The organism is Pedobacter sp. 22226, from assembly GCF_052045455.1.
Taxonomy (GTDB): domain Bacteria; phylum Bacteroidota; class Bacteroidia; order Sphingobacteriales; family Sphingobacteriaceae; genus Pedobacter; species Pedobacter jeongneungensis.
In genome coordinates this window covers 1-115343 of record NZ_JBQEPB010000013.1, presented here as the reverse complement: position 1 = coordinate 115343, position 115343 = coordinate 1, and the positions used below count along the sequence as shown (strand labels likewise).

The window sequence follows — 115343 nt, the reverse complement described above, 5'->3', positions numbered from 1 at the left end:
GCAATATTAATGGTACCGATAATTAACAGATTTCGGGCAAGCTCAGGCAGCTCAATTGCCGTTAAATCCAGGTTATGCTTAAGGGAATAAGCAAATATTAAAGAACAGGTGCAAATGGCCAAATCCAACAAGAAGATGACCCAGCGCGGAACAATATTAATTTGTGTAAACAAAATATATTCTAAATTTTAGTAAAGGTAACCATTTATAACAAATATGATAACAATAATCAATTTAGCCTTACAGTATCTGCAATGACGAAATCCTCAAATTATGAATATGCCATTTTAATCCCCGCTACAACTCTTTCCAAGTCTTCCTCACTCAAATTTGATCCTGAAGGCAGACATAAACCATTTTTAAATAGATCTTCAGAAATATCGTTACTATAATAGGGTGCATCCTTAAAAACGGGTTGGAGGTGCATTGGTTTCCAAAGCGGGCGACTTTCAATATTTTGAGATTGTAATGAAAGATAAATACTTTTCTTTGAGTATAATTCATCTACCGATCGATCAACATAAATGGTAGATAGCCACCTATTGGAATAGAATCCCATCGGCTCTTCAAGAAAATGAATACCTTCAATCTGTGCTAAAGCAGCCTTGTAATACTTAAAATTTGCACGTCTTTTAGCAATCCATTCTGTGAGCACTTCCATTTGACCACGACCTATTCCTGCACAAATATTACTCATCCTATAATTATATCCAATTTTACTATGCTCATAATGATTAGCTTTATCCCTCGCTTGGGTAGCTAAAAATCGCGCTTCGTTAATGTATTCTGCTGAGTCAGAAATTAATGCCCCTCCTCCTGAGGTCGTGATAATTTTATTGCCATTAAAGGATAAAATGCCAAAGAGGCCATAAGTGCCCATGCTTCTATCACCTATTTTTGAGCCGAGCGCCTCGGCTGCGTCTTCAATAATAGGAATTTCAAATTCATTGGCAACCTTCGTTATTTCATCCATTTTAGCCGGCATGCCATACAAATGTACGGGTATAATGGCTTTTGGCTTTTTTCCTTTAGTAATACGATCGATAATACATTCTCGTAACAAGTTAGGGCACATATTCCACGTGTCACGCTCACTATCTACAAACACAGGAATAGCTCCAACATATGCAATAGGATTTGCGCTTGCAGCAAATGTCATTGACTGGCAAATGACTTCATCACCAGGTTTAACCCCTAGCATTACTAAGGCCAAATGAATTGCTCCAGTACCAGAGCTTAACGCTGCAGCAAATCCAGATCCTGTAAAACGACACAGATCCTCTTCAAAACCATCAACATTTGGTCCCAATGGTGCAACCCAATTGGTTTCAAATGCCTCATTAACATATTTTTGCTCACCGCCTCCCATGTGTGGAGATGAAAGCCATATTTTATCTTGCATAATTATTTATTTACCGTATTTTTTGATTTATAATAATCCAAACAAATTGAAGGATACCGAGACTCCTTCATCTTTGAGATTACGATCTGAATATCAAAGATAAAAGATTTCATTTCAACAATATTTTTTTCTGTATCTAAAACTAAATATTGAGCAAAATCAAGTAGTGATCTGTTTTGCCCTAGACTACCTGTATTATACAAATTTTTATTGTTTATAATCCTGTGAAACTGTTGATGGGAATGTCCTACGATGGTGTTATCCTTAAAGTCCAAATTAGCAATATCTGTATCTTTAAATACATACAAGCCGTCTATAGAATGTGTTATTTTATAATCTCCGATTTGGTAACTTTTTTTAAATTCTGAAATGAATGGGAGATAACTCCCGTAAAAATTTGGATAGCAAAACTCAAAAAAAGATTTTGCTACTACATTAGTTCCTGGATAAGTACCATCCATATAATATTCTTCGTGATTACCTTGCAACAAAATACCGTCTTTTTTATGAGAAAGGAAATCTAAACACTCATTCGTCCATGGCCCATAATTAACTATATCTCCGTGACAAACAAATAGGTCAAAGTATCCTTGTTCAATTTCGAAAAGTTTTTCCAAGGCAACCAAATTTCCGTGAACATCTCCAAAAACCAGAACTCTCATCGCAGCATATTTTTCACGCCATCTTCGATGTTGATTTTGGGACTCCAATCTAACATCTCACAACTATTTTTGATGTCAAAATAAAAGGAACTTCCTGTCTCGACACCTTGATATTCAATTTCTGACGAATGGGCTAAAGAAACAATTTCTGCGATTTCCCGGTTAGAAGTAGAAGTACCAGAGGCACCAATAAAAAAACCATTAATATCAGTTTCCATAGCTTTTATACATAGATTTACTGCGTCATCAATGTGCAAATAGTCTTGTTTTCTTTCGCCGTTACCAAATAATGTAATCTTGCCAGTTTCTTTAGATTTTTGAATTAAATTAGGTAGAAAAGAGCCGTTATTTAAACCATTGCCGTACAGATAAGTTAATCGGATTATCGAAAATTTATAATGAGACGATACCAAAAACTCTCCTGCTAATTTGGACAGTGGGTAAAGTGTTGGAATATTAAAGGATGAATTAAGCTCAATTACGTCATCATGAATTCCATAAACATTTGTACTAGAGATAAAAATAATTTTTGCAGAAATGTTATTTTTAAGGATTTCATGAATTTTTGAATTAATATCAATGAGTTCTGAATGTTTTGAATTAAAATTACCAATAGCCAAAATAACAAAATCGTATTTCTTTTTAATTTTGATAAAATTACCTATGCTTAATTTATCAACAGTCGCTGGTATTTCCGAGTGGCTATTATTGTAAACTGCTGTAACAATGTAATTGTTGTAAATTAATTGTTTGACTAGCTCTTTGCCAAGAAAACCGTTTGCTCCAACAACAGCGCATGTAGCTCCCATACTTATTATTTTAGATTAAAAGGATAAAATGTAGCTTTCGGAGATTGTAAAGTTTTTTCTTTTTGAAATTGCTCTATTTCTTTATTCTCAATAAAAATATCTGACCACGCTCTCATTACAATTCCATTTTTTAATGGTTCGGTCGTCGGATTTTTTTTGAATAGGAAGTAATTTAGAATAATTTCTACCTCATTCACTCCGTAAAAATACCTTAAAGGAGTAGTCCCGCTAAATCTACCATTAATTTCAAAAATTACAGGCTCTCCTTTAAATATCCTAAATTGAAAGTTTATAGGGCCTTCTGGTTTTAAAACCTCAGCAATCTTTGAAATTATACTGTCATATTTGGAAGTACTTTCATCCCTGTAAGTCCTATATGTATTTCCATCTCTCAAATCACGTTTTAAACTTACAATCGATACACACTTATTATTTAAAACGATACATCCAGAAGTGTATTCTCCGTCTGTGTCAGGCAAAAATTGTTGAACAACAAGGTTGCTTTTTTCATCAAAAACATTTAACAAATCCTCATGTGTATTGATCTTTATTAATCCTAAGGATCTGGCACCATCGATTGGTTTCGCAAATAATGGTAATCCTAGCTCTTTTTCTAGTTCCAAAAGTCCATTTAAAGAATTTGCCATTTTAGAGATTGGATACGGAAAATTATTGTCTTTAAGAAACTTAGCTGTTAAGAATTTATCATTAGATATTTCTATTACACCCGAATTACTTACAACAATCTTACAGTTATATTTAGCTAAAAACTCATCATGAACTTCCGCTAATTTTACTAGTTCTGTGTCTGTTCCTACCAAAATTGCATCAATACTATACTCTTCAACAATTTTTTTAATTGTTGGGACATAATCTTCGTTGGATGCTTTCGGAACATGCAGCGCAAAATCACCTAACCAATGTCCAGTTGATCTTGCATCAGGATCAGCAGTAAATATCTTTTTCTGAAAATCACAAAGCTGTAGCATTCTTAAAATTCCCTGACCAAGTAATGCACCGGCGCCAGTAACTAAAATATTTTTATTGTCCATTTTTTCTTAACATGTATTTATCAAATGCTTCTGTAATATTACCATTTGGGTCATTAATGCCCTCTGGCTTTATAATTTTTTTTAAAGTTAGAAACAAAATCTTCGAATCTATTATAAACGAGGTATTTTCCACATACCAAACATCAAAACAAAACTTTTCTTCCCATGAAATATTATTTCTTCCATTTACTTGCGCCCAACCTGTAATACCAGGCAATACTTCATGTCTACGCATTTGGGTTTCCGTGTAAAAAGATATATAATGAGGTAGTAAGGGGCGCGGTCCAATTAAACTCATTTCGCCTTTCAGAACATTAAATAATTGAGGAAGCTCGTCCAAAGAGGTCTTCCTGACAAATTTTCCAATTTTAGTTAGTCTAACATCGTCAGGCAATAAATTACCATATTTATCTTTTCTATCATTCATGGTTTTAAATTTAACTATGCTAAATAGATTTCCTTTTTTTCCCATCCTTTTCTGAAAGAAAAAAGGTTTTCCTTCATTAGCGAAAGCTAAAAAAATAGTTACAACTAAAAAAATTGGCGACAATAAAATCAGTCCAAAAAATGCAGCAGAAAAATCTATCACTCTCTTTAAAAAAAAAATATACATTTTTACCTAAATTTTAATAAATTAAGTACTGCAAAAATCAAGAATTTTTTCTTATCACGCATTAGCGTCGTATTGTATCTCCAGATAATTTTGTTTCTCTGATAATAATTCCCTAGAAACTGCTCGTAAATTTTATGCTCTTCTGATTCATTCCTAAGATATTTAATGTAGTTCTTTGCATGATTCTGGTAATATCCATCCAAAACTTGTCCTGATTTTTCTTTAATTGTGGCAAAGGTTAGCTTGTTCAAGTGTCCATGTACATTATCACTGTGAAGGCGGTAATGAATATACGAATTTGCGTCAATTATCACTTTATGATTTCTAGAACGTGCAAAAAAATAGATAAGCCAATCATGTGATAAGCCCTTCCAATTCGAGGTATCCAATACTTTCAAAAATGATTGTAGTAGTTTTGCAAATTCTTTTGTAAAAACGTAAGTGCAACCTGCACTACCACCTTCAAAAAGAAAATCAAATTTTTTCTGGGGAAAATCTTTTTTTAATAAACTATACGAATCTGTCGAGTTATCCCATTTTGTGAGATTTGAACAATATAAATCTGCACTTTTTTTTGCTAGCATATTTATTGCTACTTTCATCTTTTGCTCAAGCCAAATGTCATCCTGATCTGAAAAGGCTACGTATTGAAAATTTTCATCAAAATTTAAATTACTCACCATATTTAAAAAATTATTTGCGGCACTGCCTAAGCCTGGATGATTTATGCCTAACTTTAAAAATTTATAATGAGTTTGTAAAATATTGACTGTCTGATCTCTGCTTCCATCATCATTTATTAAAATATTAATCTCTACACCCTCTTGACTAAGTATTGATTCAATCTGTTCTCTTATATACCTTTCTCCATTGTAAGTCGCAAGAAGGATTTTTACCTTATTATTCATTTAACTTAATAGTTTAATTAAGTCAAAGATATTATCTTCAACTTTTAATTTAGATTCAGCTATAGAGTTCTGGATTCCTAAAGCTATACTGTTTGAAATGGAATCTATATTTGAAGGGTCAAAAACCAAAGACGGCACGCAAACGGCATAAGTATAGGGTAAATCTGCACCAATTATTTTACACCCAAGTTCAATACCTTCAACTAAACCCAGCCCAAAACTTTCTGCAAGCGATGGAAATATAACATATTCCGATTCCAAGTATTTTTCTGTTAAAAATTCTCTGTTCACAAATCCTATATTCTCTATAGGATATCCCATTAAAACAGCCTCACTAATGATCGTTGTAATTAAAGGGAATTTATCACTTACAGTAAGGATTAATTTTCCAGTCTTAGTATTGTCAAATGCATTGCAAAATGCTGTGATCAGTCTTTTATGATTCTTGTTGTCCTGCGCGTTACTAACGTAGATGAATGTGTTTTTCTGTCTTTCAATTTTATGATTTTTCGCCTTTAATACTTGATAAAATGGTAGAACTTTAATCTTATTTTCTTGCCTAAATCTATTAACAAACTGTTCTTTTAATGTTTGAGACTGCAGGAGCCAAAAATCCGTATTTCTGCTATTTCTCTTAATAATTTGAACTTTAAAAAAATATTTAATTTTTTCAATAACAGAAAACTCATTGGGTACTTCAAGATATAAACGATTATGAAAATATGTATAAACGGTTACATTTACCATTTTAATCAATGGTGGAATGTTCCCCATTATAAATATTTTATCAAATGCTCTTTTATTGTTTTTATAAAAGTCATTTCGAAGCTTTAAGCTTGAACTTTGATATATAGCAGTATTCCCACTTTTTATTTTATAGGGTAGTATTATTCTGTCATCAAATAGATAAACAATGCCAAGATTAGTTTCTTCTAGCTTTTCAACTAAATAATCTAAAAGAACCTTACCTCCTCCATTATTAATAAAGATTGCATCAATTAATATCATAAAAACAGGTCAAATATATTTTCATTAGAAGCTAGTAATAGAAAGTTTTTATTTATTTTAACTTTTTTATTACCTATAATATCTTTGTTTACCTCTAGCATTGCATTAAATGTCAAATTTCTACTTCCTGATGGAAATGTGTTAGGGACAATAGCTACGTGCGCAGAGGTTCCTAATTTATAACCATAATTACCACGTACGGATTTTTCTTCAGTAATTTTTTTACCGTTCAAATCATATGTTATGATAAATTTCGTAGAAATACCTAGAAAGTCGGTTCCTTCAATATTATTAATATTAAATATTGCACAAAAAAACTTTTCATGATCAATTTTCTTGTTTAATATAAAATCACTTTTTAGGGTATTCGAGAAATTCTCACTTGTTATTACTGAATAATCATTATTATTTTTGATCCTCTTTATAATACTTATTTTTCTTTCCTCTAATTTTTTTAGGATATCAAAATAATTATATTGAAATTTGATAGCTGTTCCAGTTCTTTGAGCATCAGGGGTGAGAAATATATTTTTCTCATTACTTTCATTGATTCGTATGTCACATTCATCAACAAATAAAGGTACTTGGTCATAATTATACACTAATAGTCCTTTTAAACAAAAAGTTTTGAACATTTTCTTATCAACACCGTCAAAATTATTTCCTTTGATAAAAACCTTATTAGAGCTGCCACTCGCTGTTGTTCCGATATAAGGTAAATTATTATTCTCTTTATCTTTAAAAATCGAGGAAATATATACGGCATCAGCAATAGTGCTTTCAAAATGATTACCTTCAAAATTAACAGTGCAATTACTTATTTCTATATCAATAATAAATTTTGGTTTTTTTCCAGAAGAATAGGGAATATTACCCTCCATATTATTGTCTTTGATATTCACCGCATCTTTAGCAAATCCTGCCCTGATAATCCTTGAATTATCATGACAAACATTATTTTCGAATGTAAACCCCCAGCTCAGATTTCGAATTCCAGTTGACTTTGTTTTTTCAATATCATCGAAGTAAACACACTCATCATTCTGATTAAAAGCATTTTGCCTAAATTGTACAAATGCTACATTATATTGATTTTTCGATGAAAACCTAACAGCAAAATTAAATCCCGTAAACCGACATCGCTCTATAATAAAAGGCCAAGTAGGTCCTTTAAATTCTGATCGAAATAAAACAGCAGTTGTTGTTCCTTGTTTTCTTCCTTTAACTACCCTAAACTGAACATCTGTTATTCTGATGGGATCAGCAAGATCTTTATCGAAAACAATTCCATTTATATTATTTTCAACTGTAATAATGCTGCCTTTATCCTGATTATTAACTTTATAAGTTTGATTGGTAGAGCTCAACCAACTCTCTTCCCTCAGTAAGGCACCCGTTCCAATAATCTGAACTCCACCTCTTTTAAAAAATATTGATTTACTTATGTAATAATTCCCAAAAGGAATTAACAAAGATTTTCTTCCATTTTTTTCACAATAATCTACTGCTTTTTGAAAGGACAAATAATTATCTGTTTTCCCATCTCCAATAGCTCCGAAATCATCTAAAGATACAAATCCCGAAATGTTCGTTATAATTTGCACATTTGCCCTGCAGGCAAAATGAAAAGAAATCAAAATAAAAAAAATAATTCTTTTCATACTCTATTATATAATGAGATATAGCTTTCGGCTATATTCTCTACAGCATATTTATTTAGGTTTTTCTTCCCTTCTGATAAGTAACCATATTTTTCATCTTCTGACATTTCAATAAAGCGTACTATTGCGCTTCTGATTTCATCAGCTTTGAATGGGTTAACTACAATGCCCCCATCGCCAACAACTTCATTCATAGGAGCAAGATCTGACGTAATAACAAAAGCATTTCGTGCTTGTGCTTCTAATATTGGAAGTCCAAAACCTTCATATGTGGATGTGAAAATCAAAGCGTCCGACTTATCATAAAAATACAGCAGATCATCATCAGATATATTATAACTATTTGTATATTCTATATTGTAAAGGTCCAAAATATTTATGTGAGATTCATTTAACCTCCCGACTATGTTTAAATGAATGTTGAGATCCTTTACTGATTCAAATATTCTTTCTATGTTTTTATTAGATCGTGTACCTACAATCAGTAGTTCTTTTTTAATATTATTTTTAACGCTGGTTTCAGCGATGATTGGAACAGTTAAACAATTTGGTATTACCGCAATTTTAGATTTAGCACTAGGCATCAAATTTATTATTTCATCCTTTGTCTTCTTTGAGATACATACAATATATTTTGCTTTTTTAAAAGGCAGATAAACCCAAAACAATTTAAAAAATAAAAATCTTAATTTACTTAATTTTCGATAAAGCCCCAAATCATGAACAGTAATAATAATCTTTGATGTTTTTAGTCCAATAGCTGCGTAATGCACTTGCCCTGTTATGTGTACAAGCTCATCATTTGTGATTTTATTGCGAAAAAATAAAATCGATTTAACCATATTTATAAGGCCATGGCCAAATGGATTACTGATACTACTAATTTCCACACCTTTTTTTAATAGAGCAACTGATATATTTTGAAAAAGTTTTTCAAGACTGTTTTCATTTTCATTAAAATTTCTATTTAGTAACTTAATTTTCATTCTCAAATTTGTATTTAATACATTCTTCTGTAATAATCTATATTGTACCAAAGTCCCTTGTAAGGATCAAACAAATCTGGATAAGCACTTATTGACTGATAAAAATTAACAATTGATAATATTAATAAAAAAAATATAAAGAATAATTTTGACTCTTTTCTCTTCAAAATGAACAAGATACTTGTAAACAAAATACATTCCAACATATTGAAATATAAACTACCTCTATTTACAAGAATAATTAAGGAGCTTGCGAACAAGAGATATATTAGGCTACTAATCAAATATCCATTCAATATAAAATTATATTTGTCAAACTTTTTTTCAATTTTATTACGTAACAAAAGAAAAAGGGTTACATACAATAACCGCCTTAAAACACCCGCAATGCTAAGCTTTGCCTCATTGGCTGCTTCTGCTGAATAGGCTTCTGTCCGATAACTGGAGGCTTCGCTTAATCCACCAGTTAAGGAAAACAGTTTTCCAGGCAATCCTGTCAAACCAATTACAGTGCAAGCCAACAACAGCAATACTATATATATAACTTTTATTCTTCTATTCAAAAAGTAAAAAGAGAGTGTAAGCAGGGCTGTTGTATGAAATTGTATAGCTGCAAATATTGCAATGAAGAACGTTTTCTTCTTACTGTATGCGAATATAAGGAAGTAAAAAACAATTGCCATGGCTAATAATTGTCTGTTAGATCCCAAAACACCAATCGTAGAGCAAAAAAAGAACATAAATGAAGTGATGGGATAAGTGGTGATTTTTTTTAAACCATAGATTATCAGATAGTAAAATATTAAAGCATGGGTAAATAAGAAGAAAGAATACTCACTAATTAGTTTATAATTTAACCAATTAAAGATTAAATAACCACGCTCCACGATGTTACTGTATTCAAAACTATTTTTTAATGAATACGATTCTTCAAACATATCTAAGTATGGGTACCAATCAGTTCCTGTCTCCCAACGGAGTCCTATTACGAATACTGTGATTAGATAAGTTAAAAAAACTAAAAAGTTATGTACTTTATTAGCAGGTTTATTTTTAAAAACCTCAAAGCAAGAAAATAGAAAAAGTAAACCGATATAAACAAAATAAACTTCCACAATGCCTATATTAAGTTTAACATCTCTTGCATTCTTCTTTCATATGTGTGATGCTTATGGAAATGTTCCATTTGTTTTTTTGCCATCTCATGCCTCAACTCATGAAGTGGCAAATAATGCTGAATTAATTCTACAGCTTCTCCTATTGTATTAAAAGTAAAGTCCTTTATATCAACTGCAGAGTATTCTTTTAAGGTCTCTTTATAATCACAAATTTGAAACCCTCCTATGCCATAAATCTCAAAAAATTTTACATTTGCTGACTGTATCTCTGCAAAGTGAAAATTATTGAAAACAATTTTAGAGCCATATAGAATTTCAGACTTACGTTCACCAGTAATAAACTCATTCATAAAATTATCACTAATTTCTTTTCTTGGAAAACGTTTATCTGGCGTACCATATAAATTAACCTTGATGCCAGCATCAACTAATCCGCTGATCATATTAGCTCTATACGGATACATCGTCCCAAAAGCAACAACATCAGTATCAACTTTTTCTTCGACAAGCCTTCTATCTATATCTAAAGGTTTATGAATTCTTGGATTTAAAGCTTCGGGCAAATAAAATGCATTAAGATTCATCTTATTCCTCATAAAATCAACCATGTAGTGATCTTTTGTAAAATAAAAATCATATGGCGAAGCAAAAATCTGCTGATGCTCCAGAGTCGTCAATTGATCTGGATTAATATGGACTATGGGAGTTTTTGGAAGATATGCTTTAATTTTTTTAATGCATTCTGGGTGAGTAAAACGATATGTAGCTATTACCAAGTCAGGCTTATAGTCTATAATTTTATCCGCAATTTTTGAGAATATAGAAATATCGTACTTAGGGAAAAATTTTGTAGCCCAGTAATTGAATCTATATGGAATTTTTATTATGTCTTTAATATCAATATGAAACACATCATGCCCTAAAAAGTTGAGCGAATCATTAATATGAAATTCCAAACTGTCAAAATTTTTACTACCTAATAATGCAATTCTCATTTTAATATGTTTTTTTAACAGCTATTTCAAAATCCCTTTTTTCTTGCAACGTATAATTAGGGTTTAACCTGCTCAAGTATAAATAAAATTGATCCCAAAGCTTAAATTTTGGAAAATTATCAGGATCATTTTTCTTCAAGTAAATATTTTTGCTGGTATGAACAATAATTCTTTTTCTATTATTGTATTTTTTTATTTGCTTACCACTTCCATCTTCAAGATGAATTATTTTAGTTCCTGTATAAATGTATGATTCGAATCCCATTTTTTTCATCCTAAATTGTAGATCACTTTCTTCATAATACATGAAAAATCGAGGATCAAATCCATGAAGTTTGTCAAAAACTGTTTTTCTCATCATTAAATCTGCGCCGATAACATATCCAATTGGATAGAACTCGGCGCTATATACCATTGAGGATTTGATATAATCCTTATTTTTTTTAAAAAACTTTAAAATAGGTGTACGATATTTATAATTCAGAATTTCCGATTTACAGGTGGGGAATTCACTTCCATCACCATTAAAATTTCCCTTCTTATCAATTAAAACGCATCCCAAGCTTCCTATTTGGAGCGTTCTTTCATTTTCAACAAAAAAATCAAAAAGTTTTTTAATTGAGTTTTCAGTAAGCAATGTATCTGAGTTCAAAAAAAATAAAAATTCTCCACTAGCAGATTCAGAACCAAGATTATTAGCACGCCCAAAACCCAAATTTTCTTTACAGGGAATAAATGTAATATCAGACATTTCGCTAAATTCTTCTTTACTCCCATCTGTGGATGCATTATCCACTAAAATAATCTCGTATTTAATATCAGATGTATTATTGATGAGCGAATCAATACAGCTTCTAGTGAGAAATTTAGTGTTATAGTTTACTATAATGATTGATACATCCATTTATACTTCTTTTATCTTTGTTAATTGATTTAATATGGAGTCATTCAGTGGTTGATAAAATAAGTCCAGTGACTCTTTATTCATAGCTTCAAATGAAAAATTGTTTATATCTAACCCCATTCTTCTTTCAATTAGTTCTTTAGGAATTCGAAATTTAATAAATTTGGCAGGATTACCGCCAGAAATTGTAAAAGGTTCTACATCTTTTGTAACCACGCTTCCAGCTGCAATAATACAACCTCGTCCTAATTTTACGCCAGACATGATAATAACATTATTTCCTATCCAGACTTCATCTTCCACAACTATCAATCCTTTAGTCTGAGCATCTTCAGATGCAAATTTTGAAAAAAAATGTGCTTTAAGGGGATATGTACTGAAAGCATTAATTTGATGATTTCCTCCTAAAATAAATAAGACATTCCCAGCAATTGAAACAAAATCTCCTATAATCAATTTTTCATTTGGGTTTTCGAATGATAAAACATCTAAAATGCCATACGAGTACTTTCCGACACTTATTATGGAAGAGTTTTTTACAGATTTTGAAATAATTGTCTTATTATGTTTATTTTTCAAACGCCATTCTACCGCCTTTCTTGTGTGTTTAATATCACTTAGAATTCTAATACGGTAGGAATTGAGAATTTTTAAAAACTTTAACATTACAATTTATTTAAATAAAGATTTCACATTGAAGTCAGGCGTTTTCAAAATAATCCCTGCAATACGCTTTATAAGTTTCAATTTTCTTAAAACACCTGGGATTTTAAATAATAATCTTTGATATGTTTTTATAACAGCTATTAAAAGTTCAGGATTTTCACCTGAAGTATTGTTTCCATGAATTCTATATTTTGACACAATTCTATCATAAAATAATAATTGATTTTCTGCAGCCGTACTCATATAAAAGTATAAATCCTCTGCTTTTAAATCTTCCGGATATCTTCCTATTATTTTAAAAATATTTATATTCATCATTATTACGGCACCGGAAATTGAAAAATTAAATATTATTTCATCTAAAAGACTCTGTTCATCTAAATACTTAGTTTTATCTGATTGGTGGAATCCTGATAGCATGCTTGAATAAATTACATGTCCATTATTATCAATCACCTCTGCATCAGATAGAAGTGCCATTTTTTTACTATTACTTAGAATATCAATTCTTTCAGAAATTGTATTATTTACTAATAAATCATCACTTGCAAGAACTATCACATATTCCCCTTTAGCATGATCTACTAATTCATTGAGCGTATAACATAACCCTTTATTACCTCTACATATAAAAGTGATATTGTGGCCGCTATGGTCACTAATCCATTTATTAATAATTTCCTTAGAATTATCTTTAGACCCATCATCAATGATTATAATTTCTTTATTCGAATAAGTATCCTCTAAAACAGAATCTAATGTATCTGTTATAAACTCGGAGTGATTATAAGAAGGCACTAAAATACTAACTAATGGTCTCATTTTTAACTATTTATTATCAAATTTCATACTTAAAAACATAAATTCAAATAGACTGTTCTTATCTATTCCTTTTTTTTAAAATGAATTCTTTTATATTAATAATTTTATTTACATAGTATAAAGAAAAAATACTTGTAATAGTAATGAGTATACTACCCAGTGCATAAGAAAGGAAAGTATTACTAATCATTTTCATACAGCAGAGTGCCACTCCTGCAATAGTAAGCTGGATGATAAATATTCTTAAAAAATAAGATTCAAAATAAAAACCATAAAACTTTTGCGTTATATAAAACATTTGTAACAAATACAAAATATATCCAACAACAAATGAAATACCCAATCCTTCTAATCCCCAATAATAAAACCCAATGCAGTTTAACAATGTAATATAGAGATTTGCTACTAATTCGCACCAAAAAAATAATTTTGTAGACCCCTTAGCTAACACCACAAATCCTAATAACCAAGAAGCTGCCTTAAAAAAAACTCCGATCGCTGAATATTGCATCATAGTATTAATAGGCAGAAACTCTTTGCTATACAATAGAACAATAGCAATATTAATAAAGACGACAAAGACTGTAAGGATGGGACCTAATATAAGTAATGCGACATTCCCCTGCTGATTGACCACTGAAATATATTTGACTCTATTATTTATTGCTCCAGCCAATCTTGGATAATAATCTGTAGCCATTGCAGTAAAAATAATCCCAACATATGAATTTATAATTCCAAAACCCGCGTTGTAAAATCCCACGTTATCTAAACTACCCAAACGTGTGATGAAAATCCTTAAAATGTATGCACATCCAGTAAAAATTAATCCACTTAGACTTAAAAAAAAGCCCATTTTTAGCATGCTTTTACCTTTTTCCCAAGTTTCTTCATTTGAAATTATAGGTAAAGTTAACTTGATTTTACGATAAAAAAACTGAGTAATTACTAATGTTGCACAAGAAATTACGATGATTGCAGGAACAATTCCGTCTAATCCATATAAAAAATATAATGGCAAAGTAATTATCAATGAAATGAATGAACTTAACATATTCGCATATGCCAACCATTTCAACTGTCTTGTTCCTTGTAAAACAGCGTCTTTCCCCAATGTTAGTTGACCTAAAAATAAGGTAATTGATAAAAGAATGAACGACCAAGTATATTGGTAATTATCAAAAGTAATTTTTGATAGTAATGGTGATAATACTAAAGTAATTATAGCACCTAAAGCACCTGTGTACCAAACTAGTTTGTTTAATATACTTGAAATTTTTAGGAGTTCTTCATTATTTTTGTTTTCATGAGCAGCTGCAATATCTTTAATACTACTAACTCCTAAACCAAAAGAGGTGATAGAAGACAAAAGAGTGACTGTAGATGATAACAAACCGGCAACCCCCATTCCCATAGGCCCCAAAAGTACCGCGATAAATTTAGATCGAATAACTGAAATCAAAATATTAAAGACCTGTACTCCTCCAAAAATTGATGTGGCTTTAAAAATCTGACGATATGAAGATTTTTCTCCTGACATTAAGCTTGATTAATAATATCAATTACTGTAGACACTTCTTCTTCACTCATAACAGGACTTATTGGTAAGCTCAATACTTGGTCATGAATCTGCTCGGTAATCGGAAAACTCAAATCATTCATCTCTCTATAAGCATCTTGCTTATGTGGTGGAATAGGATAATGAATTAATGTCTGAATGCCATTTTCTGTGAGATAATTTTGTAGCCGCTCTCTTTCCTGAGTCCTAATCACAAACAAATGCCAAACATGTTCATCTTCATTTATTGGAAACTCGGGAAGAATAATGTTAGGATTATTTATCTCAGAAAGATATCTCTTGGCAATATTTCTTCTGGTAGAGTTTTCGTTATCAATATATTTTAGTTTTACGTCTAAAACTGCTGCTTGAATCTCATCTAACCTTGAATTTAAGCCTTGATAAATATTTACATATTTTTGGTAAGAGCCATAGTTCGCTAATGCTCTGATCGTCTTTGCCAAATCTATATCATTTGTAGTTACAGCACCCGCGTCTCCCAAAGCTCCCATATTCTTACCTGGATAAAAACTAAACCCGGCTGCATCACCTAGATTTCCAGCTCGGACACCTTCGCATTCTGCACCTATAGCCTGCGCATTATCCTCGATGACTTTGAGATTATGTTCTTTAGCTATAGTTTTAAGTTGTGAGGAGAAAATGACTCTTCCATATAAATGAACAATCAAAATAGCTTTAGTTTTTTCTGTTATCTTTTCCTCTATTTTAGAAACATCAATATTGTAATTTTTGATTTCTGGTTCTACCAAAACAGGGATCAAACCGTTATCTGAAATCGCTAAAATAGAGGCTATGTAGGTATTGGCTGGAACAATAATTTCATCCCCTTTTTGTATAATACCCAATTCAATATACGCCCTTAATATAAGTCTTAAAGCATCCAAGCCATTGGCTACGCCTATAGCATGTTGGACACCAATATATTTTGCTAAATTGTCTTCAAAGTTTTTAACTTCATTGCCTTGTAAATACCATCCTGAACGGAAAGTATCTAGAATTCTATTTTCCATTTCTTGCTGATATGCAAGGTTGATCTTTTGTAAATCAAGAAATTTAATCATTATTATTTTTTATAAATAAGTGATGGTTCCATTAGTATCAATTATGCCTTTTTGTTCGGCAGGATTTCCAAACCAAACTGTGCCAGCAGGAATATTTTTTGTAACGACACTTCCAGCACCAATTAAAGCATTCTCTCCTATTGTATTTCCTGCAATTATTGTTGCATTAGCTCCAATAGAAGCTCCTTTTTTTACAACAGTTTTTGCAAAGATTTCTGGATATTTTTTAGAACGAGGAATCAAATCGTTTGTAAAAGTAACATTAGGCCCTATGAAAACATCATCTTCTAAGGTAAGACCATCCCATATCTGAACACCAGATTTTATTGTTACATTGTCACCGATTGTCACATCATTTTCTATAAAAACCTGACAATTGATGTTACAGTTATTTCCAATTACAGCGTTTTTTAAAATTACGCAGTATTGCCAAATTATCGTATCAGATCCAATGTTTTTGGATTGAACTTCAGATAAAGGATGAATATTAGCCATTGTTAATTAAATTTAAATAGTCTTCATAATTTCTTACATAATCTGTTTCATTATAGACATGGGATGCTAAAACTAAACAAATTGCACCCGATGAAAAATTTATTTCTGAAGCCCAAACTCCAGGAGGAATATGCAAACCTATATCGGGTCTATTAAGAAACACCTGCCTTTTATACTTCCCGTCATCTAAACTAACTTCATAACTACCACTTGCAGCAATTAGAAACTGGTGACATTCTTTATGTGCATGAGCACCACGACTTTCACCTCCAGCAATATCATATAAATAAAAAACCCTTTTTACATTGAAAGGAAACTTAGAATTATTTTCAACTACAGTTAAGTTACCCTCATCAAAATTAGTTTTTCCTAAATCTATTACCGAACAGCCAAAAACTGTAACCTTATTCATTTTTAATATTTATAAACTGTTCAAAATCTCTGATATAATCGCTCGCATCATATAATTTGTCCGAAACTATTAGCGCTAGTGAATTGGTTGAAAAATTCGCAATTTTTCTCCAGTACATTTTAGGTATATATAAGCCGTAGTAAGAGCGATTTAATGAAAAAACTTCTTCTTTATCTCCATTATTTAAAATCACGTCAAAACTCCCCGATAGAGCTATTATAAATTCCTGTTGTTCTTTAAATGCATGACTCCCTCTAACTTCTCCTCCAGGAACGTCATAAATCCAATATGTTCTCGCAATTTCAAAAGGTAATTGATTAGGATATTCAAAAAAAGATAAATTTCCTCTTTTATCTAATATCTTTGGAAGGTTTATAATTGTTGGTCGTTCCATAATATCAATATAATTTTAAATCACTTCTCATCGTTTCATTAACTAATATCTGCAAACTATATTTTAGCATTGATTTCAATTTGATTATAAAATTATTCTGGGTTTGTAAATTTTCCATTAAAAACTTATTTAGTAGCTGTTCTTTGCTAAAACACATAAACCTTGTCTATTGCATAAATTAATATGTCAGTCATTTCGCACTGAGAAAGTTTAAGCTCAGTATTATAATCTTTTAGATCACAAACATTACCTGATTTATCAACGATTTGTAATACCACGATGGGCCTCGGGGTGCCTATAAACGAAAGTACCTACTATCCTCCTGCGTCCTGCAATATATCCTAGCTTGTATATAGCCCATTAATCTTATATTAATTTCGAAGTGTTTTTCTCAAGTTGATTATAAACCATCTTAACGTCTTGCGATTTTTCTTTGTGAAGTATCAGCATTGCATCTGGAGTGTGTACCAAAATTGAATTTCTTAACCCTAAAAATACAGTGAAAATATCTGTTCCTATTACCATATTGCCATTTTCATCCACGTGATGTTCTAAAGAATGTAAATAGTCATATAGAGATTCAAATGATCCCAAATCATTCCAGCTAAAACGGGCAGGGACCACTTTAATTTTATCTGAACATTCCATGACTGCGTAATCTATACTAATAGAAGGAATTTGTAGTGACGCTTCTAAATTAATACAATTTTCATAAGACAAATCCCATGCTTCAGTACATTTTTTAAGTATCTCAGGTCGACATTTTTTCAATTCTTCCAAAAAAACACCTGCTTTAAAGCAAAACATTCCAGAGTTCCACAAGAAAGTGCCACTATTTAAAAACTCTTGTGCAATTTCCAAATTTGGCTTTTCTCTGAAAGACAACACATTACTTCCATCATATTCTATATAACCATAACCCGTTTCTGGCTTAGAAGGCACCACACCAAAAGTCACAAGAAAATTTTGTTTTGCGAGTTCTTTGGCCTCTTCAATCGCCTGTTGATAATTTTCTTGATTTTGTATTAAATGATCCGAAGGAGTAATAATGAGTATATCATCATATGCAACTGATAAAGCAGCAAAAGCAATAGCTGCAGTAGTATTTCTTGGTACAGTTTCAACTACAAAGCCTATGGGTATTCCAATATCTTTCAAAAGCTGCTTGCTCCATTCGATATGATCTGCATTTCCTACCACCATAATTTCGTCAGTAATGTCTTTATTTCTTTCTGCCGTAAGTTCAAACAAAGATTTCCCTTCAAACAATTTCAAAAACTGTTTTGGATGTTTTTTACGAGAAAGTGGCCATAAACGACTACCAACACCACCTGATAAAATTACGTTATAAATTTTCACAATTGACTTTTAATAATATAAATACATCAATACTTTTTTGTTAAACTTCCCATTCTAACATTACTTATCTGCTTACATTCAAACCTCATCTATGTTAACTCGGGGATAAAAACCATTAGCATTAGCTGCCGCAATAGTACTTACCTGACTATTGATGTAATTTTCCATTTAAATGCTATGTCTTATTAAATTTTCACTATCAGCAATTACAATTCAATAAATATCTGTTTATTGCTTCTTAAAAAATTTTTGATACCACTTTTCATCAGCCCCTTGTCCATAATTACCATAGCCATAACCATATCCATAATATTTGCTGATTATATCATTCACCACAATCCCTAGGTTCTTCATCTTTTTGGTTTGATATAAATCTTCAACGATCTTTAGTTGACCCTTCTGAGTAATTTTTTGTCTCACTAGATATAAAGTAACATCGGCATACTGAGAAAGCAATTGTGCATCGGCTATGATCCCAATTGGAGGCGCATCCATAATAATATAGTCAAATTCCTTTTTTAGTTCTGCTATTAAGTTTGGAACATGTTCGTTCATCAAAGTCTCAGCAGGATTGGGAGGAAGGGGACCAGAAGAAATAATGAACATATTTTTATTAATTGATAAAGGTTTTACAATGTCGGCCATTTTAATTGCCGGACTAATCGTAAAATTACTAAACCCCATATCATTGCGCACCCCTAATTTGGCAGAAAGTCCGGGTTTCCTTAAATCCAATTCCATCAGTAGTACTTTCTTCCCAGCTAAGGCTAGTATATTTCCCAAATTAATGGCCGTAAAAGATTTTCCTTCTCCACTCATACTAGAGGTTAAAAGAATAACTTTCTCATGCTCTGTTTTCAGATAAAAGGAAAGATTTGTACGTAAAGCCCTAAATTGTTCAGAAATGGCCGATCGACTATGATTAGCTATAATTAAATTATCTTCGCTTGTATTATGACTAATTTCGCCAATTACTGGTACGCTAGTGAGCGCTGTAATTTCTTCTTTGGTTTTAATACTCGTATTAAATAAATCTTGTCCAAATATTAAAGCAAGTGGAAAAATAAGTCCTGCTACTAAACCGATCAAATAGAATAGGCTTTTTTTTGGACTGATTGGGCCAACAGCAGATTTCGGCGGATCGATAGTTTTGGCAATTGAAATATTGGCAGTTTTTGAGATATTAGTTTCTTCGGCCTTTTGCATTAAAAAGATGTAAAGCTCTTGTTTAATCTGTTGCTTTCTAGCCAATTTTAAGTAATTCTTTTCGATTTTAGGTACACCTGATATCTGCGCATCAGCCGAACTTAGTTGACTGCGGAGTTTATCTCTAGTGGTGATAACAGATTTTTTACTGCTTTCAACATTTGAAAGAATATTCCCCTTCAATTCTCTAATTTGTTGATCAATATTTTTAATGAATGGACTTTCCTCCGTGAGTCCCAATAACTGCCTTTCCCTTTCCATCAATAATGAGTTGTATTGGGCCATTAAATTGGAAAAAACCATATCCTGGGGCATTAAAGATGAAGGAAATGCCTTTCTACTATTTCCACTATCTTTTAAATATTTTTCTAATTCGCTGATGATTATAACTTGGGTTTCGGCCTTAGCCAATTCTCCAGCAAACTCACCAGTATTTTGCACCAATAATTTCCCTTGCTCGCTCATATCGGCCAGTTGATTTTGCTGTTTAAAATTTTCAACATTGTTTTCAACATCCCCCAGCTCACCAGCAATCACATTCAATCTTTCTTTAATAAAACGGTAAGTACTATCAGCAACCGCATTTTTATCATTTAGGTTGGATTGCGTATATTTTTTGATCAACGTATTTAAAATATCTTCACCTTTTTTCGGTATCGGATACGACAATGTGAGGTCTATAATACTAACTTGTTTATTACTTGCATTAACAGAAAGCTGGCCCATCATGTAAGCTACCCTTGCGTCAATAGAACTGATAGTTACACTATATACACCATTATCCATTTCTACCGCTTGATTGGGCTCGAGCTGCAGTAATCCTATACCATTGATGATGAAGGGCTGATTAAAGGTTACCTCTTTGTTAAAACCTTCTGTAGTGATTAAAAAGGTACCAACTTTTACTTTTATAACCTCTAATCTTTTAGTGGCGATAGTATCAACCCCTTTTATGATGTTAACTTTAAAGGGCGCAGCATATAATTCACGGCTAACAAAGTTGTTCTTTTTAGTGTAAACAATATTTAACTGCATATCCCGCACCACCTGTTCCATCAAAAATCTCGTTTTTAAGATTTCGACTTCATTATCCACAGAGTTTTTAGCTCCCAATATGCCACCTAAATCCATTAAACCCCCGGACTGTTTTGCCATACCCCCACCTTTTTGATCATCGTTTACTATAAGTTTGGCTTTAATCTGGTAACTTGGCGGTGTATATTTTCCATAAATAAAAGCAACCAATAAACAGATAACGGTACTGCTAAGGAACCATAGCCACTTATCTATAAGTTTGTCAAATATATCTTTTAAATTAATTTCAAAATCTTCGCGGTCTTGTACATTATTCATTTCTGGATGTTTATTTATGTAATCGCAACTATTATTTAAAATTAGCAATGGCTAAAACAATTACCGAAATCACCGAAGCTATCACACCAATGGTTTGAATTTGGGCGGAATTAGAGGCAGAAACCTTTCGTTTATTCGGTTCTACATATACCACATCATTCTGTTTTAAATAATAGAATGGACTACTAAAAATATTACTGGAATTGAGATCCAATCTTGCAAATTCCTTTTTACCATTGTTGTCACGAACAATTAACACATTTTCCCTTCTTCCGTAAATGGTTAAATCACCGGCCAAACTTAGGGCATCTAAAATAGTGACCTTTTCATTAGGTAAGGTATAAGCAGACGGCGCATTTACTTCACCCAATACACTCACTTTGAAGTTGGCAAAACGCAATTGAACATTTGGCTGCTTGTAAATACCTGATGCCTTCTCACGAATGAGTTCTCTTGCCTGATAGGTCGTTAATCCTGAAACTTTTAATTTACCGATCAATGAAAGTTCAATCTCTCCGTTTTTGTCCACCAAAAAGCCAATACTCTGTGCAGCTAAACTGGAATTAGTATTCCCGCCTAAGGTAGGCGTTGAGGCGGCTTGATTAATAATTGCACCACTCTGTGGATTAAGCGTAAAGATATTGATACTTAAAATATCATCGGGCTGAATTACGGGTTCTGTGAAAGCGATAGCACTATCTAAATTGGCTTGTTTAACAGACTGAATGTCTTGAAAGTAAGCAATTTTTTTATTGCTAACACAGGAACAAGAAAGAGTGATCGCAAAAAACAAAATTGCCAGCTTCGATCCCTTATTCACATTAAATTTTTTATTCATAGGTATAAATCTGTTCCAACAATATTGTGCATGATGAACAGTCTGCAAACTTAATCATTTAATTGTAATATCTAAAAAGCATATTTCAGATCATTCACGTTCAAGTTTATCGTGAGCGTTAATAATAAAAATGATGCCAGCTTATCAATAAACCGATAAACTCTATTTTATTAAATCAACACCGATCCAAATATTTCCTGATTCTTAAAGTCGTAAGAACCAATTAAATCATAAAGTTTGCCAGATTGTATTGCCTCTGTCAACGTATTTAGATGTTTATCATGATGTAAATCAGTACCGGCCAAATCATACATTTTTTCTTTTAAAAGCGATTCTGCGAGTTGTTTTACATCTTTACCATAGTATCCCAATACCGACAAAAGATTCAATTGTAATAAACAGCCTTTTTCTTTAAATCGTTTTAAACGACTTTTATCTTTAAAATAAAAAGTATAACGCTCAGGGTGCGCCAGGACTGGCTTAAAGCCTTTAATCTCAACATCAAATATAGTTTGGCTGATATTTGGGCTTTCAGACAAATAAGACATTTCTATCAGCAAATGTTTTTGATCCAGCGTACATAAATCTTCGTTCAGATCAAAGTCCTGATCTATCATATATTCTGCTCCGGCGCTCAATTTTGTTGAAATATTGACCAAATTAAGTGCCGTTTGTAAATCCTGCTTTGCTTTTGTTATGCTATCTGGTGTATTGGGATATAGTTCTTTCAAAATGTGTGGGGTAGCAATCAATTGTTCAAACCCAAGTTCGGTAAGTGCTTTTACAAATCTGACAGAAGTTGCTACATCAGGAGAACCATCGTCAATTCCTGGCAAAATGTGTGAGTGTATATCAGTACCAAGCCACGAAATATCGGTAACCTTATTTTTTTTACTAAAAAAGCTTAACATATATATTAAATCAATTTACTTATAATTGATATTAAGCATTTCAACTATATCCTGATCCACCTATGGATTGAAAGGAAAAGATGATTACTCAAATTAACTGTATAAATCTAAACCATTTTATACAGTTTTCCTATAAGGAGTAGATTAAATCAGACGAATAGTCGAAATGATCTACCTTAAAATTTACACTTTAATCCTAACTCCGGAAATGACTTAAGATCACTTCCATAGAATATAATATTATTCAAAATAATTCAGTGTCTTAAAACCACCTTCTTTTAAATATTCATCTTTTTTCATTAAATGAAGATCAGAGATTACCATATCTTTTACTAAAGCTGCAAGATCATATTTAGGTTCCCAACCCAATTGTGTTTTAGATTTAGTTGGATCTCCTAGTAATAAATCTACTTCTGTTGGTCTGAAATATTTAGGATCAACCTGTACAATTGTAGTACCTAAAAATAATTTATCGCTTTTTAATCCATTTTGAATCAAAATTTCTTCGTCTAAACCTATAATAACACCCTTTTCATTTTCATCTTTCCCCGAAAATTCTATATCAATACCTAACTCGGCAAAGCTCATACGAACAAAATCGCGAACAGTTGTGGTAATGCCTGTAGCTATAACGAAATCTTCTGGCTTTTCTTGTTGCAGAATTAACCACATGGCCTCGATATAATCTTTGGCATGGCCCCAATCTCTTTGAGCAGAAAGATTACCCAGATAAAGGCACTTTTGCAAACCTAAAGCAATTTTGGCTGCAGCCCTGGTAATTTTACGGGTAACAAAGGTTTCGCCCCTCAACGGACTTTCATGATTAAATAAAATACCGTTACAGGCAAACATATTATATGCTTCACGGTAATTAACCGTAATCCAATAAGCATACATTTTGGCAGCAGCATAGGGAGAACGAGGATAAAAAGGAGTGGTTTCGCTCTGAGGAACAGCTTGTACCAGTCCGTATAATTCAGAAGTGCTGGCTTGATAAACCCGCGTTTTTTTTGTTAAACCTAAAATGCGTACTGCTTCTAATAAACGTAATGTACCGATACCATCTGCATTAGCGGTATACTCAGGCATCTCGAAGCTTACATGTACATGGCTCATTGCCGCGAGATTATAAATTTCATCAGGTTGTATTTCCTGAACTATCCGGATGAGGTTGGTAGAATCTGTTAAATCGCCATAATGCAATTTGAAGTGAACATTTTGTTCATGCTGATCCTGATAAAGGTGATCGATGCGATCGGTATTGAACGATGATGAACGCCGCTTTAATCCATGTACAAAATATCCCTTTTTTAGTAAAAATTCTGCCAAATAAGCTCCGTCCTGTCCTGTAACACCTGTAATTAAAGCAACCTTCATTTTTTATTGATATATTTTATTAGCTACAAACATACTGAATATTTTAAAATAGCAATTGATGAACAATTATAATCTGGCATCCGCCAAATCTCGATCTATAAAAGATTTAGTATCGAAAATCAGAGCACCTTTTTCCCTAAAACTCCGGTAATCTATTTCTAAAAACTGCTGGTGTGCAACAGCCAAAATCAGTACATCATAGTCAATAAAGCAATTTTCGTCTATCAGTTGGATATTATATTCCGCATTTACTTCATCAGCATTCGCCCATGGATCATACACGTCAACCTCGATACTAAAAGATTTTAACTCCTTATAAATATCGATTACCCTTGTGTTTCGGGTATCAGGACAGTTTTCTTTAAAAGCAAACCCTAATATTAAGGCTTTAGCGCCATTGATGACTTTATCTCGGGCTACCAGCATTTTAATTACTTTATTGGCTACAAACATGCCCATATTATCATTAACTCTGCGCCCTGAAAGAATTACTTCGGGCTTGTAGCCTAAAGCTTCTGATTTGTGCGCCAAATAATAAGGATCGACACCAATACAATGCCCACCAACCAAGCCAGGTTTGTAGTTTAGAAAATTCCATTTGGTGGCGGCAGCTGCAAGTACATCGGCAGTGTCAATATTCATCCTGTCGAAAATTAAAGCCAGTTCATTCACAAAAGAAATATTCACATCCCTTTGTGCATTTTCGATAGCTTTTGAAGCTTCTGCAACTTTAATACTGGGTGCTAGATGTGTTCCTGCAATAATGATCGATGCGTAAAGCTGATCAATTTCCACAGCAACAACAGGAGTAGAGCCTGATGTTACCTTTTTAATTTTAGTAAGTGTATTGATCTTATCACCCGGGTTAATTCGTTCCGGAGAATATCCACAGAAAAAATCGACGTTATATTTCAGTCCGGAAATTCTCTCCAAAATAGGTACACAATCTTCTTCGGTACAACCTGGATAAACGGTGGATTCATAAATTACAACGTCGCCAGTTTTTAGTATAATACCCAACATTTTGCTCGCAGTAAGCAAAGGTTCCAGATCTGGCCTTTTGAGATGGTCGATAGGTGTGGGAACAGTAACAATATATACATTACAAGCTGCTATATCGGCCAGGTTAGCACTTAAAGTTAGTCCACTTTCACAATTTGCTGAATTAAATACACTTTTCAGATCATCCAGATTCGCTTCATGAGTTCGGTCTTCAAGGAGTTTTAGTTCCTCAACACGATTTTCGTTGGTATCGAAGCCAGTTACTTTATATTTTTTAGCAAACTCAATAGCCAAAGGAAGTCCGACGTAACCTAAACCAATAATAGCAATCTGCTTTTTTTTATTCATTTCTCTTTCGGTGATTGGGCAAAGATAAGATAAATGGAGGAGGGTTTAATTCGTTTGATTATTACTGGAGGAATTCTTGGGTCACAAAATCTTAAAAAGCAAAATACGAAAAGATGGATTTAGCTAAACAAAGATTTTATATATTGAAAGATTCTTCGCTTCGCTTAGAATGACAAAGCTATAAAAATAAAATCTCCGGTAAGTACAAGTATAGTTACCGGAGATTAACAAGGATATTTTAGATAAAAATTACTTAATCTGTTTTAATAAATAACTACCATAACCACTTTTAACCAATGGGGTAGCAATAGCTTTAAGCTGCTCTGCATTGATAAAGCCCATGCGATAGGCAATCTCTTCAATACATCCGATTTTTAAGCCCTGGCGTTCTTCGATAATCTGCACAAATTGACCTGCCTGCATTAAAGAGGTAAATGTTCCGGTATCTAACCAGGCAGTACCACGACTTAACACGCCTACTTTTAATTTACCACGCTCTAAATAAACACGGTTTACATCAGTAATTTCGTACTCACCACGTGGAGAAGGTTTGATGTTTTTTGCGATTTCGACTACCTCATTATCGTAGAAATATAATCCTGGCACTGCATAATCAGATTTTGGCTGAACAGGTTTTTCTTCAATTGAAATGGCCTTTTTATCGGCGTCAAACTCAACTACACCATAACGTTCAGGATCTGATACCTGATAAGCAAATACTACACCTCCATCTGGGTCGGAGCTGGCCTGTAATAATTTCGCCATGCCATCACCGTGAAAAATATTATCACCAAGCACCAGTGCTACCTTATCTTTACCGATAAACTCTTCACCAATTACAAAGGCCTGCGCCAGTCCATTAGGTTCTGCCTGCACAGCATAGCTAAATTTACAGCCTAATGAAGCGCCATCACCTAATAATTTCTCGAAATTAGGAAGATCGTGTGGGGTAGAGATAATGAGTATTTCTTTTATCCCAGCCAACATTAATGTAGATAATGGATAATAGATCATCGGTTTATCGTAAACCGGCATCATTTGCTTACTACAAGCCAAAGTTAAAGGGTGTAAACGCGTTCCGCTGCCGCCAGCTAAAATTATACCTTTCATATTAGATTTGAGATTTGAGACATTAGATTGGAGTAAATAGTTCATCCTAATGATCTATATTTTTTATCTGTTATTGTCAATTTGTTTTATACACTCCACCAGGCTATCTCTCCAATAAGGAATATTAAGTTTAAATGTATTTTTTATTTTAGATTTATCCATTACCGAAAAAGCCGGTCGGGTAGCTTTAGTTGGATAAGCAGATCCTGGAATAGGATTTACTTTAACTGCTGTTTCACTGATATCAAAAATTGCCCTGGCAAAATCGAACCATGAGGTTACGCCCTCGTTGCTGTAATGATATATCCCGTAAGCTGAAGATGAAGAAGTAATCACATCAAAAATAGCATTTGCCAGATCGATAGCATAGGTTGGTGTACCTACCTGATCGGCAATGATATTCAATTCATCGCGTTCGGCACCAAACTTCAACATGGTTTTTACGAAATTATTAGCATATTCAGAATATAACCAGCTGGTACGGATAATGAAATGAGCAGGTAATATAGAAGCAACAGCTTTTTCTCCATCAAGTTTCGTCAAACCGTAAACATTGATCGGCTTAGCCTCATCATCTTCTTTAAGCAATTTTACTTCATTTCCTTCGAAAACGAAATCGGTAGAAACGTGTACTAATGTTGCATCATTGGCTAAACAAGCTGAAGCCAGATAAGCTGCGCCAGTTTCATTAATGGCTTTAGCCAAATCAAGTTCATCTTCTGCTTTATCAACGGCAGTATAAGCAGCACAATTGATCACATAAGCAGGTTTTTCTTTTGCTAAAAGATCATTTAAGCCACTTTCATTTAAAATATTTGCGTCTTTTTCGGGCGGAAAAACTATTTCAGTAATTACTCTTCGCTCTGCAACTACCTTCAAGCACTGGCCTAATTGTCCGCCGGCACCAATTACTAATATTTTACTCATATATGCTGTAGTTCGGCAAATGGTTTTAAAAGCAAATCTTTTTCTGAAACAGCCTGATCTTTTTCCGGTATCAACCAATCAATATTTAAATCCGAATCATTATAAATCACTCCGGTTTCGGAAGCTTTATTGAAAAAGTTATCACATTTATATAAAAACTCTGCTGTTTCACTTAATACCGAAAAGCCATGTACAAAACCTCTTGGAATGTATAATTGCAATTTATTTTCAGCGCTTAAACGTACGGCAATATGTTTACCATAAGTTGGTGAGCTCGGGCGTACATCAACGGCAACATCCAGTACTTCACCTTTAGTTACACGAACCAGTTTTGCCTGAGCAAACTCTCCTGTCTGCGCATGTAAGCCACGGATTACACCATAGGAAGAATAGGATTGATTATCCTGAACAAACCGACCTGATAAACCTGTTTTTTCTTCAAAAGTATTTTGGTTAAAACTTTCGAAAAAATAACCTCTTGGATCTTCGAATACCCTTGGTTTAATAATCAGGCAGTCTTTTAATCCTGTTTGTTCAATTTCCATTATTTATTGCTATACTGATGTTCGTAGTAAGATTGATAATTTCCAGAGGTTACATTGTTTAACCAGTCTTCGTTTTGCAGATACCAATCAACCGTTTTCGCTAACCCTTCTTCAAACTGTAAACTTGGTACCCAGTCTAATTGGTTTTGCAACTTACTCGAATCAATGGCATAACGTAAATCATGACCAGCGCGATCGGTTACATAAGTGATTAGTTTAGCTGATTCCCCAGCTTCGCGACCTAATTTTTGATCCATGATGGTACAAAGTAAATTGATCAGGTCGATATTTTTCCACTCGTTGTGGCCACCAATATTATAGGTATCACCAGTTTTTGAATTGTGGAAAATCACATCGATTGCCCTGGCATGGTCTTCTACCCATAACCAATCGCGTACATTTTCTCCTTTACCATAAACGGGTACAGGTTTATTATTTTTAATATTATTAATGGCTAACGGAATCAGTTTCTCTGGAAAATGATGAGAACCATAATTGTTAGAGCAGTTAGAAATAACGCAATCCATGCCATAGGTATCGTGGTAAGCCCTCACAAAGTGATCTGAACTGGCTTTTGAAGCCGAATATGGACTATGCGGATCGTAAGCAGTGGTTTCAGTGAACATACCTTCTTCACCTAAAGCACCATATACTTCATCGGTACTTACATGGTAAAAACGTTTTTTATCGTAATCGCCTTTCCAATATTCTCGGGCTGCATTCAATAAATTTACTGTGCCAATTACATTGGTAATTACAAAAGCTGTTGGATCAGAGATAGAACGATCTACATGGCTTTCTGCGGCAAGATGAATCACTGCATCGAAATTTTCTGTTTTAAACAGGTCAAACATCGCATTTGCATCTGTAATATCTTCTTTTACAAATCTATAGTTTGGCTTGTTTTCAATATCTGTTAAATTAGCAAGATTACCGGCATAGGTAAGTTTATCTAAATTAACAATTTCGTATTGAGGATAGTTATTGACAAAACGGCGGACTACATGGGAGCCAATAAAGCCCGCACCACCAGTGATTAAGATTTTTTTCACAGTTATTAAATGATTTTCAATTCGCTAAAGTAAGTTAGATTTATACAAAAAACAACTTAATTTTGACATAAGCTAAAAACTAAACAAAATAATTTAGAAGCAATTAGCAAGCTTTGGGCCATTATCTTTCCATAAAAAATAGATAAGCTAATGATTAAAATAGATATTCTATAATAAAGCATAGATATAATCTATCTTTAGATTTGAGCGCTTACATCGCCGCCACAGAACTTTCTAATTCTTTAAACCACTCTTCCCCATACTTACGAATAAGTGGTCCTTTTAAAAAACTATACACGGGTACTTTAAGCTCACGGCCGAAGGTGCAGGCATCGTGACAGATATGCCAGCGATCGTAGTTCAATACATCAAATTCAGGGTATTTGGTAATGCGGATAGGGTATAAGTGGCAAGAAATTGGCTTTTGCCAATCAACTATTCCCTGCTCATAAGCTTTTTCGATGGCGCATTTTGTAATTCCACCTTCAAAAAGCACATAAGCACACTCTTTATTTTTATCAACGCATGGAGTCGTTAAATCGCCATCTTCGTCAACAACATAAACGCCTTGTTCTTCAATGGCCTTAATGCCTTTTTCGTTTAACAGGTGTTTGATCTTCGGATAAATCTCTTCCAAAATAGCTTTCTCATCATTATCCAAAGGTGCGCCCGAATCGCCTTCTACACAACAAATCCCTTTGCACTTGCTTAAATTACAAACAAAGTTTTCTTTCAACACATCTTCGTGCACCAGCACCTGTTCAACTTCTATCATCATTATTCTTTCGCTAAAGCGTATTTAAGGCCGTCGGCCGATTTTAATTCCATGGTTACCGCGCCCACCAATATTTCTACCTGAGCTTTTACCGGTACGCGGTTTCCGTCGTCGGTTACCCAAAGGTACAACCTGCTGTCTTTTTTAAAAATCCTTCCAGGCTTTATTGAAGGACTGAATTTTAAACAGCGGATATTGCCTAGTTTATTCTTAACGGTTTCTTTACCAACATATTCAACCTCCAGTGCTGAAATTTCATCACCTAAGAAATAGTTCAGTTTAAATTTATCGCCAACTTTTATTTTACTGATATCCAAACTTCTGGCAAAATAATAGGCCGAAACAAGATCAAAAGTCTGGTTTGTTGGCGTGGTAAATGTTCCCCTGTTCGAAACTACTTTTTTTCCGTCCTGATTAAAACGTGCTTTATCCTGACGCTTATAACTGGCTTCGCGGATATTCTCCTGATAGAAATATGGCAAAAGGTCAGTTTTATCAATATAAGAATCGTAATGATCCCTTATTTTATAAAAAATATCGAAAGTACCTGAAGTCTGCGCATCAACAGTAAGTTTATAGGTAGGCCTGTTATCAAACTTTAAATCAGAATTGGTTACTTTAATGGTGGCTTCTGCTGCTGTAATAAACCCATACCTGAGCTTATATTGTAAAACTTCGCCTTCCTGAAATACAGCATCTTTCTTCAGCGGAAGTTCCTGAGCCACTGCAAAAAGGCTAAATAAGCTGGCCGTTAGGGTTATCAATATATTTTTCATTGCTTTTGTATTCATTTGTGTGTGGTTGAGAAAGAACAGGTTTTTTTAAAATCCACTCAAATTCTTTTCTCTATGAAGATATACAAAAAGCAAACCAAAATTTAATCTTTTCGCTTATATACAGGTACGGTAGAACACGGCTCGCCAAACATGATGCTTTTAACCACCGGAGAAAGCAAATTGGTAATTTCTACATAAGCCGAAACAGGTATATCGATGTCGCCGCAGCCTTTTACCACCACACGCTCATTAGCATAATCCTGCGGATTCACTTTAGACAAAGCTTTGGTAAATAATACTGCTTCTAAAGTATCCAGCCCACCAAAAACTACTTCATTGGCGTAAGGCTGTAATTTATTGGCCAATAACATATAAGCCCAGGTAGGAACAATGGCATCTGCAGAGCAGGTAATGGCAACGTTTTTATCCTGGTATTGTGCCCAATCGTGATCTTTGATAAAAGCCCTGAAATCTTTTTCTCTCAGCATTAAGCCATGAAAAAGATTATCTACAATATCATATACAACTCTTTCGCCTTTATGGTAAAAGTCTTCGAGGTTTAAGGTGATTAAACCGCTGCTGGCAACTTTATTAACAATGTTCTCTTGAATTTCCATGGCCTTAAATAAAAAAACCGTTCCGAAGATTTATCGGAACGGTTACAAAATTACGTATTTTCTGATTAATAGAATTTCACACGATTGTCTTTTATCTTGGCATTTTCCTGTAAAGCCTGGAAAGCTGATCCTAATGAACGCTGACCTAAACTTAACAACATGCTTTCTTTTTGTTTAAACATGTTTGCAATTGGAGCGGGATTTGTAAAACCATCAACGGTAAACACATATACACCGCGCTCGCCCTGAACAGGAGCAGATACTTTACCTGGCTGCGAACCAAATACACTACCTACTAAAGCATTTTCTTGTGCAACACCTGGAATTACCGGGTTGGCAAATACAACATTTTGAACTGGGTTAACCGGACGGGCAACTTTAGCAGCAACCTGATCTAAGTTAGAACCTGCATTAGCCAGTTTCTCTTTCAATTGCTTTGCTTTAACCGCATTGATTACCATTGGTTCGATTTCTTTTTTCACATCAGCCAATGATAGAATACCTTTAGGACTAATGTTGGTTAAGTGAGCTACCACATAAGCATTGCTCATGGTGTAAATTTCTGGTAATACATCACCTTTATCTGCTGCATAAGCATCCTGGATTAGTTTACGCGGATTATCTAAACCGGCTGCAAATCCTTGTGTTGGTGCAACTTTATCAGCCACACCTACTTTTAATCCTTTTTGGGTTGCAAACTTGCTAAAATCTTTACCTTTTACATCAGCTAAGAAACTGCTTGCTGCTTTATAAGCTGCTGCCTGTGTTTTGCTACTTGCTGCCAATGCTTTCTCTACATAAGCCAGTTTAGCTACTTTAGAAGAACCGATCTGTTTTTCGATTTTAATTACATGGTAACCAAATTGTGATTTTACCACTTTAATATCACCAGTTTTACCATCGAAAGCAGCGTTTTCAAATTCCGGAACCATTGCACCACGTGCAAAAGTACCCAATTCGCCACCTTTATCTTTCGAACCGTCTACACTGTAGTTTTTAGCCAGTTCGGCAAAGTTGCCACCTTTTAAAATTAATGCTTTTAATGAGTCAGCTAATTTAACTGCTTTATCTTCGCCACCTACTTTAGCAGGATCGATCAAGATGTGGCTTGCTTTTACCGAATCAGGAGAGATACGGGTAGCAACAACTTTAATAATTTTGTATGAGTTACCGGTTAATTTCGGACCGTAGAAGCTACCTGCAGGTAAAGCGAACACTGCTGAATCAATTGCAGGATCTAATTTCCCTTTTGTTAAGTAAGTAAACGGAACTTTAACTTCTGAATTGATTGCTGCGAAAAGTGAATCATTTTTAGCCACCTGGAAATCGGCAGCAATTTTATCAACCTGAGTTTTGATTGCTAATGAATCTGCCTTATTTGGGCTGATGCTGAATGTAACATATTCGAAAGCACGGGTTTCCTGAGGATTGTTGAAACGTGCCTTGTTCTGATCGTAATATTCTGAATAATCAGCATCAGTTAATTTAACCGATTTATCAGGAACAGAGGCATAATCTAAACTAACATATTTAAAGTTAGCCAGTTTATTACGGTTGTTATATTCATCTGTAGCTTCTAATGAAGTTACATAAACCGAGTTACGGATCAAGTTAGAATATTTGGTCTGTAATGCCTGGTTTTTAATCTCTTCCTGTAACATGGTAGATTGCTGTAAAGCCTGAGGTTCTTTCGATTTCAGAAAGTTCATCAAAGTAGCACGGTCTAACTGTCCGGTTTGAGGGTTCGAGAAATATTGTTTAATCAGCGGGCTGGGATTCTGGCCTTGTAATAAATCTAACAGTTCATCTTCTGATACGGTTAAACCTAAACGATCATACTCTTTGGTTAACAAAACTTTTGCAAGCTCTGCGTTCCATGCCTGATCTACCGCCATAGCAGTCATCTGTGCATTTGCACTACCGCCATATTGTTGTTTCATTTGGTTTACGCCCTGATCAACTTTTGGACCGAACTCGTCTATATTGATGTCGTTACCATCAATAGATCCTACAACTTTTTGATTTGCCGACCAAAAAGGTTTACCCACGTTAATTGCATCACCTACTAAAAATGCAACAATTGCAAAACCGATTGCGAAGACCAGGATGTAGCCCGCACGGTTACGCAAAAATGTCATTAATCCCATATTGTAATTATAAATTTATTTAGTTCTTTTTTAAGAGGGCGCAAGATACAAATTTGCATTAAAAAAGAAAATACAAAATTTTATTTATCAAGCGCTTAATTATTAAGGGAATGGAAGTCTCTTATTAATGATGGAAGGAATGAATTATTGATTGATAGAATGACAGAATTAGGAGAGGACTGAATTAAAGAATTATTGAAAAATATCAAAAAAATAGATCCAATAAAACATTCAATTAGTTCACCATTCTCTCATCCAATCATTTTTACTAAGGCGCCACGCCTTCTTTCATATTCAGCTCTCCGTTGCCGCTGTCCATTTCGTAAGTGCTAAAATCCTGAGGAGCTTTAAAATTAATCCCTTCACCGATACTGCCATCGGCACCTTTTACATACACGCGCTGGCTGGAGTAGAAATATTTTTTTGATTCGTCCCAGATCAGTTCCTGAGAAGAGAAAGTATCACCCTTGCTGTTCTTCACCACCACATTTTTCCTGAACTCGGTTTTAAGTTCAGCATCTTTCCTGATGGCATAATCGCAAACCAGGTTTCCGTCAATGGTTCCGTTAGGATTATAAAAATCGATGTTTACGCCTTTAACCATCTCCTGGTAGGAGCTTCCGTTGGCAGGCGTAACCTTATCCATTATTGGGGCATATCCTTTTGCTTTTACCCTTGCAGAATCGCTGTAAGTAATATCAACCCCGATTGTTCTGTCGCGCGATAAGATTGTCTTATTTATAGAAACTGAACTTGCATTTTTTAGATCGTCGTCTCCACATGATGCCAAAAATATAGGCAACACCAGAAACAAACCATATAAAACTGCGCTAAGTTTCATTAATCAACCCTGTACTTACGGAACCAGGTATCGTTTAAAGTAAAGCCTAAGTGGAAGTTAATGTACTGCTCTTTTACCAGGTTATTGTTTAAGGTCCCCCTTTGTCCAACTTCTGTTGTAAAATTGATTTTATAAAATGCAGTACCACCTGTTGCGGTTGGTAACGGGAAACCAAAACCTAATGATGCGCCCATTTGCTTAATATCCTGATTGTTGATCCGGATATATGTTTTATCATAGTTTACGCCCAAACGATAATCAATACGTTTCAGATAACTGTTATAAGAGTAGGCATCAGGTGTCCACTGACCACCCAATGATGCTCCCCAACTATCCTGCAAGCCCTGGTTTATACCATTGATACTGGTTTTTGACCATTTGCTCATTCTAAAATCGGCACCAACTAACCACTTATCGTTTTCCTGGATAGCGATACCAAAATTATGTGATAATGGTAAAGTAAGGCTTGATTTTCCGTTGTTGATTGAGCTCAAAGTATCAATAGCTGTATTTTCATTGCCGTCCTGATCTCTGGTATATTGTGTAGCAAAGAATGTTTGTGTAGAATTTATTTTACCCGAAGTACTACCAGAATAACCTAAAGTAACCAATGTTTTCTTGCCTACATTAAAATCATACTGGATTCCGTAAGAGTAATTTAATCCTGCAACACTGTTTTTATTCTGAAGTTTTGCGTTTAAGGCACCTGCCGACTGAAATTCGGTTGCACGTGTAGTTTGCAGGTTACCAAAAATATATTCTAAGTTACCCCCAATTCTTAAGTGATCGCCAAAACGATAACCATAGCCCAGATAAGCTTTTGATAAACCGCCTTCACCCTCGTAAAGCTGATTTAATGTTGTGGTATCAACTTTTGTAGTGCTTTTATAAGAATAACCTAAATCAGAATAAGGCAAAATACCAAAACTCAGGGCTGATCTTCTTGTAACAGGGGCTGCAAATGCCAGGTGACTGAAAGTAGAATTAAAGCTTGATTCGCTTAAATTACCCCTGGTTAAATTGGTTGTACTGGCACTCATGCCAATATCAATAGTAGTTAAGTTGATGCTTGCATACGATGCAGGGTTCTGCATATTGATGTTATTGAAACCGGTAACTTTGCCTACAGCAGTAGAAATACCACCCATTGCCCTAAACTGAGGCAATAAAGATCCTTTTATATTTCCAAGCCCATATCTTGAATATGGTGATGATGTGGTAACCTGTGCCTGCGCACCAAAACCACAAACTAGAACGAGTATGGCTGCAATATAATTTATTCTTCTGTACATTTTAATCTGCAATAGCTTCATTTAATCCTTTTAATACCAGGTAGGGATCTTTTATAATTTGAGGCGCAAAGATGCTGTTTTGTAATTGCTTATACAAAAAATTAGCATCGCCACCTGTTATAATCACCTTTAAGGCACTTTCTTTTTTATTATTTAGGGCAATAAAGCCTTCAATTTCATTTATTATTCCCTGTAAAACACCGTTTTTAATTGCCGACAGGGTATCGGTTCCTTCCTCTATCCCTTCTTTTTCATTCCATTCTACCAAAGGCAACCGGCCGGTAAATTCGTGTACCGCTTTAAAACGCATTTTAATGCCCGGGCTTATGCTGCCGCCAAAATATTCTTTCGATCGGGTTAGGGCATCATAGGTAATACAGGTTCCGGCATCTACCACCAAACTTGCGCTTGTGGGGTATAATCCGTTTGCACCTAAAACTGCAGCCCACCTGTCCAAGCCTAAAGTAACAGGTGTTTTGTATCTGTTTTGTACGCCATTAGTCAACAAGGTTGAAAAACGGATGTACTCGGTATGTTTCTTTAAAAATACTTCCAGTGGCCCAATTTCCTGGCTTACACTGCTGATGATGGATTTTGCAGGCGAAAATTTTTCGATCAGCTGCGCTAAATCAATGATGCCCAGTTTATTGAAACGCTGATGGTGAACAATTTCCTTATTTGCAAAAACTGCAACCTTAGCAGCAGAATTTCCAATATCAATGCTTAACCTGCGCATTTAAAATCTCCCTTTGCAAATAATATGTTCTTTAGAAATTCCAATGACTCCATTTTTTATCCATCTGATTAAAACCTAAAAGGCTTCAATTCTAAAATCATGCACAAAGCTATTAATCTTTGTCAAGTTTCGTTCTAGTTATTTGTTAAAAAAGGTTAAACAAACAGAAAATACTGGATAGAAAGTACAAATAAAAGGAACAAAGTTTCGTAAAACCAGCGTTTTTTGGCATTGCTGAAATAGTAGGCCAGCAGCACCGCACCGGGCGGTACACAGAGTAAAAAATGCCATGTTCTGAAATCGGGTTTCAGGTAAAAACTCGCTGCAGAAACGATAAACATAAAAAACAGCAGCTGGAAACTTTTCCTTGTACTGATAAAACTCCTGAAGAAATTTTCGCGCAGCTGTAAAGATGCCAGTATAATAATTACCGCCACCGGAATCAGCACCAGGTAATCGTTATAGTTGATTTTAAACACAGAAGGAAACTTATTGCCCAATGGCTTCCAGATTTGGTAAAATGAACTTAAATTATCATTCCAGTAATAAAATACCGCAAGAAAAAAGAATACGGTAATAAATCCGATCAGTCCGGCTACCCACTCACGCCAGTTAAACGACCTGAAAAGCAACAAGGCTAAAAAGATCATAAACAACATCACCATAAAAGGGAAATACACCAGCGTACCTACGGCAATAATCATCCCGATATCGAAAACCGTGTTGATTGAGTTGGCGCTTTTACCCAGTTTTAAAAATTTGTCGATAATCCAGATCAGCAGAAAATTGCAAATCAATGCCGGAGACAGGATCATGAAGGGCATAAACAAACTCGTTCCGGTTATAAACATCAGACCGGGCAAAAAACTGGGTTTGCCCAATAAATTGTGGTTATTTACGATGCGGTTAAAAATTAATGCCTGGATGTACACCAGTATGCCCGCAATAAAAATATTGGTAGATGGTGTAAAGGCATTCTCCAAATCTACATTGATCAACAACCTTGCAAAAGGTTCTAAAAAATCGAAGTTCAAATGCGCAGGTATTTCGTAAAAGATGGCCATACGCAAGAAAAACGTGTACGCCAGCAAGAATACGAGGTTAATTGGATTTAGCTTTCTAAACTGATTAATCATGCCTTTTTAAAGAGTAGGCAAAGTAAAGAAAATAATTTAAGAGTAGGGAAGAAAGATGAAGAGTGGAGAGCGGTAGGCGCTGAGCGGAAAGACGAAAGCTTAAAGCGAGGATTTGTAGAATTGTCAGTCTGAGCGGAGTCGAAGACCATTTGGTAGTTGAATGAGGTAGAAGAAAAGGCAAATCTATTATTTTTTGGAAAGCAGGTTCCGGCTCTTTTTGGTTAAGGCAGCCCTGCCATCCGCTTTACCTCACTGCGTTCGGTGCCCGCTCCTGCCAGGTTTATTGAACTGTGGCCTGTTCCCATTAGCAAAAAACTTTGTATTTAGCCCCGATTGAATGGATGCCCACGATATTTCATCGGGGCAGGAAGAAAAGCGGGACAGTTAAACCCGATGAGCACAACCGTTGCGCTCCAAAAACTATCGAATCAATCCTATTGCTTTAGAATGCTCAATTGCTTCTTCACTATTGTTAAATAAGCAAGCCCTCACCCCTTTATCTTCTACTTTTTTAAGTAAAGTCATGGTTTCTTCTGCTTTTTTAGGCCGGATATTGCGGATATAAACCGCTTCGATATTTTCGGGGTATTTTTCTACTATCGAGCTGTAAATTTCAGGGTCCTGCTGCGAATTATCGCCAAAAAACACAAATTTCTGGTTCGGAAAGGCATCCAGAATGCGCATTACCCTTAATAGTTTTCCTTCATGGCCGGTTTTGCCTGTTTTAATGAGGTCTTTCCATCTTTTTAAGGTATTTAATAGAAAAGCGCCATCGGGCAACTTGTTAAACTTAAAAGTTTCGATCAGGTAATCGTACAAATTCCACTCACTGCTGCTTACATAAAAAAAGGGATTTGGTTGCTCGGGATCAGTATGAGATAAGGCCAGCTGCTGGTAATGACTGGCCGCGGCAGGAAAAGTTTTCCGGGTATGCGGGTTTTTGATAAAAAGCTCCCTTAACCGCCTGCCGATGGTTGCCGAATGCGAAACCATAACGGTATCATCCACATCAGAAATGAAGGCATACTGCGTAATATGAGGTACATAAACTTTACCATCGCCAATATTTAAAACCTTTCCATCAGCATCTAGCGCTTCTACCTTTACATCGTGCCAGCCTGCCGGGATATTATGTTCTGCTTTCCATTCGAATTTAAAAAAGCCATCAGCTTCTGTTTTGTTATAAATCGTCTGATCAAAAAACTGCAGGCGCACCTCTGCAAAAGCATAGGGTTTTAAAATAAAAAGTTTCAGGAGATAAATGATATTTACAAAGATATTGTTGCTGTAAACCTGCTCTGTTTTTGCCTTATGCTTAAAAACGTGACCATAAACAACCAAATTTTGCTCGTGACCATAACCGTGATATACTTTTACACTAACAGATTTATTCATTGTTATTAAAACAGAGTTTATTAAAAGTTGTTTGTGAGGTAAACATAAGGTAACCAAAATGAAATTACTGTTCATCATCAATCCAGGCTCTGGAAGTCACGATATAAACTTAAAGGAAGTAATTTCTGCATATTTCGATGCAAAAAATACTGAAGTTGATCTGTTCGAATTGCCAAAAGACTGCTCTTTAGATAAGATAAAGGCAAAAATTACCAGTTCGAAAGCCGACCGCGTGGTGGCAGTTGGCGGCGACGGAACATTGAAGCTTGTAGCCGAATGTTTATTGAATACCGAAACGCCTATCGGGATTATCCCGGCAGGATCGGCCAATGGAATGGCGAAAGAACTGGGCATACCTACTGATATTGAAGAGGCTTTGGCCCTTTTGGAGGAAGGCCTGTTGCAAAAAATTCATGTGGTTAAACTGAACGATGAAATCTGTATCCATTTATCCGACCTGGGTTTTAACGCCTATCTGGTAAAGAAATTTGATACCCTGCCCGAGCGCGGCATGTGGGGCTATGCAAAGGCTACCTGGCACGCCCTGTGGAACCATCGCCGCATGGAAGTGCAACTGAAGCTTAAAGATGAAACGGTTACTTCAAAAGCGGCCATGGTGGCCATAGCCAATGCAACCATGTATGGTTCGGGATTAAAGATAAACCCTGACGGGAAACTGGACGATGAACTTTTTGAGGTGGTGCTGGTAAAAGATTATTCCTACCTCGAAATATTAAAGATATGGATCACAAAATTGCCTTTTAACCCCAAAAAAATTGAGGTTTTTCAAACAGCTGAGGTGAAAATTTCTTCTAAACATCAGGCGCATTTCCAGGTAGATGGAGAATATATTGGCAAAGTAAATACCGTTGAGGCAAAAATTTTACCGGCTGCCATAACCGTGGTTTTACCCGGCCAATCAGAATGAGGCGCGGTGAATCCTGATTGTAAAATATAACCTGAAAAATTCTGCAATAAAGCAGACACGGAATAAAATATCAAACCAGCGATCCCCCAGGCTTAAAATTTCGGGCAAATACGTAATAAAACCAATTGAAAATACCCAAACCACTAAACGGAAGGGAAACTGAATGTAATAGGTGATAAAACCGAATTTTTTGAACAGAATTAAACCCAGTGCAGAAATAAAAAGCGACACAAATAGGGGCAACAGTAAAATTACTTTAGCCTGCGATAGTATCTGATCTGGAATTTCATTTAAATGTGTTAAAATCTGCCAAAATTGTTTGGCCAGCAAGGCAATGCTAATGATATCCAGCAAGGCAAAAAATCGGGTGGTGTTTTTCATTAATTTATTCTACTTACAATACTGGGTCAGATAATCATCAGCTTTTTTACTGCCCATATATTTAACAAAGATAAAATCTTCGCAGGCACCCTGTTTATCGCCTTGCTTAATTTTTTTCAAACCCATTTTTATCCGGTCATCTAAATATTCATCATCAATGCCCAGTTGATTTTTAATGGCAATAATCTGAACTTCCTGTCCGGGTTTAGCCTGATCAATATTTTTATAAAAATTAATGACCGAATTAGTCAAAGCCTCTTCCGCCTGATAACTCCGGATGGCCTCCTGCATTTCTTCGCTCGATTTTCCCTCACAATTATATCCTGAAAGTACAAAGTTAACCGGAACTATAATCGAAACAGTAGTATCGTAACCCGCGGGAACCTGCCATTTGCCACTGCTCAGCCGAACTAAACGCAGTGCTTCTTCATCGAGGTCAGATAATATGCCTTTGGTTATTTTTGAAAAATAAACCTTTCCCTGTTCATCAAGCTTAAAACTTACGTTCACTGTGCCCTGAACACAGTTATCTTTAGAAAACCGGGGATAAACGGTATTTTCTCTCAAAAAATTGACAAAACCATTTTTACCCGATTTAAACTGAACCTGGCCCATAGCCAGCGAACAGCAAAAAATTAAACAAAGGGTGAACAGGTTTTTCATTGTACTAATTTACTAAAAAAAGCTGAAAGCATAAGGCTGAAAGACTAAAGCAGTTTACCACAGAAAACGCAAAGTTTTTAGTGGAGAAAAGAAGGTTTAATCAGCCAGTTAAATTCAGACCGTCATCTCGACTGAAGCGCAGCGGAATGGAGAGATCCGCTTCAATAAGATCTCTCGACTACGTTGCACTCCGCTCAGATAAGCTCAGGCGGTTTGTCATCCTGAGCGGAGTCACAGGATCTTTGCGGTTACAAAAACGTAGCCTTCAAAATTAAATTCGGATCGGGGCAGTTGGCCAGGTATTTTTTCCTTTCGCTAAACTTACATACTCCCGGATAATCGCCTTTTAATCCATCCATATTTTCGATCAATTGAAAATGAAGATGTGGCGGCCAGTAGCCATTTTCTTCTTTAGCTCCTAGCTCGGCTATTTTAGTTCCACAAGGGATAAATTTACCTTCCTCAAGTCCGTTTAATGATGAAAGACTTAAATGTCCGTATAAGGCATTAAATTTAAAACCGTCTATTTCGTAAGTTAGAATGATGGTAGCGCCATAATCACCAAAGTTGTTGTTATTTGCAAAACTTTGAACTGTGGCATCGTAAAAATTGTAGACCGGTGTTCCTGCTGGTCCCCAGATATCTACGCCTAAATGTAACCTTCGCGGTTCTTCTCCGGTGTCAAAATGTGCACTGCGCGAATAAATGGTGCGGTGCTCGTTGTAACCGCCAATGCCGTAACGGGCATTATTTTCTGCAAGTTTTTTATTTACCCAATCCGAAAACAGATCCGTATCATCCAGACTTTCGTCTGTTAATTCAGTATTGCCCGCAGTAAAATCTAAAGCCAAAAGCAGATCGTGTTTTACATCAAAATCGACAACTTTTTGGATGAATGATGCATTGGATTGAATAACCTGATCGAAAGTTCGCATCTGCAATTATTTAAAGATATAAACGAAGTTATAAATATAATGTGACAGTGCCCCTCCAATTACAAACAGGTGCCAAAGTTCGTGGCTGTGCATCCATCTGGAAAGTTGTTTATCCCTCGCATAATAATAGGTTCCGCCAATATAGAAAACGCCTCCTAAAAGCAGCCAGAAAATTGCACCGACAGGCAAAGTAACCAGCATTTTCTGTAGCAAAGGCACAATTAAACAGCCCATCAAAACATAAATGGATAACGATATGGCTGTACTTTTTAAGCGGTTAAATATTTTGAGCAGGCAGCCCGCAATAGCGATAATCCATACAATAGCGAACAAACTCCAGCGCAGCCAGCCATCAAAAACCAATAAGGCTGTTGGTGTATAAGAACCTGCTATCATCAGATAAATGCAGCAGTGATCAAATTTCTGCCAAAAACGAACGCCATAATCGGTAGCCGGATAACCATGATACATGGCACTTACACCGAAAAGAATAAAAGTACCGATGCTGTAAATCCAGGCTGCAGTAAATTCGATCGGTGTATGGCACTTCTGAAGCAATACATATCCTGCCGGAACCGCAATCAATGCCGGGATAAAGTGTGTGAAGAAATTAACGGGTTCCCTTAGTTTCCTCACAAAAAATTATTTGCTGTCTTCGTCTTTTTGCCTTGGTTCTTTTGCAATCTTATCAAAAAGATGATCCATACGCTCTACGTATTCATTGGTATCATCTACAAAGAAAGTAAGCTCTGGCACCACCCTTACCTGATGGCGGATACGGCTGCCCAGTTTATACCTGATCTCGCCCGAATGTGCATTTACGGTATTGATAGAAAGTGTGGTATTATTGGTATTAAAAAAGCTCAGGTACACCTTGGCTACGGCTAAATCGGGCGAAACCCTAACACGCGTAATGGTAACCAATGTATTTGGCAAAAATGCAGCACCCTCGCGCTGAAAAACCTGTGCCAACTCCTCTTGTAATACTCCTGCAAATTTCTGCTGACGTTTACTTTCCATAATGTTTATAATTATCAATTACCAATAATCAATTATCAGACCATCTACAGCCGATAAAATTAAATTGATAAGGTTCTAAAATCATCAATCCAAATAGTCAATTATCAGACCATAATCTGTTTTTGAACTACAAATGAGATTGATAATATATTAAAAATGTAAAATATTAGGGCAGTTCACTGCCGCTGATTTTTTGTAAAAATACTTATATTTAATTAATGGGCAACGGAGCAAATTTTAATCTTGAAGAAAGGACTTTCCTGTTTGCCCAATCAGTTAGGTCATATTGTAAAAAAGTTACCCATAATATTATTAATATTCAGGATATTAAGCAGGTTGTTAGGTCTTCGGGATCTGTTTCTGCAAATTATATTGAAGCCAACGAATCATTAAGCAAAGCTGACTTTATCTATCGCATCAAAATCTGCCGAAAAGAATCAAAAGAAACCAAACTTTGGCTTAATTTAATCGATATCGAAGATAAAAAAGAATTAGAACCTACAAAATTACTTCTCATAGATGAAGCCAATCAACTCATGCTAATTTTTAATGCAATTATTAAAAAATCACAATGACCAATTACCAAATAACAATAATCAAAGTTCAATGACCAATGTTCAAATTGCAATTAGCAAATCACAATTTCCAATCATCATTTTCCAAGTAACTTTAAGCCACGTGCTTTAGTTTGATCATTGTGATTTGATTATTGATTATTTTCCAACAACGCTTCAGTTTGATCATTGGAATTTGAACATTGGTCCTTATTCCCCTTTCGGTTTGATCATTGAAAATTGGTGATTGATCATTTAATATAAAAGGTTACTATCATACGGGTATCTTGCTACGTGCGCAGCTTTAACCTTATCGTACAATAACGTTTTAAACTCTTCTAAGTTCTCTTTTTGGGTAGCCGAAATAAACAATACCGGCACTTTATCATGACTCATCCAGCTTTTCTTAAAGTCTTCCAAAGTAAGCTTTCCATCATCCTCTTCACTGTCAACCTCTGGCGAAACGTAGGCATCAATTTTGTTAAAAACCAAAATCATGTCTTTATCAATCGCGCCAATATCTTTCAGCGTTTCGTTAACCGTGTTAATCTGATCTTCGAAGTTAGGATGCGACACATCTACCACGTGGATCAGTAAATCGGCTTCGCGTACCTCATCTAAAGTAGATTTAAAACATTCTACCAAATGGTGAGGGAGTTTGCGGATAAATCCAACAGTATCAGAAAGCAGGAAAGGTAAATTTTCGATCACTACCTTGCGAACAGTCGTATCCAGGGTTGCAAATAACTTATTTTCAGCAAACACTTCCGATTTGGAAAGCATGTTCATAATGGTGGATTTCCCCACGTTGGTGTAACCAACCAAAGCCACCCTGATCAGCTGACCGCGGTTTTTACGCTGTGTTTCGTTCTGACGGTCGATATTTCTTAAACGCTCTTTTAACAGCGAAATTTTATTTAAAATAATACGCCTGTCACTCTCAATTTGGGTTTCACCCGGTCCGCGCATCCCGATACCACCTTTCTGGCGTTCTAAGTGGGTCCACATACCCGTTAAGCGGGGTAAAACATATTGTAACTGTGCCAGCTCTACCTGAGTTTTTGCCTGTGCCGTTTGGGCCCTGTTCGCAAAAATATCGAGGATCAGGTTACTTCTGTCCAATACTTTCACACCAAGCTCGCGATCGATATTGCGCAGTTGCGATGGAGATAACTCATCATCAAAAACCACCACATCAATTTCTTCCGATTTTACGTAGGCTTTAATTTCTTCGAGCTTACCTGTACCCACAAATGTAGCACGTTCTGGCTTTAACATTTTTTGTGTAAAAACCTTTTCTACCTTCCCGCCAGCTGTATCAACCAAAAAGGCCAGCTCATCTAAATATTCTTTTGTTTGGGCTTCTTTTTCGCCAGGTGTAACCACACCAACTAAAATTGCCCGTTCCTGCACAACGGCAGTATCATATAATTTTTGTTTTCCCATGTAATTGGTACAAAGATACGAAATTTGCCAACGTATTTTGTGCTCAAACCTCGCAGGTTTCCGAAACCTGCGAGGTTTAGAATAAGCTAAATCTGCGCTACAAATTCCTTAATAGAAGCTCCCGGATTATCGGTCTTCATAAAATTTTCGCCGATTAAAAACCCGTTAAAGCCCGCGGCTTTTAGTTCCTTAATGGTCTGCGGATTACTAATTGCACTTTCCGAGATTTTTAAAAACTCATCAGGGATTTTATTCACCAGGTCGAAAGAGGTTTGGATATTAACGGTAAAATCGGCCAGGTTTCTGTTGTTTACCCCAATGGCATCTAGGTTAGGGCAGATACTCCGTTCCAGTTCTTCGAGGTTATGTACTTCTAAAAGTACATTTAAGCCCAAATCTTTTGCAAATTTCCCAAAATCGTTGATTTGCTGCGGGGTTAATATCGACGCAATCAACAGAATAATATCAGCGCCCCAGGCTTTGGCTTCTAAAATCTGGTATTCGTCGATCATAAAATCTTTTCTTAGGATCGGGATGTTATTTGCAGCCCTTGCAGCCAAAATATCGTCGGTTTTACCGCCAAAGAAATCTACATCCGTCAGTACCGAAAGTGCAGATGCACCTGCTGCATTGTAGGCCTGTGTAACTTCCGCAACATCGGCAATGCCGTTAATTAAACCTTTTGAAGGTGATCGGCGCTTAAATTCGGCAATAATACCGGTACGATCATCTGCCAGTAAGAAGTCTTTAAAAATATAAGGCTTTCTTTTAAAATGCACCGAATGCTCTAAATCATTGATAGAAACGAGTGCTTTCGCTGCCGCGATTTCTTCTTTTTTACGTAATACGATTTTATCTAAAATATTCGCCCCTAAATCCCCTGAAGGGGACTTTTTCGTTCCATCGTTCATGTTATTTTGCATAGATTAATTTTAATTTAATTCTTGTTAACAGCATTTAGTCCCCCCTTAAGGGGGCTAGGGGGTTAAGCAGTCAACCAATTCTCCATCATCTGCTTGCCGTACTCAGTAAGTACGCTTTCGGGGTGGAACTGTACGCCCCGCACGTCCAATGTTTCGTGCCTTAACGCCATAATTTCACTTTTGTGATCTCTTGCTGTGATTTTTAAACACGAAGGAAAGTTCTCTTTACTCACCACCCAACTGTGGTAACGACCAACATTTATGGTTTGCGGACATTCCCAGAACAAAGGCTCATCGCCATCTACCACCGTTACCGGTGTGGCAATTCCGTGCATTGGCCTGCCCAGATTTAATAAGGTACCACCAAAAACTTCGGCAATGGCCTGCTGACCTAAACATACCCCAAAAATACTCTTTGTTGGCGCGTAAGTTCTGATGACATCCAACAGCAAGCCTGCTTCTTCAGGAATGCCAGGTCCTGGTGAAAGCAAAATTTTATCGTATTTATCTACATCGGCTAAATCGAACTTGTCGTTTCTCCAAACTTCGGCCTCATAACCAACTTCGTTAATTAAATGCACCAAATTGTAGGTAAAACTGTCGTAGTTATCGATAACCAATACGGTTTTTTTATTTATATCTTCCATTATATATCTTTATTTACATCATCCATTTCACATTTTCCATCTTACATCAACCTAAATTCCTTCTGCCATCTCTACCGCTTTACGCAGCGCGGCAATTTTATTGTTTACCTCCTGCATTTCGGTTTCCGGTACCGAATCGGCAACAATACCGGCCCCTGCACGGTAATGCAGTTCGTTATTTTTGCTCATAAAGGTCCTGATCATGATGGCGTGGTTAAAATCTTCGTTAAAACCCATAAAACCAATCGCTCCCGCATAAAAATTTCTGCCCAGCTTTTCGTTTTCGTCAATCAGTTGCATGGCTTTATATTTTGGTGCACCACTCAAAGTACCTGCCGGATAGGTATCGGCCACTACTTTAAAAGCGCTTACATTTTCCTGCAGGTGTCCGCTTACTTTGCTTACCAGGTGGATGAGGTGCGAATAATACTGTACTTCTTTAAATGATTTTACCTCTACGCGGTTACAGTGCCTGCTTAAATCGTTCCTGGCCAGGTCGACCAGCATTACGTGTTCTGCACTTTCTTTAGGGTCCTGCTCCAGTTTGCGGGCCTGTTCGGCATCTTCTATATCGTTTCCGCTGCGTTTAAAGGTTCCCGCGATCGGGAAGATATTTGCTGAATTATTTTTGATGGTAATCTGCGCTTCCGGCGAAGAACCAAAAAGCTTAAAGTTCCCGTAATCGAAATAAAACAGATAAGGTGAAGGGTTGATGGAACGTAAACAGCGATATACATTAAATTCATCACCAGAAAAAGCTTGTTTAAATGCCCGCGAAGGTACAATCTGAAACACATCACCACGATAAATGTGCTTCTGTAATTTAGATACCAGATCCATAAAACCCTGATCGGTTAAATTCGAAGATTCCGGCCCCCTTGTCTGAAACTTATATTCAGGGTAATTTTTATTCTGGATCAGGTACTCCATTTTTTCCAGTCCGCCTTTTTCTTCGCCTTCGAAAGTATTTTTGAAAAGGGTAATTTCGTTTTTAAAGTGATCGATAGCGATGATGTAGCGGTACAAATGGTACTGCATCTCCGGAATCTCTTCGCCTTCGGGTGTTTCGGAAGTAAATTTAATATCTTCAAAATGCTGTACGGCGTTCCAGGTGAAGTAACCGAACAATCCGCTCGAAATAAACTTGATTTCAGGTAATTCCGTTTCTTTAAATTTATCTTTAAAATCCGCTATTTCATCAATCAGGTTTTTGCTTTCGGTAATTTCTACCGCTCCATCAGGAAAATAGGTTTCCAGCCGCGATCCCTTTAAGATAATTCCGGCAACAGGATCTGCACAAACGAAACTCATCGAGTTTTCCCTGCTGTGGTAATCAGAACTTTCGAGTAAGATGCTGTTGGGGTACACATCCCGTAAACGTAAATAAATGCTCACTGGTGTAGTGGTATCGGCAAGCATCTTTTTGTAAGTCGTATTTATTTTATACATGATAAAGGTAAATGGTGTAAGCTATAGGGCTTAAGGTTTGCATTTCCGTTTTTTTTAACAATAAAAAGCCCGGCGTGTGGTTCTACGCCGGGCTTTAATGGTTCTTTAATAAGGTTTAGGTTGATAAACTATATTTTTTTCATACGCAGCCAGCGCAATCCGTTTTCGAATTACTTTGCCAAAGCCATGTATGTATATTGTTGATCATGAGCCACAAAAATATAAAGAATTTTGAAAAAGCGAAATATTTATGAAAATAAGTTTAGTCCGGAGTCGGAAGTCTGAAATCATGAGCCTTAATTCCCGTGTCATCCTGAGCGTAGCGAGGGATCCTTTAAAGCCTGCGGCCCTTCGCTTTCAGATGCTTCATTGCATTCAGCATGACAGCAACGAAAAAATCCCGCTCGGTTAAAGCAGGATCCTATATTTAATTCACCAGAAATATCCTGTTAAGAAACCCCAAAAAAAGATCTTCCGGGAACATCTTTAACCATTAACAAAATGGCAACGATAATCAGGATCAACGCTAAGCTGAAGAAAACGGCAATGGTTCGGTGTTTTGCTACGGCTTCGGTTACTTTTTTCGATTTAGCATTACCTACGGTAATCAAAATGATGGCAATAATCATCATCGAGGTATGCTCGGCCTTAAAATAACGACCAATGGCATCGCTCATTGGTAATTTTGTTAAAGGACTCAGGAAATACAGCACCAACCCGATCAAAAATTGAATATGTACACTAATCAGTGTAAATACATTCAGTTTGCGGTTACCTTCTGTGTAAGTTTTATTACCCAACCAGCCCGATAAAGCATTGATTACTGCAATAACCAATAGAATTAATACGATGTAGCGCCATCCGGAGTGCGCAGATTTTAAGATGTTGTACATTTTTATCAAATATGTTTAGTCAAAAATAGACATTAATTGTAAAAAATAGGATATTCAGCCAAATGAAGGCTAATTTATATTAGTTTTAAACAAATTAAACCCTAAACTTATTATGAAGAAAATTTTACTCGCTATTGGGCTGGTAATTTCTACTACATTTCTGTTTGCACAGCAAACTACCTTCCCGGTTAATGGCTCTTTTGATACCCGACCCGGAATGTTTGCCTTCACCAATGCAACAATAGTAGTAAATGCCAATCAAACCCTCACCAATGCAACACTTTTAATTAAAGGACAAACCATACAGGGCGTTGGCGCCGGTTTAGCCGTACCAAAAGGTTATGTAGTGATCGATTTAAAAGGAAAATTTGTTTATCCTTCTTTAATTGACGCATTTACCAGCTATGGCCTTGCAGAGGCGCCAGCACAACAACGTGGTTTTGGCGGTCAGCGCCAGTCTGTCTTCGTATCGACCAAAAAAGGTGCTTATGGATGGAACGAATCGATCAGACCAGAAACTTATGTGAAAAACATTTTTTCTACCGACAGCAAAAAAGCCGATGAACTGCGTAAAGTGGGTTTCGGAAGCGTAAATGTAATTAGCCGCGATGGCATTGCCCGTGGTGTTTCGGCAGCGGTTACCTTAAATGAGGGTGCAGATAATAGTGTGATTTTGAAAGATCAAACCGCAGCAAATTATTCGTTTAACAAGGGAACATCATCAAACGATTATCCTACTTCATTAATGGGTTCGATTGCTTTGTTGCGCCAAACTTATTACGATGCACAATGGTATGGCAAACAAAAAGACGAATACAATATCTCGCTTGATGAATTTGGTAAACAACAAACTATACCACAAATTTTTGAGGTTGATGGATGGCAGAACATCCTCCGTGCTGATAAAATCGGTAAAGAATTCGGCAAGAAATACATCATCAAATCAACAGGTGATGAATACCAACGCATCAACGAAGTTAAGGCAACAGGTGCAAGCTTGATTATTCCTTTAACTTTCCCTAAAGCTTATGATGTAGAAGATCCTGCAGAAGCCCGGAACGTTAGTTTATCGCAGATGAAAGGCTGGGAGCTGGCGCCAACCAATCCGGCTAGTCTGGAAAAAGCAGGAATTAAATTTGCTTTAACGGCTTTCGGATTGGAGAACAGCCGCGATTTCTGGACCAATATCCGCACGGCAATAGAAAACGGTTTAACCGAAAAACAAGCTTTACAATCGGTTACTGAAATCCCTGCCTCATTATTAGGCATCAGCGATAAGGTAGGCTCACTGGAAAAAGGAAAAGTTGCCAACTTTTTGATCTCTTCGGATAACCTGTTCAAAAACGGGAACATCATCTTCGAAAACTGGGTGCAAGGCAAACGTTTTGTGGTCAACAAAATGGATGTGAGCGATGTACGCGGCACTTATAATTTAAACGTTGACGGTGTTGGTGCCCTCACCTTAAAAATTACCGGTACCGGTGGCGGATCAACCGCTGCGATTGAAAGAACCGGTGCCGATAGCGTAAAAACCACCGCCACTTTTACACGTAATGGCGATTGGATCAGCGTTAATTTCAACTTAAAGAAAAACCCTAAGGGCGATGTCCGTTTAAGCGGTTACATTACTTCGGCAAATCCGGTAACCATTAAAGGAGAATCGGCTTTGGCTGATGGTAGCACCGGAAAATTTACAGCTATCTACAAAGAAGCAGCAAAAGAAACACCTAAAAAAGACGAACCTAAAGCTGCTTTAGCCATGGGTCCGGTAATTTATCCTTTCTCTGCCTTTGGCAGTACCGAATTGCCTAAACAGGAAACGGTGCTGATTAAAAATGGTACGGTTTGGACGAACGAGAAAGACGGCATCCTTCAAAATGCTGATGTACTTTTAGAAAACGGAAAGATTAAAGCTGTTGGTAAAAACCTTTCGGCAAGTGGTGCAAAAGTAATCGATGCTACGGGTAAACACATTACGGCTGGTATTATTGATGAGCACTCGCACATTGCAGGTGCAGGTGGTATTAACGAGGGGGCACAATCGGTTTCGGCTGAGGTACGTGTGGCCGATATCATCAACTCCGAAGATGTAAATATTTACCGTCAGCTGGCGGGTGGGATTACCACTTCACATATTTTACACGGTTCGGCTAACCCAATCGGCGGACAGTCGCAACTGATTAAATTACGTTGGGGCAAATCGCCCGAAGAGTTGAAATTTGCTGGTGCCGATGGTTTCATCAAATTCGCATTGGGCGAAAATGTTAAACAAAGTAACTTCGGTACGGGCGCCCGTTTCCCGGTTACGCGTATGGGGGTTGAGCAAACCTTTGTTGATGAGTTTACCCGGGCAAAAGAATACCAAAAAGCATTATCGGTAAAAGGTAACAGTGTACGTAAAGACCTTGAACTGGATGCCATTGTAGAAATCCTGAACAACAAACGTTTCATTACCTGCCACTCTTATGTGCAGAGCGAAATTAACATGCTCATCCATGTGGCCGATAGCCTGGGCTTTAAAATCAACACCTTTACACACATTTTAGAAGGTTATAAAGTGGCCGATAAAATGAAAGCACATGGCATTGCAGGTTCGACTTTCTCTGATTGGTGGGCTTATAAAAACGAAGTTGCTGAGGCAATTCCTTACAACGGGAAAATTATGCATAATGTGGGTATTACCACCGCTTTCAACTCTGATGATGCTGAAATGGCCCGTCACCTAAACCAGGAAGCCGGAAAATCAGTTTTATACGGTAACGTTCCGGAAGAAGACGCTTTGAAGTTTGTAACACTTAATCCCGCCAGGATGTTGCACATTGATGATAAAGTGGGCAGTTTAAAGGCAGGTAAAGATGCCGATGTGGTGATCTGGACAGCTAATCCGCTTTCTATTTATGCCAGGGCTGAGAAAACATTTGTAGATGGTGTGGCTTACTGGGATATCGATAAAGATGCTCAAATTATCAAAGCACAACAGGTAGAGAAAGCCCGTTTAATCCAAAAAATGTTAGAGAGCAAAAGCAAAGGTGGCCGCATGCAACGCCCGATGGGTGATGCCCCGCGCCTGTACAATTGCGAAACTTTAGAAAACTATTCAGCAGAATTAAACGAGAAAGAACATGCACACTAAAAGATATATTTTAAGTCTGGCTTTATCGGCAACAAGCTTGCTGTGTTTTGCACAGGCAAACATTTCGCCAGCTAAAAAACAGAGCAAGACGATCGCCATCACAGGTGCAACCGTGCACGTGGGCAACGGAACGGTAATCGAAAACGGAACCATTCTTTTTGGCAACGGCAAAATTATTTCGGTTACGGCCAACGGGCAAGTACTACAGGATGATGTAGTGCGCATTGTAGCCACAGGCAAACACATTTATCCGGGTTTTATTGCGGCAACCACCAACCTGGGTTTAACAGAAATTGAAGCGGTAAAAGCCACCTTGGATTTTCAGGAAATAGGCGATTTTAATTCGCACATCCGTTCTATCGTGGCTTACAATACCGATTCGAAAGTTCCGGCAACATTACGCAGCAACGGCGTATTAATGGCACAGCCAACCCCACAGGGCGGCACCGTTTCGGGCAGTTCATCAGTGGTTCAGCTCGATGCCTGGAACTGGGAAGATGCAGCAATTAAAACTGACGATGCCATGCATGTTACCTGGCCGGTTACCCCACGTTTCAGGGGTGGTTTTGGTGGTTTCGGCCGTCAGCAGGCATCGCCCGAGGCTTTGGCCGAAAGAACACAGGCTGCCATTGCGCAGTTAACTTCTTTCTTTGCCGAGGCGAAGGCTTATTCAGAAATCAGCAAACCTGAGGTAATTAATACCCGTTTCGAAGCGATGAAAAAGGTATTCGCTGGCAACGAAAAATTATTTATTGCGGCCGATAGTCAGAAGGATATTGTTGCGGCCGTTAATTTCGCTAAGAAATTCGGCATTACCCCGGTAATTACAGGCGCAGATGAAGCTTATCTGGTAATCGATTTCCTTAAAGACAACAACATTACCTTGGTGGTAAAACAGCCTCATGCTTTGCCGAATAACAATGATGATGATGTAAACATGCCCTATAAAAATGCCGCGGTATTGGCCAATGCGGGTTTAAACGTCGTGCTGAGTATTGATGGTTACTGGCAACAACGCAACCTGCCTTTTATGGCCGGTACGGTTACAGCCTGGGGACTGGATAAAGAAAAAGCATTATCAACCATTACCCTAAACGCAGCAAAAGCGATGGGTGTTGATAAAACCACCGGAAGTATTGAAACGGGCAAAGATGCAACGTTTTTTATCTCTGCCGGCGATGCTTTGGATATGCGCACCAATAAAGTGGAACAGGCTTTTATTCAGGGAAGAGACATCAACCTGGATAATTTGCACAAACAGTTAGATAAAAAATTCAGCGATAAATATACTGCTGAGAAGAAATAACCCTTGGGGTTAACTGGTTAATTGTTTGAATTGGTTAATTGATGCGAAACGCCTAATTGTTGCATTGCTTGATTGTTAAATTGTTAACTGAAAACTGCCATAATGGTTAATCGGTTAACTTTTTACCCTTCGACTACGCTCAGTGGGTTAATTGTGAATAGCGAACCGTTCAATTGCCTAACTATAACATTGTTAAATTGCTTACCGCAAATTACCAACTGAAAACTGTTATGCATGGTTAACTGTAAAAGCGTAAAAATGAGAAACGGCCGGTATTAGTTTATCGGCCGTTTTTTGTCTTATATGATTTGTTTATTAATGAATAATTAACCAGACGTTCCTACGGAACGAAAACGCCAATTAAAAATTGGCTACCCGGCATACGTCCCGAGGACGTTATAAGACACCTTAGATTGGTCCACGTCGGAGTTATAAACTATAATATTAACAGATCGTCCCATCGCAACGAATCCCAGGTGAAAAAAAAATATTTTATGTATGCAGGCTCGTATCCGCCTTTCATGATACAAGTCCGTCGGTATGCTTCCATTTAATCCATATTTAGTATTTCAAGCGCTTCCTTACTAAATTTTAAATAGACCACAGATACGTTTGTTCCTATTGCGTAACGCGAATAATCTTCGGGTTTTACCCTGATTCTTATTTTTTCATTTTTAGCAGGCCCGGCAAAAGTAAGGTATTCTGCATGTTCTGTTTTATCGCGGTTAATTACCACACTAATCAATTTGTTTTTACCCTCTTCTCTATCTTTTTTCCAATTGGCGCTATCGTAGCGCATTACCAGCCAGGCAAAGCAATAGCAAAAACCATACATGGCAAAGCCGGCACCTACAAACAAAATATAATCGTAGTATTTAAAATCTGCAAAATGATGTTTCAACAGTAGCGCCGTAAATGCCATCAATAAAAATACACTTCCTCCTAACACCATCGGAAGCACCTTCTTAAATCCTTTTTCCTGAATTTCTATGTGCTTTAAATCTGCGTCGTTTAAAGGAATATTTTCTTCTAACTGTATTTCCATGTGTTTCGTCTATCGGTGGCGTGTTTCCACCCACCGAAATAGATTTGTTATCTACATTTGCGCCGGTGGCGTTCCGTCCTTTTTATGCCTTGCCCCTAAAGGAATCACAGTCCTGCCATTTTCATAATCCCTTACAAACTTTTCATTTGTGCTTTCCCAGATTTTGATCAATTTATCCAGTTTAAAAAATGATGTTTTAAGTTCCATTATCAAGGTTGGTATGGCATTGTTAAATCCTTTTCGTTCGGCTATAACTACTCTTGGCTGGTCTTTATGCTGTTTAAAGTTTTCAATATGTTTCTGAAACAGTTCCAGGTCATCCTTCGATACACCATAAGGTTTAAGTTTATCTTTTAAGGCATTAATTCGGCTATAAATATGTTCCAATGTAGGGATTAATTGTTGATCAGTTAATCGTTCTAAGCTCCAGGCAGATATTTTAAGCTCATCAAATAATATGGCATTATTAGTTTCCAGCGCATGGATCTGCGCCAAACCGGAGTATTTAACCGCACAGTTAATGGCCGCATCTGCAGTTTGGTATTTGGTTGCTGTTGCCCCGGTGCTTTTAATACCAGCACTGTTTATGGCCGAATTAATACTGTGTACATCTTCCTCTATATCAGTAACAATTTTACTAAATACAGACTGCTCAGACCAGATCGACTTGTTCGCATTCAATACCTGAAGTGTTACATTGGCCATTGTTAAATAATTCTCTTCTTTTTGTGTCATTGTTTTTCGTTTTTAAATAGATTATTACTAAGTGATTTTCCGTTATTCAATGCGTTGTTAAGCAAGCCTGTTCCATCGATCTATTCCACTATCCTTTGCGAAACCGCCAGTATCAATTGCGCTATGTTCACTATCAAGTGCGCACCTGCCACTATCTTATGCGAAGCCGCGAGTATCAATTGCGCTATGTCCACTATCAATTGCGCACCTTCCACTATCCTTTGCGAAGCCGTCAGTATCAATTGCGCTATGTTCACTATCAAGTGCGCACCTGCCACTATCCTATGCGAAGCCGTCAGTATCAATTGCGCGATGTGCACTATCAAGTGCGCACCTGCCACTATCCTATGCGAAGCCGCCAGTATTGATTGCGCTATATTCATTATCAAGTGCGCACCTGCCACTATCCTATGCGAAGCCGCCAGTATTGATTGCGCTATATTCATTATCAAGTGCGCACCTTCCACTATCCTATGCGAAGCCGCCAGTATTGATTTCTACCCCTCCACTATCGATTGCGATCCTGCCAGCATCAAATGCAGCCCCTTACGTATGCGATTTGTAGTTGCAACTACAGATTAATCTGCAGAGCGCATTAAAAAATATTCAAAAAATGCACTAAGGCTCTAAGCCTAAGCACTGTTATTATTGTGGGATGATTGGCTTTCGCCTTTTTTGGGATGAGATCAGGTAATTAAAACACCTAATGAGGGATATATTGCCGATAAACCTAGGGGTTCGGACGGTAACCATACAACTAAGTTATTAATTATTGATTTAAATAGAGACAATCAGGAAAAATTTAGTTTACAATAAGATATTTAAATTGTGATGCTAACATTATCTTAACTCCACCAGCTAATATTAATTTAATGTTAGTTCTAATTAATACCAATACCACCCATTAAGCAACAAAATTGAAGATTTTATTTTTTAGTTTAAACAAAACGCTTTGCTTTAATCACAATACAAGCACCTGATAATTTTGTACATGAAATAATATTGAGGCAGATTAAAAACCTTAAAACAGAAAAAAATGCACAAAACGTTAACACAAAAATAACATCAACAAAATAGTTATAAATATACATTTGAGGTAATACATAACGTCCCAATGCTTTATAAAAATACAAGAAGAATATTATTTTTAATTGTTTATTGTCTATTTACACATTCATGCAGAAAAGATTTAGACAATGTACAGCAGCCTGAAAACACTGAACAGAAACAGGTATTAGACTCCATATTTCTATATGCAAAGCAAATATATTACTGGAGTGATCGACTTCCAAAGCAAGCAGATTTTAATACTTCTAAATATACAGGCGGAAATGATATTGCCACATACAACAAAGAGATATTTGATATTGCCGGTTATGCTATAAATCCTGAAACTGGAAAATCATATGAATTTTATCAGTCGAGCCCAGCAGAAACAAAATTTTCTATCATACTTGATAAAAAAGGCAACAGTGTACAAACTGATTACAAGCTAACGGATATAGGTAATAATTACGGCATTACAATGGTAGCGCTTGGCAATATTGCAATTTATATAGAATATGTAATAAAAAACTCTCCTGCAGAAAAAGCTGGCATTAGGAGAGGGATGAAAGTGGAAGAAATTAATGGAAGAAAAGGTGAAAACACTGCAGATTTTTATAAATACATTAAAAATGCTTTTGATTTCGATAAAGTTGAACTTACGCTAAATGGAAAATCTAATGCATATCAATCGCAAAAATTTAGTCTTAAACGTTCTGCATACATCAGTGATCCTGTAAATAAGGTAGCCATATTAAAAGTCAATAATACCAATGTTGGGTATATCTCATATTTAAAATTTTTTAGTCCTAGAGGCCAAGATGAAAGTTTAAATAACGCTTTTGCATATTTTAATAGTAACGCGGTAAAAGAATTGATTATAGATTTAAGATACAACGGTGGTGGAGATGTAACAACCTGTGAGAATTTCGCAAACATCATTGCGCCACAAAGTATCAATGGCAAAATAATGAGAAAGGAAAAGTACAACTCACTCATGCAGAGTGGAGGTGCCAACCTATTGGCCAAACAGCCGATTTTAAACGATGATGGCACTCCGGCACTGATTATCAATGGCAGGGTTGCCACTTTTGCAGATGGCGATTATTCTCTTGAAGGAAACACATCATTTTTTAAAAAAAGTTCGGGTTTAAATAACTTAACCAGAGTATATTTTATTGTTAGTAAAAAAACCGCTTCTGCAAGTGAGTTACTGATTAACTGTTTAAAACCTTACATGGATGTAAAGCTTATAGGTGTAAGAACCAGTGAAACATTAATTGAGCCTATTAAAACCTTCGGAAAGCCAATTGGATTTTTCCCTGTGATAATAAAATCATACCCCCTTTACCTTTCATTATTTCAGAACCTTAATGCCAACAATGAAGGTGATTATTTTGATGGCATGCCCACAACCATAACTACTGATGACGATGTTGAAACAGATTTCGGTGAGTTAGAAGAAAAAGGGCTATACACTGCTTTAAACGACATGGGGTATATACAAAAAAGGATATCTGCAAACAACAAACTATCCAAAACCAAATCTGGGACAACAAATAATGTTTATGCTCCCAAAACAGAAGTATTTGGCAAAACAGAGTATCAAAGAATAATTAAATCAAACATTAAACTGAAATGAAAAAATATTAATAAACAATATCTATCTTAATTTATCAAACCCATGAAAAACAATTTAAAAACGCTTATTGCGGTTGCTGCCATTGCAGTTTTCACAGCAACATCTTGTAAAAAAACAGCGCAGTTACAAGAAACAAATTCAAAAGAAAAAGGCGAGGGAACACTTAAAAAACTATTGAAATTCCCCGATACGGTTATTAGCATTACCGGCCAGGGCAATCCTGTTAAAAGCTTAATTAACAGCAACAAAAAAAGTTATACAGAACTAATTAAAGATAGTGTTTGGGCTGGCGATACAGGCCATAGCCTGGTTATAGAGTCGGATGAGCAGGTTGCATTAACAAATTATTCGCGTTATATCTTCCCTGGATCTTTAATACAAGGAAACTCAATATCTGATTTAACCTATAAGCCACTATCTCAATATCAAAATAAAGTTAAACCGATCACAGTATCAGTATCGGCACATGCCGCAAATGTTTCGGGAATAATCAATAAACCAAGCTTATCTGCCACCCGGTCTTTTCTTGAATCTATTTATTCTGACAGCTTTTCGGGTAAAGAGATAGCGAGTTTTAGCTTTGATATGAATCAGTTTACGTATTACGATGAATTTAAACTTGCATTTGGTGCCAATATTAAAGTAGGCAGTATTTTTAATGCCAGTGCATCTGTAAACAAGACCAAAATTGAGAAGAAAACCGGACTTATAGCCAAGTTTGTTCAACGCAACTTTACCTTAGATATGGATTTGCCTGAAGATGGCAACTTATTGGATAATTCTGTAGACCCAAGTCAGCTGGGCCCATATTCTCCTGTTTATGTAAGCTCTATCACCTATGGAAGAATGGGCATGATCAAGGTTGAGTCTGATTATAATTATTCGTCATTAACAAGAGCTTTTAAAGCTGCATTTAATGCGGGTATTGTAAGCGGCGGAGCATCTATAGCAGATTCTTTAAAAACTATTATCGATAATTCGTCAATTGAAATTTATGATGTTGGTGGCGAAGGCGAATCAGTTGCACAATCTATTAACGGCTACGATGCATTTAGACAATATATAATTTCTGGCGGAAATTATACACCACAAACACCTGGTTTCCCGTTATATTACACGTTGAGTTATTTAAGCGATAATTCAATTTTCAGAACCAGATTCCTGGTTAATTTCCCTAAAAATTAATATCACCGTCCACATTCGATCGCTGTGCCCAAACTTAAAAATAAATTCAGGGCATGGCGATTTTTTAAGTTTAGACAACATATTTAATGAAAAAATATATACTATTTATGGCTTGTTTCGCTATTCTAGCATCGTGTAGAAAAAACGAAACCACTTTAATACCGCAATCTACATTTAGCGGAAAGTTTGCTGATCCAGTTATTGATATCAATATAGAAGGTAGTTCATCTGCTTATACAAGTCAATCAATCAAGAACATTTTAGACCAAAAAAAACTAAGTGGTGCCGATATTTATAAAGACAGTTTATGGGCAAACGATTTTGGCAGAACATTATTTGTAGAAACGGATGAAATTGCCCTGATGAAAAACTCTGCCTATGAAAGATACATATATGCCGCATCACTACTTCAGGGAAACTCTATTGCTGATTTAAATTTTACTCCTATATCCGAATTTCAATCTTCAGTAAAACCGGTTACGGCTTCAGTTTCGTTCCAGGCTAAAAGAGTAAGCGGTGTAATTACCAATCCATCACTTTCGGCAACCAGAAACTTTGTTACAAATATCCTAGCACAAAATGATATTGGATCGCAAGTTGCAGGTTTTTCTTATAGTTTAGAAAAGTTTAGTGCTTATGATGAACTCAAACTCGCTTTTGGTTCGAATGTAAAAACAGGAACTCTTTTTGGGCGTAAAACATCAAACAGTACCGAAACCATTGATAAGATTTCGAAACGAACAGGCATTTATGCAAAGTTTATTCAGAAAAATTTTACGCTTGACTTAGATATACCTGCCGACGGAAAATTAATGAATGATAATGTAGACCTGAACGCTTTAAACCAAAAAACACCTACATACGTGAGTTCGATTACTTATGGACGTATGGGCATAATGGCTATAGAATCTGATTACTCTTATGAGGCTGTTAATAATGCCTATAACTCCGCATTTAAAGCCCTCTTCGTTTCTGGAAGCAGCTCTACAACTGAAGAAGAAAAGAGAATAATCGACGAATCTTCCATGAAGATTTACATTATTGGTGCCGATGGCAGCGATGCTGTTGAAACAGTTAATGGATTTGATGCTTTTGTACAGTTTATTATTAAAGGCGGGAGCTTTTCATCAAGTAACCCTGGTGTGCCGATATATTTTAGCTTGAGCCATTTAAATGATCACACTGTGGTGAAAACCAAATTCAGGATTAATATTGATACCCAGCCAATATACGCAAGAATAGAATATCAGAATAAACAAAGCAGATACATTGCTTCTCAGTACCAAACAGGAGGAGAAAGCCGTACTACTGCAGATATATACTTATGCTTCTACTCAGATATGACCGGCTCAACGCCAACAGTTCCGCAAGACAATGTCAAATTTGAATATAATATAAGGCAAGAAACATCTTTATCAAGCAGTGGCCCATACGGTCCATCAGAATACCAGCCACCAATGGTTACCAATAATGCTATCATTAAATCCAATAATTTTAAGGAAAATAGAATTTTATTGAAACAGGATGCTATCCTAATAAGTGATACCAACCTAAGCTCTAGCTATTATGATGAACATGATGGAGCAACATACACTAATAGTTCTTCCAATTTTCAAAAAAATGATTACACCTTAAATTTAGGAATATTTTACAAAGTATTGGCACCTATACTTTAACACATAACCACACTATCTTAAAGAAAGAGCAATCACTTTATAAAGTCATAAAAAAAGGGAATGGATTTTTATCCGTTCCCTTTTTTTATGTTTGCATTCACAAACAACAAAACTTAATGGGATTATTACTTAACTACCTGAAACACCACAAGTGGATTGTGGCTTTAGCGCTATTGCTTGCAGGTATAAATATTGGCTTTTCACTTTTAGATCCATATATTACCGGTCGGATTTTAGACCGTTTCATCAATAAAAAAGATTCGTTAACCTATAGTCAGTACCTTTGGGGCTCGTTGGGTTTAATTGGCCTGGCCATTGGTGCGGCAATGGTATCGCGTATTGCCAAAAACTTTCAGGATTATTTCACCAGCGTAATCGTTCAAAAAGTTGGTGCAAAAATGTACGCCGATGGTTTACAGCACTCTTTAAAATTACCTTATCAGGTTTTCGAAGATCAGCGCAGTGGCGAAACCCTGGGCATTTTACAAAAAGTACGTTTAGATTCAGAAAAGTTTATTACGGCTTTTATCAGCATCCTTTTTGTAAGCTTAATCGGAATGATTTTCGTAATCGTGTATTCCATCTCAGTAAGTTATAAAGTTACTTTGGTTTATTTTTCGGCCATTCCAATCATCAGTTTCGTGAGCTGGTATTTAAGCCGCAAAATCAAAACCATCCAGCGTTCTATTGTTGGCGAAACTACTGCTTTGGCAGGTTCTACCACCGAATCGTTAAGGAACATCGAACTGGTTAAAAGTTTGGGCCTTGCAGATCAGGAAATCGAAAGGCTGAACAAAACCACCTATAAAATTCTTGGGCTGGAGCTTAAAAAGGTAAAATACGTGCGCAGTATGAGTTTTGTGCAGGGCACTACGGTAAACCTGGTGCGCAGTACCATGGTGCTGGTTTTATTGCTGCTTATTTTCGATAATACGATTTCTGCAGGGCAATATTTCTCCTTCCTTTTTTATTCGTTCTTCCTTTTCGGACCATTGCAGGAATTAGGAAATGTAATTTTATCATGGCGCGAAGCTGAAGTTTCGTTAGGTAACTTTAAAAAAATCTTAAGCACACCTGTTGATAAAAAACCTGAAAATCCAACTTCTATCGAAAAAATTAAAGACCTTACTTTTAGCGCTGTTGGCTTTAAACACCTTACTGCAAACAGAAATGCTTTAGAAAATATCTCGTTTAAAACCCACAACGGACAAACCATTGCTTTTGTTGGCCCATCAGGTTCGGGGAAAACCACTTTGGTGAAATTACTGGTTGGTTTGTATCAGCCGAAAGAAGGCGAGATTTTGTATAACGGCATTCCGAGCAATAACATCGATCTTGATGCCTTACGCGAAAAAATCGGCTTTGTTACACAGGATACACAGCTGTTCTCGGGTACTATTCGCGAAAACCTGTTATTCGTTAACCCTAATGCAACTGATGAAGAGTGTTACAAAGTATTGAACCAGGCTGCTTGTCAGACTTTGTTAGCCCGCGCCGATAAAGGTTTGGATTCGTTAATTGGCGAAGGCGGGGTTAAAGTTTCTGGTGGAGAAAAACAACGTTTATCAATTGCAAGGGCATTGTTGCGTCAGCCTGATATCCTGGTTTTTGATGAAGCTACTTCTTCACTCGATTCGATTACGGAAGAAGAAATTACTAAAACGATCCGTTTGGTTTCTAATTTAACCGATCACATCACGATACTGATTGCCCACCGTTTATCGACCATTAAACACGCTGATAAAATTTATGTGTTAGAGAAGGGCCATATTATTGAGCAAGGGAAACATGAGGAACTAATTGCACAAAATGGTTTATATCAGGCCATGTGGCGCCAACAAATTGGCGAGCGGGTTGTTGAAGCTTAAGGAACAAATAATATTACCATGTTATTAGCACAAGTAGAAAGCAATCAGATCGCCATTATTGTAATTATTGCAGCCATATTATGGTTAGCGTTAATATTAACTGCGTTGTACCATATATCTCGAAACAGCAGCATGGGTTTCACGGTAAAAGTGCTCTGGTTTATCATTATCCTTTTCGCTCCGTTTATAGGCTCGATTATTTACCTGATGTGGGGCAAGAATAAAAAGTTTTAAACTTATTTGAAATTAATAGCCAGGGCTGCGTTTCGAGCCAAGGTCTGTGTCTCCACAGACCTTTTTTATGTAATAATAATTCAGTGTTGTCAACTTTCCAGCAAACGGGTTATTAAAGTTGACAACGACTCGTAGCCAAGGTCTGTGTCTCCACAGACCTTTTTTATGTAATAATAATTCAGTGTTGTCAACTTTCCAGCAAACGGGTTATTAAAGTTGACAATGCCTCGTAGCCAAGGTCTGTGTCTCCATAGACCTTTTTTATGTAATAATAATTCAGCGTTGTCAACTTTCCAGCAAACGGGTTATTAAAGTTGACAACGACTCGTAGCCAGGGTCTGTGTCTCCAGAGACCTTTTTAAATAATAATATTCAGTGTTGTCAACTTTCCAGCAAACGGGTTATTAAAGTTTACAACGCTAACCACCCTGCCTTGCAACCCCTAATAGCTGCAAAGGCCTTACTAAATTAAACCTGACTGTACGGAAATACTTTTTGCGGCACTGAATCAACAGAACATACCATCATTGCCAAAAAGATTGGAGGAAAGGCAGGACTACCGAAAAGACTTGCAGCCCATTGCTTTCCTATCGCTAAAAAATAGATTATCAATCCCGAAAATTCGGAAGATTAAATTAAGCAGCCTTCGTGGTTTGCTCGTTAATATCCTGTAAACTCAATTTGGTAAGCGATTTCGTTTTCAACCAGGTAATCCCGGCAATAGCGATCGTCATGCTGCCTCCAAAAACGACGGCCGGTACTAAAGTTAGCAACCTTGCGGATAAGCCGGATTCAAACTCGCCGATTTCGTTCGATGAACCTATAAACATACTATTTACGGCCGAAACCCTTCCGCGCATATCATCAGGTGTAAGCAATTGCATAATGGTTTGGCGGATAATTACACTTACGCTATCAAACGATCCTTCGAGGAACAGGAAAAACAAGGTTAAGTAGAAATTTTTAGATAAGCCATAACAGATGATACTTAAACCAAAACCGGTAACTGCAATGAGCAGGTTACGCCACGGCTTTCCCATTGGCGAAAAGCGGGTCATGGCCAGCATGGTAATTACTGCGCCTAGCGAAGCCGCTCCACGCATCATGCCCAAACCATAAGAACCCAAATGGAAAACATCTTTCGCAAACATCGGCAACAGTGCTACTGCCCCACCAAAAAACACCGAGAAAAGATCTAAACTCATGGCCCAAACCATCATTTTGGTTTTAAACACAAAGTGGATTCCCTCTTTTAAACTATGAAATATATTTTCTTTCGGAACGTATGTTGAAGGATGTTTTTTAAGTGTAAAAATGCAGATCAGTGAGATGGAAACCAATACCACAATAAAAGTATAGGCTGCTGTAATTCCCCATAGCCAGTTAACAAAACCACCGGCCACAGGCCCGATAATGGTAGCCAACTGCCAGCTGCTGCTGTTCCAGGTACTCGAATTTGGATACAGTTCTTTAGGTACAATTTTCGCCATCAGGGAGAATGTTGCCGGACCGAAAAAGCCTCTTGCAATCCCAATGCAGAAAACCAGGCCATACATAATGAGTACGATAAGGTCTTCTTTTAGGTGAAGGTATTTGCTGGTAATAATGAGCATCAGTACAGAGGCTAACCAAACCCCTGAAAATATCTTGATCAGTAAACTGCGTTTTTCGCTTTTATCGGCAATGTAGCCTCCATATAAAGCAATTCCAATCGCCGGAATGGCTTCGCACAAACCCACCAAGCCCAGTTTTAACGGATCGTGTGTTAAATCGTAAATGTGATAACCAATTACAACAGCCTGCATTTGGTAGGCCAGTGTAAAAAAGAAGCGCATGCCAAGGAAAGATCTGAATTCTTTATAGCGCAAAGCTGCGAAGGGATCTTGTTTTACAATAACGGGGTTGGGGTCTGAATCTGCCACAGAAAAAAGTTTATTTGCAAAACTAAGCTTTGAAAATTAAATATGGGAATAGATAAACATTTAAGATGAGTTCTTTTTCCATTAAAAAGTAAAAATGACCAATCTTGATTCCACAAAAAAACCCGATGGATAATATTATCCACCGGGTTATCTGGCAGGGTTAGTTTAGTAACCCGGATTTTGGTCGAGTGAATTATTTTTATTTACTTCATCACGGCTAAATGGCCTGAAATAAAGTTTATTATCCCAACTTCTGTTTTCCTGGGCGTTTTCTTCAACCGGACTATAAGTATAATCGTACACCGTTGGATCGTAATGGTAAGGTGCCGACATGGTTTTGCCTGGCTTAAATTTACCGGTAACCTTGATATAAGTAACTTTTCTACCCAGTGTTTCGCCCGCGATTAACCACCTGCGGGTATCATGATACCGTTGTTCTTCGTAAGCCATTTCTATACGGCGCTCATGGCGGTAAACTTCTCTCAGGCCAGCCTGATCTGTAGCGGTTACCGCCGGCATACCTGCCCTGAAACGGATTTTATTTAACCAGCTTACTGCATCACTCAATTCTCCTAACTCAATGCTGGCTTCGATATAATTAAATACCGCTTCTGTGTATCTAAAGAATGGCCATGGTACATTTTGCGACATAGAGGCATCTACAATGGCTGGATCCGGATCGATAAATTTATGGTAATAATAGCCTGTCCAGCTGCCGTTCCAGTTTTCGATAGAACTTCCACGGGTATCTAAGCCTTTAAAATCAATTCTGCCTCCGTTGTCTATCAAATCGTAAATACCGGTCTGGATCTGGTTGGCAGGATCAACATTGCCCGAAGCTTTATCGCGTGGTTTCCAACCTGCACCATCATATAAAATGGTGGCATAAAAACGCGGATCTCTGCTTTGATAAGGATTTGCCTTTTGCGCAGCATTCGCCCAGCTAAATTTAGAGCCATCCTGCATTTCATAATCATCAACCAATAAACCGATAGGCGTGTTACCCGCCCAGTTATGGTAACCATTCGGGCCATTTTGCTGCGCATGTTTAATGTTGCTCTGGATAATAAAATAGCGTGCAAAAATTAATTCTGAAGCGGCCGTTGCATCTATGCCCGGGGCTTTACTTGCTCCCCCCATGGCAATACTTTTATAATTTAACTGACCATTGGCAACTGAAGCCGGAGCCGCAAGATCTAATTTATAACCTGTACCCAGATCCATCACAGCTTTGGCAGCTGTTTTAGCCAACCGGTAACGATCTGGCTGGCTGCCGCTGGCATAACTTAAAAAATCTAATACCTTAACATCAATATTTTTAATTTTATCAGTAAGCTTTGCTCTGTTATGCAAATCGCTTGCAGCATAAATCAATACCCTCGATTTTAAAGCCAAAGCAGCAAGCGCAGTGGTACGCCCTTTATCGAGCGTTTTGCCTGTTAGCAACCTATTGGCTTCATCGCAATCTTTAACGATGAAATTTACACATTCCTCGTAGGTATTACGTTTTGCATTATAATTATCATCTAACACATAAATTTTTGTGATGAGAGGTACCGCACCATAATAGCGCAATAACTGTTGATAAAAATAAGCCCTCAGAAAATAAGCTTCTCCCAATAACTGATCTTTTAACGATTGGCTGCTTAAACCATTAGCACCACTGGTTATTTTATCGATGGTAATATTACAGGCCCTGATGCGGTTATACATTTGTTTATAGGCCCAGGTATCATCAACCCAACCTAATGTTGAGGGATTGATCGTGGCATTGTTAACCAGATCGATACCACGGGTTGGGTGTGTAAACAGCGCTTCGTCCGAAACGGAAGCCAGCATTTGTTCGGAGAAGCCTCCATTACCCAATCCATTATAGATATCGTTAACAAAGGCCTGTGCAGTTGCCGGATCCTGCCATACTGATTCTGACGGCACCTGGCCTGGCGACTCTACATTTAAGAAATCTTTCTTACAGGATGCAGCAAGAAGGATGGTAAAAATTAATATATAGCGCTTTATATTTTTATTTATTGCTTTCATTTTCTTGATTGTAACGATTAAACTTAATTACATTTAAAAACCGGCTTTAATACCAAAGTTGATTACCCTGGCCTGCGGATAATACTGACCACTTGAATTGGTTGATTCGGGATCCCATATCTTGATTTTATCCAGCGTAAACAGATTCAGTCCGTTTGCATAAACTCTTACACTGCTAAGCCCCACTTTTTCCACTAAAGTTGTCGGTAAAGTATAACCTAACTCTACGTTTTTAAGTCTGATGTAATTATTACTGCGCAACCAATAAGTATTATTCAATGCATTGTTGCTATCAGTGTAGTAGGTAGCTCCCCGGTTTGATAAACGCGGATTTACAGAACTTGGGTTATCAATACTCCAGCGGTTCAGGTACGACCACTCCAGGAAATTACCAATATCACCCGATTCAGTTAAACCCACAATCTGCATCCCGCCGGTTGCTCCCTGCACAAGTACCGATAAATCAAAGCCTTTATATTGCAGGTTTAAATTGAAACCACCGGTGAAGGTTGGCGTGCCGTTTTTATCCAGACGGATTTTATCATCGGCATTGATTTTGCCATCGCCGTTAATATCCTTGAACTTCATGTGGCCAGGACGCAAAGTGCTGGTTAGCGCGCTATAATTTAAGGTATTGGCATTAATTTCGGCCTGATCTTTAAAAACGCCATCATAATCGTACACCAACCACGAATTGGTTACGCGGCCGGTTGAGTGCTGCCACTCCGGAGCACCCGGGGTTTCATCCCAAAATATGATTTTGTTTTTGGCATAACCGCCATTAACACTCACGCCATAATTTAACTCACCAATTTTATCGTTATAACTTAATTTAAACTCGAAACCTTTATTATTTACCTTCCCTAAGTTAACAGGTGGTAGGCGATCGGTAATACCTGAACTTTCTGGCACCGAACTGCCTCTGCTGATCAGAATATTTGTACGTTTATTATAGAAATAATCAAATTCCAGTGCTAGTTTATTATCCAGGAAAGAGGCATCTAAACCCACGTTGGTATTATTGGCCACTTCCCAACCGAAATTAAAATTGGGCACTTTACCTTCTGTGAGTGTTTTGGTTACCAGATCATTAAAGATATAGTTTCCAAAATTCATTAAGCTCAGGTATTGATATTCTTGCAGGACATCACCGAAATAGGCCTCGGCACCCATCTGACCGTAAGAAGCCCTCAGTTTTAAGTTGTTTACAAACTTAACATTCTCTTTAAAAAAAGGCTCTTCAGATAAACGCCATCCAACAGATACGCCAGGGAAAAAACCAAAACGCCTGTCGGTTGGGAATATATAAGAACCATCTACGCGCCACAAAAATTCGGCAAGGTATTTTTCTTTATAGTTATATCCTGCCCTTCCAAAATAACTTAAACGGGCCCTTTTAAATAGGTTATTCGGGTCGCCAGGATTGTTTCCTAATGATTGTTCGCGCTCATCCCCAGCCAGCAATTCCTGAACAGAATTTGAGATATAATATCTTCTAAAAGCAGTAAACCCATCATTATCAACTGTTTCTCGGGTTACACCGGCCATTAAGCCAATGGTATGATCGCCGATTTTCTTATCGTAATTGATCATTCCTGTTAAGTTGATGGCCAGTTGCCCGCCGGCTGTTTCCCTAAGCCTCGGGTCGGTATATTGTGAACGTACTGTACCTGTTAAAACCGGTGTTACGCCATCAGCTTCAAAAGTTTTCTTGTCCCAATCATAAAGTGTCCAGGGCAATTGCCAGTTTTTTTGCCTGCCCGAATATTTATCAATCGCAGCAGTTCCGGTTACTTTTAATCCTTCAACACCAGGAATTTTAACTTCAACCTTACCTGTAGTCTGGAAATAATCCCTGACATCTTTGTTATATCCGGTTAAATCTGTAGTAGAAACTACGGGGTTATAACCATATTCAATATCCCTTCCAGGTTTGCCATTTGGCCATATTGCAATTTCATTTGGCCTTCCCCGCATTAAAAACCTAAAAATATCGCCCGCACCAACGGTCGGAAAATTACGGTCTTCTTCTCTTGCAGATACCCCTAAAGTTGTGGTGATGTATTTGCTCAGCTTTGCTTCCAGGTTAAAGCGCATATCATATTGCTTATACCCTGTGGCTGAGTTTTTATAATAACCATCCTGATCGAGATAGCCTAATGAAACCAGGTATTTTACGTTTTCACTTCCTCCGTTAATCTGAACATTATGCCTTTGCTGAGGCGACCAGTTTTGGAAAGTAGTTTTAAACCAATCGGTATTCGGGTATCGCAACGGATCTGAGCCATCGCCAAATTTTCTGATTTCATCCGGTTTATAAGCCGCATTAATGGTTTTTCCGCCTGTTGACAGGTAAGAACCCGTTGTTTTAAAGCTGTTCCACGCTGCCGACCATTCGTTTGGATTAAGATCTGAGCCAAAAATATTCAGCTCATTTAAAATCTCTGCATATTGTACCGAATTGGCCATTTTAGGAATCCTTGTAGGCTGTTGCAAACCATAACTGAAATCATAAGAAAACTGAGGTTTACCCGATTTGCCCAGTTTAGTGGTAATTAAAATTACGCCGTTGGCCGCCTGCGAACCATAGATGGCTGCAGATGCATCCTTTAAAACCGATACGCTTTCAATATCATTTGGATTTAACCTTTCGATCCCGCCTGCACGGTTAGGAATACCATCGATTACAATAAGCGCATTGTTATTTCCGAGTGAATTTGTACCCCGGATCCTGATGGTAGAGCCATCATAACCAGGTTCTCCACTCCCCTGCAAGGCCGTTACACCTGGCAAACGACCAGCTAAAGAGTTGGTTAAGTTTACGGATGAAGATTTAGCGAGTTCTGTACCTTTAACCGAAGCAACAGCACCTGATACAACGGCTTTCTTTTGTGTACCATAACCTACTACAACAACCTCTGAAAGGTTTTGGTTATTCTCTACCAATCGTACATTGATATTGGTTTGGTTCTTAACCTGAATTTCCTGGTCTACGTAACCTACATAAGTAAACACCAAGGTTGCATCTTCAGGTACTTTGATGCTAAAATTTCCGGAGCCATCAGTTACAGTGGTTGCAGTACCCCCCTTTAATTTAACACTTACGCCAGGTATCGGTCCTTTGGCATCGGTAACCTTTCCCTTCACGATGATATCCAGGAGGGGAGGTTTGTAAAAATCAAAGGGTTCTTTTTTGTGCAGTAATTTGCCCGGCGATGTACTTGCAGATGATGAAAAAACGAGACAACTACCACAAACAAAAAACACGCTACTTTTGGCAAAAGTCTTCAATAGATTTTTTTTCATAGTTTTCAATTTATTTTGGTTAGATATTGATTGTAATACTATTTAATACTCATGAGTAAACTTAAGTCCTCATCAATTGCATTATTAAAAATCTGATCTATTGAAATAATTATCTACATCCTGTTACCCTTAAGAAATTACTAATTTCTTACTGATTAAGACAATAAATCGCTGTTAACCATCGTGAAACCCTCTTATCTGATAAACAAACTAATGTTAGGACTAAAAAAATACTGAGTTTTAATACCCAGTTTTATAAATGTCAAATCAACAGTTTATATTTGGTTAGACGCAATATAGGAATATTAGGAACTTAAAAAAAAATATAAAATAATAATTTTTGAGCCCGGAGCCGCTGGAAAAAAAATTCATATACCACATACAGTAGTACAAATAATACGTTCGTAAATTTTATTATACAAAGAAAATAAACCCGGAACGGGCTATAGGATTAACTGATTTTATCAAAAGAAATTCCTCTTTCTAATTTTCGGAGGTAGACTTTTAAAGTAGCATTTTCTGGCTTTTCTAATTGAGGATCTTCTGAAAAAAGTTCGATTACCGTATTGCGGGCCTCCGATAAAATCACCTGGTCTTTCGCCAGATCGGCGAGTTTCAGGTCTAAAACCCCGCTTTGTTGTGTACCTGTAATATCACCAGGACCCCGAAGCTGCAAATCGATTTCAGAAATTTCAAATCCATTATTGGTCCTCACCATCGTTTCTAAGCGGATTTTGCCTTCTTTACTGAGTTTATTACCGCTCATCAGGATACAAAAGGATTGCTCGGCTCCGCGACCAACCCTGCCCCGCAACTGGTGAAGCTGCGAAAGCCCAAACCGCTCCGAATTTTCGATCACCATTACCGAAGCATTTGGCACATTTACTCCTACTTCAATTACGGTTGTAGCCACCATAATCTGGCTTTTGCCGTCAATAAACTGCTGCATTTCGAACTGTTTATCCGCATTTGGCATCTGGCCGTGTACAATGCTCATCTGATAATCAGGCCGTGGAAATTGATAGCTCAGTTGCTCTATCCCGGCTTCGAGGTGTAAAAGGTCTAATTTCTCACTTTCCTTAATCAAAGGATAAACAATATAAACCTGCCTGCCTTTAGCAATTTCCTGTTTCATAAAGCCAAACATCCTCAGCCGCTGACCTTCGAAAAGGTGTCTGGTTTCAATCGGTTTTCTTCCTGCGGGCAGTTCATCGATAATAGAAACATCCAGATCTCCATATAATGTCATCGCCAGGGTACGTGGAATGGGTGTAGCAGTCATCACCAGGATATGTGGCGGAATGATGTTCTTCCGCCAAAGTTTTGCCCGTTGCTCTACCCCAAAGCGGTGCTGCTCATCAATTACCACCAGCCCCAGATTCTTAAACTGAACTTTATCTTCAATTAGGGCGTGGGTACCGATTAAAATATCAATTTCACCACTTTCCAACTGCTCATGCAAAATGGTGCGGTCTTTCTTTTTTGTATTTCCGGTTAAAATGGCCACCTTAACCAGATCGTCTGTAATCAGCTCGGTAATTGAAGCATAATGCTGACGGGCCAAAATCTCAGTGGGAGCCATCATACAGGCCTGGTAGCCGTTGTCATTAGCCAAAAGCATACTCATGAGTGCTACGGCAGTTTTACCGCTCCCTACATCACCCTGCACAAGCCGGTTCATCTGCACGCCACGCTGGGTATCAATTCTGATTTCTTTCACTACCCGCTTTTGGGCATTGGTTAATTCGAAAGGTAAAAATTCTTTATAAAAACGGTTCACCTTTTCGCCAACCCACTCAAAGGTTGCCCCTTTAAATTTTAACTGACGTAAGTGCTTATTGTGTAGTAGCTGTAGCTGAATAAAAAATAACTCCTCAAATTTCAGGCGTCTTTCTGCATCATTTAAATCTTTTTGATTTTTCGGAAAATGAATATTCAACAACGCCATTCTTTTATCTGGCAGCTGATACTTATCTATAATATATTGGGGTAAATTTTCAGGAACCTGTGGAATAACCTGATCCAGCAAACCCGCTATTAAACGCTGTAATCCCTTAGAATCAAGATTAAACTTTTTGAGTTTTTCGGTAGAGTTATAAACCGGCTGGAGTGTTAGGTTTCCTCTGCCTACCTGTTTGCGCTGGTACAACTCCATTTCAGGGTGCGAAATACTGAATGTCCCGTTAAAAATGGCCGGTTTTCCAAAAGCAACATACGCCGTACCAACGGTGATGTTATCATCAACCCATTTGAGGCTCTGGAACCAAACCAGTTCCATGATGCCCGTTTCATCCTTAAAAACTGCAACAATCCGTTTTGCTCTTTTATCGCCAATAACCTTTTTACTGATCACCCGACCAATAATCTGGATATATTGCGAATCAGGATTGAGCTGATTGATCTTAAAATATTTTGTACGATCGATATACCTAAAAGGATAATGCGCAAGCAAATCCTGATAAGTGAACAGGCCGAGATCTTTTTTTAGCACATCGGCACGACTTGGCCCAACGCCTTTTAAAAACTCAACGGGTGTATCTAATACCGAATTATACAAAATATTTTACTGTTTCCTGTAAATAACAAATTTGTCAACTGTGGATTAAAAATAGCGATCGGCAGCATTAATAACAAATAGGACAGTATTACCGAATTCCTTTCCCCCTGAATTTTGATTATATAAAAAACAGGCATTGATCCTCAGAATACGTAAGGAACAGTGCCCGCTATAAAATGGTTGCTCAGTTATTTCGAAATTATCCGACGATGGCAATTACAGAAATTTCTACATTCACATTTTTTGGCAATACTGAAACCTGAACAGTTTCGCGTGCAGGAAAATCGGCTGTAAAATATTGACCGTAAATCTCATTTACCTGTGCAAAAGTTCCCATATCACTTAAGAAGATAGTAGATTTAACCACGTTATCGAAGGTTAAGCCAGCTTCTAATAAAACGGCCTTAAGGTTACGCATTACCTGATGTGTTTCCTCTTCGATATTGCTGATATTTAATTCACCATTTTCGGGATTGATGGCTACCTGACCAGATACGAATAAGAAGTTTCCGGCCTGTACAGCCTGGCTATATGGCCCGATTGGCGCTGGAGCATTAGTAGTATTGATAATTTGTTTCATACGGTTTATGGTTATTTGGCAAGCCATTGAACAAGCTTGTAGATGATACCTGCCAGAAAAATAGTGATGGCCAGCGCATTAATGAAATGCATAATCCTGATGTTGATATTATTTGGCCTGTTAGGATCCTTTTTTCTAAAGAAGTACATAATACAAACTTAGCTAAAAAGCTTAACACCAAAAATTAAAAGGCATAAAAAAAGTCCCGATTTGCATCGGGACTTTCTTAAATCTTATATTGAAATACTAGTTTCTAGCAGTTTCAACACGACGGTTTTGGATACGACCTTCTTCAGTATCGTTAGAAGCAATTGGGTTAGCTTCGCCATTACCTTTAGTAGCAACCTGACTAGCGTTAACGCCAGAGTTTACTAAGTAAGTTTTAACAGAGTTAGCTCTGTCTTTAGATAATTTCAAGTTATATGCAGCAGTACCTTCGCTTGAAGCGTAACCGTTTACAGTTACTTTACCACCGTTTTCACGTAACACTGAAGATAATTTATCTAAAGTAGGGTAAGACTCAGTTTTTAAAACTGAAGAGTTGAAATCGAAACCGATTTTTTCGAAACCAGTTGCAGTGCTAGCTGCAGTATCAGCAGGAGCTGGTTTTGGAAGAGGACAACCAGAACCATCAACAGCAGTACCAGCAGGAGTACCTGGACATTTATCGAATTGATCAGCGACACCGTCACCATCAGTATCTTTTTTCAAATCTTCAACAGATTTCTCAACAGCAGAAACACGGTTTTTCAATGCTTCAACTTCTTGACGTAAAGTTGGATCTTTTAACTCATCGTACATAGTAGCTAATGGGTTAGTCCACTCTAAACTTGGTTTAGCAGAAGAACCTAAAGAGAATTCTAAACCAGCATAACCGTAAGAGAATTTATCTTTAGTAGTACCTTTTGCATAAACTCCATCTAAGTTATCAGCGTCAACAAAGTTCATAGTGTAACCTAAGTTAAAGTTAACACGCTCAGAAACTTTGAATTTAACACCAGCACCTACTGGAATGTAGAAACCTTTTACGTAATCTTTAGCATCGTGTCTGTCATCGGCAGGACCTACAGCACTACCTTTCCAGTCGATAACTGAACCATTACCTAAAGTAACTTTTGGAGCATAAGCCATGTAACCAGCACCGGCAGTTAAGAAGAAACCTACTGAGTTCTCACGACGTAAGAAATCGATAGAACCTACGTTAACAACACCACGTAAATCTACAGCATATTGTAATTGAGTTTCGAATTCTCTTGTAGCTGGGTTAGTGATACCTTCGTTAGTACCAGAAAGTTTACCACGAGTTCCGTTTAATTCTAAACCGAAAGAGTGACCTAATTGTTTACGGATGTTTAAACCGTAACCTAAGTTAGCATCCCATTTGTTAAAGTCGTTAGAACCGCCGATAGCAACAACTGGCATTAAAACACCACCGTGTACACCGATAGACCAAGTTCTGTACTGTCCTCTACCGCCAAATACCTTGACAGCAGAAGAGGTTGCAGGAGCATCCTGAGCGACAGCAAGAGAAGCAACTCCTGTTAATGCCACTAAAGAAAGCGCAACACTTTTCTTTAAAGTAGAATAATTCATAATCTTTTTTCTTTTTTAAGGGTTAAACAATTTAATTGATTAATTTTTTAGTAATCGCAAAATTAAACAAAATTTTAAATTTTCAAACTTTTATACAAACTCCGTTCCAAACTTCACAGTAAATAATCATTTTATTACATTTGGCCATTTCCAATTAAAAATACCATTTTCATGAAATATCCTACTATAGATCAGTCATTATTTACTCTGAATAGAAAAAATTTCACTAAACAGCTAAAAGACAACTCATTAGCCATCTTCAATTCAAGTGATGAATTTCCCAGAAGTGGTGATCAAAGCTTCGTTTTCAAGCAAAATCCTGATTTATTTTATTTATCAGGAATTGACCAGGAACAAACAATATTGCTTCTATATCCAGATTGTCCTAATCCTTTGTACAGAGAAGTCCTGTTTTTAAGACAGACCAACGATTATATCAAGGTGTGGGAAGGCTATAAATATACAAAGGAGCAGGCAAAGGCTGCTTCGGGTATTGAAAGCATCTATTGGTTAGAAGATTTTGACAACATTTTACATAGTATTGTTAACTATGCAGCACATATTTACCTCAACACAAATGAAAACGACCGGTATGCGCACGAAGTTCCTTATCGCGATATCCGTTTCATTGAGAAAATGAGAGCTAAGTATCCACTACATCAATATGAGCGTTTGGCACCTATTATGCGTAGTTTACGTGCCGTTAAATCGGATGTTGAGGTAGAATTAACAAAAAAAGCCTGCGCCATAACCCGCGATGCCTTTATAAGGGTATTAAAATTTACCAAACCCGGCGTAAAGGAATATGAGATAGAGGCAGAGATCATTCACGAATTTATCCGTCAGGGTGGTACAGGGCACGCCTATACGCCAATTATTGCTTCTGGTCATAACGCGAATATCCTCCACTATAACGATAACAACCAGGAGTGTAAAAGCGGGGATGTTATTCTATTTGATTTTGGGGCAGAATATGCCAATTATAATGCTGACATGAGTCGCTCAATCCCGGTAAACGGCCACTTTACCCAAAGGCAAAAAGACGTTTATAATGCTGTTTTGCAGGTAATGAAACAGTCTGTTAAATTAATTAGGGAAGGTGTATTGTGGAATACGTACCACGAACAGGTTGGGGAAATTATGACCGAACAGTTGGTTAAGCTTGGTTTGATCTCTTTAGAAGACGTTAAGAAACAAAATCCTGCTTACCCGGCCTATAAAAAATATTTTATGCATGGCACTTCTCACCATTTGGGTATCGATGTGCACGATTTTGCCGGGAGATACACGCCATTTGCAGCTGGCAACATTTTAACTGTTGAGCCGGGTATTTACATCCCGGAAGAAGGTTTGGGCATCCGTTTAGAAAACAATATTCTCATTACTGCAAATGGCAATGTAGATTTAATGGCCGATATTCCTTTGGAAGCAGAAGAAATTGAGGAAATTATGAATAGTTAATTTCAGTTAGCAGTTGTTAGTTTTTCAGTTAACCTGTTATTGATCATTAAGAAGTTAAGAGTGTGGCGCTGAGCGTTTGATGTTGATTATAGATACCCCCTCAACAATTTAAGATTTATGACAACTCACTTAAACAATTAACCAGTAAACCAGCGCTAACAATTAGCAATAAAACAATCTCAACAATTAGCAGGTTATCAGTTAACCACTGAGCGTAGTCGAAGAGTTAACAATTAACCAGTTAACCCTCACCAAAGCTATCGGCAAAACGATAAACATTAAATCCATCTTTTTCTAAGGCTGCCTGAATTTTTTCTCGCAGCTTTTTTTTATCTATATCCTGCATTCTTTTGTGCTGAATAAGTTTCCATGCTTTTTCGGCGAAAAGGAATGCTTTACGATCATTATCGGTTTTTTGGGGTTTAGCAATCCAAGCACACAACTCATCTATGCCTGAGTTTTTATCGGCAATGGTTTTTAAAATCGGGATGGTCTTTATTCCCTGATGAACGATTTTTTTTAAATTATTGGCAAAAGTATCGGCTCCTTCCCTATCTGCTTTATTAATTACAAAACAATCTGCAATTTCCATCAGTCCCGATTTGATGTTTTGCACCTCATCACCCGATTCAGGAACCAGCACAACAATCGACTTATCGGCTAAGCCGGCAATTTCAACCTCCGATTGGCCAACACCAACAGTCTCTACGATGATCAGATCAAAATTAGATGCTTTTAAAACATCAACCATTTCTATAGTTTTAGCAGAAATGCCACCCAATGCGCCCCGGGTAGCTAAAGACCGGATATATACATTGGGATTGTTAAACTGATTGGCCATCCGGATACGGTCGCCAAGCAAAGAACCAAAATTAAATGGTGAGGTGGGATCAATCGCTAAAATGGCAATACGCTTCCCTTTGGCAACAAAATGCTGAGTTATGGCGTTTACCAGGGTACTTTTACCAGCACCAGGAGGGCCTGTAATACCCAGAACCGGGATATTGATGTTACTATCTAATTCCTTTAAAATTGACTCAGCCGGTTTTATACTATTTTCCACAAGCGTTAATGCTCTTGCCAAAACTTTATAATTACCGGCTTTTACTTCGCTTAAAATGGATAGATGCGTATTCATCAATAAAACTATCTTTGTACAAAGAAACAAAAATTATCAGCTACAAAGCGCCCCAATAATGAAAGTTACCGGTTTTACCTTTTTAAGAAATGCAATTGTAAACGATTACCCTGCGAAAGAAGCCATACTTTCGGTATTGCCTTTATGCGATGATTTTATTGTTGCATTAGGAAATTCGTCGGATGAAACTTCTGAAATGGTAAAAAGTATCGATCCTAAAATCAGGACCATTGATACCGTTTGGGATGATAATATTCGTGAAGGTGGTCGTGTTTTTGCCGACGAAACCAATAAAGCTTTGGCCGAAATAAGTGCTGATACCGACTGGATGATCTACATTCAGGGCGATGAAGCGATCCACGAGGATTATCTTCCGCTGATTAAAAAAGAAATGGAGCAGGAACTGAATAACAGTAATGTTGAAGCCTTGCTTTTAAAATATAAACACTTCTACGCTTCTTATGATTACCTGGCCGAATCGAGGCGTTGGTACAGAAGAGAAGTTAGAATTATCAAAAACCTGCCTGGGGTACGTTCCTACCGGGATGCACAAGGTTTCAGGATTAACGGCAGAAAGCTTAAGGTTAAATTAATTGATGCCTATATTTATCATTATGGATGGGTAAAGCCGCCAAAAGGACTCCAAGGCAAAGTACGTAACTTCAACCAGTTTTATCAAACAGAAGAATGGATTGAAGAAAATTATCCGGTGCAGGATACATATGATATGCACAATGCCGATCGTTTAGTTCATTTTAAAGGCAGTCACCCTAAAGTAATGCAGGAAAGAATTGCTGCAGCAAACTGGAAATTCGATAAAGACTTAACAAAAGAAACCCCAAAAATGAATTTCCGCAGAAGGGTTTTGCAAAAAATTGAAGATTTAACCGGATTGCGTTTATTTGAATACCGGAACTATAAAATTGTAAAATAAATGCAGAAGCGTGTTTCAATCATAATACCCAATTATAATGGCAGGCACCTGCTCGAAAAATATCTTCCATCGGTTTTTATTGCAGCAGAAAATGCAAACACTGAATTCGAGATAATCGTAATTGATGACGGATCTAAGGATGACAGCATTTCTTTTATCAGGGAAAATTACCGAAATGTAAAACTGTTGATCAATGATCAGAACAGGGGCTTTTCTTACACCTGCAACCATGGCATAAGAGAGGCGAAATATGAGCTGATTTTGCTTTTGAACTCTGATGTAAAACTTACCCCCGACTATTTCGATCATCAGTGGAAATACTTTGATCAGCCCGATACTTTTGGCGTTATGGCCCGCATAATGAGTTTTGATGAAAGCCGGATTGAAGATGCTGCACGTCTTTTATACTATGGTGGCTGCCGCATTAAGGCTAATAAATTTTATTATAGTGAAAATCCTGAAGATGAGAGTGTGTACACTGCTTACCTTTCTGGTGCTAATGCCCTGGTTGATGCTCAAAAATTAAAAGAACTAGGTGGTTTTGATGAAATTTATTCTCCTTTTTCATCAGAAGATTTTGATTTGAGCCTACGTGCATGGCAACTGGGCTGGAAATGTTACTATGAGCACCGGGCATTTTGTTTTCACCATGTAAGCGGGAGTACCAAAACCCAAATCAAATCTAATTTTATTAAAAAGATTTATTACCGCAACCGCTATATTTTACAGGGAATTCATCTGCAGGGACTAAGAAAATTATTTTATCCACTACAACAGGTTTTTACAGAACTTATTCCAAAACTGCTTACAGGCAAAACCTGGGTACTGGAAAGCTATAGAGATTATCTGGCACATCGCGATCGCATTCATGCAAGTAAAGCGAAGTTCGGGGGATTGAAGCAGAAATACAATTCGGACCTAAATATTTCTGATGTAATGACTATTATAAATCAATCGGTTAGCAACAAAAACATTAAACGATTGTAATTTTAACGTACCCTTTTCTTAAAATCAGTTGGGTTGAGTTGAAAACCTTACCTTTGTCAAGTTTTAATTAGATTTTTTGGAAATGTTTCAATACATCTTCCATATTTACCTATACCATTTCACATAAAAATGAAGACATACTTTCGTTTATTATCTTTTGCCAAGCCTATCGAAAAATTTGCAATACCATATGTTATTGCAACATTATTTGCTATTATTTTTAATACATTTTTATTCACACTGCTTGGCCCCCTTATGCAGGCGCTATTTCTTGGTAAAACAGTTACTAATATTAAAGCAGACAAAGCTGAAGGTTCGTTAAATTTCTTAGGAAAATTTAATGATTACATGGATGCAATAATCGCACATGATAAAATACATGCATTACAGATTATTTGTATTGTAATCATCGTAACAGTATTCTTATCAAACTTATTCAGGTACTTCTCTCAGCGCTACATGGAAGATCTGCGGGTACATACTTTATTAAATTTAAGAAAAACCGTTTTTAACAATGTAATGAATTTACATGTTGGCTACTTTAACAATGAGCGTAAAGGTGATATTATTTCAAAAGTGGCATCAGATGTACAGGTGGTTCAGTTTACCGTAACCAACACACTGCAGGTAGTTTTTAAAGAGCCGTTACAGCTTATGTTTTTTGTAGGGGTTTTAATCTCGATATCATTAAAGTTAACATTATTTTCATTGCTGGTTATTCCTGTTTCCGGATTTATTATCAGCAAGATTGTAAAAAGGTTAAAACAGCAGGCCACTCAATCTCACGAATCGTTTGCTAAAATGATCGGATTTCTGGACGAATCGCTTAGCGGAATAAAAATTATCAAAGCATTTAATTCTACAGAAAGAATGAAGCAAAAGTTTGATGAAGAAAATAAGTTTTATTCTTTTTTGAACAGAAAAATGGCTAGAAGACAACAACTTGCTTCTCCTGTTTCGCAAACGCTCGGTGTTTTGGTAGTGGTGTTTATCTTATTATATGGTGGCACTTTGATTTTAAGCGGAAAAGGAGATCTCGAAGCAGCAGATTTTGTTGTTTATCTGGCTACGTTCTCTCAGGTAATGCAGCCAATTAAAGCTTTAACTGATTCTTTTAGCGGAATACACTCTGGCATATCTGCCGGTGAACGCGTTTTGGATCTGATTGATACTAAGCCATCATTAGTGAATAAACCTGGCGCTAGAGTTCTTGATGGTTTTAATAGTGCAATCAGCCTTCAGAATGTTTCATTCAGTTATGGTGATAAACAAATCTTGAATTCGATAAATTTCGAGATTGAAAAAGGAAAAACTGTAGCATTGGTTGGCCCATCAGGTGGTGGTAAAAGTACGTTGATGGATTTGCTACCACGGTTCCATGATCCAAAATCGGGAACAATCAAAATTGACGGCTATGACTATAAAGATTTAACTGTTGAAAGTATAAGAACACAAATGGGAACAGTTAACCAGGAGTCTTTTTTATTTAACGATACCATTTTTAATAACATTGCCTTTGCAAAACCCGATGCCACAATGGAGGAAGTAATTGCGGCAGCAAAAATCGCAAATGCACACGATTTTATTGAGAACACAGAAAATGGCTATCAATCTTTTGTTGGCGACAGAGGAAACAAACTTTCAGGCGGGCAAAAACAGCGTGTTTGTATTGCAAGGGCTGTATTGGCTAATCCACCAATCATGCTTTTAGACGAAGCTACTTCTGCACTGGATACTGAATCTGAAAAATTAGTACAGGATGCCTTAAATAATTTAATGAAAAACCGCACCTCAATCGTAATTGCGCACCGTTTAAGTACTATACAACATGCCGATAAAATTGTGGTGATTGATAAAGGTAGCGTTGTAGAAACCGGAAGCCATAGCGAACTGATGGCTAAAAGTGGCTTATACAAACGTTTAATAGATATGCAGGCTTTTAACGATTAGATTTCTTCTAAAATCGATTGTAGCTTTAAGGTTTGATCTGTTGCATTAAAACTCTTTGCATATTGTTTAATGTAATCCTTATCGTATGTCCCGTAGTTTTCTTCTATTTTTTCCATTGCCTTCGCCAGTTCAGTAAACGAAAGCTGGTTTACCACTATGCCGATTTTATCATTCACGTATTCCTCAATGCCACCCGAGTTAAAACCGGCTATTGGTTTCCCCAAATGTGCAGCTTCCTGCATCACTAAAGGAAAAGAATCCTGGCGGGATAATAATAAGAAACCCTTACCTAAATTAAAATAGTCGTAATAGTCGGTAGATTTTCGACCTACAAAAAACAGCCTGTCTTTAAATGCAGCCTTACCGGCTATTTGTGCATAAGCTGTTGTACCCGAATCTTCAATGCCACCAATCCACATAATTTTATGATTGGGTTTAAGTTCTTTCAATAAAGGAATTACAAAATCAACACCCTTGATGGCATTAACACTGCCTGCCATTATCCAGATAAAGTCGGTAGGGGCAAAATTAAATTGCTCGCTTATTTTAGTCTCGCTTAAAGAAATAAACCGGTCGTCTACAAAGCTGTTCAGCAATTTCACATTTTGATGCCCCATATCTTCTAAATTTTGGCATACTACTTTAGAACATCCAATACACAGGTCCGATTTTAATAAGTTTTCTATGGTTTTTTCTTTAACCATATCGTAATACAACGGCATTTCATGAACGTGTGAAATAATCTTTACCCCCAGTTTCAACGCAATAGAATATGCATCTCTGTTTACAATTGTATTAATATACCAGTAATCTGCTTTAACTTTTTTCTGAATTTTTCGCAGTTGAAACTCTACAGGATTTACGTTAACAGCATATAGCAATAGCCTAAACAGCCTGAGCAGATAGTTTCTGCTTTTTTTATAGCCAACAAAGTATTTGATATATTTTGGAAGGTCCTTAAGCAAGGATCCGTCATTACGGGTAAATAAGCAGGCTTCGAATTTTTCTGCATTCAAATTTTCAAGGATGTAGAGTAACTGCATTTCTGAGCCTGTTCTGCCAAAAAACGGGGTAATAAACAATATTTTTTTTGGTGCTGTAGCTCCTTCTTTTTTTGAAAAACCTGTCGTCATTTTCTCTTTTTTTTCAGGCTTTAAAGATGCAAAAATCTATGCCATCTTTTATAAGCTTATTAACGCTTAAATTATCTTATTTTTACCGCACCTAAACCCAGTACATGATTGACGAGCAAAATAATCTTATTACGGTGTTAATGCCTGTTTTTAACAGCGAACTTTTTGTAAAGGAAGCTATAGAAAGCATACTCAATCAATCCTATAAAAACTTCGAATTTTTGATTATTAACGATGGAAGTACAGATCAGTCGCACGCCATAATCAGCTCTTTTTTAGATAGCCGGATAAAATATGTTAATAATGAAGTGAATAAGGGTATAGTAAATACGTTGAACGAAGGATTGGTGTTGAGTAAGGGCAAATATATCGCCAGAATGGATGCTGATGATATTGCCATGCCCGATCGGTTAACCAAACAAGCTGCTTTTCTAACTGCAAACCCAACCTATAAATTGTGTGGCAGTATGGCGATTGCTATTGATGCAACCGGAAAAGAAATAAATAACTTAAACCGGCCGCAGCATAGTGCTAAAATCAAAGTATTTAACTTGTTCCGCAATGCTTTTATACATCCAACAATTATGGCGGATGCTGAAACAATAAAGAAATTTGCCTACAGTGAAAATTTTAAATATGCTGAAGATTATTTTTTATTTTCTCAAATCACAATGAGTTATCCTGTTGCAAACCTGCACGAGCGTTTGTTACAATACCGCATTCACGGAGAAAGTATAACATCAAAGAAAAAGGGAGAAATGGTGCAAAGCGAGCTCAAAACCATAGCCTATTTATTATCTTTCTTATTTGATAAAGTAGATCAACAAAGTTTATTGGTTCATCATTCAATCCTGCGCCCTGAAGATGCTGCTTTTTCTGAACATGAAATAGAGCACCACCTGGTAAACGTATTAAGAGCCAATCGAAAAAAGCAGGTATTCAACCAAAGGCTTCTTAGCAAACAACTGCAAAAAGATTGGTATAACTACCTGCTTAAATCCAACAATAAATCTTCCCTTGGTAAGTTTATAGGATCAGATTTATTTACCTTTAGCAATTTAAATTTGAAACAGGTTATCAAACTCCTGCTAAAGTAATCGATCATGGAGCCACTCATTTCTATAGCGCTTTGTACCTATAATGGCGCTAACTTTTTACAACAACAACTTGATAGTATTCTTAACCAAACCTATAAACACATTGAACTGGTTATTGTTGATGATGGTTCTTCTGATGGCACAAAAGATATATTGAAACAATATGCTGCTAAATATGAACAGATTAAACTGTATTTTAACGAAACGAACATCGGTTTTAATGCCAACTTTCAAAAAGCCATATCTTTTTGTTCGGGCGATTTTATAGCCATAAGCGATCAGGATGACATATGGCTGGAGCACAAATTAGCGCTATTACATCAGAATATAGGAGATAACTGGCTGATTTTTTCGAATTCAGAATGGATAGATCAAACAGAAAATCTCATTGGGCGACAAACATTAAATCCCGATTTTAAGTTGGGGAACCGTGATTACAGAAGCGCACTATTCTATAATTCGGTTACCGGGCATACCACTCTTTTTTCAAAGGCACTGTTACCCTACATATCTCCAATTCCTGAAACAGGATATTATGACTGGTGGATCGGGTTTGTGGCCCTATATCATCACAAAATTACTTGTGTAAATGAATGTTTAACACTGCACAGAATCCATAGTTCTTCAGTGATGCACAAGTTTAAAGGTAATGTAAAAACCAACATCAAAGCAGAACGTTTTAAAGAAATTGATCTGAATCTTTTCCTTTTAGGCAAGTATAAAAACTTAAAAGAAGCAGATAAAAAACTGATTGGTAAAATATATGCCGCCCACCATAAAAAAGGATACAGTCTATATTTAATCAGGCTTATCTATAAACATTATCAAGATTATTTTCCTGATCTGAAAAACAGAACAGGATTAAGCAGACTAAATTTTGCTATTAAATTTTCTAAAAAATTTTAGGCTACAGCACTTATTAAACACATGAAAATTTACCGTTGGATAGATAAATACAATTATAAAGTCTCAATTAAGATTACGAAGAGATATTATACCGGAATATCAAAAAGAAGAACAAAACTATATTCCTTATCGCCATCTTTTTGGGGAGACTACCTGCTGCGTTTATTACTGGTATTTGCGTCTGTTATTTTTGTTAAAAAATCTGCTTTTAAAGGTTTTTACAATATTATATCCCGTAAATTCTCTCCGTTTTTCTCTTCCGATACCAATCCCATAATTTATATTAAAACAAGAGATTTAATTTCAGCATTATTTGGTTACCGGTATTTTGTTGATGAGGCTACTCCAGATCTTTTAGACAGGAAGACCATTCTTGCAGAAAAAATAGTATTTCAACGTTCAGAGGAGCCATTTATTAGCGTTATCGTAACTGGCAACTATCGCTTAGATTATCTTTATAACTGTTTAAAATCTTTAAGCGATCACATTTCTGAAAAACATACTTTTGAGGTTATTCTATTCAAAAATCAAGATCACCATGTCAATTCTTTCCTGAATAATAATGTTAAAGGAATTATTCTGTTAGAAACGGCTTCTTTTGCATCAATTTTAGAAAATGCGAAAGGAAATTTAATCTATATCCAGTCAAGTGAGGCTATAATAAAGAAAAACTGTGTTGAACTCCTTGCCGAAGTGCTGAAAAATAAAGAGGTAGGTTGTGCAGGGGCAAAACACCTTTATAGGAATGGCTTACTCATTAGAACAGAAGGCGACACTATTTTTTATGAGGACAGTAATCATCCTGAATTTAATTCTCAAAGAGAAATTACACATTATGCCTCAGCTAATTTTATTTTCCACAGAGATCATTTGAGTAACTTAAATCTGTCTGATATTGATCTTCTTTCGTCAGTTAATATCGGAGATCAGATTGGTCAATCCCTTGCCGGCAAAAACAAAAAGGTTATTTATCAGCCCTTGGCAGAGGTGGTGTGTTATAATATTCAACAATTAAAGGCCCAGGCCTTAATTGAAAAGCCTGCACAAAAAACTATATTATTTATAGATGATGTTATCCCTACACCTGATCAGGATTCTGGTTCGAACAGGATATTCAAAATTATGCAGCTGGTAAAAGCCTTGGGATTTCATGTGATATTTTTACCTGCCAACGGCGAGAAAAAGCCACGGTATTTTGATCAGATGATTTTAGAAGGGTTTGAAGTGCTGTACCGTTTTCCTAATATGCGTGGAATGATCAAAATTCTAGAAGGTAAGCTTCAGGACATTGATGCTGTGTGGCTATGCAAACCGCACAATAATGAGCAGTTTAAGTTTCTGTTTGAGCAGAAAAAAGATTTATTCTGGATTTATGACACAATTGATCTTCATTTTTTAAGGTTGCAGCGGGAAGGTGATCTTTCTGGAGACCAATCTGTTATTCAAGAGGCCAATGATATTAAACAGGTAGAACTCAATATTGCAAAACTTGCCAGTATTACCCTGGCCATTACAAAGGATGAAAAAGAAATTTTAGAAAACGAAGGCATAAAAAATGTTGAGATAATACCTAATATCCACGAAATAAAAACCTTAACCGAAGCTGCAGGTTCTTTCAGTTTAAGAAGTGGCTTACTTTTTATTGGTGGTTATCTGCACAAACCCAACATAGATGCTGTGCAATGGTTAGTTAAAGAAATTATGCCTTTGGTATGGGCCGCCGATCCGCGGATAACCTTAACGCTTTTAGGGAGCAACCCTACCGATGAAATACTTGCGCTACGCTCGGATAGGGTAATTGTTCCTGGTTATATACATGATGTTTCAGCATATTTCCATAGTAACCGCGTATTTGTATCACCATTACGGTTTGGTGCAGGCATGAAAGGGAAAATTGGCCAGAGTTTAGAATATGGACTTCCAATTGTTTCTACTGATATTGGCGTAGAAGGTATTGGGTTAACAAATGGCCACGATGTAATGGTAGCGAATGATACCAAAGATTTTGCAGAAAAAATCATTCAGTTATATAATTCTCCCGATCTTTGGAATAACATCAGAAACAATTCAATTAACGTGTTAAAAGCATACACTCCCGAGGTGATAAAACAGCAACTGGAAGAATTATTGAGAAATTTAAGCAACAAAAAGTAGCATGAGCGAACAAAAGATCTCAATTATTACCGTTAATTATAATAATTGCACCGGGCTTGAAAAAACGATGAGCAGTGTTTTTTCGCAAAGTGCCACCAATATCGAATTTATTGTTATTGATGGTGGCAGTAATGATGGCAGCGCTAAATTATTAACCCAGAATACGGATAAGATTACCTACTGGATAAGCGAACCCGACAAAGGGATTTATCATGCAATGAATAAGGGAATAAACATTGCTACCGGAGATTACATCTTATTCCTCAACAGTGGTGACTGGCTTTACAGCGATATGGTAATTTCGCAGTCGCTAACGGCCATGAAAGAACAACTGGATATTTACTATGGCGACATTATTTATGACGAAATACATCAGCAGAGTAAACGAGTGTTTCCGGATCAGTTAAATTTTGCCTTCTTTTTTGAACAGAACATATCACACCAGGCCAGTTTTATCAAGAGAACTTTGTTTAAAACGATCTTTCCTTACAATGAAAATTTCAAAATTGTATCTGACTGGGAATTTTTCACCTATGCCATATGCAAGCGTGAAGCCTCGTACAAACACCTCGATATCATCATCACCAATTATGATGCAACAGGCATTTCTTCCAATACCGATAACCATGTGTTAATGAATGCGGAGCGCGAAGCATCTTTAAATAATCACTTTCATGAGTTTATAGCTGATTATAATTACTTTAAACATTTAAGGGATAAAAAAGCAGAACAGTTTTTGTACATTAAACAGCATCCGTTAGCGTACAAATTTTTAAAAGCATTTATTAATCTCATTTTACTTTTTTTACCAAAGTTTAAAAAATCAGCCTAAAAATTATGGTTAAGGTTCTATACGATCATCAAATATTTACTGAGCAAACCTATGGAGGCATTTCCAGGTATTTTAAGTATCTGATGAATGGAATAAAGAAAACAGAGGAGGTAGAGTATAAACTGGGCCTTTTAAGATCCAATAACTATTATATCAGAGATGAACAGCAGCCATTAAGCAGCTCGTTATTTAATCCGCTTTTTAAAACACAAGAGAAACTGCTTAAACGCAATAACTCTTACAGCAAATACCTGCTTAAAAAAAATGATTTCTCTGTTTTTCACCCTACCTATTTTAACCCTTATTTTCTAAAGTACCTGAAAAAGCCGCTGGTTATAACCGTTCATGATATGACCTATGAGGCGCTGCCTCAATTTTTCCCTTCATCTGATCCTTTGCCTTTTTATAAAAGAATATTAATGGAGAAGGCAGATAAAATTATAGCCATATCCGAAACAACAAAAACCGATATATTAAAATACAGCAATGTTAATGTAGATAGAATAGAAGTTATACATCATGGAATAGATCTGGCTGAACCAGTGTACGCTCCTGTTGAAGGCTTACCTGAGCAGTACATTTTATTTGTTGGTGCCAGGTGGAGTTATAAAAATTTCCATTTAACAGTAGAGGCTTTTAAAAAATTAACACAAAAATATCCCGGGTTACGCCTGGTATTTGCCGGTGGCGGGGCTTTAAGCTATGGCGATTCTGAGTTTTTAATACGCAATAATATTTTAGAGAAGACCATACAATTATCTGTTAGTGATGATCAGCTGAATACGCTTTATAAAAATGCCTTATGCTTTGTTTATCCTTCACTATACGAAGGTTTCGGATTGCCAATATTAGAAGCTTTTAAGAATAATTGTCCCGTTTTGCTGAGTAATTGCAGTTGTTTTGAAGAGATTGCAGGAAACGCTGCACAGTATTTCGATGGCCAGTCTTTACAATCGTTGACAGAAAAGTTAGAAACTATTATCTCATCTCCTTCTCTTAGAAGAGAAATGGGTAATGCAGGGCAAAAAAAATCGCTGGAATACCCTATTGATAAATGTGTTTCGAAAACGATTGAGCTGTATAAAAAAATTATTTAAATGCCTGCAGTCTAAGCAAAAATCGTTCAACCCTTAAAAAAAGACTTGAACCATCTTTTAAACCTTCTTCTATAAGAATTGTGTTTTTTTAAGTAGGCCATTTCCGCTAACTTACCCCGAATATTAAATTCTTCGAATAAAAGATTATAATCTGCCTCTTTTTCCGGCACCATATATTTTGGATGAACCAGCTCTCCCAGTTCCTCTAAAGGAACATTGGCAAAAGGACTATTGGCATTAGTGGTATTTTCTGCAAACTGATCGAATCCAATGTTACTTACCAGATTGTAATTAGGGACAATGGTTAGTGAATGACTAAATAAATGTGAAAAAGTTACCTGATAATCCCATGTATCAATTTTACCTTCCTTGGTTTCATTAAATATTTCTACCCACCTATCAACAATCAAAGGATCTTCAAATATTTTTTGCAGTGGTTCTCTAACTTCATCTGCGTTGTACTGGCTTAAATTCTTATCATAGTTATTCCAGGATCTTTTCCAGGTAGCCCAGCCCCAGCCATTAGTTAAATTAGAAAAATAATACGAGCCTTTACCCCATTTTTTTTTCGTATCGAAATTAAAGCCAGATATCAGCCAGATTCTTGTATCATTCCGGTATTTCTCCAGCAAATTATCACAATAATAAAAAAAGCTCATAGAGGGCAAACAATCATGCTCTAATATAATTCCTTCTTCCTCATGTTGAAAAAACCAATCGATTGCAGAGGATATGGCTTCTTTTGGCCCCAGATTCTTTTCTCTGAATAAGGTATGTACTTCGCATTCCCAATCAATAAAACCCATTACTGATTCTTTAGCTTTACTACAATCTTCTGCCTCTGTTGCCCGGTTTTCCCGTGGACCATCGCAGGTAAGATATAATCGCGAAGGTTTGGCCTGCTTAATTCGTTCTAAAACTTTCAGCGTAGTATCAGTTCTATTAAAAAAAATAAATAATATTGCTGATTGAGTTTGATAAGCGGTATAATTTGTAGACATATTGGGTTTAAGCAGGCAAAAATTGTGATGAATAATCCATATCAGGCGATTTAACAGTTTAAGAATACACTAAAAAGAATCACCTGAACAAATCTACAAAATAAAAAGAAAGCATTTAACTGGCTCCTACTTCATATTATCTGAACATTAAAATTTTTAATAATAGATTTAAAATTATCTGCCAATTATCCACTTTATTTTAGTCTTACTTATCAGAGCAATGAGCAACATTGTAGCAGAATAAACAATTGTAAACCTACAGGCAATATAAAGAAGCATGTTACCCAAAGACATTTCATTGAATTGAATTATGTGGAATGGTCTGAAAACTTCAGGCAAGAGATGCGTAACTAATATATAGTGAATTAAATAAACACCAAATGTAGTTTCCCTTGGCTTTAAATATTTGACAAATCTAAACTCCTTTATTTTAAACAACAAAAAGATAGTGGCTAATGAATAGAAAACATTACTTATTCTTAGTGTATTGTACGGATCTTCACTTTTTACCTGTATTAAATGAATAATATCGAACACCGCTAAACAAAAAGTTAGCATAAATAAACCGATAAAGATATAGTATGGTGTTTTTTTAATAAAGGCTTCAATTTTACTCCAATACTTATTAAGAATGGCACCCAACCATAAATAAAAAATAAATCCAAAAATTGCGATAGTGTGCGATGTAATAAACCATTCGAAATATACATTAGCGCTATACGTTAAAGTAAGCACTAAAAAAATTGCCCCAAGCCACCATTTGTACAAATACTTCTTAAAGCATAAGAGTATTGCAATACAAAACATAAAATTGATAATAAACCAATAATTGGTAAATAGATAAATCATCTCTATTTTTTCTATCAGCAACTTACGGAGATGAAAATCGCCTGACCGATGCAGGGCAATGTAATTTTGAATGATGATAGCACACAAAAATACCAGCGACCATATTAACCACGGTAGAAATACTGTGGATAAACGTCGTTTAAAATATTGCCAGGATGAATAGGTTGTAAATTTACTCCCCAATAAAAATCCGGCTAATAAAAAGAAGGATATGGTACCAAATTTAGAAAATTGAATTAATCCGATATAAACAATGTGTTTAGGTGGAAAGCCATTAAAAATATAGGTACCATTATAGGTACAGTGTTCCATAACTATCCCCATCATGGATATACAACGGATGGTATCTATAAAATCAAAATTCCTTTTTTCCTGGATTCCTTTTTCTTGTATTTCGGTATGCATTAAATTATTTTGGTAGTTGAACCAACAAATATCTGTTAAAAAAAAGAGTCCCGAATAATTCAGAACTCTTTTAACATTCATGTATGTAAAATATTACATAATATCCGCCGTAAAAATTATATCCAAAACACCCATTGGTTTTCATAAAAACAATATTTCGACCAAATTCCTGTCATTTTGTAAATGCTTTTGATATATAATACACCATTCACAAAATCATCATTCAGTCAGATTTTAAACAGCACAAAATAATTTTGCTACAACAAAAAGGGCATCAATTATATTGATGCCCTTACTTTATTTAATAGAGAACTAATTACAGTTTTCTAGCTACTTCTACTTGTTCGTAAGCTTCTACGATATCGCCAACTTCGATGTTGTTAAAGTTCTGAATGTTTAAACCACACTCATAACCTTTGTTCACCTCTTTCACATCATCTTTAAAGCGTTTTAACGATGCCAGTTCGCCTGTGTACACTACAACACCATCTCTAACGATACGGATCTTGCTGTTACGGGTAATTTTACCATCCAATACCATACAACCTGCAATGGTACCCACTTTAGTGATTTTGAATGTTTCGCGGATCTCCACGTTAGCCACAATTTTCTCTTCAAATTCCGGATCCAGCATACCTTCCATCGCCGATTTAATCTCATTGATTGCATCGTAAATGATAGAATATAAACGGATATCGATCTGCTCTGCTTCGGCCAGTTTACGTGCACCTGTTGATGGACGAACCTGGAAACCGATAATAATTGCATCTGAAGCTGAAGCTAACAATACATCAGATTCTGAAATCTGACCAACACCTTTACTGATGATATTAATCTGGATCTGCTCAGTAGACAGTTTCAGCAATGAATCGGCCAATGCCTCGATTGAACCATCCACATCACCTTTAACGATGATGTTAAGCTCTTTAAAGTTACCGATAGCCAAACGACGACCGATCTCATCCAAAGTAATGTGTTTCTGTGTACGTAATCCCTGCTCACGTTGTAACTGCATCCGTTTGTTTGCAATGTCACGTGCTTCGGTTTCACTTTCTAAAGCATTAAATCTGTCACCTGCTGTAGGTGCACCCTGCATACCCAAAACCTGTACCGGTTGTGATGGACCTGCTGATTCTACTTTAGCGCCACGCTCGTTGGTTAATGCTTTAACACGTCCGCTGTAACTACCTGCCAGGATCGGATCTCCAACCCTTAATGTACCAGCCTGAACCAGTACCGTAGTTACAATACCACGTCCTTTATCTAATGCCGACTCAATTACAGTACCTGTAGCTCTCTTATTCGGATTCGCTTTAAGTTCTAATAATTCAGCTTCTAACAATACTTTATCTAAAAGTAAATCAACGTTTAAGCCGCTTTTGCTTGAGATTTCCTGCGATTGATATTTACCACCCCAATCTTCAACCAAAATATTCATGGTTGATAATTGCTCGCGCACTTTATCTGAGTTAGCACCCGGTTTATCAATCTTTGTGAAAGCAAATACCAATGGTACGCCTGCTGCCTGTGCATGATTAATGGCCTCTTTTGTTTGAGGCATCACCGCATCATCAGCTGCGATAACAATAATGGCAATATCAGCCGCCTTAGCACCACGGGCACGCATCGCTGTAAAGGCTTCGTGACCCGGCGTATCTAAGAAAGTTACTTTTTTACCATTTGGTGTAGTTACCATGTAAGCACCAATGTGCTGGGTAATTCCACCCGCCTCACCAGCAACCACATTTGCTTTACGGATATAATCCAGCAATGAGGTTTTACCGTGATCGACGTGACCCATAATGGTAACAACCGGAGCTCTTTCGATTAAATCTTCTTCTTTATCTTCCTCTTCAATTACGTTTTCCTCATCTTCATCAGGTTTAACAAACTGAATTTCATAACCAAACTCATCTGCAACGATTGTTAAGGTTTCAGCATCTAAACGCTGGTTAATGGAAACGAACATTCCGAGGCTCATACAGGTACCAATAATTTTGGTAACCGGTACATCCATCATGCTCGCTAACTCATTAGCAGTAACAAACTCTGTTACTTTTAATATTTTCGATTGCGATTCAAGCTCATTTGCGGCCTCTTCTGCATTGTAAGCAACATCATCACGTTTCTGACGACGCAATTTAGCACGCTGTGCAAATTTACCAGATTTACCAGCCCCGCTTAAACGGGCAAGTGTTGCCTTAATCTGATCTTGAATTTCTTTCTCAGTAGGCTCCTCTTTAGGTCCGCTTGGTGTAGCATTTCTATTTTGGAAACCTGGTCTGTTAGTATTATTGTTTCTATTTCCCTGGTAAGGAGTACCGCCTTGTCCGGCAGGTCTGTTACCCTGGTATGGAGTACCGCCACCTGGTCTGTTACCCTGATAAGGCTGACGAGGCTGTCCTGGTGCACCACCCTGACCTTGACCTGCAGGATTATTCTGTCCTTGCTGGCCCTGGCCACCATGTTGCCCTGGCTGACCCGGTGCTCCCGGAGTTTTTTTACGTTTACGCTTGCGTTTAGCAGCTTCACTATCACTAGATGATGCTACCGGACCGTTTCTTCTATCCGGAGTTGTTGGTAAAACAATTTTACCAATAATGTTCGGACCAGTTAATTTTACGGTACGTGCTTTAATTACTTCAGGCTCGTTGCTTACCGGTTTGGCTGCTTCTGCTGGTTTTTCTTCCGCTTTTGGCTGTTCAACTGGTTTTGCCGGCTCTGGAGCCTTAACCACAGGTGTTGGTACAGCAGGCGCTGATGCAGCAGGTGCTTCTTCCTTTTTAACCTCAACCGGTTTTTCTTCAACCTTAGGCTGTTCAACCGGTTTTACTGGCTCGGGAGCTTTAGCAACAGGCGCTGGCGCAGCAGGTGCTTCTTCTTTCTTAACAGGACGGGTTTTTGAGTTAAGATCATTTAAATCAATCTTACCAACAATTTTAACGCCTGGTAATCCGGTTTCCTCTGCTTTTTCTTCTGCCTTAGTTTCTTTTACTGGCTCAACTGCTGCCGCAGGAGCTGGTGCAGGTGCCGGCGCCGGTGTTTCTTCCTTAGGTGTTTCAACTACCTTTGGTTTTTCTGCCGGTGGAGTAAATGACTGAGCATTTTTAATTAAAATCTCTTCATTTTTCTCAAAATCGGTGTTTTTCTTCGGCGCTTCTACTGGCTTTTCAGTCTCAGGCTCGTCACGACGTATTTTACCAATCACTATTTGTTTGGCTTCTTCTCTTACGATCTTATCTCCCTGATACTCTTTTAACAAGGCATTATACATGTCTCCCGTAAGTTTAAACATAGGGCTTTTCTCGGCAGAGAACCCCTTTTTGTTTAAAAACTCAACGGCCGTACCCATGCCTATATTAAGTTCTTTAATAGCTTTAATTAAAATGATTGGTTTGTCGTCTGACATTTAGCTCCTGTTATTGTTTTTTATTTAATACAAAAGTAGTGTTTATTTGGCAATTACACCACTTATTCAAATTCTGACTTCAAAATTTGAACCACTTCTTTAATGGTTTCCTCTTCAAGGTCGGTGCGTTTTACTAAATCTTCTACTGTAAGTGCTAATACACTCTTAGCAGTATCGCAACCGATAGCCTTTAATTCATCAATGATCCAGCTATCAATCTCATCTGAGAATTCTTCTAAATCAACATCCTCGTCGCTCTCTTCTCCAGCTTCGCGGTACACATCAATTTCGTAACCAGTTAATTTACCAGCCAGTTTAATGTTGTGTCCACCACGTCCGATGGCCAATGAAACCTGATCTGGTTTTAAGTAAACCGATGCATGTTTGGTTTCATCATCCAGTTTAATGGAAGTGATTTTTGCCGGGCTCAAGGCACGGGTAATGTATAGTGAAATATTATTTGTGAAGTTAATCACATCAATATTTTCGTTTTTCAATTCGCGAACGATGCCATGGATACGCGATCCCTTCATACCCACACATGCGCCAACCGGATCGATACGGTCATCGTATGATTCTACAGCTACTTTAGCACGTTCTCCCGGTTCGCGTACAATTTTCTTAACAGTAATTAAACCGTCGAAAATTTCCGGAACTTCCTGTTCGAACAAGCGTTGTAAAAACTCCGGTGCTGTTCTCGAAATGATAATTTTAGGATTCGCGTTGATCATTTCCACTTTAGAGATTACTGCTCTTACAGAATCGCCTTTTTTGAAATAATCTGCCGGAATCTGCTCGGTTTTAGGCATTAAAAGTTCGTTACCTTCATCATCTAAAACCAAAGTTTCTTTTTTCCAAACCTGGTAAACTTCACCGGTTACGATTTCGCCTACCCTGTCTTTATATTTTTTGAAAATTTCGTCTTTTTCTAATTCCAATACTTTAGAAACCAGGGTTTGGCGTGCTGCTAAAATTGCCCTGCGGCCAAAACTCTCTAAGGTAATCTGCTCGATATAATCATCGCCAACTTCCAAAGTGCTGTCTAATTTAGAAACTTCAGCAAGCTCGATCTCTAAATCATCATCTTCAGAAAAGCCATCTTCCATTACTTTTCTCGTTCTCCAGATCTCCAAATCCCCGTTATCCGGATTTACGATAACGTCACAGTTTTCGTCTGTTCCGTATTTTTTACGCAACATGCTACGAAAAACTTCTTCCAGCACACTGATCACAGTTGGGCGATCTATATTTTTGAAATCTTTAAACTCCTGAAAAGAGTCGATCAAATTAATTGTTGTAGTACTCATTTTTACTTAAATGAAATTAACACACTTGTTTCTAATATATCATTAAACGGCACAGCTGTTTCAATCGCTACCGCCTTTTTCCCTTTTTCTTTAACCGATTCTTCAATCTGCAGGTTATTTTCTGTAACAGCCAGTAATTTCCCTTCCTTTTTCAAGCCTTCTTTCAGCTTAATACTTACCGTACGGCCAATATTTTTATTGTATTGACGGATCAGTTTTAAAGGCTCACCAACACCTGGAGAAGAAACTTCCAGGTTATAAGCCTGCTCTATTGCATTTTCTTCTTCGAGATGAAAACCAACATGCCTGCTAATGGCCACACAATCCTGTATGCTAATACCTTCGTCACCATCAACATGAATAATTAATTTATTGTTTGGCAACATTTTCACTTCTACCAGAAACAGTTCTGGGCGGTCTGCTATTTTTTCCTCAACGAGGGCTGCAACTCTCTTTTCTACCTGCATATTTTAACCTGATTTCATAGAAAAAGGGGACACTGTCCCCTTCTCTTTTCTTCGATTACGATGCAAATGTAGTAAATCTTTAGAAAAAATCAAACACTTGCTGTAATTATTATGCTGATTATTACCGTTTAAGTGTTTGTTTTTGTGGCTGTAAGTTATGTTTGGCGCTACTTGTAATCAGGTTACCAACAGTGGCAAATTTTACCCCGATATAACTTTCTACCAAATAATCTTTGCCTTTCACAAATGGCTGGTCGGGATTAAAAATGAGTGAATCGCCGACGATTTTAACTTTTCCGGCCACTTCCAGTTCGTCCTGAATGCTGTCGAGTTCGCCGGGCATGATCAAAACCGACATTATATTAACAGTATCCACATTAGCCTGATAGGTATTTTTAACCTGCAAGAGACTTGCCTCATCAATATTTGTGATTATTATTGATGTGCTATCTCCCGAAAACTTAATGACCGGTTTGTTGTTTCTATTCGAACAAGAAAACGCAGACATAAAAACCGCAACAACAACCGAATATTTTAAAAAGCGTTTAAACATTTACAAAAATAAACAATTATGAGATTTATTATCGAAATCCTTTTAACAGGACTGGCGTTCTTTATCGGGGCGAAACTGGTACCCGGCGTAAGCATTGATGGTTATGGCAACGCGATTATTGCAGCGGTGCTGATTGCACTTGCAAATGCAACCATCGGTTTTATTTTAAGGGTACTAACCTTCCCGGTTAATTTTTTAACCTTAGGGCTGGTATCATTCATTATCACCGTTTTAATGATTTTACTGGTTGATAACATGATGACCTCTTTTAACACTTCAGGCTTTATTGCAGCCGCATTTTTGGCCATTGTAGTAGCGCTGATTAAAGCGGTGTTTAGCGCAGTAGCGGGAGAGAAAGATTAGTTTCAGTCCGAAGTCGTGAGTCTGTAGTCATGAGTCGGATTAGACTAAGGACTACAGACTTTTGACTAAACGACTAACGAATAACTTCCCTCGAAATCACCATTTTCTGAATCTCAGAGGTTCCTTCGTAAATCTGGGTAATTTTAGCATCACGCATTAAACGCTCAACATGATATTCTTTTACAAAACCATAACCGCCATGTACCTGTACCGCTTCGATGGTTACATCCATCGCTACTTTTGAGGCATAAAGTTTTGCCATAGAACCGGCCTGGGTATAAGGCAAACCCTGATCTTTTAACCATGCAGCTTTATACACCAATAACCGCGCAGCTTCTATCTGTGTAGCCATATCGGCCAGTTTAAAGGCAATGGCCTGATGCTCGGAAATGGGTTTACCGAACGATTTCCGCTCTTTGGCATATTGTGTAGCCAGTTCGAAAGCACCCTGTGCAATACCCAGGGCCTGCGCAGCAATACCGATCCGTCCGCCCTCTAAGGTTTTCATGGCGAATTTAAAACCAAAACCATCTTCACCAATCCTGTTTTCTTTGGGCACTTTCACATCATTGAACATTAAAGAATGTGTATCAGAACCGCGGATGCCCAGTTTGTTTTCTTTCGGACCAACGGTAAAACCTTCCATCCCTTTTTCTACAATAAAAGCGTTTATTCCTTTATGTTTTAGTTCGGGATGGGTTTGAGCAATAACCAGGTAGGTTGATGCGGTACTGCCATTGGTGATCCAGTTTTTGGTGCCATTAAGCAGGTAATAATCGCCTTTATCTTCAGCGGTTGTGCGTTGCGAAGTGGCGTCCGATCCAGCCTCAGGCTCTGACAAACAAAAGGCACCGATTTTTTCGCCCGATGCTAATGGTTTCAGGTATTTTTCTTTTTGTGCTTCACTTCCGTATTTTTCGAGCCCATAACAAACGAGTGAGTTATTTACCGAAACTACTACAGAGGCGGAGGCATCGATTTTAGATAACTCTTCCATCACCAGCACATAGGAAATAGCATCGAGGCCGCTACCGTTATATTTTGGATCAACCATCATTCCTAAAAAGCCGAGTTCGCCAAGTTTTTTCACCTGTTCGGCCGGAAATTTCTGATGTTCGTCTCTTTCAATTACTCCAGGCTTTAATTCCTGCTGCGCAAAATCGCGTGCAGCCTGCCGGATCATTAATTGTTCTTCATTTAATTCAAAATGCATAACATTTATGTATAAAAGGTTAGTAAATCAAATGTAGCATTTCTGATCGAAATTACTATGGTTGCATAGTAATTTATTTTTAGATTGATTTTGTATGGCGTGGTGTATTTAGATTGGTTTGTCACAGCTATAAAATCAATCTGGTTTATTTTTTTGGAAAGCAAAGGTAGCAATACTTCGGTTCCGATAGCCCTGCCCTTTGCTTAATCCAGATGGAAGAATCCGGATAACGCTGTCGGTCAGGTTTATTTAACCAAAGATAGTAGCACCATGCAGCCAACTAAACCCGGCAGTAGCGGCAGTTCCAGATCCTTCATCTGGACTATAGCGGATGACGGGGCCGGAGTTAACCTGCAAACCACGGAACTGCTTTCCAAAAAAAATAATAATGTTAATGATGGTCAGTTTTTTTCGCCAGCACCAAAAACAAACTCAGGCTCCCTAAAATGAGGATAAGCAAAACCTGCGATGAATGAATAATGGTTGAATAGGCCAGCCCGTCTTTAAAAGTGATGCCATAAAGCACGAGGGATTGCGCAACCATCCAGTGGAAAACGCCAATACCGCCCTGAACCGGCGCTGCCATGGCGAAACCGGAAAACACGATGGCAGTAAATGCGGCATTAAAATGCAGCCCGGAAGTAGCCTGGATGGATGAAAAAGCAAAATACATGGATAAACAATAAAATACCCATATCAATAACGTATAAATCAGGAATAATCCCTTTTGTTTCAGTTTGCTGTAAGAACCAAAGCCCTGGCGCAGGCTTACAAAGATGCGCAGAAACTTTTTGCTGAATTTTTGACGGAGAAAATATATGGCTGATGCGATAAGTAATAATATAACAGCACCAATTACGACCAGCCACCAATAATTAAGGGTATTTGCTTTTTTGGCGAGGCTGAGGTAAATGGCGTCGTATAAAAAATCAGCAACAATATCGTGCTGAAAGATCAACATGGCCAGGCCGGTAATAAAAAGTACGAGTACATCAAAAAGGCGTTCGGTAATTACTGTACCTATTGAGGCAAACATGGGCACTTTTTCTGCTCTATGGATTACAGAGCAACGGCCGATTTCGCCAAAACGCGGCAAGGCAAGGTTGGCCAGGTATCCGATCATTACGGCATGGTAGGCATTCCAGAAACTTACTTTGTAATGAATAGACTGATAAAGCATTTGCCAGCGCAATGCCCGTAAAACGTGGGCAATCCAAACTGCAAATGCCGAAGTGATGACCCAAAAATAATTCGCGGTTTTAATTTCCTGCCAGATCTTCCCTAAATCCTGACCCCGGAACGCTAAATATAATACCCCTACCCCGATTAAAAACAGGATAATGTACTTTAACGCCGTTTTGAGGTCGAATGTCACAAAGTTATTTTAGCAAGTGGTTGTTATCGTCAGGAAAAACCAGGATCGGATTGTACTTTTTAGCTTCTTCTATAGGCAGTGAGCCGTACGACATGATGATGAGAACATCGCCAAGCTGCGCCAAACGGGCTGTAGCACCATTTAAACAGATGGTTCCGGTACCACGTTCGCCTTTAATTACATAAGTTTCGAAACGTGCACCATTGTTATTATTTACGATCTGCACCTTTTCATTAGCAATAATGTTAGCTGCATCCATCAAATCCTCATCTATCGTAATACTGCCAACATAATTTAATTCGGCTTGTGTTACCCTAACACGGTGTATTTTCGATTTTAATATTGTGATAACCATCTGGCAAAGTTACTAATAAAGCACCGGATGAAAAAAACGAAAAATGTAAGGGCGATGTAATATGGAAAACGGATGATGGATTATGTAAATATGTAAAACGGATGATGGTAATGAAAATTGGCACTAAATTATCTACATCATCCATCTTACCTCTCCCATTTTACATCACTTTATAATCATATTATCAATCAATCTTGTCGAGCCTACTTTTGCAGCCACCAAAGCAACCAGGTTATTTTCTTCTTTTGATTTGGCAGGTTCCAGTGTATCGCCGTTAGCAATGGTAAAATAATCAAGTTCTACGCCGTTTATGTTATTATAAAATGCTTTGGCTTTTTCTTCCAGTTCCTTTAAACTGTATTCTTGAAAATGATCAATCACAAACTGCAGCGATTTACTCAGTACCAATGAGTTTTTACGATCATTTGCTGATAGATGGATATTCCGGCTGCTCATGGCTAAACCATCATCTTCGCGAATAATAGGACAGGTAATAATGGTGACAGGCAATTTAAAATAAGCCAGCATATTTTTGATCATCAGCACCTGCTGAAAATCCTTTTGTCCGAACATGGCCACATCGGGTTCTACAGCATCAAAAAGTTTTTTTACAATCTGCGTTACGCCCTGGTAATGGCCTTTTCTAAATTCGCCTTCCAATAAAAATTCTGCATTGCCCAAATCGATATGCCAGGCTTCATCGGCACCTGTTGGGTACATTTCTTCTACATTGGGCATAAAAACGCCGTTACAGCCGGCATCGGCCAACATGGCTAAATCGTGCTCAATGGGGCGTGGATATTTTTCTAAATCTTTAGGATCTGTAAACTGTGTAGGGTTTACAAAAATACTACAGATAATGATATCGGCATTTTGCTGGGCCAGTTTAATCAGCGATATATGGCCATTGTGCAGTGCACCCATGGTAGGTACTAAAGCTATTTTTTTAGCTGATGCTTTCAAGGGCTGCAAAAAAGCCTTAAGCGCTGCTTTGGTTTTAAATATTTCCAATTCGGACAATCTAAATTAAAGCCGTAAAGGTGTAAATTAATCTAAACGAAACCAAACAAATGCTTGCTATATTGATAAATAGTATTATTATGCTTACCTTTGCAGCTCATTATCTTTTATTTAACTTAATATTTTCTTAGAATATGGAGATGGCAAAAACGAAGCTGCTGATTGTTACACACGAGATGTCGCCTTTCCTCGAGCTTACTAAAATTTCTGAAATTACGCGCCAGTTACCTCAGGCTATGCAGGAAAAAGGATTCGAAATCCGCATCCTGATGCCAAAATTCGGTAACATCAACGAAAGAAGAAATCGTTTACACGAAGTAATACGCTTGTCGGGAATGAACATCATTATTGATGACAACGATAATCCCTTAATCATTAAAGTAGCCTCCATCCCAGCTGCACGCATGCAGGTTTATTTCTTAGACAACGAAGAATATTTTCAGCGCAAACAGGTATTCAGAGATGCCAGCGGAAAATTTTTCGACGACAATGATGAACGCACTATTTTCTTCTGCAAAGGCGCATTAGAAACGGTTAAAAAATTAGGCTGGGCACCAGATATCGTTCACTGCCATGGCTGGATGAGTGCATTGGTTCCTGCTTACATTAAAACCACTTATAAAAACGATCCTACTTTCAAAAATTCTAAAGTAGTATATTCGATCTATGAGGATGGCTTTACTGAAAAATTAAATGCCGGTTTCGCTTCTAAAGCAGTAATGGCCAACATGACGGAAGATGACACTAAAGCATTTTTGCCGGCAGATTGCGACAGCATGCACATTGGTGCCATAACTCACTCTGATGCAGTGGTTTTAGGCGACGAAAACCTCAGCAAAGATGTGTTAAAATTTGTTAAAGATTCCAATAAGCCAACATTAGCTTTTAACTTAACCGAGAATTTTGAAAACTTCTATACTTTTTATGAAGAAATTTCAAATGATGAATTGGTTTCAGTAGCATAATCAGGTATTATTAATTAAAATATGAAATTTACAAAACAAGACTTATTAACCCTGTTGATAGGTCTTTTTCTTTTTGCATCGTGTAAAAACCCCGATGGTGTTGGTTTAGATGTTGATCCGGGCAGTGCGGTTACTGGAACCCTGGTTGTATCGCCGGTAAAAACACAACTGGTTGAAGAAACTGCAGCAAATACCTTAGGGCAGCCTCGTTATCCGTTAGGTTATATGGTTGATCCTGTTTTTGGTAAAACAGAAGCTGGCATCGCCATGACGGTTTACCCGGTAAGTACCAGTTATGATTTTGGAACAGCACCCCAACTTGATTCTGCTATTTTAGTATTAAAATTTGATGAATCGAGCACGGTGACCAAATTTTATGGTGATACCACTAACTCTAAATACAGCATAGATGTATTCCAACTGGCCAATACGGTAACCAATTATAAAAGTTCGGATGTGCAGGCCATCAACAATACCTTGTTAGGCAATTTTACAGGCAAACTGGCCCCGAATACCAAAACTAAAGTATATGATATTGTTGCCGGTAAAGCTGATACGTTAAGAGTAGTACCTGCACAGATCAGGATTCCGCTTAACAAAACATTTATCCAGAACAACATTTTAAACCTGGGTACGGCAGGAACTTCTTCAAACGCCAAGTTTATAAATGCGTTTAAAGGATTGTATGCACAGGTAAATAAATCATCATCAACAGGTACAGGTGGTATTGCTTTCTTTAATTTCACAGGTTCCGATTCTTATGTTCAGTTGGTTTGGAAAAAAACCAATTCTTCAAGCGGGGTTGATACGGCAAGTGTAAACTTCCCGATTGGGGCATTAAATACAAGCAGTCAGATTACCGGTGTAGCCGCAAATATTAAACACGATTATGCCGGAACTCCTGTACGTACACAACTTGATGCTTCAGCTGCTTCATATGATGTAACTTACGTACACGGACTGGCTGGTGTTAAAACAAAAATTAGTTTTGATGAACTAACAGGTTTTACAGGCAGATACGGTAAAGCGATTATCAATAAAGCTGAACTGGTTGTAGAGCTTGGAGGTGGTGCACCGGCATACCCGTTTAATGCGGCACAAAGACTTTCTTTGTACCGTTGGGATATTGCACATCAACCATCCAATATTCCGGATTATAACAATTATGCGGTTAGCTCATCTGGTATATCAGCGGCTGGCGAGGCCCTGTTTGGTGGATATTTCGATTCGACAAAAAACCGTTATATTTTCATCATTACCAGTTATGTGCAAAGCCTGATTGATGGTACACTAAAAGACGAAGGCACTTTCCTGGCGCCAACTTCTTACAACCTTTTCCAGAATGTTCCAACGGCAACTTCGGCAGAAAGATCAATTATTGGAAGCGGTAATGCAGCCACCAATAAAATGAAACTGAATATCTATTATACCAAGATTAATTAATTTTGATATCATTGATTAAAACCTCCTGTTCTTAAAAAGAGCAGGAGGTTTTTTGTTTTACGGGAGAGAGATCTGTTTAACCGGCTTTAGCTTCACTGAGCACTTATGTGGTTTTCAATTGCGCTACACTTCGCCCGAAACAACGTTAACTCAGGAGTTTAAACAAAAAGAGCCACCCCCAGGCAGCTCTCTGTATTAGATTGATATTTTTTAATTAAAACGGAAGGTCTCCACTTTCATCCGATGGGCCAATGGTAAATTCATCTTCAATTTTCGATTCGGTATTTTGATGCGTGGGCGTAGTGGGGCTTTGTTCAAAATCACTCTTTCTGCCCAGCATGGTAAAGTTTTCGGCAACAATTTCTGTTACATATTTTTTAACCTTTTCTTTGTCTTCAAAGGATCTTGTTCTCAGCTTTCCCTCTATATACACCAATTTACCTTTTTGCAGGTATTTAGAAGCTACTTCGGCCAAACCGCGCCACAATACAATGTTATGCCACTCTGTTTGCTCTACTCTCTTACCGTCTTTGTTGTACGTTTCAGATGTAGCCAACGGAAAACTGGCTACTGTTACGCCACCGTCTAAATGCCGTACTTCAGGGTCTTTGCCTAAATGGCCTACTAAAATAACTTTGTTAATCCCAGACATAAATATTTTTGGTTAGTTGTTTCGTTTAATAAATATACTCAGCCAAGATGGTTAGTTACTCCATTTTATCACTAAAAAAGTATTCCTGTACAAAATCGTGGATTACTTTTGGCTGCGGTAACTCATCTAACTTATTTAAAGAAACCCAATTAAGTTCCTTTTGTTTATTAAAGTTAAATATATAATTTTTTAACGCAAAAAATTGAACGTGTATTATTTGGTGTGTTAATATATGTTTTTTGGCACTGATAAACTCAAAATATGCGTCGTTTCCAAAAGTGTTTTTTACCTGATCTACCAAGAGCCCGTTATCCGTATCTTCATGTGTAAGCATTTCTATGCCCGGAAAATCGTACAGATGCTGCCAGACATCGCCAGCCTGCCTTTCCCTCACCAATACCTGCCCGCCATCAAAACACACAAAATAATTGATGTACCGGTGCTTTTGCGCGGCTTTTTTTATCTTAACCGGAAGCTCATTTACCATTTTGTGGTTAAAAGCATAACAGGTTTGGTTAAGCGGACAAATGCCACAGGCAGGCGATTTAGGTTTGCATTGCATGGCCCCAAATTCCATTATAGCCTGGTTATACAATGCCGGATCATCCCGGTAAAGCAGTTCATTAGCAAGCGCAAAAAACTCTTTTTTACCTGCCGGAGAATTAATTGCAGTAGCGATTCCGTAATACCTGGATAACACCCGGAATACATTTCCATCTACCACAGCACGCGCCTCTCCAGACGAAAAAGAGGAGATTGCAGCCGCTGTATATTCGCCAATTCCCTTTAACTTTATCAGCTCATCGTGCAGGTTTGGGAAGACTCCGTGGTAATCTTTCACCACAATCTGCGCCGTAGCATGCATATTTCTACCCCTAGAATAGTAGCCCAAACCCTGCCAGAGCTTTAAAACCTTAGCCTCGGTGGCACCGGCAAAATCACTAACGGTAGGGAAATTTTCTAAAAATTTATTGAAATAAGGAAGCCCCTGCTCTACCCTTGTTTGTTGCAATATAACCTCTGATAACCAGATGGTATAAGCATCATTGGTATGCCTCCAGGGCAGATCTCTCTTGTTTAGCAGATACCAATTGATGAGTTCATTTTGAAATGTCATTACTGCAAATTACGGTGTATTTATCCGATTTAAAAAAAACTTGCAATCGGGTGATAAGTCTGGAGATAAAAAAATCATCTTTTATTTCCCTATCTCATTAAAAAGCAATACTTTTGCAACCCCAAAACAGTAGTAATATTAAAACACATAATATAATAAATAATAAAATATGACTAAGGCAGATATTATTTCAGAAATATCAACAAAAACCGGAATTGAGAAGGTTGATGTACAGGAAACAGTTGAGGCATTTTTCAAGGTTATCAAAACCAGCATGATTGGCGGTGAAAATGTATATGTTAGGGGCTTCGGAAGCTTTGTTGTTAAAAAGAGAGCGCAAAAAACTGCGAGAAATATCTCAAAAAACACTGCAATAATTATCCCGGAACATTTTGTTCCAAGCTTTAAACCAGCAAAAGTATTTGTTGACAAAGTGAAAAGCAATTCAAAAAAAATTAACGTAGAAGCCTAAGTCTTAATTTATGAATAGCAGCATCAGATCAAAACAAACCATCATTATTGGAGCGATTGTATTGCTTGTTGCCTTTCTATTTACCAGAGACATTAAGGGTTTAGTAAAACCAACTGAAGAAAACGGCAAAATGCCTGCAAACGGTCCAATGGCCGGTACTGCAGCTGCTGCTTCTTCATCGGCACTAAACATCGAAACATCATCTACTGCTGCAAAAAATGTAATCAACAAAAACCTGGCTACAGATATTACGGCTTTAGAAAACACCTACAAAGGTGCTAATGGTGCAGAAAAGATCGAAGTTGCAAAACAACTGGCCCAGAAATGGGATGATGTGGAGCAAATTACGCCGTCTGCCCTTTATTTAGAAATTGTTGCCCAGGGCGAACCATCAGCAAAATCGTGGTTGGCAGCTGGTAACCAGTTTATAAAAGCCTTTGAAAGTACACAAGATAGCCTGGCACAACCTGCTTTATTGCAGAAAGCCAATACATCTTACAAAAATGCATTAGAGAAAGACTCTGCAAACATTGAAGCTAAAACAGGCCTAGGTGTAACAATAGTAAACGGCTTAGGTGCACCAATGCAAGGTATTGCGATGTTGCTCGAAGTGGTGGCTAAAGAACCTAAAAATGTTAAGGCGAATATGAATTTAGGCTTATTCTCTATCAAATCAGGTCAGTTTGACAAAGCAATTCCACGTTTTAAAACTGTAATTGCAGAAGCACCAACGCCTGAAGCTTATTTCTACTTAGGCACCGCCTTAGAAAATTTAGGCAGAAACAAAGAAGCAGTAGATGCTTATTTAGCAAGCAAAAAATTAGCGGCTAACCCAACCTTATCATCTTTTATTGATAAGAAGGTGGCTGAACTAAAGAATAAAAATTAATTAACAGATTAATAAAAACATTTAAAACTTAAAACTATGCCAAGCGGTAAAAAAAGAAAAAGACATAAAATGGCTACCCACAAACGTAAAAAACGTTTAAGAAAAAACAGACATAAGAAAAAATAGTTTCTTATTTTGATTAAGCCAGTTAAACCTCATAGTAAACACTATGAGGTTTAAACAATTATATGATTTTTTTTATTGTATATCTTTCTGGCTATATCAATGTTTTTTATTTACTATCCATTTGTTAATAGGCGAAAGCCTTAAATCTGTAGCTGTTGGTAAAAGAATTAATTATCAATTCGACTCCTGCCGGAGTTACCATAGCGTTGATTGAAGACAAACAACTTGTTGAGCTTCACAAAGAACAAATCAATAATAACTACGCCGTAGGCGATATTTATTTGGGCCGCATTAAAAAAATTATGCCGGGCCTGAATGCTGCTTTCGTGGATGTTGGTTATGAAAAAGATGCCTTTTTGCATTATTTTGATTTGGGCCCTCAGGTGCAATCTTTAATTAAGCTAACTAAGATCAAGCGTAATGGCTCGGTTACAGGCACATTATTAGATAATTTAAAGCTCGAAGCCGATATTAATAAGGCAGGCAAAATTTCTGATGTGCTCAGCAAAAACATGCTCCTACCCGTACAAATTGCCAAAGAGCCAATTTCTACTAAAGGACCACGTTTAAGTTCCGACATTTCGATTGCCGGCAGGTATGTGGTACTGGTGCCATTCTCCAATACCATATCTGTATCAAAAAAAATAAAAAGTAATACCGAACGTAATCGTTTAAAAAAGATTATCGAGAGTATTAAACCCCAAAATTTTGGGGTAATTATCAGAACCGTTTCTGAAGGCAGAGGAGTTGCCGAAATGCAGAAAGATCTTTTGGATCTGATTGCTAAATGGGAAAACTTCATTAAAAAAATACCTTCTACTGAACCCTCAAAAAGAGTTTGGGGAGAGATGGACAGATCATCAACGTTAATACGTGATATTCTGAACCCTGATTTTACAAACGTTTACGTAAGTACACCAGAGTTGTACGATGATATCCGTTCTTATGTACACGATATTTCTCCTGAAATGGAAAAAATCGTAAAACTGTACAAGCAAAAAGAACCCATCTTCGATCACTTCGGGATAGAAAAGCAGATTAAAAATGCTTTCGGAAAAACAGTAAATTTACCCGGTGGCGCCTACCTTGTTGTAGAGCATACCGAAGCACTGCACGTAATAGATGTGAACAGTGGAAACCGTACTGCCAGTAAAGAAAATCAGGAAGAGAACGCTTTACAGGTAAACAAAGAGGCGGCTAAAGAAATTGCCCGTCAACTGCGCTTGCGCGATATGGGCGGTATTGTGGTAATCGATTTTATCGATATGCACAAACCAACAAACCGTAAAATGCTATTCGATTATTTGCGTGAGCTGATGTTATTGGATAGGGCCAAACACACCATTCTGCCTCCGAGCAAATTTGGTTTGGTACAGATTACCCGGCAGCGTGTTCGTCCGGAGATGAATATTGTTACGGTAGAAAAATGCCCGGCCTGCGATGGGACAGGAGAAATTAAAGCGAGTATCGTTTTAATGGATGATATTGAGAACAACCTTAATTATATTTTAAGAGAGCAGAATGAAAAAGGCGTAACCCTTTGCGTACACCCTTACATTGAAGCTTATATTACAAAAGGCATTTTCAACCTTCAGCGCCGCTGGTTCTTTAAATATGGCCAGTGGATTAAAGTGAAGGCACAATCATCGTACTATTTAAATGAGTTTCACTTTATCTCTGCTAAAGACGAAGAGATTAAATTATAACTTAAAAACATTAACCAGAAGCCCGGATCCAAAAATCCGGGCTTTTTTGCTTTAGGTTAATCGGGATTTGCAATCCCTGCTTCCGAACTAAGGAATTTAATCCTTTGTAAATTACAAATCCCGACCAACGGAGTTCACTATTTTTATGGGAAAAGCAGGGTTCAGCACATTTCGGGTACAGCAGTCCTGCTATCCCTCCAAGTCTTCCTCCATGTCAATTCAGTGCCGGTTTATTGGTAAAGAACCGGAATGCGGGCTTTCCGTTCTATCAGGTTTATTTTAAAGGAGGACAAAGGCTGTAAATTTTTTTAAACTACAAACTCACATGATAAACCCGATAGAAGTGGAAATACTTTTTAATTGCAGCCCCTTAAACCTTTTCAGCTGCAGGCTATAAAACAGATGCTTTGTACTTCAGCACAACAGCATGTTGTTTAAAAAGATTGGAACAAATAGCGGGACTGCAGTTACCGACCGGCTCACCCCCTTAAATTTTCTAATAATTCTGACATCCCATATATAAAACCACAGAACATAATTTTATCCTCATTAAAAATAACATTAACCCCGATTTAAACCTGTGGGGTTTATCAACAAGAAAGGTTAAATTCGTAATCTTAAATTTTAATCAATTGGCAAAATCAAAAACCGCATATTTCTGTCAGAGCTGTGGCTACGAATCGGCAAAATGGCTGGGCAAATGCCCGTCATGCAATAAATGGAATACTTTTGTTGAAGAAATTGTAGAAAAAAGCCCGGCATCAGTACCTACCTGGAAAAGTGATACCACAAGTCGAAAATTAAGCAAGCCCAGCAAGGTTGATGAAATCCAATCGTCAACTGAGCGAAGAATATTAACGGGCGATAAAGAGTTGGACCGTGTTTTGGGTGGCGGTTTGGTAGAAGGATCTTTAGTATTAATTGGCGGAGAACCGGGTATTGGTAAATCGACCTTAATGCTGCAATTGGCCTTAAATATAAAAGGGAAAAAGTTGCTGTATATTTCTGGAGAAGAAAGCGAACAGCAAATTAAAATGCGGGCCGAAAGGATTCAGGAAAATCCATCGTCCAACTGTTATATTTTAACCGAAACTTCTACACAGAATATTTTTAAACAGATCGAAATTCTGGAGCCTGAGATTTTGGTGGTCGATTCTATCCAGACTTTGCATTCTGCCCATATCGATTCTACACCAGGAAGTGTATCGCAAGTTCGGGAATGTACAGCAGAATTGCTTCGTTTTGCCAAAGAAACCGGAGTGCCTGTATTTTTAATTGGCCATATCACCAAAGACGGAGCCATTGCCGGCCCGAAAATACTCGAACACATGGTAGACACCGTTTTGCAGTTTGAAGGCGACAGACATCATGTTTACCGCATTTTGAGGTCAATTAAAAACCGTTTTGGAGCTGCAGCAGAACTGGGCATCTACGAGATGCAGGGTAGCGGTTTAAGAGAAGTATCTAATCCGTCAGAAATTTTACTCTCACAACGTGATGAAGAATTAAGCGGCATTGCCATTGCTGCAACTTTAGAAGGCGCCAGACCAATGCTGATCGAAACCCAGGCCTTAGTGAGTCCGGCTGCTTACGGAACGCCCCAACGCTCTGCTACAGGCTTTGATACCAAGAGAATGAACATGCTTTTAGCCGTGTTAGAAAAACGCTGTGGCTTTAGATTAAGCACGCAAGACGTTTTTTTAAATATTGCCGGAGGAATCAGGGTTGAAGATCCTGCCATCGATCTGGCAGTTTTAATTGCCATTATTTCATCGCAACAGGACATTGCAGTTTCCTCAAAGAATTGTTTTGCGGCTGAAGTTGGTTTGTCAGGAGAAATAAGGGCAGTAAATCGCATTGAACAACGGATTGCTGAAGCAGATAAATTAGGTTTCGAAACGATTTATATATCCAAATACAATTTAAAAGGAATCGCTAAAGAAAAATATAATCTTGAGATTAAAGCGGTAAGTAAGATAGAAGAAGTATTTAGTCTTGTTTTCGGCTAAGCCAGATTGGGGAAAAATTTCAACATATTTTTTAGCATTGGTGATAAAGTTCCCCATTTCCACAGTTTTAACATCATACAGCCAAATCAACAAAAACATACAAACAACTGATTTCCATTGCATTACAACATAATGCAACAAGAATGATACTTTTGGATTCAGGTTTGCCTATAATATCGTGTTGTACATCATAGGATGTGATATACACGAAAATAGGGATGATTTTCCTCGTTAACGGATGTTAACGGGGATTTTTTTTGGAACACTATTTAGAAAAATTTTAAATAACTTTGAAAAAGATAACAATGGAATAATCATAAATCACTAAGAGATGAAAAAAATCATTTTAAGCCTGAGCTTTTGCCTGTTTACAGCATTTGCATTTGCACAGGCTGCTTACACTGGTCAAAAATTTGGAGAAGAAGTAAAACCTGGTGATGTAAAACCTGCCGCCAAAATGGAAGCTGCCATGGGTGATAAGAAAACTGTGGATATGAAAATTGAAGGCAAGGTAGTAGATGTGTGCAAGAAAAAAGGTTGCTGGATGACGTTGGAAATGCCAAACGGCGATCCGATGCGGGTAACTTTTAAAGATTATGCCTTCTTTATGCCAATGGATATCGTTGGAAAAAAAGTAGTTTTAGATGGCCTGGCCAAAAAACAAACCATTTCTGTTGAAACTTTACGTCATTATGCAGAAGATGCTAAAAAATCTCCTGAAGAAGTAGCAAAAATTACAGATCCTAAAAAGGAGATGGCTTTTGAAGCTAAAGGTGTGGTGATTTTGGATAAATAAGGCAGTCAGAAAGCCGAAATCTGAGGTCAGAAGCAATATGGTTCATTCATAAAGCGCTGTCATCTCGACCGAAACGCAGTGGAGCGGAGAGATCTATTTTGAGATAGATTTCCCGACTGCGTTGCACTCCGCTCGAAATGACGATAATAAAAAACAAAACCCCGATGCACATTCTGCATCGGGGTTCTATCTTTAATAAGGTTTCAGATTACAAAACCCAGTTCCAACCAAATTCATCAGGCGCCAAACCGTAACGGATATCGTTTAATTTTTTAGCAATGCCATTAGAAATGTGTCTTGTTGATGGATCAGTTAATTTATAAACCTGACCATTGTAGCCCATTTCGCCAACATGTGTTACTGTAGCAGCAGTTCCCGCAGCAAAAGCTTCGGTTAAGCTACCGTTTTCAATGCCTTCAATTACCTCTTTTACAGAAACCCTACGCTCTTCAACTTCCACTCCGGCATCTTTTGCCAGTTTAATAATGGTATCGCGTGTAACGCCATCTAAAACGGTACTGCGTACAGACGGGGTAACCAGTTTACCGTTAATTACAAAAAGCAGGTTAGCAGTTCCCGCCTCTTCAATAAACTCATGGGTTACAGAATCTGTCCAGATTAATTGATCGTAACCTTCTTTTTTAGCTTGCTCAAACGGATATAATGAACGAGCATAGTTTCCGGCAGTTTTGGCAAAACCTACGCCACCTTCATCAGCACGTGTAAATTCAGTTTCAATCTTCACTTTTAATGCGCTGCTGTAATATGGACCAGTTGGAGTAGTTAATAAAGCAAATTTATAAGTATCAGATGCTTTAACTCCTAAATACGGATCCATGGCGAACATTACCGGACGGATATACAATGCATAATCTTCCTGGTTAGGTACCCATTGCTCATCAACATTGATTAAGGCAGCCAAACCCTGCATAAAAATTTCTTCGGGAATGGTTGGCATCGACATTCTTGCTGCCGATTTATTAAAACGTTCGAAGTTTTTATCGGCACGGAACACGCTGATTCTTCCATCAGGCTGGCGATAAGCTTTTAATCCTTCGAAAATTGCCTGGCCATAATGAAGTGCAGAAATTGCAGGGCTCATCGGAATCGGGCCATATGGAAGAATCTGTAAATTTTTCCATTCGCCATCTTCGTAATCGGCAGTAAACATGTGATCGGTAAAAACCTTACCGAACGGTAATTGCGAAAAATCAGTAACAGTTAAACGTGTTTCGTCTGCTTTAGTGATTTTTATATCTAATGTCTCGGTCATACTAGTTTAATTTTGAATGACTGATTTTTGAATGAAGGAATGGATTTGCATCACGCAATTCAATCATTCTATCATTCTCTGATTCAATCATTAATTATTTCGCGCAAATTAGTAAAAAACAGCCTTTTTTAATAGCTTTTTATAATATTAATCTTTGTTTTTGAGTGTTTTAAGTACACTAAGCACCCAACCCTTACCCCATTCTTCCATCTGTTCATCAGTCCATAAGAAGGGATAAAAAATTCTTTTTTGAAAACGCGGAGGCAAATATTTCTGCCAGTTGGTTCCACCGGTTGCTGCAACATCAACAGGATCTTTTTCCAAATAGCGCACGGCTGATTTATAATGCGACAATGGCCATTCTACATTTACATACAGATCCAGCTTGCGTAATTCTTCAGCAAGAGCCGTAACATCTGCTCCATTGGCCTGTAACTGATGGTATAGTGACGAAAAATTGGTTAAAGAACGATCTTTCGCCAGCTGTAAAAATTGAGCAGCATATTTTTTAATAAACTGTTTTAAAGTTAAAGTCTGCTTGCCCGAGGCCAGTTCTGTTGCGCCGAATTTCCAGTAGATATTTTCAAATTGTTCTTCTATGGTTGCTGTACTTAATTCTTCGCGTTTCGATTTATCTACCAAACGAATAAAATCAGTCGCACAGATTTCGATCATTCTATACTGACCGGACTGGAAACCGCTGGCAGGTAACAGCGACATACGAAACTTTAAAAACTGTTCTTTTTCCATCCCATCAACCATCACCTCAAAAGAAGTGGTTAAGGCATTAAAATAAGCATTGATCCGTTTTACGCGTGCGGTAAAAAATTCGACAGTTAAATTTTCATGTTCAGCAATCTGCGTACATTCATGCAGTGCAAGCTTAAAATAAAGCTCGGTGATCTGGTGGTACATGATGAAAATTTCTTCATCAGGAAATGGTGTTTTCGGACTTTGCAGGCTTAATAAAGTATCTAAGTGGATATAATCCCAGTAGGTTAGGAAATCGGCATACAACAATCCGTCGAGGTAAGAAGCCATATCCTGCCCCATTGCCGTGTACTTTTCTTGTAGTTGGTGTAGTTTATCTTTTATTTCTGGTGTGAAATCCATGGTTTGAAGTTAGCTGCACAAAGGTGATAAAGATTTTGTAACAAATGACTAAATTTTATACATTTGAAACGATGGCGATGGGGTGCCGCCAAAACCGCCAGACAGGCTGATGACTCCTACGATTTTATTTAAAATTGATTTAAAATGCCTGTTAAAAAATTAACAGAAGGATTTCTTCTGTCTGCTAAAAATTTCATCCGTTTCGATTTTGGATTACTTTTATTAAGCACCTTAAAATGGTTACTGATTTCTGCCCTATTGGGAGTTATTATCGGCTCTGCCTCTGCCCTGTTTCTAAGCACTTTAACCTGGGCAACCAATTACCGCGAGCAACACCTTTGGATAATTGCCTTTTTGCCCCTTGCAGGCTTAATGATTGGCCTGACCTATCATTATTGGGGAGCATCGGTGGTTAAAGGGAATAACCTTTTAATTGAAGAACTCCAATCGCCTAAAAAAGTAATCCCGATTATTATGGCACCGCTCATTTTTGCGGGTACTATTATTACCCATTTATTCGGCGGCTCGGCGGGTAGAGAAGGTACAGCAGTACAAATTGGCGGAGCATTTGCCGATCAGTTTACGAAATTATTAAAACTGAAAGCAAGGGACAGAAAAATAATCCTTATTTGTGGAATTAGTGCAGGTTTTGCCTCTGTTTTCGGCACACCATTGGCCGGAGCAGTATTTGGACTGGAAGTTTTTGTTGTGGGGAGTATAACCTATAGCGCTATCCTACCCTCCTTTATTACGGCAGTTATTGCCGACTATGCCTGCAAGGCATGGGGCGTTGGTCATACACATTATGCTATTGCTGCTGTACCAGAAATAGGCTCGGTTAATTTATTGCTATCTTTAGGTGCCGGAATATTATTCGGACTTACCGCCAGAAGTTTTTCTGCTTTAAACCATGGTTTGACCAGGCTTTTTGGAAAAATTAAATATCCGCCTTTAAGGCCATTCGTGGGCGGTATTATTTTAATCGGAATTATTTATCTGATTGGTAATACACGTTATATTGGCCTGGGCATTCCAGTTATATCAGAAGCATTTACCCAACAAGAAGCTTATTATACTTTCGCTATTAAATTGTTTTTAACCGCACTTACCCTGGGTGCTGGTTTTAAAGGTGGCGAAGTAACTCCACTTTTCTTTATTGGGGCTACATTAGGTAGTTTCTTAAGTTTATTTATCCCTTTACCTTTTGGCTTACTGGCCGGAATGGGTTTTGTAGCAGTATTTGCCGGCGCAGCAAACACTCCCTTGGCCTGCATTTTTATGGGTGTAGAGCTTTTTGGTACTGCATCGGGGATTTATATTGCACTGGCCTGTGTCATGGCTTACTTATTTTCGGGCCATACCGGGATTTACAAATCGCAGACTTTTGGGTCGCCTAAGCATTTGCTGTTGAGGAGGAGGTAGTGGATGGCGATTAGCGTAAAGCGTTTTGCGGGATGCATCTGCGATATTTTTAAATCAGCGGGAAACCCTAATTCTGTTGTTTCCCGCTGATTTTGCTTATCGACGCAGAATTAATCTCGTCATCTCGACTGAAGCGCAGTGAAATGGAGAGATCTATCTTGCATGAAGCCCCTGAAACAAGTTCAGGGTGACGATTTGCTGGAGAGATCTATCTCAATACAGATCTCTCGACTACGTTGCCACTCCGCTCGTATTCTAGGTTTACCACAATTGCAAATTTATTTTAAGAAAAACTCCAAATAAAGAGTTTTTCTTATCTTTTATGACGCTCTCCTATAATTCTCGACATACATTTCTCC

At 37.3% G+C, this 115343-nt stretch carries 101 protein-coding genes and 1 riboswitch (1 of these 102 running past the window's edge); of the genes, 27 read left to right on the top strand and 74 right to left on the bottom strand.

Annotated features, from left to right (window positions below):
* From ACTJKC_RS24540 to ACTJKC_RS24350, 39 genes are all read right to left on the bottom strand, one after another.
* Nucleotides 1-173 carry the 5' portion of a polysaccharide biosynthesis protein gene (locus ACTJKC_RS24540; RefSeq protein ID WP_440796201.1) on the bottom strand. 1768 nt of this gene lie to the left of the window's left edge, so 173 of the gene's 1941 nt are visible here — the first part of the coding sequence; the start codon lies at nt 171-173; its stop codon lies beyond the left edge, outside the window.
* Between the two features lie 98 nt (nt 174-271).
* On the bottom strand, nt 272-1402 hold the full coding sequence (locus ACTJKC_RS24535) for a DegT/DnrJ/EryC1/StrS family aminotransferase (protein ID WP_440796200.1): 1131 nt from the start codon (nt 1400-1402) through the stop codon (nt 272-274).
* Between the two features lie 2 nt (nt 1403-1404).
* Nucleotides 1405-2064: a metallophosphoesterase family protein gene (locus ACTJKC_RS24530; protein WP_440796198.1), complete on the bottom strand. Its 660-nt coding sequence runs from the start codon at nt 2062-2064 to the stop codon at nt 1405-1407.
* A complete protein-coding gene (locus ACTJKC_RS24525; protein ID WP_440796196.1) occupies nt 2061-2873 on the bottom strand; it encodes an NAD-dependent epimerase/dehydratase family protein in 813 nt (270 codons plus the stop codon). The genes ACTJKC_RS24530 and ACTJKC_RS24525 overlap by 4 nt, the downstream gene beginning before the upstream one ends.
* A gap of 5 nt (nt 2874-2878) precedes the next feature.
* Complete coding sequence (locus ACTJKC_RS24520; protein WP_440796194.1) at nt 2879-3925, bottom strand: ATP-grasp domain-containing protein; 1047 nt, start codon at nt 3923-3925, stop codon at nt 2879-2881.
* Nucleotides 3915-4538 carry a sugar transferase gene (locus ACTJKC_RS24515; RefSeq protein WP_440796192.1) on the bottom strand — a complete coding sequence of 208 codons (624 nt, stop codon included), beginning with the start codon at nt 4536-4538 and terminating at the stop codon, nt 3915-3917. The genes ACTJKC_RS24520 and ACTJKC_RS24515 overlap by 11 nt, the downstream gene beginning before the upstream one ends.
* A 2-nt stretch (nt 4539-4540) precedes the next feature.
* Nucleotides 4541-5446, bottom strand: a complete 906-nt coding sequence (locus tag ACTJKC_RS24510; RefSeq protein ID WP_440796190.1) for a glycosyltransferase — start codon at nt 5444-5446, stop codon at nt 4541-4543.
* Nucleotides 5447-6454 carry a glycosyltransferase gene (locus ACTJKC_RS24505; protein ID WP_440796188.1) on the bottom strand — a complete coding sequence of 336 codons (1008 nt, stop codon included), beginning with the start codon at nt 6452-6454 and terminating at the stop codon, nt 5447-5449.
* Nucleotides 6451-8115 carry a glycosyl hydrolase family 28-related protein gene (locus ACTJKC_RS24500; protein WP_440796186.1) on the bottom strand — a complete coding sequence of 555 codons (1665 nt, stop codon included), beginning with the start codon at nt 8113-8115 and terminating at the stop codon, nt 6451-6453. The genes ACTJKC_RS24505 and ACTJKC_RS24500 overlap by 4 nt, the downstream gene beginning before the upstream one ends.
* Entirely contained in the window at nt 8112-9101 is a 990-nt protein-coding gene (locus ACTJKC_RS24495) for a glycosyltransferase family 4 protein (protein WP_440796184.1), read from the bottom strand. The genes ACTJKC_RS24500 and ACTJKC_RS24495 overlap by 4 nt, the downstream gene beginning before the upstream one ends.
* 14 nt (nt 9102-9115) lie before the next feature.
* Nucleotides 9116-10216, bottom strand: a complete 1101-nt coding sequence (locus ACTJKC_RS24490) for an EpsG family protein (RefSeq protein WP_440796182.1) — start codon at nt 10214-10216, stop codon at nt 9116-9118.
* A gap of 5 nt (nt 10217-10221) precedes the next feature.
* Entirely contained in the window at nt 10222-11214 is a 993-nt protein-coding gene (locus ACTJKC_RS24485; RefSeq protein WP_440796180.1) for a CgeB family protein, read from the bottom strand.
* 1 nt (nt 11215) lies between these two features.
* The gene (locus ACTJKC_RS24480; protein ID WP_440796178.1) at nt 11216-12118 is read right to left on the bottom strand and encodes a glycosyltransferase family 2 protein; all 903 of its coding nucleotides are present in this window, start codon (nt 12116-12118) and stop codon (nt 11216-11218) included.
* On the bottom strand, nt 12119-12784 hold the full coding sequence (locus ACTJKC_RS24475) for a CatB-related O-acetyltransferase (RefSeq protein WP_440796176.1): 666 nt from the start codon (nt 12782-12784) through the stop codon (nt 12119-12121). It abuts the gene before it with no gap.
* A gap of 6 nt (nt 12785-12790) precedes the next feature.
* On the bottom strand, nt 12791-13606 hold the full coding sequence (locus ACTJKC_RS24470; RefSeq protein ID WP_440796174.1) for a glycosyltransferase: 816 nt from the start codon (nt 13604-13606) through the stop codon (nt 12791-12793).
* 58 nt (nt 13607-13664) lie between these two features.
* Complete coding sequence (locus ACTJKC_RS24465; RefSeq protein WP_440796172.1) at nt 13665-15146, bottom strand: O-antigen translocase; 1482 nt, start codon at nt 15144-15146, stop codon at nt 13665-13667.
* Entirely contained in the window at nt 15146-16246 is a 1101-nt protein-coding gene (locus ACTJKC_RS24460; protein ID WP_440796170.1) for a DegT/DnrJ/EryC1/StrS family aminotransferase, read from the bottom strand. Before ACTJKC_RS24460 ends, ACTJKC_RS24465 begins: the two co-directional genes overlap by 1 nt.
* 9 nt (nt 16247-16255) lie before the next feature.
* Nucleotides 16256-16741, bottom strand: a complete 486-nt coding sequence (locus ACTJKC_RS24455) for an acyltransferase (protein WP_440796168.1) — start codon at nt 16739-16741, stop codon at nt 16256-16258.
* Nucleotides 16734-17153 carry a sugar 3,4-ketoisomerase gene (locus ACTJKC_RS24450; protein WP_440796166.1) on the bottom strand — a complete coding sequence of 140 codons (420 nt, stop codon included), beginning with the start codon at nt 17151-17153 and terminating at the stop codon, nt 16734-16736. Before ACTJKC_RS24450 ends, ACTJKC_RS24455 begins: the two co-directional genes overlap by 8 nt.
* Nucleotides 17146-17547 (bottom strand): sugar 3,4-ketoisomerase, encoded by a 402-nt coding sequence (locus tag ACTJKC_RS24445; RefSeq protein ID WP_440796164.1) that lies wholly within the window; start codon nt 17545-17547, stop codon nt 17146-17148. Before ACTJKC_RS24445 ends, ACTJKC_RS24450 begins: the two co-directional genes overlap by 8 nt.
* Before the next feature lie 366 nt (nt 17548-17913).
* Nucleotides 17914-18906, bottom strand: coding sequence for a mannose-1-phosphate guanylyltransferase (locus ACTJKC_RS24440; RefSeq protein ID WP_440796162.1), 993 nt, complete (start codon nt 18904-18906; stop codon nt 17914-17916).
* A gap of 228 nt (nt 18907-19134) precedes the next feature.
* A complete protein-coding gene (locus tag ACTJKC_RS24435) occupies nt 19135-21465 on the bottom strand; it encodes a GumC family protein (RefSeq protein ID WP_440796160.1) in 2331 nt (776 codons plus the stop codon).
* A 31-nt stretch (nt 21466-21496) separates the two neighbouring features.
* Nucleotides 21497-22303 carry a polysaccharide biosynthesis/export family protein gene (locus ACTJKC_RS24430; protein WP_440796158.1) on the bottom strand — a complete coding sequence of 269 codons (807 nt, stop codon included), beginning with the start codon at nt 22301-22303 and terminating at the stop codon, nt 21497-21499.
* 170 nt (nt 22304-22473) lie between these two features.
* A complete protein-coding gene (locus ACTJKC_RS24425; RefSeq protein WP_440796156.1) occupies nt 22474-23214 on the bottom strand; it encodes a tyrosine-protein phosphatase in 741 nt (246 codons plus the stop codon).
* A 240-nt stretch (nt 23215-23454) separates the two neighbouring features.
* Entirely contained in the window at nt 23455-24591 is a 1137-nt protein-coding gene (gene gmd, locus ACTJKC_RS24420) for a GDP-mannose 4,6-dehydratase (protein ID WP_440796154.1), read from the bottom strand.
* Between the two features lie 66 nt (nt 24592-24657).
* Complete coding sequence (locus ACTJKC_RS24415; protein ID WP_440796152.1) at nt 24658-25941, bottom strand: nucleotide sugar dehydrogenase; 1284 nt, start codon at nt 25939-25941, stop codon at nt 24658-24660.
* A 249-nt stretch (nt 25942-26190) separates the two neighbouring features.
* Nucleotides 26191-27051 carry a glucose-1-phosphate thymidylyltransferase RfbA gene (rfbA, locus tag ACTJKC_RS24410; RefSeq protein ID WP_440796150.1) on the bottom strand — a complete coding sequence of 287 codons (861 nt, stop codon included), beginning with the start codon at nt 27049-27051 and terminating at the stop codon, nt 26191-26193.
* A gap of 63 nt (nt 27052-27114) precedes the next feature.
* A complete protein-coding gene (gene rfbD, locus ACTJKC_RS24405) occupies nt 27115-27978 on the bottom strand; it encodes a dTDP-4-dehydrorhamnose reductase (protein ID WP_440796148.1) in 864 nt (287 codons plus the stop codon).
* Complete coding sequence (gene rfbC / locus ACTJKC_RS24400) at nt 27975-28523, bottom strand: dTDP-4-dehydrorhamnose 3,5-epimerase (RefSeq protein WP_440796146.1); 549 nt, start codon at nt 28521-28523, stop codon at nt 27975-27977. Before rfbC ends, rfbD begins: the two co-directional genes overlap by 4 nt.
* A complete protein-coding gene (gene rfbB, locus ACTJKC_RS24395; protein WP_440796144.1) occupies nt 28523-29575 on the bottom strand; it encodes a dTDP-glucose 4,6-dehydratase in 1053 nt (350 codons plus the stop codon). Before rfbB ends, rfbC begins: the two co-directional genes overlap by 1 nt.
* Before the next feature lie 211 nt (nt 29576-29786).
* Nucleotides 29787-30350, bottom strand: a complete 564-nt coding sequence (locus ACTJKC_RS24390; RefSeq protein WP_440796215.1) for a DUF3109 family protein — start codon at nt 30348-30350, stop codon at nt 29787-29789.
* A 2-nt stretch (nt 30351-30352) separates the two neighbouring features.
* Nucleotides 30353-31126 carry a DUF3108 domain-containing protein gene (locus ACTJKC_RS24385; protein WP_440796213.1) on the bottom strand — a complete coding sequence of 258 codons (774 nt, stop codon included), beginning with the start codon at nt 31124-31126 and terminating at the stop codon, nt 30353-30355.
* 101 nt (nt 31127-31227) lie between these two features.
* Nucleotides 31228-31743 carry a DUF2480 family protein gene (locus ACTJKC_RS24380; protein ID WP_440796142.1) on the bottom strand — a complete coding sequence of 172 codons (516 nt, stop codon included), beginning with the start codon at nt 31741-31743 and terminating at the stop codon, nt 31228-31230.
* A 65-nt stretch (nt 31744-31808) separates the two neighbouring features.
* Complete coding sequence (locus ACTJKC_RS24375) at nt 31809-33881, bottom strand: SurA N-terminal domain-containing protein (RefSeq protein WP_440796140.1); 2073 nt, start codon at nt 33879-33881, stop codon at nt 31809-31811.
* Nucleotides 33882-34158: 277 nt separating this feature from the next.
* Nucleotides 34159-34731 carry a hypothetical protein gene (locus tag ACTJKC_RS24370; RefSeq protein WP_440796138.1) on the bottom strand — a complete coding sequence of 191 codons (573 nt, stop codon included), beginning with the start codon at nt 34729-34731 and terminating at the stop codon, nt 34159-34161.
* Nucleotides 34731-36044 (bottom strand): OmpP1/FadL family transporter, encoded by a 1314-nt coding sequence (locus tag ACTJKC_RS24365; RefSeq protein ID WP_440796137.1) that lies wholly within the window; start codon nt 36042-36044, stop codon nt 34731-34733. Before ACTJKC_RS24365 ends, ACTJKC_RS24370 begins: the two co-directional genes overlap by 1 nt.
* Complete coding sequence (locus ACTJKC_RS24360; protein ID WP_440796135.1) at nt 36025-36759, bottom strand: type III pantothenate kinase; 735 nt, start codon at nt 36757-36759, stop codon at nt 36025-36027. The genes ACTJKC_RS24365 and ACTJKC_RS24360 overlap by 20 nt, the downstream gene beginning before the upstream one ends.
* Nucleotides 36760-36914: 155 nt before the next feature.
* Entirely contained in the window at nt 36915-37895 is a 981-nt protein-coding gene (locus ACTJKC_RS24355) for a DUF6427 family protein (RefSeq protein ID WP_440796133.1), read from the bottom strand.
* Between the two features lie 420 nt (nt 37896-38315).
* A complete protein-coding gene (locus ACTJKC_RS24350) occupies nt 38316-39290 on the bottom strand; it encodes an App1 family protein (protein ID WP_440796131.1) in 975 nt (324 codons plus the stop codon).
* 58 nt (nt 39291-39348) lie between these two features.
* On the opposite strand from ACTJKC_RS24350, the gene ACTJKC_RS24345 reads away from it, so the two are divergent.
* Nucleotides 39349-40218, top strand: a complete 870-nt coding sequence (locus tag ACTJKC_RS24345; protein WP_440796129.1) for a diacylglycerol/lipid kinase family protein — start codon at nt 39349-39351, stop codon at nt 40216-40218.
* Here ACTJKC_RS24345 and ACTJKC_RS24340 read toward each other — a convergent pair.
* The 5 genes from ACTJKC_RS24340 to rbfA form a co-directional block, all read right to left on the bottom strand.
* On the bottom strand, nt 40210-40599 hold the full coding sequence (locus tag ACTJKC_RS24340) for a hypothetical protein (protein WP_440796127.1): 390 nt from the start codon (nt 40597-40599) through the stop codon (nt 40210-40212). The genes ACTJKC_RS24345 and ACTJKC_RS24340 overlap by 9 nt on opposite strands.
* Nucleotides 40600-40608: 9 nt before the next feature.
* Complete coding sequence (locus ACTJKC_RS24335) at nt 40609-41262, bottom strand: TonB family protein (RefSeq protein ID WP_440796125.1); 654 nt, start codon at nt 41260-41262, stop codon at nt 40609-40611.
* Nucleotides 41263-41510: 248 nt separating this feature from the next.
* Entirely contained in the window at nt 41511-42197 is a 687-nt protein-coding gene (locus ACTJKC_RS24330; protein WP_440796123.1) for a peptidoglycan DD-metalloendopeptidase family protein, read from the bottom strand.
* Between the two features lie 6 nt (nt 42198-42203).
* A complete protein-coding gene (gene trhA / locus ACTJKC_RS24325; RefSeq protein WP_440796121.1) occupies nt 42204-42833 on the bottom strand; it encodes a PAQR family membrane homeostasis protein TrhA in 630 nt (209 codons plus the stop codon).
* 6 nt (nt 42834-42839) lie between these two features.
* The gene (gene rbfA, locus ACTJKC_RS24320) at nt 42840-43217 is read right to left on the bottom strand and encodes a 30S ribosome-binding factor RbfA (protein WP_440796119.1); all 378 of its coding nucleotides are present in this window, start codon (nt 43215-43217) and stop codon (nt 42840-42842) included.
* A 218-nt stretch (nt 43218-43435) separates the two neighbouring features.
* Here rbfA and ACTJKC_RS24315 point away from each other — a divergent pair, with 218 nt between their 5' ends.
* On the top strand, nt 43436-43792 hold the full coding sequence (locus ACTJKC_RS24315) for a four helix bundle protein (RefSeq protein ID WP_440796117.1): 357 nt from the start codon (nt 43436-43438) through the stop codon (nt 43790-43792).
* Nucleotides 43793-44026: 234 nt separating this feature from the next.
* Here the strand turns inward: ACTJKC_RS24315 and hflX are convergent, their stop codons facing one another.
* The 5 genes from hflX to ACTJKC_RS24290 form a co-directional block, all read right to left on the bottom strand.
* Nucleotides 44027-45217, bottom strand: a complete 1191-nt coding sequence (gene hflX, locus ACTJKC_RS24310; RefSeq protein WP_344852258.1) for a GTPase HflX — start codon at nt 45215-45217, stop codon at nt 44027-44029.
* An 86-nt stretch (nt 45218-45303) separates the two neighbouring features.
* Nucleotides 45304-46140 (bottom strand): indole-3-glycerol phosphate synthase TrpC, encoded by an 837-nt coding sequence (trpC, locus tag ACTJKC_RS24305; protein WP_440796114.1) that lies wholly within the window; start codon nt 46138-46140, stop codon nt 45304-45306.
* 62 nt (nt 46141-46202) lie between these two features.
* The gene (locus ACTJKC_RS24300) at nt 46203-46787 is read right to left on the bottom strand and encodes an anthranilate synthase component II (RefSeq protein WP_187592650.1); all 585 of its coding nucleotides are present in this window, start codon (nt 46785-46787) and stop codon (nt 46203-46205) included.
* A gap of 51 nt (nt 46788-46838) precedes the next feature.
* Nucleotides 46839-48236 carry an anthranilate synthase component I family protein gene (locus ACTJKC_RS24295; RefSeq protein ID WP_440796112.1) on the bottom strand — a complete coding sequence of 466 codons (1398 nt, stop codon included), beginning with the start codon at nt 48234-48236 and terminating at the stop codon, nt 46839-46841.
* A gap of 449 nt (nt 48237-48685) precedes the next feature.
* Complete coding sequence (locus ACTJKC_RS24290; RefSeq protein ID WP_344852261.1) at nt 48686-49129, bottom strand: cytochrome B; 444 nt, start codon at nt 49127-49129, stop codon at nt 48686-48688.
* Nucleotides 49130-49241: 112 nt separating this feature from the next.
* Between ACTJKC_RS24290 and ACTJKC_RS24285 the strand changes: the two genes are divergently transcribed.
* Nucleotides 49242-52262, top strand: coding sequence for an amidohydrolase family protein (locus tag ACTJKC_RS24285; protein WP_440796110.1), 3021 nt, complete (start codon nt 49242-49244; stop codon nt 52260-52262).
* Nucleotides 52252-53568, top strand: coding sequence for an amidohydrolase family protein (locus ACTJKC_RS24280; RefSeq protein ID WP_440796108.1), 1317 nt, complete (start codon nt 52252-52254; stop codon nt 53566-53568). The genes ACTJKC_RS24285 and ACTJKC_RS24280 overlap by 11 nt, the downstream gene beginning before the upstream one ends.
* 550 nt (nt 53569-54118) lie before the next feature.
* On the opposite strand, the gene ACTJKC_RS24275 is transcribed toward ACTJKC_RS24280, so the two are convergent.
* Both ACTJKC_RS24275 and ACTJKC_RS24270 read right to left on the bottom strand, forming a co-directional pair.
* Nucleotides 54119-54613, bottom strand: coding sequence for a hypothetical protein (locus ACTJKC_RS24275; RefSeq protein WP_440796106.1), 495 nt, complete (start codon nt 54611-54613; stop codon nt 54119-54121).
* Between the two features lie 51 nt (nt 54614-54664).
* Nucleotides 54665-55348 carry a hypothetical protein gene (locus ACTJKC_RS24270; protein ID WP_440796104.1) on the bottom strand — a complete coding sequence of 228 codons (684 nt, stop codon included), beginning with the start codon at nt 55346-55348 and terminating at the stop codon, nt 54665-54667.
* Nucleotides 55349-56462: 1114 nt separating this feature from the next.
* Between ACTJKC_RS24270 and ACTJKC_RS24265 the strand changes: the two genes are divergently transcribed.
* The 5 genes from ACTJKC_RS24265 (at nt 56463) to ACTJKC_RS24245 (ending at nt 62997) form a co-directional block, all read left to right on the top strand.
* Complete coding sequence (locus tag ACTJKC_RS24265) at nt 56463-58034, top strand: S41 family peptidase (RefSeq protein ID WP_440796102.1); 1572 nt, start codon at nt 56463-56465, stop codon at nt 58032-58034.
* 42 nt (nt 58035-58076) lie between these two features.
* Nucleotides 58077-59219, top strand: coding sequence for a thiol-activated cytolysin family protein (locus ACTJKC_RS24260; protein ID WP_440796100.1), 1143 nt, complete (start codon nt 58077-58079; stop codon nt 59217-59219).
* 86 nt (nt 59220-59305) lie between these two features.
* A complete protein-coding gene (locus tag ACTJKC_RS24255; RefSeq protein ID WP_440796098.1) occupies nt 59306-60895 on the top strand; it encodes a thiol-activated cytolysin family protein in 1590 nt (529 codons plus the stop codon).
* A gap of 116 nt (nt 60896-61011) precedes the next feature.
* Entirely contained in the window at nt 61012-62763 is a 1752-nt protein-coding gene (locus tag ACTJKC_RS24250) for an ABC transporter ATP-binding protein (protein ID WP_440796096.1), read from the top strand.
* Nucleotides 62764-62781: 18 nt separating this feature from the next.
* Nucleotides 62782-62997 carry a PLDc N-terminal domain-containing protein gene (locus ACTJKC_RS24245; protein ID WP_440796094.1) on the top strand — a complete coding sequence of 72 codons (216 nt, stop codon included), beginning with the start codon at nt 62782-62784 and terminating at the stop codon, nt 62995-62997.
* A gap of 635 nt (nt 62998-63632) precedes the next feature.
* Here the strand turns inward: ACTJKC_RS24245 and ACTJKC_RS24240 are convergent.
* The 7 genes from ACTJKC_RS24240 to ACTJKC_RS24210 form a co-directional block, all read right to left on the bottom strand.
* The gene (locus ACTJKC_RS24240) at nt 63633-64919 is read right to left on the bottom strand and encodes an MFS transporter (protein WP_440796092.1); all 1287 of its coding nucleotides are present in this window, start codon (nt 64917-64919) and stop codon (nt 63633-63635) included.
* A 165-nt stretch (nt 64920-65084) separates the two neighbouring features.
* The gene (locus tag ACTJKC_RS24235) at nt 65085-66959 is read right to left on the bottom strand and encodes a RagB/SusD family nutrient uptake outer membrane protein (RefSeq protein ID WP_440796090.1); all 1875 of its coding nucleotides are present in this window, start codon (nt 66957-66959) and stop codon (nt 65085-65087) included.
* Between the two features lie 33 nt (nt 66960-66992).
* Nucleotides 66993-70265 (bottom strand): SusC/RagA family TonB-linked outer membrane protein, encoded by a 3273-nt coding sequence (locus tag ACTJKC_RS24230; RefSeq protein WP_440796088.1) that lies wholly within the window; start codon nt 70263-70265, stop codon nt 66993-66995.
* Between the two features lie 451 nt (nt 70266-70716).
* Complete coding sequence (recG, locus tag ACTJKC_RS24225) at nt 70717-72822, bottom strand: ATP-dependent DNA helicase RecG (RefSeq protein ID WP_440796086.1); 2106 nt, start codon at nt 72820-72822, stop codon at nt 70717-70719.
* Nucleotides 72823-73021: 199 nt separating this feature from the next.
* Nucleotides 73022-73402, bottom strand: coding sequence for a RidA family protein (locus ACTJKC_RS24220; protein ID WP_440796084.1), 381 nt, complete (start codon nt 73400-73402; stop codon nt 73022-73024).
* 11 nt (nt 73403-73413) lie between these two features.
* The gene (locus ACTJKC_RS24215; protein ID WP_344852274.1) at nt 73414-73551 is read right to left on the bottom strand and encodes a DUF6728 family protein; all 138 of its coding nucleotides are present in this window, start codon (nt 73549-73551) and stop codon (nt 73414-73416) included.
* 97 nt (nt 73552-73648) lie between these two features.
* Nucleotides 73649-74995: an OmpA family protein gene (locus ACTJKC_RS24210; protein WP_344852275.1), complete on the bottom strand. Its 1347-nt coding sequence runs from the start codon at nt 74993-74995 to the stop codon at nt 73649-73651.
* A gap of 171 nt (nt 74996-75166) precedes the next feature.
* Here ACTJKC_RS24210 and ACTJKC_RS24205 point away from each other — a divergent pair, with 171 nt between their 5' ends.
* Complete coding sequence (locus ACTJKC_RS24205) at nt 75167-76456, top strand: aminopeptidase P family protein (RefSeq protein WP_440796082.1); 1290 nt, start codon at nt 75167-75169, stop codon at nt 76454-76456.
* Nucleotides 76457-76697: 241 nt separating this feature from the next.
* On the opposite strand, the gene meaB is transcribed toward ACTJKC_RS24205, so the two are convergent.
* A complete protein-coding gene (gene meaB / locus ACTJKC_RS24200; RefSeq protein WP_440796080.1) occupies nt 76698-77594 on the bottom strand; it encodes a methylmalonyl Co-A mutase-associated GTPase MeaB in 897 nt (298 codons plus the stop codon).
* Between the two features lie 58 nt (nt 77595-77652).
* On the opposite strand from meaB, the gene ACTJKC_RS24195 reads away from it, so the two are divergent.
* From ACTJKC_RS24195 to ACTJKC_RS24185, 3 genes are all read left to right on the top strand, one after another.
* Entirely contained in the window at nt 77653-78528 is an 876-nt protein-coding gene (locus tag ACTJKC_RS24195) for a glycosyltransferase family 2 protein (RefSeq protein ID WP_440796078.1), read from the top strand.
* Nucleotides 78529-79515, top strand: coding sequence for a glycosyltransferase family 2 protein (locus tag ACTJKC_RS24190; protein WP_440796076.1), 987 nt, complete (start codon nt 78529-78531; stop codon nt 79513-79515). It abuts the gene before it with no gap.
* A gap of 129 nt (nt 79516-79644) precedes the next feature.
* Nucleotides 79645-81465 carry an ABC transporter ATP-binding protein gene (locus ACTJKC_RS24185; RefSeq protein WP_440796074.1) on the top strand — a complete coding sequence of 607 codons (1821 nt, stop codon included), beginning with the start codon at nt 79645-79647 and terminating at the stop codon, nt 81463-81465.
* Here ACTJKC_RS24185 and ACTJKC_RS24180 read toward each other — a convergent pair.
* On the bottom strand, nt 81462-82598 hold the full coding sequence (locus ACTJKC_RS24180) for a glycosyltransferase (RefSeq protein ID WP_344852281.1): 1137 nt from the start codon (nt 82596-82598) through the stop codon (nt 81462-81464). The genes ACTJKC_RS24185 and ACTJKC_RS24180 overlap by 4 nt on opposite strands.
* A 104-nt stretch (nt 82599-82702) precedes the next feature.
* Between ACTJKC_RS24180 and ACTJKC_RS24175 the strand changes: the two genes are divergently transcribed.
* Genes ACTJKC_RS24175 through ACTJKC_RS24155 form a run of 5 tightly spaced genes read left to right on the top strand, consistent with a single transcriptional unit; the run spans nt 82703 to nt 88684 of the window.
* On the top strand, nt 82703-83695 hold the full coding sequence (locus ACTJKC_RS24175; protein WP_440796072.1) for a glycosyltransferase family 2 protein: 993 nt from the start codon (nt 82703-82705) through the stop codon (nt 83693-83695).
* A 6-nt stretch (nt 83696-83701) separates the two neighbouring features.
* Nucleotides 83702-84601: a glycosyltransferase gene (locus ACTJKC_RS24170; protein WP_440796070.1), complete on the top strand. Its 900-nt coding sequence runs from the start codon at nt 83702-83704 to the stop codon at nt 84599-84601.
* A gap of 21 nt (nt 84602-84622) precedes the next feature.
* Nucleotides 84623-86755: a glycosyltransferase gene (locus tag ACTJKC_RS24165; RefSeq protein ID WP_440796068.1), complete on the top strand. Its 2133-nt coding sequence runs from the start codon at nt 84623-84625 to the stop codon at nt 86753-86755.
* Nucleotide 86756: 1 nt separating this feature from the next.
* Entirely contained in the window at nt 86757-87587 is an 831-nt protein-coding gene (locus ACTJKC_RS24160) for a glycosyltransferase family 2 protein (protein ID WP_440796066.1), read from the top strand.
* Nucleotides 87588-87592: 5 nt separating this feature from the next.
* Nucleotides 87593-88684, top strand: coding sequence for a glycosyltransferase family 4 protein (locus ACTJKC_RS24155; protein WP_440796064.1), 1092 nt, complete (start codon nt 87593-87595; stop codon nt 88682-88684).
* 26 nt (nt 88685-88710) lie between these two features.
* Here the strand turns inward: ACTJKC_RS24155 and ACTJKC_RS24150 are convergent, their stop codons facing one another.
* The 6 genes from ACTJKC_RS24150 to ACTJKC_RS24125 all read right to left on the bottom strand — a co-directional run bounded on the left by ACTJKC_RS24150 (nt 88711) and on the right by ACTJKC_RS24125 (nt 96480).
* Nucleotides 88711-89685, bottom strand: a complete 975-nt coding sequence (locus tag ACTJKC_RS24150; protein ID WP_440796062.1) for a nucleotide-diphospho-sugar transferase — start codon at nt 89683-89685, stop codon at nt 88711-88713.
* Between the two features lie 174 nt (nt 89686-89859).
* Complete coding sequence (locus ACTJKC_RS24145) at nt 89860-90939, bottom strand: acyltransferase (RefSeq protein ID WP_344852288.1); 1080 nt, start codon at nt 90937-90939, stop codon at nt 89860-89862.
* Between the two features lie 316 nt (nt 90940-91255).
* Entirely contained in the window at nt 91256-94348 is a 3093-nt protein-coding gene (gene infB, locus ACTJKC_RS24140; RefSeq protein ID WP_440796060.1) for a translation initiation factor IF-2, read from the bottom strand.
* Between the two features lie 62 nt (nt 94349-94410).
* Nucleotides 94411-95655, bottom strand: coding sequence for a transcription termination factor NusA (gene nusA / locus ACTJKC_RS24135; RefSeq protein WP_025143392.1), 1245 nt, complete (start codon nt 95653-95655; stop codon nt 94411-94413).
* Nucleotides 95656-95657: 2 nt separating this feature from the next.
* On the bottom strand, nt 95658-96122 hold the full coding sequence (gene rimP / locus ACTJKC_RS24130; protein WP_440796058.1) for a ribosome assembly cofactor RimP: 465 nt from the start codon (nt 96120-96122) through the stop codon (nt 95658-95660).
* A gap of 121 nt (nt 96123-96243) precedes the next feature.
* Nucleotides 96244-96480 carry a hypothetical protein gene (locus ACTJKC_RS24125; RefSeq protein ID WP_440796056.1) on the bottom strand — a complete coding sequence of 79 codons (237 nt, stop codon included), beginning with the start codon at nt 96478-96480 and terminating at the stop codon, nt 96244-96246.
* A 213-nt stretch (nt 96481-96693) separates the two neighbouring features.
* Between ACTJKC_RS24125 and ACTJKC_RS24120 the strand changes: the two genes are divergently transcribed.
* Nucleotides 96694-97038, top strand: coding sequence for a phage holin family protein (locus ACTJKC_RS24120; protein ID WP_344852292.1), 345 nt, complete (start codon nt 96694-96696; stop codon nt 97036-97038).
* Nucleotides 97039-97111: 73 nt separating this feature from the next.
* Here the strand turns inward: ACTJKC_RS24120 and ACTJKC_RS24115 are convergent, their stop codons facing one another.
* From ACTJKC_RS24115 to panC, 4 genes are all read right to left on the bottom strand, one after another.
* Nucleotides 97112-98251 carry an acyl-CoA dehydrogenase gene (locus ACTJKC_RS24115; RefSeq protein ID WP_344852293.1) on the bottom strand — a complete coding sequence of 380 codons (1140 nt, stop codon included), beginning with the start codon at nt 98249-98251 and terminating at the stop codon, nt 97112-97114.
* 391 nt (nt 98252-98642) lie between these two features.
* Nucleotides 98643-99626, bottom strand: coding sequence for a lysylphosphatidylglycerol synthase transmembrane domain-containing protein (locus tag ACTJKC_RS24110; protein WP_440796054.1), 984 nt, complete (start codon nt 99624-99626; stop codon nt 98643-98645).
* Nucleotides 99627-99630: 4 nt separating this feature from the next.
* A complete protein-coding gene (panD, locus tag ACTJKC_RS24105) occupies nt 99631-99981 on the bottom strand; it encodes an aspartate 1-decarboxylase (RefSeq protein ID WP_205057665.1) in 351 nt (116 codons plus the stop codon).
* Nucleotides 99982-100146: 165 nt separating this feature from the next.
* Nucleotides 100147-100992, bottom strand: coding sequence for a pantoate--beta-alanine ligase (gene panC, locus ACTJKC_RS24100; RefSeq protein ID WP_344852295.1), 846 nt, complete (start codon nt 100990-100992; stop codon nt 100147-100149).
* Nucleotides 100993-101141: 149 nt separating this feature from the next.
* Between panC and ACTJKC_RS24095 the strand changes: the two genes are divergently transcribed.
* Both ACTJKC_RS24095 and ACTJKC_RS24090 read left to right on the top strand, forming a co-directional pair.
* On the top strand, nt 101142-101966 hold the full coding sequence (locus tag ACTJKC_RS24095; RefSeq protein WP_344852296.1) for a glycogen/starch synthase: 825 nt from the start codon (nt 101142-101144) through the stop codon (nt 101964-101966).
* A gap of 21 nt (nt 101967-101987) precedes the next feature.
* A complete protein-coding gene (locus ACTJKC_RS24090) occupies nt 101988-103409 on the top strand; it encodes a DUF4270 domain-containing protein (RefSeq protein ID WP_440796051.1) in 1422 nt (473 codons plus the stop codon).
* A gap of 214 nt (nt 103410-103623) precedes the next feature.
* Here the strand turns inward: ACTJKC_RS24090 and ACTJKC_RS24085 are convergent, their stop codons facing one another.
* Together ACTJKC_RS24085 and mutY are read right to left on the bottom strand one after the other, a co-directional pair.
* Nucleotides 103624-104061, bottom strand: a complete 438-nt coding sequence (locus ACTJKC_RS24085) for a single-stranded DNA-binding protein (RefSeq protein WP_344852298.1) — start codon at nt 104059-104061, stop codon at nt 103624-103626.
* A gap of 55 nt (nt 104062-104116) precedes the next feature.
* A complete protein-coding gene (gene mutY, locus ACTJKC_RS24080; RefSeq protein WP_440796048.1) occupies nt 104117-105178 on the bottom strand; it encodes an A/G-specific adenine glycosylase in 1062 nt (353 codons plus the stop codon).
* Between the two features lie 169 nt (nt 105179-105347).
* On the opposite strand from mutY, the gene ACTJKC_RS24075 reads away from it, so the two are divergent.
* The 5 genes from ACTJKC_RS24075 (at nt 105348) to ACTJKC_RS24055 (ending at nt 111176) form a co-directional block, all read left to right on the top strand.
* Complete coding sequence (locus ACTJKC_RS24075) at nt 105348-105650, top strand: HU family DNA-binding protein (RefSeq protein ID WP_025143406.1); 303 nt, start codon at nt 105348-105350, stop codon at nt 105648-105650.
* 10 nt (nt 105651-105660) lie between these two features.
* Complete coding sequence (locus tag ACTJKC_RS24070; RefSeq protein ID WP_440796046.1) at nt 105661-106539, top strand: tetratricopeptide repeat protein; 879 nt, start codon at nt 105661-105663, stop codon at nt 106537-106539.
* Between the two features lie 281 nt (nt 106540-106820).
* Nucleotides 106821-108371: an Rne/Rng family ribonuclease gene (locus ACTJKC_RS24065; RefSeq protein WP_113949101.1), complete on the top strand. Its 1551-nt coding sequence runs from the start codon at nt 106821-106823 to the stop codon at nt 108369-108371.
* A 632-nt stretch (nt 108372-109003) separates the two neighbouring features.
* Nucleotides 109004-110380: a DNA repair protein RadA gene (radA, locus tag ACTJKC_RS24060; RefSeq protein ID WP_440796043.1), complete on the top strand. Its 1377-nt coding sequence runs from the start codon at nt 109004-109006 to the stop codon at nt 110378-110380.
* Nucleotides 110381-110711: 331 nt separating this feature from the next.
* Nucleotides 110712-111176, top strand: a complete 465-nt coding sequence (locus ACTJKC_RS24055; RefSeq protein WP_440796041.1) for a DUF4920 domain-containing protein — start codon at nt 110712-110714, stop codon at nt 111174-111176.
* Between the two features lie 208 nt (nt 111177-111384).
* On the opposite strand, the gene ACTJKC_RS24050 is transcribed toward ACTJKC_RS24055, so the two are convergent.
* Entirely contained in the window at nt 111385-112449 is a 1065-nt protein-coding gene (locus tag ACTJKC_RS24050; protein WP_344852303.1) for a branched-chain amino acid aminotransferase, read from the bottom strand.
* A gap of 147 nt (nt 112450-112596) precedes the next feature.
* Nucleotides 112597-113562: a tryptophan 2,3-dioxygenase family protein gene (locus tag ACTJKC_RS24045; RefSeq protein ID WP_440796039.1), complete on the bottom strand. Its 966-nt coding sequence runs from the start codon at nt 113560-113562 to the stop codon at nt 112597-112599.
* A gap of 64 nt (nt 113563-113626) precedes the next feature.
* Nucleotides 113627-113688: riboswitch (Fluoride riboswitch) on the top strand.
* 18 nt (nt 113689-113706) lie between these two features.
* On the opposite strand from ACTJKC_RS24045, the gene ACTJKC_RS24040 reads away from it, so the two are divergent.
* Entirely contained in the window at nt 113707-114984 is a 1278-nt protein-coding gene (locus ACTJKC_RS24040; RefSeq protein WP_440796037.1) for a voltage-gated chloride channel family protein, read from the top strand.
* Nucleotides 114985-115343 lie beyond the last annotated feature (359 nt).

Excerpts from the sequence above, each read along its gene's own strand:
- ACTJKC_RS24535 (WP_440796200.1), bottom strand. The coding sequence starts at position 1,402 with ATGCAAGATAAAATATGGCTTTCATCTCCACACATGGGAGGCGGTGAG.
- ACTJKC_RS24530 (WP_440796198.1), bottom strand. The coding sequence starts at position 2,064 with ATGAGAGTTCTGGTTTTTGGAGATGTTCACGGAAATTTGGTTGCCTTG.
- ACTJKC_RS24525 (WP_440796196.1), bottom strand. The coding sequence starts at position 2,873 with ATGGGAGCTACATGCGCTGTTGTTGGAGCAAACGGTTTTCTTGGCAAA.
- ACTJKC_RS24520 (WP_440796194.1), bottom strand. The coding sequence starts at position 3,925 with ATGGACAATAAAAATATTTTAGTTACTGGCGCCGGTGCATTACTTGGT.
- ACTJKC_RS24515 (WP_440796192.1), bottom strand. The coding sequence starts at position 4,538 with ATGTATATTTTTTTTTTAAAGAGAGTGATAGATTTTTCTGCTGCATTT.
- ACTJKC_RS24510 (WP_440796190.1), bottom strand. The coding sequence starts at position 5,446 with ATGAATAATAAGGTAAAAATCCTTCTTGCGACTTACAATGGAGAAAGG.
- ACTJKC_RS24505 (WP_440796188.1), bottom strand. The coding sequence starts at position 6,454 with ATGATATTAATTGATGCAATCTTTATTAATAATGGAGGAGGTAAGGTT.
- ACTJKC_RS24500 (WP_440796186.1), bottom strand. The coding sequence starts at position 8,115 with ATGAAAAGAATTATTTTTTTTATTTTGATTTCTTTTCATTTTGCCTGC.
- ACTJKC_RS24495 (WP_440796184.1), bottom strand. The coding sequence starts at position 9,101 with ATGAAAATTAAGTTACTAAATAGAAATTTTAATGAAAATGAAAACAGT.
- ACTJKC_RS24485 (WP_440796180.1), bottom strand. The coding sequence starts at position 11,214 with ATGAGAATTGCATTATTAGGTAGTAAAAATTTTGACAGTTTGGAATTT.
- ACTJKC_RS24480 (WP_440796178.1), bottom strand. The coding sequence starts at position 12,118 with ATGGATGTATCAATCATTATAGTAAACTATAACACTAAATTTCTCACT.
- ACTJKC_RS24475 (WP_440796176.1), bottom strand. The coding sequence starts at position 12,784 with ATGTTAAAGTTTTTAAAAATTCTCAATTCCTACCGTATTAGAATTCTA.
- ACTJKC_RS24470 (WP_440796174.1), bottom strand. The coding sequence starts at position 13,606 with ATGAGACCATTAGTTAGTATTTTAGTGCCTTCTTATAATCACTCCGAG.
- ACTJKC_RS24465 (WP_440796172.1), bottom strand. The coding sequence starts at position 15,146 with ATGTCAGGAGAAAAATCTTCATATCGTCAGATTTTTAAAGCCACATCA.
- ACTJKC_RS24460 (WP_440796170.1), bottom strand. The coding sequence starts at position 16,246 with ATGATTAAATTTCTTGATTTACAAAAGATCAACCTTGCATATCAGCAA.
- ACTJKC_RS24455 (WP_440796168.1), bottom strand. The coding sequence starts at position 16,741 with ATGGCTAATATTCATCCTTTATCTGAAGTTCAATCCAAAAACATTGGA.
- ACTJKC_RS24450 (WP_440796166.1), bottom strand. The coding sequence starts at position 17,153 with ATGAATAAGGTTACAGTTTTTGGCTGTTCGGTAATAGATTTAGGAAAA.
- ACTJKC_RS24445 (WP_440796164.1), bottom strand. The coding sequence starts at position 17,547 with ATGGAACGACCAACAATTATAAACCTTCCAAAGATATTAGATAAAAGA.
- ACTJKC_RS24435 (WP_440796160.1), bottom strand. The coding sequence starts at position 21,465 with ATGAATAATGTACAAGACCGCGAAGATTTTGAAATTAATTTAAAAGAT.
- ACTJKC_RS24430 (WP_440796158.1), bottom strand. The coding sequence starts at position 22,303 with ATGAATAAAAAATTTAATGTGAATAAGGGATCGAAGCTGGCAATTTTG.
- ACTJKC_RS24425 (WP_440796156.1), bottom strand. The coding sequence starts at position 23,214 with ATGTTAAGCTTTTTTAGTAAAAAAAATAAGGTTACCGATATTTCGTGG.
- gmd (WP_440796154.1), bottom strand. The coding sequence starts at position 24,591 with ATGAAGGTTGCTTTAATTACAGGTGTTACAGGACAGGACGGAGCTTAT.
- ACTJKC_RS24415 (WP_440796152.1), bottom strand. The coding sequence starts at position 25,941 with ATGAATAAAAAAAAGCAGATTGCTATTATTGGTTTAGGTTACGTCGGA.
- rfbA (WP_440796150.1), bottom strand. The coding sequence starts at position 27,051 with ATGAAAGGTATAATTTTAGCTGGCGGCAGCGGAACGCGTTTACACCCT.
- rfbD (WP_440796148.1), bottom strand. The coding sequence starts at position 27,978 with ATGAGTAAAATATTAGTAATTGGTGCCGGCGGACAATTAGGCCAGTGC.
- rfbC (WP_440796146.1), bottom strand. The coding sequence starts at position 28,523 with ATGGAAATTGAACAAACAGGATTAAAAGACTGCCTGATTATTAAACCA.
- ACTJKC_RS24390 (WP_440796215.1), bottom strand. The coding sequence starts at position 30,350 with ATGATAGAAGTTGAACAGGTGCTGGTGCACGAAGATGTGTTGAAAGAA.
- ACTJKC_RS24385 (WP_440796213.1), bottom strand. The coding sequence starts at position 31,126 with ATGAAAAATATATTGATAACCCTAACGGCCAGCTTATTTAGCCTTTTT.
- ACTJKC_RS24380 (WP_440796142.1), bottom strand. The coding sequence starts at position 31,743 with ATGGAAATTCAAGAGAACATTGTTAATAAAGTTGCCAGCAGCGGTTTA.
- ACTJKC_RS24375 (WP_440796140.1), bottom strand. The coding sequence starts at position 33,881 with ATGACATTTTTGCGTAACCGTGCGGGCTACATCCTGGTCTTCGCAATC.
- ACTJKC_RS24370 (WP_440796138.1), bottom strand. The coding sequence starts at position 34,731 with ATGAAACTTAGCGCAGTTTTATATGGTTTGTTTCTGGTGTTGCCTATA.
- ACTJKC_RS24365 (WP_440796137.1), bottom strand. The coding sequence starts at position 36,044 with ATGAAGCTATTGCAGATTAAAATGTACAGAAGAATAAATTATATTGCA.
- ACTJKC_RS24360 (WP_440796135.1), bottom strand. The coding sequence starts at position 36,759 with ATGCGCAGGTTAAGCATTGATATTGGAAATTCTGCTGCTAAGGTTGCA.
- ACTJKC_RS24355 (WP_440796133.1), bottom strand. The coding sequence starts at position 37,895 with ATGATTAATCAGTTTAGAAAGCTAAATCCAATTAACCTCGTATTCTTG.
- ACTJKC_RS24350 (WP_440796131.1), bottom strand. The coding sequence starts at position 39,290 with ATGAATAAATCTGTTAGTGTAAAAGTATATCACGGTTATGGTCACGAG.
- ACTJKC_RS24345 (WP_440796129.1), top strand. The coding sequence starts at position 39,349 with ATGAAATTACTGTTCATCATCAATCCAGGCTCTGGAAGTCACGATATA.
- ACTJKC_RS24340 (WP_440796127.1), bottom strand. The coding sequence starts at position 40,599 with ATGAAAAACACCACCCGATTTTTTGCCTTGCTGGATATCATTAGCATT.
- ACTJKC_RS24335 (WP_440796125.1), bottom strand. The coding sequence starts at position 41,262 with ATGAAAAACCTGTTCACCCTTTGTTTAATTTTTTGCTGTTCGCTGGCT.
- ACTJKC_RS24330 (WP_440796123.1), bottom strand. The coding sequence starts at position 42,197 with ATGCGAACTTTCGATCAGGTTATTCAATCCAATGCATCATTCATCCAA.
- rbfA (WP_440796119.1), bottom strand. The coding sequence starts at position 43,217 with ATGGAAAGTAAACGTCAGCAGAAATTTGCAGGAGTATTACAAGAGGAG.
- ACTJKC_RS24315 (WP_440796117.1), top strand. The coding sequence starts at position 43,436 with ATGGGCAACGGAGCAAATTTTAATCTTGAAGAAAGGACTTTCCTGTTT.
- hflX (WP_344852258.1), bottom strand. The coding sequence starts at position 45,217 with ATGGGAAAACAAAAATTATATGATACTGCCGTTGTGCAGGAACGGGCA.
- trpC (WP_440796114.1), bottom strand. The coding sequence starts at position 46,140 with ATGCAAAATAACATGAACGATGGAACGAAAAAGTCCCCTTCAGGGGAT.
- ACTJKC_RS24300 (WP_187592650.1), bottom strand. The coding sequence starts at position 46,787 with ATGGAAGATATAAATAAAAAAACCGTATTGGTTATCGATAACTACGAC.
- ACTJKC_RS24295 (WP_440796112.1), bottom strand. The coding sequence starts at position 48,236 with ATGTATAAAATAAATACGACTTACAAAAAGATGCTTGCCGATACCACT.
- ACTJKC_RS24290 (WP_344852261.1), bottom strand. The coding sequence starts at position 49,129 with ATGTACAACATCTTAAAATCTGCGCACTCCGGATGGCGCTACATCGTA.
- ACTJKC_RS24285 (WP_440796110.1), top strand. The coding sequence starts at position 49,242 with ATGAAGAAAATTTTACTCGCTATTGGGCTGGTAATTTCTACTACATTT.
- ACTJKC_RS24280 (WP_440796108.1), top strand. The coding sequence starts at position 52,252 with ATGCACACTAAAAGATATATTTTAAGTCTGGCTTTATCGGCAACAAGC.
- ACTJKC_RS24275 (WP_440796106.1), bottom strand. The coding sequence starts at position 54,613 with ATGGAAATACAGTTAGAAGAAAATATTCCTTTAAACGACGCAGATTTA.
- ACTJKC_RS24270 (WP_440796104.1), bottom strand. The coding sequence starts at position 55,348 with ATGACACAAAAAGAAGAGAATTATTTAACAATGGCCAATGTAACACTT.
- ACTJKC_RS24265 (WP_440796102.1), top strand. The coding sequence starts at position 56,463 with ATGCTTTATAAAAATACAAGAAGAATATTATTTTTAATTGTTTATTGT.
- ACTJKC_RS24260 (WP_440796100.1), top strand. The coding sequence starts at position 58,077 with ATGAAAAACAATTTAAAAACGCTTATTGCGGTTGCTGCCATTGCAGTT.
- ACTJKC_RS24255 (WP_440796098.1), top strand. The coding sequence starts at position 59,306 with ATGAAAAAATATATACTATTTATGGCTTGTTTCGCTATTCTAGCATCG.
- ACTJKC_RS24250 (WP_440796096.1), top strand. The coding sequence starts at position 61,012 with ATGGGATTATTACTTAACTACCTGAAACACCACAAGTGGATTGTGGCT.
- ACTJKC_RS24245 (WP_440796094.1), top strand. The coding sequence starts at position 62,782 with ATGTTATTAGCACAAGTAGAAAGCAATCAGATCGCCATTATTGTAATT.
- ACTJKC_RS24235 (WP_440796090.1), bottom strand. The coding sequence starts at position 66,959 with ATGAAAGCAATAAATAAAAATATAAAGCGCTATATATTAATTTTTACC.
- ACTJKC_RS24230 (WP_440796088.1), bottom strand. The coding sequence starts at position 70,265 with ATGAAAAAAAATCTATTGAAGACTTTTGCCAAAAGTAGCGTGTTTTTT.
- ACTJKC_RS24220 (WP_440796084.1), bottom strand. The coding sequence starts at position 73,402 with ATGAAACAAATTATCAATACTACTAATGCTCCAGCGCCAATCGGGCCA.
- ACTJKC_RS24215 (WP_344852274.1), bottom strand. The coding sequence starts at position 73,551 with ATGTACTTCTTTAGAAAAAAGGATCCTAACAGGCCAAATAATATCAAC.
- ACTJKC_RS24210 (WP_344852275.1), bottom strand. The coding sequence starts at position 74,995 with ATGAATTATTCTACTTTAAAGAAAAGTGTTGCGCTTTCTTTAGTGGCA.
- ACTJKC_RS24205 (WP_440796082.1), top strand. The coding sequence starts at position 75,167 with ATGAAATATCCTACTATAGATCAGTCATTATTTACTCTGAATAGAAAA.
- meaB (WP_440796080.1), bottom strand. The coding sequence starts at position 77,594 with ATGAATACGCATCTATCCATTTTAAGCGAAGTAAAAGCCGGTAATTAT.
- ACTJKC_RS24195 (WP_440796078.1), top strand. The coding sequence starts at position 77,653 with ATGAAAGTTACCGGTTTTACCTTTTTAAGAAATGCAATTGTAAACGAT.
- ACTJKC_RS24190 (WP_440796076.1), top strand. The coding sequence starts at position 78,529 with ATGCAGAAGCGTGTTTCAATCATAATACCCAATTATAATGGCAGGCAC.
- ACTJKC_RS24185 (WP_440796074.1), top strand. The coding sequence starts at position 79,645 with ATGAAGACATACTTTCGTTTATTATCTTTTGCCAAGCCTATCGAAAAA.
- ACTJKC_RS24180 (WP_344852281.1), bottom strand. The coding sequence starts at position 82,598 with ATGACGACAGGTTTTTCAAAAAAAGAAGGAGCTACAGCACCAAAAAAA.
- ACTJKC_RS24175 (WP_440796072.1), top strand. The coding sequence starts at position 82,703 with ATGATTGACGAGCAAAATAATCTTATTACGGTGTTAATGCCTGTTTTT.
- ACTJKC_RS24170 (WP_440796070.1), top strand. The coding sequence starts at position 83,702 with ATGGAGCCACTCATTTCTATAGCGCTTTGTACCTATAATGGCGCTAAC.
- ACTJKC_RS24165 (WP_440796068.1), top strand. The coding sequence starts at position 84,623 with ATGAAAATTTACCGTTGGATAGATAAATACAATTATAAAGTCTCAATT.
- ACTJKC_RS24160 (WP_440796066.1), top strand. The coding sequence starts at position 86,757 with ATGAGCGAACAAAAGATCTCAATTATTACCGTTAATTATAATAATTGC.
- ACTJKC_RS24155 (WP_440796064.1), top strand. The coding sequence starts at position 87,593 with ATGGTTAAGGTTCTATACGATCATCAAATATTTACTGAGCAAACCTAT.
- ACTJKC_RS24150 (WP_440796062.1), bottom strand. The coding sequence starts at position 89,685 with ATGTCTACAAATTATACCGCTTATCAAACTCAATCAGCAATATTATTT.
- ACTJKC_RS24145 (WP_344852288.1), bottom strand. The coding sequence starts at position 90,939 with ATGCATACCGAAATACAAGAAAAAGGAATCCAGGAAAAAAGGAATTTT.
- infB (WP_440796060.1), bottom strand. The coding sequence starts at position 94,348 with ATGTCAGACGACAAACCAATCATTTTAATTAAAGCTATTAAAGAACTT.
- nusA (WP_025143392.1), bottom strand. The coding sequence starts at position 95,655 with ATGAGTACTACAACAATTAATTTGATCGACTCTTTTCAGGAGTTTAAA.
- rimP (WP_440796058.1), bottom strand. The coding sequence starts at position 96,122 with ATGCAGGTAGAAAAGAGAGTTGCAGCCCTCGTTGAGGAAAAAATAGCA.
- ACTJKC_RS24125 (WP_440796056.1), bottom strand. The coding sequence starts at position 96,480 with ATGTCGGTTTTGATCATGCCCGGCGAACTCGACAGCATTCAGGACGAA.
- ACTJKC_RS24120 (WP_344852292.1), top strand. The coding sequence starts at position 96,694 with ATGAGATTTATTATCGAAATCCTTTTAACAGGACTGGCGTTCTTTATC.
- ACTJKC_RS24115 (WP_344852293.1), bottom strand. The coding sequence starts at position 98,251 with ATGCATTTTGAATTAAATGAAGAACAATTAATGATCCGGCAGGCTGCA.
- panD (WP_205057665.1), bottom strand. The coding sequence starts at position 99,981 with ATGGTTATCACAATATTAAAATCGAAAATACACCGTGTTAGGGTAACA.
- ACTJKC_RS24095 (WP_344852296.1), top strand. The coding sequence starts at position 101,142 with ATGGCAAAAACGAAGCTGCTGATTGTTACACACGAGATGTCGCCTTTC.
- ACTJKC_RS24090 (WP_440796051.1), top strand. The coding sequence starts at position 101,988 with ATGAAATTTACAAAACAAGACTTATTAACCCTGTTGATAGGTCTTTTT.
- ACTJKC_RS24085 (WP_344852298.1), bottom strand. The coding sequence starts at position 104,061 with ATGTCTGGGATTAACAAAGTTATTTTAGTAGGCCATTTAGGCAAAGAC.
- mutY (WP_440796048.1), bottom strand. The coding sequence starts at position 105,178 with ATGACATTTCAAAATGAACTCATCAATTGGTATCTGCTAAACAAGAGA.
- ACTJKC_RS24075 (WP_025143406.1), top strand. The coding sequence starts at position 105,348 with ATGACTAAGGCAGATATTATTTCAGAAATATCAACAAAAACCGGAATT.
- ACTJKC_RS24070 (WP_440796046.1), top strand. The coding sequence starts at position 105,661 with ATGAATAGCAGCATCAGATCAAAACAAACCATCATTATTGGAGCGATT.
- ACTJKC_RS24055 (WP_440796041.1), top strand. The coding sequence starts at position 110,712 with ATGAAAAAAATCATTTTAAGCCTGAGCTTTTGCCTGTTTACAGCATTT.
- ACTJKC_RS24050 (WP_344852303.1), bottom strand. The coding sequence starts at position 112,449 with ATGACCGAGACATTAGATATAAAAATCACTAAAGCAGACGAAACACGT.
- ACTJKC_RS24045 (WP_440796039.1), bottom strand. The coding sequence starts at position 113,562 with ATGGATTTCACACCAGAAATAAAAGATAAACTACACCAACTACAAGAA.
- ACTJKC_RS24040 (WP_440796037.1), top strand. The coding sequence starts at position 113,707 with ATGCCTGTTAAAAAATTAACAGAAGGATTTCTTCTGTCTGCTAAAAAT.